Consider the following 115,036-nt stretch of genomic DNA (forward strand, 5'->3'; position numbering starts at 1 on the left):
TGGTCACTCTGGCGGCGCCGTCATCAGTGGCGCGCCAGGCAGTGCCATTACCGACGCCGCTGTCGTGGTCGTCCACCATAACTGCGACTGTAGTATTAGAGCCTATCCCGGTAGGTTCCAAAACCCTTCAAAGGCTCAGGGCGAATGGCCTAGGAGAAAGGCTCTCATTCGCTTCCGGCGCTTTTCATGGCCGGATGAATTCGCCTTTCCAATCGGCCTGAAACTACCTTACGCCGCGGCGGACCACGATTTCCGTTTGATGCCGCTGACTCAGGGTTCCGGTTTTTCAACGGTCGTACACGGACATCCGTCAGGGATTCACCAGAAAGTGCCGTTGGTGCCAATAGGGATAAACCGGTGTCACTTCGCTCGCGGCATCCAGCTTCGCCATTTGTTCGGGAGTCAGGTTCCAGCCGGTTGCGCCGAGGTTGTCTTTGAGCTGCGCTTCGTCGCGGGCGCCGATAACCACGGTACACACCGTCGGGCGCTGCAAGAGCCAGTTTATGGCGATCTGCGGCATGGTCTTGCCCGTTTCCGCCGCTATTTCGTCCAGGGAGTCCACGACGCGATATACGAGTTCATCGGGTACCGGCGGTCCTATTTCCGCCGTTTTGTGGAGCCGGCTTTGCGCCGGGAGAGGTTGATTACGCCGAATTTTCCCGGTAAGTCTTCCCCAACCAAGCGGGCTCCAGACGGCCGTTCCGACGCCTTGATCGAGCGCCAGCGGCATCAGCTCCCACTCGTAATCGCGTCCGATCAGCGAGTAATAGGCCTGATGAGCCGCATAGCGGGACCAGCCGTATTTTTCCGAGAGAGCCAGCGATTTCATCAAATTCCCGCCGGAAAAATTGGAACAGGCGAGATAACGGACCTTGCCGCTTCGCACGAGATCGTCGAGCGCCCGCAGCGTTTCGTCGACCGGCGTCAGCTCGTCGAATCCGTGCATGGTGTAAATGTCGATGTAATCGGTGTTCAGTCGCCGCAAGCTGGCTTCGCAGGAGCGTACGAGGTGATGGCGCGAGGTGCCCCGGTCGTTGGGGTCGTCACTCATCGGATAGGTCGATTTCGTCGAAATCAGAACCTTGTCCCGGCGCCCTTTGATGGCCTGGCCGAGAATTTCTTCCGACAAGCCATGAGAATAAGTGTCTGCAGTGTCGAAAAGATTGACGCCCGCGTCCAGATAAATATCCACCAAGCGGCTGGCCTCCTGGACATCGGTGCTTCCGAAGGCGCGGAAATATTCGTTTCCACCGCCGAAAGTGGCGGTGGCGGTGCCGAAACTGAGAACCGGGACTTTCAGCCCGGAATTGCCGAAGGATCTGAATTCCATGGTTTTGTTTCCTCTTTTAGCTCTTACAAAACGATTCGATGGAACGAGGAATTAAAACTCACCAGGAGCCTATTCCAGTAGGACCGAAGAACCGTTCGACAGGCTCAGCGCGAACGGCCTATTGGGATACGCGCGTACTTGTAAGGAAAGAGAATGACCGCCCTGACATGCATCGAAATTCGCCATTCCCCGCTGAGTCCATCCAAAAACATCCATATTTCGCGTGAAATTTCATTTTCATTGGTTTATTGCAATGCATACACGACAATAATTTAATGTGGCGCTCACAAGAAGAACTCTCTCGCCTGTCGACAAAAACCGCAAACACGATATGACCGCGCCGCTCGATCCGGAGCATTCATCTTTCCATTTGTTCCTACACAAACAAAGCCTGCCCAAAGGCACGGTCTCGTGCGCGCTTGTCGGCCAGCGGCCTGACCGCACCTACAAACACTAAATCCCCTTCGAAGTGAAATACCGCAGCCAGCACCCCGGCGCCCGCGAACTCAAAGGCCTCATCCAGCTTTGCACGCAAAAGAAAACCGAATGCGCCTATGTCGTCACCAAATCGCCGGACGACATCGGCCCGCTGACGGGCCTCCCTCCAGCCGCCGAAACCGACGGCAAAATCATCCGCCTGCCGGCGCCCTTGCTGTGCTATTGGATGGGGGCGTCGGAACTGAATCAGCACGAAATGAAAGATTAAGGCCGGAATCGCGGACGACCGCTCTAAACTGGATCGGTGAAGAAGCCGTCTTAAAACATCTAAAATGACGCGTGGCACCATCGGTAACGGCTACAAAAATTCACGGCTTGCCTTGAGCTGGTATATCGGAAGGGGGGAGACATGACGCCTGAAACAAAGGCTCGCCAGCAAATCGACAAAAAGCTGGAACAAGCGGGCTGGGCCATCCAAGACCTTAAAGACCTCAATCTCGGCGCGGCCCTAGGCGTCGCGGTGCGCGAATACCCGACCGATACCGGTCCGGCCGACTACGTGCTGTTCGTCAATCGCGAAGCGGCGGGCGTGATCGAGGCCAAGCGCGACGAAGCCGGCGAGAACCTGACCGTGGCCGAAAACCAAACCGCCCGCTATGCCAACGCCACCCTCAAATGGCGGGTACAAACCACGCCGCTGCCGTTCCTGTTCGAAGCGACTTCCCAGATCATCCGCTTTACCGATGGGCGCGATCCGGCGCCGCGTTCGCGCGAAATTTTCCATTTCTTCAGGCCCGAGCAACTGAGCGAGTGGCTGAGCCAGCCCGAGACCTTCCGCCGCCGCTTGAACACCTGGATGCCGGCGCTGGATACGCGCAATCTGCGCGCTTGCCAGATCGACGCGGTAACGGGCCTCGAAGAATCCCTGGCCCGGAATAAGCCGCGCGCCTTGATCCACATGGCGACCGGCGCCGGCAAAACCTTCACCGCGATCACGGCCGTCTACCGTCTGCTCAAGTTCGGCGGGGCCAAGCGTATCCTGTTTCTGGTGGATACCCGCAACCTGGGCAGGCAGGCGCACCAGGAATTCATGGCCTACACCCCGCCCGACGATGCGCGCAAGTTCACCGAGCTTTACAACGTGCAGCGGCTTTCCGGCTCGACCGTCGACCCGGCGGCCAAGGTTTGCATCAGCACCATTCAGCGCATGTATTCCATTCTTTCCGGCGAACCCATCGACGAATCCGCCGAGGACGTGTCGCTGTTCGACGTGCAGCAAACCGAGAAGCAGGCCAAGGTCGTCCGATACAACCCGGCCATTCCGGTGGAAACCTTCGATGTCATCATCATCGACGAATGCCACCGCAGTATTTACAACCTGTGGAAACAGGTGCTCGACTACTTCGACGCCTTCCTGATCGGTCTCACCGCAACGCCCGACAAGCGCACCTTCGGCTTCTTCAACGAAAACATCGTGGCCGAATACACCTACGAACAATCGGTGGCGGACGGCGTGAACGTGGGCTACGACGTGTACGAGATCGAAACCGAGATCACCAGGAAAGGCGCGGAACTCAAGGCCAGGGAATGGGTCGACCGCCGCGACCGCCAGACCCGCAAGAAACGCTGGGCCGAAACCGAGGAAGACATCGTCTACACCGGCAAGGAGCTGGATAAATCGGTGGTCAACCCCAACCAGATCCGAAAGGTGATCGAGACCATGAAAACGGCCGTGGAAACGCAGATCTTCCCCAGCCGAAAAGAAACGCCCAAAACCCTGATCTTCGCCAAGACCGACAGCCACGCCGACGACATCATCCAGATCGTGCGCGAGGTTTACGGCCAGGGAAACGCCTTCTGCAAAAAGGTCACCTACCGCGCCGAGGAAGACCCGGACAGCGTCCTCTCCAGCTTCCGCAACGACTACAACCCGCGCATCGCCGTTACCGTCGACATGATCGCCACCGGGACCGACGTCAAACCGCTGGAAATCCTGCTGTTCATGCGCGACGTGCGGAGCCGCGGCTACTACGAGCAAATGAAGGGCCGAGGCGTGCGCAGCTTGGGCTTCGACGACCTGAAACGGGTTTCCAACAGCGCCGACAGCGCCAAGACCCGGTTCGTGCTGATCGACGCCGTCAGCGTGGAAAAATCGCTCAAGACCGAAAGCCGCCCGCTGGAGAAAAAGCCCGGCGTCCCCCTCAAGGACCTGTTGCTCGGCGTCGCGATGGGCAGCCGCGACGACGATACCGTGCTTAGCCTCGGCAACCGCCTGATACGCCTGGCCAAGCAGCTCGACGAAAAGGCCCTGGCGCGCATCGAAAAACACGCCGGCGGCATGTCCGTGGGCGAACTGGGCAAGGCGCTGATCATGGCGCTGGATCCCGACAAGATCGTGGAAACCGCCCTGGCCAATGCCGAGGCACAAGGCATTACCCGGAGCGAAGCCACGTTGACCGAGGAAGAACTCCAAGTCGCCCGAGCCCAGCGCGTCGCCGCCGCCTGCGCGCCCTTCGACAAGCCGGAACTGCGCGACGAGATCGAGAACGCCCGCCGCGAACGGGAACAGATCATCGACCACGTGAATCTCGACCAGCTCACCTTCGCCGGCTTCAGCGAACAAGCCGAAGCGCAGGCGCAAAAAGTGATCCAGACCTTTGCCGACTACATCGCCCGGCACAAGGACGAAATCGCCGCCCTGAGCTTCTTCTATCAGCAGCCCTACCAGCGCCGGGCGCTCACCTTCGAAATGATCGAAGAACTGCACGACGCCTTGAGCCGCCCGCCGCTGATGCTCACCACCGAGCGGCTATGGAGCGCCTATGCCCGCGTCGGGACCAACCTGGTCAAGGGCACCGATGCCAGACGCCAGCTCACCGACCTGATCGCGCTAGTTCGCTTCGCCATCGGACTGGATGACGAGCTCAAGCCCTTCCGGGAACAAGTGGATAAGCGCTTCCAGGAGTGGATCTTCCGCCACAACGCCCGGCGCACCACCGCCTTCACCCCCGAGCAAACCGAATGGCTACGGCTGATGAAAGACCACATCGCATCGAGCTGCTGCATCACCCGCGAGGATTTCGACTACGCCGAATTCGCCAACAAGGGCGGGCTGCAAAAGGTGTGGCAATTGTTCGGCAAGGATCTGGATGAAGTGATGAAAGAGATGAATGAGGAGTTGGTGGCGTGAGCCGCTGATGCAAGATGGCATTAACAAAAAGTCTCAAAGAAATCATTGCTGAAGACAGAACGGGTCTTCTCTCAAAGCATGAATCGTGGGAACGCGTCTGCCTACGGGAAGTGGCAGATGTACTCAATGGGTTTCCGTTTGAGTCGCGTCTGTTTCATCCATCGGACGGCACACCGCTCATCCGTATCCGCGATGTTCTAACCGGAACGACTGAAACGTTCTACACTGGCGAATTTGAGAATCAGCTTCTGGTGAAACCCGGAGAACTATTGATCGGGATGGACGGCGACTTCAACTGTGCTCGCTGGCGATCCGGTCCAGCTCTATTGAACCAGCGAGTCTGCAAGCTAACGGCTGATGAGCGCTATTACTCGGGGCGTCTACTAGAGTTCGTTCTACCCGGCTTCTTGGCGGCGATCAACGCGGCCACCTCGTCGGTCACAGTTAAACACTTGTCTTCGAGAAGCATCGAAGAAATCGAGTTGCCATTACCGCCGCTGGCCGAACAAACCCGCATCGTCGAAAAGCTTGAAGAACTGCTCTCCGATCTCGACGCGGGCGTGGCCGAACTCAAGGCCGCGCAAAAGAAGCTAGCGCAATACCGCCAATCGCTGTTGAAAGCGGCGGTGGAAGGCGCGCTCACCGCCGAATGGCGTGCCAAGAACAAACCCCAGGAAACCGGCGCACAACTGCTGGAACGCATCCTCAAAGAGCGCCGAGCCCGCTGGGAAGCCAGGCAGCTCGCCAAATTCAAGCAACAAGGCAAAACCCCGCCGAAAGACTGGCAAGCCAAATACCCCGAACCGGTCAAACCGGATACGTCCAATTTGCCGGAATTGCCGGAGGGGTGGGTGTGGAGCTCTATCGGTGAATGTTTTCATGTCGTCGTAGGCGCAACCCCCAGTAGAAAAAAACCAGATTATTGGAACGGCACTATCCCATGGGTGAGTTCCGGTGAGGTTCGATTTAGTCGGATTACTGAAACAAAAGAACGAATTACCTGGGAAGGGCTGAATAATTCCAGTACGCAAATCAACCCGGTCGGAAGTGTGTTGCTTGGCATGATCGGTGAGGGCAAGACCCGTGGGCAGGTTGCAATCTTAGATATCGAGGCTGCAAACAATCAGAACTGTGCGGCTATTTGGGTTAGCGAAACAGCTATCCCACCGGAATACGTATATTTTTGGCTATGGTCCCGTTACGAAGAAACACGCCGCGGAAGTAGCGGAAACAATCAGCCAGCGCTAAATAAATCAATCGTTGAAAGCATTCCATTTCCGTTACCGCCGTTAGATGAGACTAAGGCTATTGTGGCTGTACTGGATCAAGCGATATCTCAAGCTATTGCCCAAAACGCCACGATTGAGCACTCGCTCAAACAATCCGCCGCCCAACGCAAAAACATCCTCAAAGCCGCCTTCTCCGGCCAGCTCGTGCCGCAAGATCCGAACGACGAACCTGCCAGCGTGCTGCTGGAGCGCATTCGTGCCGAGCGGGAGGCGAAGGAAAAAGATAAGTCGCGGCATCGGCAAAGGAAGACCTCTCATGCTTGAATGGAAAAGGGAAAAAGCCGAACCCTTTCTGAAAACGGTGCTGGCTTCGGGTGAAACTCAGCAACTCGAAACCAAGCGTGTCTCCGGCAAGATGGTGGGCAAGGCGCTGGAGACCGTATGCGCCTTTGCGAATACTCGCGGCGGTTGGCTGGTGCTGGGTGTAGATGATACAACCAAGGCCAAGGAATGGGACCGTCTGTACGGTATTGATGAAAACCGGGAAGCCGTGGACGAGTTGCTGCGCAAGCTCAATACTCACTTACTACCGGCAGTTGAAGGCATCACCGCCGTGCGGATACCGTGCACGCTGCGAAATGGCATGGACGGCACAGTTATGGCGCTTCATGTGCCTGCCAGTGATAAGGTGCACTCGATTCTCGATGACGGTACCTGGTCACGCGGTGAAGCCAGCAACCGGGAGATGAACGCGAGCGAAATCACCGAACTTTCATACCGACGCGGCGTTAAAAGTGCAGAATCGGAACCGGTATCGGTCGATTTCGATCTGTTGGATACCGACGCTTGGCGGCTCTTTCTGCAGGGTCGGGGATTGCTCAGCGGCGATTTGCGAGATCGACTTTACCGATTGGGTTTGGCAAAGAGGGTCGGCAATGAATTGCAACCGGTTCGAGCCGCTGTTTTGCTGTTTGCCGATGAACCTGGGGCCTTGTTGGCGGGCATCGGGTCGCGCGCCGACATTCGAGTGTTTCACTACCGCGGAAATGTGGTTGAGGAAGGTGAAGTCCCCAACTTGAAGAAACCGCCAAAAACAATCAGTGGCCCCCTCTACCGGCAAATCGCGCAAGCCCATGCTTACTTGTTGGAAGAGCTTGCGGCTGGTCTAACCTTGGCCGCGTCCGGCTTTCGCACCGTGCACCGATATCCGGAACGTGTCATTAAAGAAGCTATCACCAACGCCGTCATCCATCGTGACTACCGACTGAACCGCGATATTCAGATCCGCATTTTCGACAATCGCATCGAAGTATTCAGCCCGGGCCTGTTTCCGGGGCGAATAACCCCCGCCAATATTCATCGCGCCGGTTCATTTGCACGCAACCCTTTGATTGCACGTAATCTACGAGAATTTTCTGAACCACCGAATGTGGATGCCGGAGAGGGAGTGCGCATGATGTTCAATCTTATGCGCGCTAATAACCTCTATCCGCCCGTGTACCGAGAGTTACGCGAGCAAGCGCCAGAATCCGTTTCGGTAACCCTGCTCAATGAAGAGCGGCCTCCTATCTGGGAGCAGGTTAGCGACTGGATCGACCGCAATGGCCCAATCGGGAATGCCGACCTCTGCCAGATTGCCGGCGTTGACACGTTACGTGCTTCGAAAATGCTCAAACGCTGGGTTGATCAAGGAGTATTAGAGCAAGTAGAGGGTCGAGCCAAGCGTAATATGGCTTATCGCAAGCCGACACAAACGGAAACGGGAAGACAGCCGGATTTATTATCCGATACCGAAGATAATAACGACGACATCGCTTAAAACTCATTTACAAACAAGTTCTTACAAGATTGTTTATTATCTCGGACGAGCTTAGTCGACACGAACTGCATCTGCACCCTGTTCTAAGGTGACTGTACCGGAAGGCAACCCGTTTGCTCGCAACTCAGGCGTTTGATTGCTTGACACCGAAACTTGCTCGGCGGTCATCGGGAGATAGCGGCCGATCTAACAAGCCGCAACAAATCCACATTCGAGCCTGTATGAACAGACCGAGAGATCGTTATTATCTTTCGGACTGGATAATAAACCATAAACCATTACATTTTATTTGTTTTTCAAACACTTATAAAAATTTTATTATCTCCATAGAGATGAACGCCTCCACCCTTATCCAAAAAGTTTGGAACTTCTGCCACACCCTGCGCGACGACGGCGTGAGCTACGGCGATTATCTGGAACAGCTCACTTATCTGCTGTTCCTGAAGATGGCGCACGAATACGCCCAGGAACCTTACAACCGCGATACCCATATCCCCCAAGGTTACGATTGGGGCAGCCTGAGGTCGAAGACGGGCGAACCGCTGGAAGCGCACTATCTGGCCGTCTTGCACAAGCTGGGCAACGAGCCGGGCATGCTCGGGGCGATATTCTTCAAGGCGCAGAACAAGATCCAGGACCCCGCCAAGCTCGCGCGGCTGGTACAGATGATCGATGCGGAAAACTGGGTGGGCATGGATACCGACACCAAGGGCGATCTTTACGAAGGACTGCTGCAAAGAAACGCGGAAGACACCAAGAGCGGGGCCGGCCAATATTTCACCCCGCGGCCCTTGATCCAGGCCATGGTGGAATGCGTGCGCCCCGAACCGATGAAGACCATCGCCGATCCCGCTTGCGGCACGGGCGGCTTCTTTCTCGGCGCGCAAGCGTGGCTGCTGCGCCAGGGTCTGAACAAGAAACAGGCGGAATTCCTACGGCACAAGACCTTTTTCGGCAACGAGATCGTCGCCGGCGCGCGCCGCTTGTGCCTGATGAATCTGTTCTTGCACAACATCGGCGATCTGGACAGCGAACCGACGATCCAGCGCGCAGACGCGCTGATCGCCGAACCTTCCCAGCGCTTCGACTACGTGCTGGCCAATCCGCCTTTCGGCAAGAAAAGCAGCATGACCATCACAAATGGTGAAGGCGAGGAGGACCGGGATGCCCTCACCTACGAGCGCCAGGATTTTTGGGAAACCACTTCGAATAAACAGCTCAATTTCCTGCAACACATCGTCGGCATGCTCAAGCCAGACGGCAAGGCGGCGGTGGTGCTGCCGGACAATGTGCTGTTCGAGGGCGGCGCCGGCGAGAAGATTCGCCGGAAACTTTTGGAAACCTGCGACGTACATACCATTCTGCGCTTGCCGACAGGCATCTTCTACGCGCAGGGCGTGAAAGCCAACGTAGTGTTTTTCGACGCCAAACCCAAGGACGGCAAGGTGCACACGAAGGGCGTGTGGTTCTACGATCTCCGCACCAACAGGCATTTCACGCTGAAGACCAAGCCGCTCAAGCTGGACGATTTGCGTGACTTCATCGACTGCTATCACCCCGAAAACCGGCATGAGCGAAAAGAAACCAAGCGCTTCAAGTACTTCGGCTACGACGAATTGATCGCCCGCGACAAGGCCAGCCTGGACATTTTCTGGATCAAGGACGACAGCCTCGATAACCTGGACGACTTGCCGCCGCCGGATGTGCTGCAGCAGGAGATCATCGACCATCTGGAAGCGGCGTTGGCCGCGTTCCGCGATGTCGCGGCTGGATTAGCCCGATGAGCGCACTCGTACGGCGAGACCACTGCTGATTTAGGATCATCCGAGAAAGAACACGGTGATTTCCGCCAAACCCCCTTTCGATCCCACCTACGGCTACACCCTGGAGTCGCTGCTTCGGGTCGACTGCCCGGAGGAACCCGGCGATTTCGCCGAGTTCTGGGAAACCCGTTACCGGCGCGCGCTGAGCGTTTACCCGAACCCCGAGCTGTCTCGCGGCAAAGACGTTCATCCGGACTTCGATGTTTACGATGTCCGTTATCGATCGACGGACGATTATATGATCGGCGGCTGGCTGTTGAGTCCCAAACACGGACCGATTCGGCGGGGGCTGGTGGTGGGGCACGGTTACGGCGGCCGGGAGGGTCCGGATTTCGATCTTCCGGTCGGCGAAGCGGCGGTGTTGTTTCCCTGCTTCCGCGGGCTTTCCTTGAGCCGCGACCCGCGCCTGCCGGACAACCCCGCCCGTCATGTCCTGCACAGCATCGACCGGCGCGATCGTTACATCCTGGGCGGCTGCGTCGAGGATTTGTGGCTGGCGGTCTCGGCGCTGCTGAGCGTCTTTCCGCAAGTCGAGGGGCATATCGGCTACTCGGGTATCAGCTTCGGCGGCGGCATCGGCGCTTTGGCCCTGCCTTGGGAGCCGCGCGTTCGCTTGGCCCATCTGAACGTTCCGACCTTCGGCCATCATCCTTTGCGTCTTGCGCTGCCGACCCTGGGAAGCGGGGAAGCCGTCCGAAGATACGAGCGCCGGCACGGGTCCGTGCTGGAAACCTTACGCTACTACGACGCCGCCTGCGCCGCGCGGCACATTCGGATTCCCGTTCATGTCGCGGCGGCCTTGTCCGATCCGTTCGTCGCACCGCCCGGCCAATTCGCCATCTATAATGCCCTGGCGGGACCGAAACGCTTGTTCGTGCTCAAAGCCGGCCATTCCGATTATCCGGAACGGCTCGAGGAGGAGCGGGCGTTGCTGGCGGAGCTTGGCGCTTTTTTCGAACCGCTCTAGGCAGGGCGAAATTTCCTGTGCCGCTAAAGAGCTTTTCGCCGCGGTTTTTCAGTGAGGACCGAAAAATTCGTAGGTCGGCGAGGAGCTTTGTCGGCAAGGGATTGCCGACCTACTAAACTCGAATGATTTTTCGAACCGCTTGGAGCGAGGCGGGTTTCCGGTGAGGACGGCGCCCGGTCTCAGATTACGCAGCCGAGCGAATGAACTAATCTTGAATCGAGCCGAAAAAAGGCGGGCTGACCGCCTCGGCTCAATGGAACGGCCGGGCGATAAGCCGGATCACGGAGGTCATTTGGGTCCGCGACCCGGACAAATCACGGATTATTTGATTTTCGCTTCCTTGTACAGGACATGCTTGCGGACGACGGGATCGAATTTCTTGATCTCCATCTTTTCCGGCATGTTCCGCTTGTTCTTGGTGGTCGTGTAAAAATGGCCGGTGCCGGCGCTCGATACCAATTTGATTTTGTCGCGCATGGTTCAGACCTCGATTAGACTTTTTCGCCGCGCTTGCGGATATCCGCCAAAACGGCATCGATACCCTTCTTGTCGATGATGCGCATTCCCTGGCTGGAAACGCGAAGGCTTACCCAACGGTTTTCGCTTTCGACCCAAAAACGGTGCTGGTGCAGATTCGGATTGAACAGGCGCTTCGTCTTATTGTTAGCGTGCGAGACGTTATTGCCTACAATACGGCGCTTGCCCGTCACCTGGCATACTCTGGACATGGTTGACCTCTAACTCGCCTAGCTGGAACGGAAATCAGGCTTTATATATGATTCAAGGTTTTTAAGTCAAGCCGCGCTCCTCCTATTACGGAAAAATCGCTATGAGTCTAAAGCTCGGGATCGTCATGGATCCCATCGGAAAAATCAAAATCCACAAAGACACCAGCTTCGCCATGCTGCTGGAGGCCCAGTCGCGGGGTTACGAGCTCCATTACATGGAGCTCAACGATCTTTATTTGCGGGACGGACGCACCTATGCGCGGATGCGCCGCCTGAGCGTGGAGCGCAACCAGCAGTCCTGGTTCAGCTTCCTCGGCGAGACGGTCGCGCCGCTGGATTCCCTGGACGTGGTGTTGATGCGCAAGGACCCGCCTTTCGACCAGGAATACATCTACGCCACCTATCTCTTGGAATGCGCCGAAAACCAGGGGCTTTACGTGGTCAATAAACCCCGCTCGCTGCGCGATGCGAACGAAAAGCTCTTTACCGCCTGGTTTCCGCAGTGCTGCCCGCCGACCCTGGTGGCCAGGGAAGGGCACAAGATCCGCGAATTTCTGCACGAACAGGGCGAAATCATCCTGAAGCCCCTGGACGGCATGGGCGGCGCCTCGATTTTCCGCATCGCGGAAAAAGACCCCAATCTGAGCGTCATCCTGGAAACCATGACCCGGCACAACTCGCGCTTCGTCATGGCTCAACGCTATCTGCCGGAAATCGTCGACGGCGACAAGCGCATCCTGCTAGTGAACGGCGAGGCGGTTCCTTATGCTCTCGCCCGTATCCCCGCGCTGGGAGAAAGCCGCGGGAATCTCGCCGCCGGAGGACGCGCGGAGGGACGCGAACTGACCCCGCGGGATCGCTGGATCGCCGAGCAAGTAGGTCCGACGCTTCGCGAAAGAGGACTCGTATTCGTGGGACTGGACGTGATCGGAAACTATCTGACCGAAGTGAACGTGACCAGCCCGACCTGCGTGCAGGAGCTGGATGCACTGTTCGGCTTGAATATCAGTGCCTTGCTGATGAATCATATCGAGTCCGTTGTGCGGGCTTAATAACGTCGACTCATGAATACCGAAAAGGTTTTTTCCGACCGCTTTCTTCTATCCCTGGTTTTTGCCGGCATCGCACACGCCGTTCTCATCCTGGGCGTCAGCTTCGAAATGCCCAAGCACCCGGAAATCAAGAAATCCTTGACCATCGCTCTGGTGCGAAATGCTTCGCAGAAGGCTCCGGAAAAGGCCGACTTTCTCGCTCCGGACAACCAGATAGGCAGCGGAACCCATACCGAAAAGGCGATTCCGAGGAACCAGCCCACACCGCAGGAAGGACAGGGCCAGCAAACCGAAAACGCGCCCAATCCCGCGCATGTTCAGGAAGCCAAACTCAAACGCGTGCTGAGACAGGAAAAATCCGAAAAGAAGATCGTCACGGATCAAGGCACGGAGATACTGCCGGAACCGCAGCCCGTAAAGCTCACCGCCGCGGCGCTCAGCCAGCAGATTGCCGAATTGAGCGCCGAACTGAACAAATCGCGGGAAGACTATGCCCGCCGTCCCAAGCTGGTTTACATCAACTCGGTGAACGCCCACAAATACAAGGCCGCTGCCTACGAGAAGGCCTGGCAGGACAAAATCGAGCGTATCGGCAATCTTAATTATCCCGACGAAGCCCGCCGCCGGAATCTTTCCGGAAGCCTGCTTCTGAGCGTCGGCATCAAGCCGGACGGAACCGTGTACAGCATACAGGTCCGGCATTCTTCCGGCCATCAAGTTCTGGACGACGCCGCAACGAATATCGTGCAGCTTGCCGCTCCCTTCGCACCTTTTCCCCAAGAGCTGAAACAGGAAGCGGATGTTTTGATCATCACCCGCACCTGGCGGTTCGAGAACGATCACCGTCTCCAAACCGGCCCCTGATTCACCCCAGCTTTCCCTGCAAGCTCGGACTCTCCGCCATAACGTCCGAGCGCCTGTCCAGGCAGCCTTCCACCGCCTAGCCTTCCCCCAAAAACCGACTATTCTTGATGTGTCCGGCCAGGACGCCTGGGTCCGCTGACTGAATCTTCCCTTTAGAACGATGTCCGCCGACCCTGTAGAGAGCCGTCCACCTTATCCCTGTTAATTGCCTAGCCGTTTCCTCATTAAGAACACCGATGGTCGATTATCTCTCCCAAGCTCAGCGACCGGCCTTGCCGCGATGCGGTGAGGCAGGGCCCGACGTTGGTCCAGGGAATTTTGCCGAACCGGCCTTTCTGATCGAGGACTCGCTCCAACCGAATCCGCTCTGCCTAGGCACAGAAAACGACGTCGCAGATTATCTGGCCCATTCCGTGTCTGCGGTTCCCGACAACTTGCTGCGACACACTCAGCGGGTGTTGCACCACTACCATCAAAACGACCGAGACGGCCTGTACGCCGCTTTGTTGGACCTTTTCATTGCCCTGGAACACAGGGGACCCTCTCTCCGCAAGCGATTGCTGACAGGGGCGCGGGATCGGTTGAGGAAGGATTGCTATGCGCGTCTCGATCGATGGCTTGAATGCGGAAACACGCCCGATTGGGCCGAGCTGCCGCCGGCCGGGCAATCGGTTCTTGCCCCCGGCGTCATCGGTTCGCTGAATTTGGTCCAGGTGTCGATCGATGCCTCGGACGAAGAACGCGACCCGCTGGTGGAAGCGCGGGAACACATCGAATACAGCCAGATCGACCAAGCGAGAGCGGTACTGGAAGGCGCATTGTTCCGACTGCCTGAGCGAACCGATTTACTTGAGGAACTACTGCTGCTGTATCGGGCGACCGGTGATCTCGACAATTTCTTGCACACGCGTGAAAAGCTTCGGGCGATCATGGACCCCTTGCCGGCGATTTGGGACGAGTGCGAACGATATCTGCGAAAGGAACATACCCCATGACCGATTTTGCCATCGCGCCATTAAGGTTGGCGGTTCTAGGGATGGACGAGCGGACTGCGAAACTGTTCAAGATGTTCCTGCACGGCCCTTGCCGAAACCAGGCCGAGATCGTCGGCGACGGAGAAGAAGCGGAAGCCTGTATGATCGACATGGACGCACAGAGGGCGGCCGAATTGCTGGATCGGGAACGGCAAACCCATCCCGACCGGGTCCTTATCCTGCTTTCCCTGAACGACCGTGCGTCTTCGCCCGAGACCGTTTTTTTGAAGAAACCGGTCCAAGCTGAGAGCATGCTGCAGGCGATCCGGCGCGTCCGGCAAATTCTCCAAGGCCGCCAACCGCGGCAAGCCGGAAAGCCGGAGCCGGAAACCCGCCCGACTCCGTTACGGGCGGTCGTTGCGCCGGAAAAATCGGATGGATCCGTATCCAAAGTGGCCGCCCTAATGGATGAGCAAAGCTTCATGAGCTTTCTGGGCGTCCGCGACGACATCGATCCGACCGTTCCCGAACAGGCTGCGGCGGTCCGCTACGATCCCAAGGATTTTCTGCAGGGGAGCTTCGAATCGGCCTGCGCGCTCGCCATTTCGCATCAACAGGCTTTGCGGGTGGAAACGCCATGGAAGCCGCTGGTCGTCTTTCCACAGATTCGACGGATATGGATCAACGCAGACGAAGCTCAATTGCGCGCCGCCTGCGCGATTCGCATTAACAATCTTGCGCATATGGATATCAGCGGACCCCGCGCGCAAACCGCCAAGGATCTGAAAGTTACGCCGATCGACACCGGCCAGGCCGAGCTCGATCCGAGCCGGATGATCTCGCTGGATGCCTTCTTATGGAAGATGGCGATCTGGACGTCAAAAGGCAAGATCCCTGTGGACATCTCGTTCGAACACGAGGTAGCCCTCAAACACTGGCCCAATCTGACCCGCTTCCTGCTGATCCCTCATACCATGCGAATCGCAGCACTGTTGTATCACAGCCCCCATACCGTATGCGAGGCGGCGCAGATTTTAGGCATACGGCAGCAGTATGTGTTTGCCTTCATCAGCGCCGCTCATGCCTTGCGACTGATAGAGCAACGGCCGAAACAGCAGACGGCCCGCGCGGAAATTCAGGCGTCGACCGCCAGACCGGAGCCGGAGCGCACGTCCTTTCTCGGGAAGATTTTGAAACACTTGAAAATGTCTTGACGGGAGCGGAATCGAATCGTGATTCAGTACAACAAAATCATTTTCACCGGACCCGTGGGCGCTGGGAAAACGACCGCCATCACCTCGCTCAGTGATGTTCCGCCGGTCAAAACGGACCAAGTCGCCAGCGATATGACCAAAAGCCGGAAAGCTTCGACCACGGTCGCGCTCGACTACGGGATGATGACTTTGCCCGGCGGGGAAAAGATTCATCTGTACGGAACGCCGGGACAGGAGCGGTTCGACTTCATGTGGGACATTCTGACCACCGGAGGCATCGGCCTGGTGCTGCTGCTCGACAACACCCGCGCCGATCCCTTCCAGGATCTGCGCTTTTTCTTGAACAAATTCGGCAGCTTCATCGAGGCCACGAGCTTGGTCATAGGCGTCACCCAAATGGACGTCCGTGCAACGCCTCTGGTATCGGACTACCATCGCCAGTTGGAAGCGACCGGTCTGAATCCGCCGATTTTCGAGGTCGACGCCCGGCGCAAGAAAGACGTTTCTCTGCTGGTACAGGCGCTGCTCTACTCCATCGATCCGGGGCTGGAGGATCAATGAAGGACTACGCGCTGGCGGAGCACCTTTATCTTCATCCGACGCCAGGCGGCGCCTACCATGCGGTCACGACCAAGGCGCACACCCCAGCCAAACAGCTCATCAGAAACTTGCTGCAGATGGAGTCCAGCCCAGCGCTCACCCTGGCCGGCCTGAAAGACTGGTCGGCTATCGAGGACGCCGAAAGGGCCTATGCCATGCTGCACCATGCACAAGAAGCGAAATGGCTGCAAGGGTTGAAGGCGCCGCTGAAATGCCCGAATCAGCCTCTTTCCGAAATCCTGCCCGAACTGCTGAGCCAGCTCAGCAGCCAAGCCAAGGTTCTGTTGGCCGACAGCCAAGGGTTCTATCTTGCGACCCACGGTTTTCCCCACGAAGTCGCCGAGGAGCTGTCGGCGCTCAGCGCCGATTTGGCCAATCTGCATGAGCGTCGCTCGGGTCTCTTGCTCAACAACCTGGGGCTCAATTCGAGCGCCTGGTCCGTAGTGGACTCGGCGGGCAACAGCAAAGTGGGATTTTGGCCGCTATACCTGGGGAAAGAGCGATTCGTGCTGGTCGCCGCGGGAATGCCGAGGTTCAACCAGCCGGATTTCGTTACCCTGGTCTGGATATTGAGCCGCCGCTATGCCGGCGTCGGCAGCTGATGCAAATAAATCAAGAACGAATTTTCCCGAATCATCCGAGTGCGAGCGAGGTTCAGTTATGCGTGCAGAAATGTTGACTTCCATTTTGAGTGAGTTGAACGGCACATCGGCCGACATCGAAGCTTCCGGCGTCATTTCGACGGACGGCTTGATGATGGCGGCCGTATTGCCTCAAAACCTGGACGAGGATCGGGTGGGTGCCATGAGCGCCGCCATGCTGTCCCTGGGCGACAGGACCGCCCAGGAACTGTCGCGGGGTACGCTCGAGCAGGTGCTCATCAAAGGCGACAGGGGATACGTGCTGATGACTTATGCCGGCAAGGAAGCGGTGCTGACCGTGATGGCCAAGCCCAATGCCAAGTTGGGTCTGATCTTTCTGGACGTAAAACGGGCGGCCGAAAGCATAGCCGGCCTGATTTGACCGGCGTACAGCCCGACCACCGTAGTTCCAAGAGGCCGCCATGCAAGACATGAAGCCCGAAGATATCGTCGGGGCCTACCGAGAACATACGCTCGTCCATTTCGACGGGACTCGCCGGAAAGTGCTGGTAACCGACATCGAGTCGCCCTATCCGGACGGACGCTTGATCGTTTCTCGCACCGATCCGGCCGGCATCATCACCCATGTCAACCAATCCTTCGTCGACATGTCGGGATATTCCAAGGAAGAACTGATCGGCGCGCCACACTACATTCTGCGGCATCCCGATATGCCGCCGGCAGCTTTCCGGGATCTTTGGGAAACCTTGCGGCGCGGCGAAAAATGGCAGGGCTATGTCAAGAATTTGCGCAAGGACGGCGGTTTCTACTGGGTCAAGGCCACGGTTATCCCGAACATTCGAAACGCCCAGGTCATCGGCTATACCTCGGTCCGGCGCAAGCCGTCCCGACAGAAAGTCGCCGAATGCATGAAACTCTATCCCACCTTGTTTTGAGCGTCTCGACTCCGCGAGGACTATGCCATGCCCCACGTTTTCACCGTAAGCCCGGATTTTACGCCCGAGCACCTGTCCGGCTGGTTCATTTTCAATACTTGGTTGCAAAAGGCCTTGGGCGAGGCATTTCATTTGCAATTGTATGACGACTTCCACAGTCAGCGGGACGCCATCAAGTCCGACCGAATCGATCTGATCTACGCCAACCCTTACGATGCCGCCATGCTGGTGCGGGAAAAAGGCTTCAAACCCTTGGTCAAGCCGGAAGGCAAGGCGGACGAGGCGGTTATCGCGGTGAGTACCGAACGCCCTTACCTTCAGGTCGAAGATTTGCCCGGCTCGATCAAGCTGGCGACCACCGAAGACCCCGATGTCCACATGATGGGCATGATCATGCTGGAGCCGGCCGACCTCGATGCCGCATCGGTCGAACTAAAAGTCTGCGACTCCTATGTGCTGGTCGCCAAGGAATTGCTCAAAGGCTACTGCGATGCAGGCGTTTTTCTCGCCGAGGCGTTCAACGATCTCTCTTCGGTCATACGCAAGCAACTGCGGGCATTGGTCAACAGCCAGATCCAGGTGGTCCATCACGCGCTGATGATAAGCCCTAGGCTCGCGGATCACCGAGACCGCCTGCTCGGCGCGCTGCTGGCCATGTCCGAAAACGACAAGGGCAAGAGTGCTCTCGCAGCGCTGAAGATCCCCCGCTGGGAACGGGTCGACGACGAAGAGATGGAATTCATGATCGATCTCATGGACACCTTTGTGACCTGAGCACGAGATCACCCGATCAAAATACCGGGAGCCTCTGCGCTCGACTGCGAAGCTTTTCGCACATCGCCGCTGTTCCCGTATCCACCAAGCTGACGATCCTCGCTTCACGCATAGGATTATGCTCCGCGCTTTGAGCGCGATTGGAGTACCACAAGAAATTTCAGCCTTTCCGTGAACTGACTTGCAGCCTCGTCGGTCTACCCCGATACTATGACCATGATTGAAGCGATCGCGAACCTCACCAACAACTTTCTGATCGCCATGCCCGGGATGACGGACCCCTTTTTCGCCCGCACCGTCACTTATCTGTGCCAACACAGTCCGGAAGGCGCATTGGGTATCATTATCAATCGCCCGTCCGAGCTGACCTTGGGCGATGTGATGCAGCAAATGGAGATCGATATCCAGGAATCCGCCATAGGCCAAATTCCCGTTTACTTCGGCGGGCCGGTGCAGGCCGAACGCGGCTTCGTCCTTCACGAGCCGGGCGGTAACTGGAATTCCACCCTGAAGGTATCGGACTCCATTTCCCTCACCACCTCCCGCGACATCTTGGAAGCCATGAGCATTGGCAAGGGACCCCAAAAGGTCCTGGTGGCGCTGGGATACGCCGGCTGGGGAAAGGGACAGCTGGAACGGGAAATCGTCGAGAACTCCTGGCTGAGTGCGCCCGCCGACGACGCCATTCTGTTCGATTATGCGCCGGCCCATCGCTGGAAGGCCGCCGCCGAACTGATGGGCGTGGATATTTCACTTCTGTCCTCTCAAGCGGGGCACGGCTAATTCATGGATTTCGTCGATCCAGTGCGGCACGAGACCAACGAGCCCACTTATCTCGGCTTTGATTTCGGAGAAAAAAACATCGGCGTGGCCGTCGGACAGCGGGTAACCGGTACCGCGACAGCTCTTGAAACGATACGCGTAACCAGCCGCAAGGCCCTGTGGGACGCCATATCCCGCCTGGTTCAGACATGGCGGCCGTCGGCGTTCGTGGTCGGCTTCCCTTATAACCCGGAAGGTGAAGAAAACCCTATCATCGAGCCCATTTTGCGCTTCTGCCGTCAATTGGAAAGCCGTTATCACCTGCCGGTCCACACGATGGACGAAACCTTGTCGACCAGCGAATCCCGCGAGATTTTTTATCGCAGGCGCTCCAAACGGTCGACGCATTTCGCCGATGTCAAAGACGAACTCGCCGCCCAATTGATTCTGCAAACCTGGTTGGCCCATACGAAGGAAAAGGATGTCGGGAATGTTTGATACGGCATTGCGGGTGGACCTGTTGCTCGACCGGCTGGAAGCTTCTTTGCGCGAAGAAATGGCGCGGCGCGAGTTTTCCGACCCGGCCATGATCGGCATTCACACCGGCGGAGCCTGGATCGCCGACCGCTTACATGCCCGACTCGGTCTGGCCGAGCCTTTGGGACTCTTGAACATCTCGTTTTACCGGGACGATTTTTCACAGACCGGTATTCACCCTCAAGTCAAACCAAGCGTGCTGCCGTTTCGCGTCGAAGGCCGGAACATATTGCTGATCGACGACGTGTTCTATACCGGACGGACTGTTCGTGCCGCGCTGAACGAGATCTTCGATTACGGACGCCCTGCCCAGGTTTTGCTGGGCGTGCTGATCGAGCGAAACGGGCGGCAGATTCCGATTCGCCCCGATTGCATAGGGCACAAAATTACGCTTGCCGCCGATCAGCGCATTACCCTCAGCGGGCCGAGCCCGCTCGAACTTCGCATCCATTCGGTTTCTCCGCAATCATGAATCCGATTCAGGCCGACAATCTTCAATTAGATTCCAGCGGACGATTGAAACACTTTCTGACCGTCGAGGGCTTGAGCCGAGACTTGCTGGTCAAGATCATGGACACGGCGGAATCGTTCGCCAGCGTCACCGAGCAGACCGTCAAGAAAGTGCCGCTGCTGCGCGGCAAGACCGTGGTCAACCTGTTTTTCGAGAACAGCACGCGCACGCGCACCACCTTCGAATTGGCCGCGAAGCGGCTGTCCGCCGACGTAATCAATCTGAACATCGCCACTTCCGCCACATCCAAGGGGGAAAGCCTGCTGGATACCATCCGCAATCTGGAAGCGATGCACGTCGACATGTTCGTCGTCCGGCACGCGGAAAGCGGCGCGGCCCACTTCATCGCCCGCCACGTGGCACCCCATATCAGCGTCATCAACGGCGGAGACGGACGGCATGCCCACCCGACCCAAGCGATGCTGGACGTGTTCACTATCCGCAAATACAAGGGCGATTTCTCGAATCTGAAAGTAGCGATCGTCGGCGATATCCTTCATTCCCGCGTAGCCCGGTCCGAGATTCATGCCCTGAACACCCTGGGTGCCGCCGAAGTGCGCGTGATTGGTCCCAAAACGCTGCTGCCGGCTGCGGTCGAGACCTTGGGCGTCACCACATTCCATGATCTGGAGGAAGGCCTGGAAAACGTTGATGTCGTGATCATGCTGCGCCTGCAAAAGGAGCGCATGAGCGGGGCCTTCATTCCGACCGAGCACGAATACTTCGCCTGCTTCGGGCTGACCGAAAAACGCCTGGCGCGCGCCAAACCGGATGTCATCGTGATGCATCCGGGGCCCATCAATCGAGGCGTTGAAATCGATTCCCAAGTCGCCGATGGTCCCCACTCCGTCATACTTCAGCAGGTCGACCACGGGATCGCCGTTCGCATGGCGATTCTGTCCATGGCGATGCGCCCCGATCTCGAAAGTTCGCCTGGAGACCGAATAGCATGACCGAACGCATCGCCATCCGCGGTGGCCATGTCGTCGATCCGTCGAACGGCATCGAAGAAACGCTCGATCTCTACTTGGCCGAGGGACGTGTGGTGTCGCTCGGGACCGCGCCGGACGGTTACATGGCGGATCGAACGATTTCAGCGGAAGGGCAGATCGTATGTCCCGGTTTTATAGATCTTTGCGCGCGTTTGCGCGAGCCTGGTTACGAGCACAAGGCGGCGATCGCCAGCGAAAGCGAGGCCGCTAGCGCGAGCGGGATTACCACGCTCTGCTGTCCGCCCGATACCGATCCGGTCATCGATACACCCGCCGTGGTCAACCTGATCCGGGAAAGGGCGCAACAGATCGGTAAGATAAGGGTACTACCCATAGGCGCTTTGACGCGCGGCCTTAAAGGTAGGGATTTGAGCGAAATGAGTGCGTTGAAGCGCGCCGGCTGTGTTGCGCTCAGCAATGCCCACGCGCCGATGGCGAATACGCTGGTGCTGCGCCGGGCGCTCGAATATGCCGCGAGTCACGACCTTCTGGTCGTCATCCGTCCGGAAGACCCATGGCTTGCCGACCAAGGCTGTGTCCACGAAGGGCCGACCGCGACTCGATTGGGTTTGCCAGGGATTCCGGACGCGGCTGAGACCGTAGCCATTGCCCAAGTCCTGGCGCTGGTCGAGCACACCGAGGCACGGGTTCATTTCGCGCAGTTGAGCTGCGCGCGGGCCGCCCGGATGATTGCCAGAGCACGGGAAAAAGGCGCGCCGGTCAGCGCCGACGTAGCGGCTCATCAGTTGCATATGACCGAAACGGACATCGACGGATTCAACGCCATGTGCCACGTTAGACCCCCGCTACGAAGCGTGCCCGATAGGGATGCTCTGCGCGAGGCGCTCAGGAACGGCGTGATAACGGCGATTTGTTCGGACCACCAACCCCACGAGCCGGACGCCAAGCTGGACGTCTTTCCGTCCACCGAGCCCGGCATGGCTTCGCTGGAAATGCTGCTTCCTCTGACGCTGAAGCTGGTCGACGAGGACGTCCTTTCCCTAAGTCAGGCGATCGCCCTCCTCACACAAGGCCCGGCCGCCGTCATGGGCACGGAGACGGGCACCCTCAGCGTCGGCTCGCCGGCTGATATCTGCATCTTCGACCCCGAGTGCACCTGGACGGTTGATAGCTCGACTTGGCGAAGCACCGGCCGGAACACTCCCTACTGGGGGCAAACCGTCAAGGGCCGGGTGACTCGTACGTTTGTGGATGGCCGGGCGGTTTTCGAGCTCTAGCCAAACCGCCGATAAGGCAGCGACCGAAACCCTATTTCACCACACCGCATGCAATACGGGCTCCGCCCGGCTTATCGGCATAGTTGTCGTCTTCCGCATGAATCATCAATGAACGTCCCTTGAGATCGGCTACGTGCAAACGCTTGGCGGTGACCGCTTCCTGAGCCGTACCGTCGGAGGCCACATTCAAAACCGGCAGATCTCCGGCGTGACCGTCGCCGACGGGGCCCGCATGCTTTCCGGTTTTCTTCGGATCGAAGTGATTGCCTGCCGCCAATCCCGCCACGGGTTTTCCGTCTTTTTCTTTGGCGCCGCAGTCGGGGAACTCATGAACATGAAAGCCGTGCGGCCCGGGCGGCAGACCTCTGAGATCCGGGGTCAGCTTCAATCCAGCGGCCGTATCCGCGGCGACGACGGAACCGATGGACTCCGCAATTCCCGTTTCGTCGATCTTGTTCATCTCCACTCTGATCTCTTCGGCATAAACCGCGAATCCGAAGATGATCGCCGCGCCTGCAGCCATCAATCCAAATTTGTTCATCATAACCTCCCGTATCGTTGTTAAATTTTGCTGTCCAACCGATTTTAAGCCTAAGACAATCCCTGTCGTAAGTCCGTTAAACGAATTTGACATAATCCGAAGCGATGCTTATCGGCCTTTGCAAAACCTGGATAGGAAGCGTTACTCTCCATAAGGGTCGATGGGTATAAGCTGATGGCAGAACGTACTTCGAACCATGCGTGATCCTTTAGCTTTGCTGCGCAGCACCGATTTCCCCCGTATCACGCGGAAACGGCTGGAGACTCTTCAGGTCGATCTGGGCTATCGCTGCAATCTGAGGATTTTGGAGGAACCGGGGTATGAAGATCTGGCTAGGTTCCTTGCGGAACATCGCGTCGAGATCGTTGCCTCTCTGCCGTGTTATCTTGAGCAGGACGTGGACGCTCAGCGCGGCAAGGGGGTATTCGATAGGAGTCTTAGGGCTTTACACAAGCTGAATCGCTTCGGCTACGGCGGCTTCGATTCGGGCCTGATGCTAAATCTGGTCTACAATCCACAGGGGGAACGCTGCCGCCGCCGCAAATCGAATTGGAAAACGCCTATGAGCGCGAGCTGGAAAGCCGCTACGGGATCGTTTTCAACCGATTGTACACCCTTGCCAATATGCCGATCCGGCGTTTCGGCAGCACCCCCATCAGTCAGGGGAGGTTCGACGAATACATGACTTTGTTGAGGAACAGCCACAATTCGAAAAATCCGGAAGACGTAATGTGCCGCAGCTTGATCAGCGTAGACTGGCAAGGTCATGTATACGACCGCGATTTCAACCAGATGCTCGATTTGCCACTGGGCGCCGGCAGCAGTTGCGGCGGGGCGCTGCGATCTTGAGCGCACGCCTTCGTCTTTCTTTTCGTAAGAGCTCCTTTTCTTAATCTGTCCGCTTCCCATGCTGCAATTTATCAACGTCAGCAAACGCTATTCGGATAGCGGAGAAGTATTGTCCAACGTCTGTTTTCAGCTCGAAAAGGGCGAAATGGCTTTCCTGACCGGCCACTCGGGAGCCGGGAAAAGCACCTTGCTCAAGCTGATTCCGGTCATCGAACGGCCCAATCGGGGGCAGATCCTCTTCGAAGGAAAGCCCATCAACCGTATATCCAAACGGCAAGTGCCTTATCTTCGCCGCCAATTGGGATTGATCTTCCAGGATTACCGCTTACTGCACGATAGAACCGTATTCGACAACGTAGCCCTGCCCCTGCTCATCGCCGGCTTCAGCCAGCAAGAAACCGCCCGACGGGTTCGGGCCGCCCTCGATAAGGTCGGTTTACTCCGCAAGGAAAAGCGGTTTCCTCTTGCGCTGTCCGGAGGCGAGCAGCAGCGGGTCGGCATCGCTCGAGCGATCGTACACAAACCCTCCCTGATTCTGGCCGACGAGCCGACCGGCAATTTGGATCCGGGCCTCTCGGCAGAGATCATGGATTTATTTAAGGAATTCAACCAGGTCGGCGTAACGCTCTTGATCGCGAGTCACAACCTCGACCTGATTTCGCGGTTCGCCTGCCGAACCCTCAAGTTACAGCAAGGCCAATTGGTCGAAGGCGGCTGAGACGTGCCGATTGCAAGAATGCAGAAACCTCGAAGGAGGCGCGATACTAATGCGGCGCATGCCCGGCGAACCGGCAATGGGCCGGCGAACTGGCTGCGAGCCTACGTCGACTTGCACGTCGAAACGCTTAAATCCAGTTTTGTACGTCTTCGGCGAACTCCTGTCGCCAGCATCATGACGGTGCTGGTGATCGCCATCGCATTGACCATACCGGCTAGTTTCCATGTTTTCATCAAGAACGCTCAGCAGGCCAGTTCGACCCTCGAAGCGACGAACCAAATATCGCTGTTCCTGAAACCCGAACTGACCAACGAAGCCGGCGGCAAGGTCGCGGAAACACTCAATAAGCACCCGCAAATCGCGGTGGCCGAGCTGGTTACGAAAGAAGCGGGGTTACAGCAACTCAAGAGCTACAGCGGTTTTGGCGATGCCTTACAGGCTTTGGATTTCAATCCCTTGCCGGCGGTCGTCGGCATCAAACCGAAGGACTCCCTCACTCGTCCCGATGAAGTGGAAAAACTGCTCGGCGAGCTCCGAGCGCTGCCGGAAACCGATTTCGTCCAGCTCGATACCGAGTGGATGCACAAGCTGCACGCCATATTAACGATCGCCCAACGCAGCGTAGTCGTGTTCAGCGTGCTACTTAGTCTTGGCGTATTGTTCATCGTAGGCAACACCATCCGTCTCGAACTGCAAAACCGCCGCGAGGAAATCGTCGTCGCGAAACTGATCGGGGCCACCGACCGTTTTATCCGCCGCCCTTTCTTGTATGCCGGCTTTTGGTACGGCTTCCTCGGCGGAACTCTTGCCTGGTTGTTGGTCAGCTTCTTCCTGTTGTTCCTGCGTGGCCCCTCCCGACACTTGGCGGAACTCTACGGCAGCCCTTACGCGCTTTCCTTTCTGAGCCTATCGGAAACAGAACTCCTGATTGGAGCATCGGTCTTATTGGGAATAATCGGGGCATGGATAGTCGTCTCTTATCATTTACGGGAACTTGATCCTACTTGATTGACGAGGTTTTATAGACATACTATTAGCACTCGTCATTGTTGAGTGCTAAGCTAAAACAGGAATTAAGACTGAGGACACTTATGAGCAACGCATTAACTCTTCCGGTTAATCTCTCGCTCGGCTCCATCGAAGAATATGTCTCTGCCGTAAACTCGATGCCGCGTTATAGCGCCGATGAAGAGCGCGCACTGGCTGTACGCTTTCGCGAGCATAACGATTTGGAGGCTGCACGGCAGTTAGTGCTCGGCAATTTGCGCTTCGTCGTCCATATTGCCAGGGGATACCTGGGCTACGGTTTGCCGCTGCCCGATTTGATCCAGGAAGGAAACATCGGCCTCATGAAAGCCGTGAAGCGTTACGACCCTGCCGTCGGCGTCCGGCTGGTTTCGTTTGCCGTTCATTGGATCAGGGCGGAAATCCACGAATTCATCATTCAGAATTGGCGCATAGTTAAAGTCGCCACCACCAAAGCTCAGCGGAAATTGTTCTTCAATTTGCGCAAGTTCAAGAACCGCTTGGGATGGCTGAGCCACGACGAGGCTCACGTTCTAGCCAACGAATTAGGTGTGGATGTCGCGACTGTCTATGAAATGGAAAATCGCCTGAACAACCAGGATGTCGCCTTCGAACCCAGCGATAACGACGGCGACGATAGAGAAACACCGGCTCCGGTGCATTACCTTCAGCAAGAAAATGCCGATCCCGCGGATTTGCTCGAAGATAACGACTGGGGACAGCATAAGCAGCAACGGCTGGTAGCCGCCATCGAGCAACTGGACGAGCGCAGCCGGGACATCGTTACGAGCCGGTGGCTGAGCGAAGAAAAACTGACCTTGCACGATCTGGCCACACGCTATCAGGTTTCTGCCGAGCGTATTCGCCAATTGGAGAATACCGCTATGAAAAAGCTGCGAAACTCCCTGGTCGACACCTGAGCTTCGAGCAGACTCGACCCCACGCACTAAAAAAGGTGACGCAAAGTCACCTTTTTTGTATCCGACTTCCGCTCACCGAGGCCGATGGCTTCTAGATCCTATTGCAGGGCGGTCTCGTGGTCCTTCCGAAGATGCAACATCGTAAACATGCCGAGCGGCGGCAAGGTATGCCGTTTAACTTCGCGCAGGGACGTATTTCCCAGAATCTCCTGAACAGGCATGTCCGGACGCCAACCCAGCTTGTTCGAAAGCGGAGCCAAGAATTTTTCGATATCCCGCCTAAAACCCTTTTCTGCGGCAAAGTGATTCACGATGATCACATCGCCTCCGGGCTTGCACACCCGCTCGATTTCCCGGATCACTTTCTCCGGGTCCGGAACCACCGACATCACGTATGCTGCGACCACGGCATCGAAAGAATCGTCGGAAAATTCCAGTTCACGGGCATCCATGATGCGAAGGCTGGAAACATGGCTCAACTTTCCTCTCGCTACCCGTTGCTGGGCTCTTTCCAGCATGTCGGGAGAAATATCGATGCCGTGCACTTCGTGCTCCTTACGATAGTAAGAAAGGCTAATACCCGTGCCCACCCCAACTTCGAGTACCTTGCCAGGCCGCTTGTTGGTAACGCCCGCCGCCATCGAACGGCCGCGAAAACTCAGCATCCAGCCAAAAGTCTGATCATATACTGGCGCATAGCGTGCGTATGATTTTAGGATGTATTCCAATTGCATTGTGTTGTCGTCTCCTCCCGTCCGGTAGCGTTATTGACGAGACTTCTTGTTGTTTTTCGAGAAAATTTTTGCTTGGCATCCCACCCAATAAACACACGGCTGAAACTTCAGCATCATCTTCCACATCAGTATTGATAATAAAGGTTAACTAAGGACATGGGAATCCGATTGAGTTCTGGTGCGGGCAGTAATTGGACGTTTATTGCATGAACCGCCACCCCGGAGCTATTGAGTTCATTTAATATAGCCGTTTAAGAACGCAGCGTTGGGCAATTCGATCATGAGCAAAGTGGTACAAGTCAAGCTTAACCAATCAGCGGAGGAAATCGTCGCCAAAGCGAGGGAAGCGGCGCGCGACAAGGGCATTCATTTGATCGGCGACGAAGAAAGAGGACAGTTTGCCGGTAATGGAATCGAGGGCCATTACCATATCAGCGGCGACACGCTTTCTATTCGGATTTCTAAGAAGCCGTTTATCGTTCCGTGGAATCTGATCGAAGCTGCCGTGCGGAATTATTTCGCTTAACGGCGGTGCGTCGTTAAAGCCGCAGCCAAAGCTCATAGCAAGAGCCGAAACGCCGGATCTTATCATGGAACCCGGTTCCGCACGTGCTTGCCGACCGTCATTATCCGCCCGAACTGTGGCTGAAGTGGACATTGAGGCTGCGTTTGAGTTTTTGCGGCAACTCCGGCAGAGACGAACGCGGCACCAGAAAAGTCGTGAGAACAAACAAATCTCTAAAAATTCTTTTCTCTTCCATCATTTCGCGAACATAATCGTGGCGAACGCTACCTCCCGGTCCGACTTTATTTCCCAACATGTGTTGCTCGAATAATGAACGATTGATGCGCCAACCGATCAATTGGTCATCAATATCCATCAACCGTTTAAGCACTCGAAAAGGGACCTGCAAAAGCGGTTCATCCCGGTAAAGAAGGAGAAACAAGGCGGATAGGACGGCTGCTTGGCGGAATTGGAATACCCCCTCATCCCGCAGCAATTCGTATTCCTCCGGCTTAAACAATGCGTCGAACCGGTAACGGCCGTTTTCCAGCTTGCTGAGCTGCCCCCGACGATCCCAACCGGACAGTGAGCGGTTGTTCTGTACCCATTGATAATCCTGTTGCAGCATGTCATGCACCAGGCGGCGGTAATGCGGCCAAAACTCGCCCCCTTCCGGATTCCGAAAAGGCATATTGGCAAGCCAATTATCGACTGCCTCGAACAAGGTCTTTTCTTCACGCGCTTTCAGGAGAGCCTCGCGCTCTTCAGACCGAAATCGATCGAACGAGTCCGGAGTAAGCTCCGTGGCCAAACCAAGACGAAGCTCGATTTCTCGGAGCTGGCCGCTCTCGAATACCGAGCCCGAAAACAGATGATCGCGGAAATCGAGAAAATCGAGCGGAGAAATCGTTTCGAGCACCTCGATCTGACGATTGATAATCTTCTGGATCGCCACTAGGCGACCGAGGCGGGCAGCGATCAAGCCGACTTTCTGTCCGTCCAAGGGAATCGCCGAGAACAATTCAAGCACTGATTTCAGCTCGTAGAGGACTTCCTTGAGCCAAAGTTCGTGAACCTGATGAGCGATAATGAATAAGGTCTCGTCATGGACCTCTCGATCATCCCGCCCGCTTTCAGGACACTGGGCGTTTAGAAGGATATCGAGCCGTAAATAGTCCGAATAGTTGAACTCTTCCGTAGATCTTCTCATCGTGAACCCTTTTCCCTAGAGTCGTGATTCGAAGCAACTCCTTGATCGGGGGCTGCATGTCCGTGTATACCGATCGACGACGCCGTCAATCCAGCTGTCGGCGGTTCCCCTGATATCGACTTTCGGACCGGCCGACATGAGCCTTAAATTTACACGCAAAGCAGCGCCAGTATTGACCTTCGAAAAATCTTCAGTCTATGCGTGAAAATACGAGCATGGATCGCCCTAAGCGCCATAAAAGAGACCGGGCAAGCGAACGAGAGGCGGTTTCTTTATTCGAAAGATCGGGCTCAGTCGACCCATGAAGACAACGTCAATCGCCCCGGCAGATTATAGTTACCCGGATAGCTATAGATGGCCTGACCATAGGCCGGGCTCACGTATTGCACGTTGAAAGCCGTTACCGTATCCGGTCCGACTCTCGGATAGCTATATATCGATTGTCCATAAGCCTTATTCACGTAAACGATTTGCGGATTCTTCACTTCGAAGACTATGCTTTCGGGAACTAAATAGCTATAGATCGCATTATTGAACGCCTTATTGAGGTAGATGAGTCCGGGTCGAAACTTTTGATCCAGTTCCGTGTTATGCCGGTCAAGCTCAGCCGCAACGAGACCGCCCGCGAACAGCGAAAATGCTACCGATATCACGGCAATCAGTCTTCTGGGGATCATGGCACACCTCATCATTGTTATTGACCGCCATACCCTTCGACTGTCAAATTCACAAGAATGTTTCTGATCCGCCAGCGCGCATTAACGGGACATTTGCGATTGGAAGGGTCGCCCTGGCGCTCCCAGGCCGACCGTTTGCGATTGGATAGCGTCAGCAGCAGGGGGTTGTGCGAAATGCGGGCTCGAATCTGCTAATTAACTTAGTACACATCGATCGCGTCCGGTTTTCTTCGCTTCATAAAGCGCCTTGTCCGCCCGTTCGAAGAGAGATTCCGACGTGTCGCCGTTCCGAACCTGGCTCATTCCGCAAGACACGGTAACCTGAACCGGCCGTCCTTGCGAATTGAAACCGCAGTGGGCAATTTTTTGCCGAATCTGATCGGCAATCCGGAGTGCGGCGTCTCCATCGGCGCCGCATAAAATCATCGCGAACTCTTCACCGCCTAGGCGCGCTACGAAATCCGTCTGCCGGATGGATTTATCCAACTCTTGGGCGACCGTCACCAACACTTTGTCCCCGGCCGAATGTCCAAAACGATCATTGATACCCTTGAAATGATCGACATCCCACAGCAGTAGCGACAAAGGCTGTTGAAAACGCTGCGATCGGGCAATCTCTTGGGCAATACGATCCTGATAAGCCATACGATTAGGCAAGTTCGTCAAGGAATCCCTAAGTGCCATGTCATGCGCCAACCTCAACTTGGAACGCAATTCAGCCGCCTCGAGCTCCAATTCCTGAAGCCTGCGAGTCAACTCGCCGAGTCTTCCGGTGGAGTCCCGCAAAAGGCCCAATTCGCGATCACGATTGGTATGCAATTGTTGCAGCAGCCCGCTCAATCCGTTGTTCACTAGCACCTTAAGCTGATCCACTTCGGTGATCACTTCCATCTTCGAGCGCAAGTTCTCAAACTGCAGCGAGAAAGAGGAGTGTTCTGCCTCACGATCGCGAACGAAGGCCTTAGTGCTGGCATCCACTCCGATCGCATCATGTCCCAATTCAGTCAAGCGGCCGGATAAGCCGGCCAGAAAATACTCGATTTCCAGTTGCTCTTTTTGAATGAACGTTTTTACGTCGCTTAAAAAACCGATAGCCTCGCCGAGCAGGCTTTCGAGTACTTCCGTATCCGATTCCGATTTCAAACGCGTTTTGATCTGTTCTGCCTGCTGCCTAAAGTTCAAAGGAAGATCTATGACATCCAGCAGCAGTAGCAAACGATCGCGGACCGGACCGATTTCGACCGTTTCTCCCTCCGACTTTTTGTTCGTTTGAAGCAATCTGCCAAAAAATCCCGGTTTTGCCGCTTTGTCAGAAACCGAAATCGGTGTGTCGTGACGCAAAATCTCCCGTAATTCGGAAAGCAACCATTTCCAGTCCGCTATTTCGCCCCGGCCGACTTTTTGTTCGAGCAATGTAATCGCTTTTGTTTCTTCGTCGCTTATTGCAAGTTGCTTTGCAAAGCGAAACAGAATTCCGCTTTCCTGCTTAACAGGCTTGTTGTTTCCGCCCCTATCCTTTACGTCCCGCAACAGCGTTTCCGATATGTCGTTCAACTCGGCCAGGCGCTTTTCATTCGAAATACCTTTCCTCAACAGGTCGCGGATATAAAGGAGGTGAGGATCGATCGCGGGATCCAGCCCGCTGGTCGCCAGGGTCAGGCGAATAATGGTGCGGCACAGTAATTTCTCGCGCTCGTCCGTTTTCTGCCGGGATCCCGTCGATTCATCGGCCAGCGTTGTGTGTTTCGCTTTCCAGTATTGCGGATCATCTGATTTGAGGTTGTTCATAGTCGTGTCTGTCGCGGCGTGACGGGCTTGCCTTCCAAAGAAAGGTGGACTGAAACGGGTTCTTACAAAGTTTAATCGGGATCGAGAATGTCGCAGCGGTATTAACGACACTTATTGCAAATAAGTAGAAATTTCTTTCTGAATTAAATGTAAGCACGGTGCATTTGTTGAAATGATGTTATTTCTAATTAAAAAACAATAAGCTACGAAACCCCTTATTGTGGATAAAAATCATCGTACACACGGGTAAGAACTGTGGACAAATGTAGATGAACCGTTGCTCTCTCGGCTCGGAACAGTTTGCTAACAGGGTTTTGGATATATTCTGCACATGCCGGCTCGAGGTTCCGGAGGAGTCGGCAGAAGAATTTGCACAGAGCTGGAATCGACATCCTGGCAGGCACGAATGGCGTTTTTTCGGCTCGCGGGCGGACTGTCGAAGAGAGGTTTACATGAACTGTTTTTGGCAAATCCGGCCTAAAACGAATCTTCTGCGACCGGTACAATAGCCAGCCTTACTATTGTCCGAATCATCATTCCATGAAATATCGCGATCTTCGTGAATTTATTCTCCATTTGGAGTCGATCGACGAGCTTAAACGCATAACCGTGGAAATCGACCCGAACCTCGAGATGACCGAAATATGCGACCGGACTCTCAAGGCTGGCGGTCCGGCACTACTGTTCGAAAGGCCGACCGGATCGCATGTCAGGGTGCTGGCCAATCTGTTCGGGACGCCCCGCAGGGTTGCTTTGGGGATGGGGCAGGAATCGGTCGAAGCGCTTCGTGAAGTTGGAAAGCTTCTGGCTTTTCTCAAGGAACCGGAACCGCCGAAAGGCATGCGCGACATGTTCGATAAGCTGCCAATGTTCAGGCAGGTGCTGAACATGCCGGCCAAGGAAGTGAAGAACGCGCCATGCCAGGAGATCGTTTATGCCGGATCGGATGTCGACCTCGGCCGTTATCCCATTCAAACGTGCTGGCCGGGAGATGCGGGACCATTGATCACCTGGGCCTTGGTCATTACCCGAGGTCCGCATAAGGAAAGGCAGAATTTGGGAATTTACCGGCAACAGGTCATCGGCAAAAATAAGGTCATCATGCGCTGGCTCGCGCATCGGGGCGGCGCGCTGGATTTCAAGGACTGGCAGGAGGCCCGCCCCGGCCAGCCGTTTCCGGTTGCCGTCGCATTGGGCGCGGACCCCGCCACCATTCTCGGTGCCGTGACGCCGGTGCCGGATTCGCTTTCGGAATACGCCTTCGCGGGGCTCTTGCGTGGCGCCAAAACGGAAGTGGCCAATTGTCTTCTGAGCGATTTGCAAGTGCCCGCGACGGCCGAAATCGTCTTGGAAGGTTTCATCTATCCAGGCGAGACGGCGCCGGAGGGCCCGTTCGGAGATCACACCGGCTATTACAACGAGGTCGAGGAATTCCCCGTTTTCACCATCGAGCGCATCACGCAACGGGAAAGCCCGATCTACCACAGCACGTATACGGGACGTCCTCCGGATGAGCCGGCCATTCTGGGCGTTGCCTTGAACGAAGTCTTCGTGCCTATCCTGCAAAAGCAGTTTCCGGAAATCGTCGATTTCTATCTGCCGCCGGAAGGCTGTTCTTACCGGCTTGCCGTGGTCAGCATGAAGAAACAGTACCCTGGCCATGCAAAACGGGTGATGTTCGGCGTATGGTCGTTCCTGCGGCAGTTCATGTACACCAAGTTCGTGATCGTTGTGGATGAGGATATCGATGCGCGGAATTGGCAGGATGTGATCTGGGCGATGACGACTCGCATGGATCCTGCGCGCGATATCGCGTTGATCGAAAACACGCCGATCGACTATCTGGATTTTGCCTCGCCGGTTTCGGGTCTGGGTTCGAAAGTCGGGTTCGACGCGACCAATAAGTGGCCCGGCGAAACGGTTCGCGAATGGGGCCAACCCATCGCGATGACGGAGGCCGTTCGGTCAAAAATTGATCAGCTTTGGGATAGCCTGGGCATTTAAGCGAGGCCTCTAAGCGGAATGTAAACGGTCACGCAATCGGCGCCGCCGCTATCTCTCTATATTTCAAAATGACTAAGTATTTTTCGATGCCGCGTTTTCTTTGGCCGGTAATTCTTCTTTTAATGCTGGTATCCCCCCTCGGGCTCAGCCAGTCGGCCGAGGTTGAACAGGCGCGCCCGTTGAACGAGTTGGTGAAGGATTGGCAGAAAGTCCTGGACCAGGCCGAAAAGGATTTGGCTAAACCCGACGTCCCGGACCGCCGGCTTGCGGCTCTGCGCGAAGAGCTGACGACCATGCAGCTCGATGCCCGCAGGGCATCGGACGAAGCCCTGCCGGAAGTACAAGTGATTCGGGACGAACTCGCTGCCTTGGGGCCGCCGCCGGCCGAGGGAGCGCCGCCCGAAGCGCCGACCGTGGCGGCCAAGCGCAAAGCCATGAACGAACGCCTCGCTGCGGCGGAAGGCGCAATCAAAGAGGCCGAGCTCATCATCGCTCGAGCCGGCCGACTCGCAGGCGAGGTCAAGACCTTGCGGCGCATCCGTTTCACCGAGCACGTCTTGAAGCGGGGCATCTCGCCGCTGACGCCGGCAGTTTGGCGAAAAGCTTGGTCCGAGTTGAGTACCGGATTTAGCGTCATCGCGCAAAACCTTCAGCAGTGGCGGTCCAGCGATACCTTTGCGCGAGATGCCCGGGCCATCGGTTGGCGCCTGGCCTTAGGCGTAGGCGTCGCGATCCTGTTGGCGTTTCCCTTGCGCAGGGCTTTGATTCGAAGATTCGGCTATATCGAAGTCGAGGCCGAACCGACTTATGGCCAGCGTTTGAGAACGGCTTTGTTCACAGGCTTTATTCGGGCTCTGTTACCGTCCGCGGCCGTTTTGGCGCTTTTCCTGAGCCTGTCTTATACCGGATTGTTGACCGAGCCGCTGCTGGCCGTGGCTCGGACCGCTTTGCTCTCTCTGATTTCGCTGTTTTTCGTGGCAGGCTTTTCCCGTGCGGCGCTGGCCCCGTTCGAGCCGGAGTGGCGCTTGGTTCAAATCCATGACGAGGGAGCCCGGGCTATCAGCCGCACCGTGAACGGCTTGGCTTTCGTATTCGCTCTCGACCGGGTATTGAGCGAAATCGGGACCCAGTTCAATGCCTCGGTCGAATCGACGCTTTTGCAAAAATTCCTGTTCGGCTTGCTCATTGCAGCTTTGTTGCTGAGTCTGCTGCGTCGCAGTATATGGTTCTCGCCCGACAGACCCTCGCTCAGCCCGACCTGGCAGCGTCTTCGCTTCGTGTTGAAGTTCCTCGTTTATGCGATTCCGGTATCGGGCTTGCTCGGTTACGTGGCCTTGTCCCGTTTGCTGGCCACACAGCTGGTGTTGACTGCCGGGCTTTATTTGTCCGTGCTCCTGTTGCGCAAGATCAGCTACGAACTCATCGACGACGTCTTGAGCAAGACATCGCCCTTGGGGGCCAAGCTCCGCAGCAGCCTCGCCCTGAGCGACGACGGCGCCGAGATGCTCAAGTTTTGGCTGAGCGGAACCGTTGGCCTCTTAATCCTGGCCATGGGCGTGGTCCTGCTGTTGGTATTGTGGGGAGCCGCAGGCAAAGATCTCACCGCCTGGCTTCACAGCGTGTTTTTCGGCTTCAAGGTCGGCAACATCACCCTATCCCTTGCCGACATGCTGCTGGCCTTGGCGCTTTTTGCAGGGCTACTCGCAGCCACCCGGATGATTCAGAAAGCGCTGGACCAGCGTATCTTTCCGCGGACGCGACTGGATGTCGGCATCCGGCATTCGATCCGTTCCGGAACCGGCTACGTCGGATTTACTGTCGCGGCGATGCTGGCGATCTCGACCTTAGGTATTGACCTGTCCAATCTGGCCATCATCGCCGGCGCATTATCCGTAGGTATCGGTTTCGGCCTGCAGAATATCGTCAACAATTTCGTGTCCGGGCTGATTCTGCTCATCGAACGCCCGATCAAGGCCGGCGATTGGGTCGTGGTGGGCGATCACCAGGGTTATGTGAAGAAGATCAGCGTGCGCGCGACCGAAATCACGACCTTAGACCGCGCTTCGGTGTATATCCCGAACTCCACGCTGATTTCGGGCGCGCTAACGAACCGAACCTACGCCGACAAAGCGGTGGGGCGCGTCGTGCTGCCGCTCGGCCTGTCTCATGACACGGATGCCAAGCGAGTACGGGACCTTCTGCTGAAGATCGCGCTAGATCACCCGGAAATCCGCCGCATCCCGCCGCCGGTCGTTTTGTTCAAAGGGTTCGCGGAAAGTACCCGAAACTTCGAACTGATCGCGCTTCTCCACGATGCCGGAAAGGTCGATTCAGTGACCAGCGATCTTTGTTTCGAAATCGACGAAATATTCCGCAAGGAAGGAATCCCGATTCCGTTCCCGCCTCGGAATTTGAACCTGAATCTTAACGGCGAGCAGTTGCAGCAGATCCTGACGGTGCGCGAGGAAAAAACACCGCCAGGGAATTGAACCCGGATCACTCCGACTGATCGCCCGCCGGATTGTCCGAATAGCGGAGCGCTTCGGTCAAGTGAGGGTCGATGATGCTTGCCATGATTTGATGCAGCTTGGGATTTGCCGTCAGCACGTTACCGGATTCGAAGTATTTGTCTTTCCCTTCCAAATCGGTAACGATGCCGCCTGCTTCCTGAATCAGGAGAAGGCCGGCAGCCATGTCCCATTTTTTCAGGCCGATTTCCCAGAAACCGTCCAACCGCCCTGCTGCCACGTAAGCGAGATCCAGAGCCGCCGAGCCCGCGCGCCGGATTCCGGCCGTATCTTTCATGAGATCGCGCATCATGCCCAAATAGGCCTCGACGTGACGCTGATCCTTGAACGGGAAACCCGTACCCAGCAACGCCCCCTTCAGGCCGTTTTGCTTGCTTACCCGGATACGCCGATTGTTGAGCGACGCGCCGGCGCCTCGGGCCGCCGTAAACAGCTCCTGGCGCAATGGGTCGTAGATCACGCCCTTTTCGATGCGCCCGCGGTGGAGCAGAGCGATGGATACGCAGAATTGAGGAAACCCGTGCAGGAAATTGGTGGTTCCATCCAAGGGATCGATGACCCAGACGAAATCGGTCTTGGCCGGGCCTTGCCGACCACTTTCTTCCCCTAGAAAAGCGTGAGTGGGATAAGCTTTCTGCAAAGTGTGGATAATTTCACGTTCCGCCTGGCGGTCCACTTCGCTGACGAAGTCGTTGCGTCCCTTGGGCGTGATCGTAAGAAGGTTCACCCGGTCCATCGAGCGAACGATAATATCGCCCGCCGTCCGAGCCGCGCGAACCGCGATAGTGAGCATGGGATCCATATTGGAATCGGCGCTGGTTAAAAAGCGGTTTAGGGTATCAAATTTCTGATAGTATTTTACCTTTTTTGGTTATAGCTCTCGCTGAAGCATGAATCGCTTGTCCCATGTCAGGATCGTGCTGGTTGGAACCACGCATCCCGGCAACATCGGTGCGGCGGCGCGCGCCATGAAGAACATGGGGCTGCGCGATTTGACTCTGGTCGCGCCCAAGGTCTTTCCCAGCGGAGAAGCGACGGCGCGAGCATCCGGTGCCGACGATATTCTGTCCGAGGCGCGGGTTTGCCGTGACTTGCAGGAAGCCATCGACGATTGTGCTTTGGTTGTCGGGGCCAGCGCACGGCTCCGCACCATTTCCTGGCCGCAGCTCGATCCGCGGGAATGCGCGAAACAGGTCACTGCGGGTAATACGAAGACTGCGATTTTATTCGGGCGGGAACATTCGGGTCTGACCAATGAGGAATTGGAGCGATGTCACTACTTGCTGCATATTCCCTGCGATCCCGATTTCAGTTCGCTGAATGTCGCCGCGGCGGTTCAGATCGTGGCTTACGAGCTTTTTCTCTCAACTCAGAAACAAGCTCACACCGACAATAACGGTCCAGCCCTGGCTACGGCGGCTGAAATGGAATCCTTTTACGGACACTTGGAACGCACCTTGTACGATCTCCGATTTCTCCACGAAAGAAAGCCTGGACCTTCGGTGATGCGCAGGCTCAGGCGAATCTTTAACCGAGCCATGCTGGAGAAAAAGGAAATTCATCTTTTGCGCGGCATCTTGACGGCCGTTCAGCTTCGAATACGACCCCCGGCGTGAACCCTTATGTGGCAACGATTGAAAGAAGAATTCAGCTGTATTTTCGACCGTGACCCGGCGGCCCAATCCTATTTCGAAATTTTCACCACCTATCCGGGGGTGCACGCCATTTTGGCTCATCGATTCAGCCATCGATTGTGGAATTTCGGGCTCAAATGGCCGGCTCGATTCATCTCGACCTTGGCCCGCTGGTGGACGGGTATCGAAATCCACCCCGGAGCGCGGATCGGAAAGCGGTTCTTCATCGATCACGGCATGGGAGTGGTCATAGGTGAAACGGCGGTGATCGGCGACGACTGCACGCTATATCACGGCGTGACGCTGGGGGGCACGTCCTGGAAAAAGGGAAAGCGGCACCCGACGTTGGGCAATGGCGTGGTGGTCGGCGCCGGCGCCAAAATACTCGGTCCGATAACCATTGCCGACGGCGCCCGTATCGGCTCCAATTCGGTAGTACTGAAGAGTGTCCCTGCCGGCGCCACGGTGGTGGGCATCCCCGGTCATGTGGTGAGTACCGACCGCCAAGCCCAGGAAGCGCGCCGTCAGGCTATCGCCAGCAAACTGCGTTTCGACGCTTATGGTTTGACGCCCGACATGCCCGATCCGGTGGCTCACGCGATCAATCACATGCTCGATCACATACAAGCGCTGGACGAGCAGATCGAGGCGCTAAAGCGCGCCCTCAAACAGCAGGGTATCGGCGTTTCGGAAGCGCCATTGCCCGAACTGGAGCATTGCGAGCTGAAAACGGGCGAGGAAAAATAAACAAATTCAGCCCCGCGGCTATCGGGAGTGGCGATGCCGCTATTTTTCCAGTACTTGAAAAATCTTGTTCGCCCATCCGACACTTTCGAGATGAATCTTGCCTATTCGGGATAAGTCCAGGTTCTCGAAACGCACCTCGTCCAGTTTCCAACATTCGTAGTTGATGGCGCAACTCAGGGCCTCTCCAGCCAATCCCGCGCGATGCACTAAGGCATCTTTCACCTCGCTCGATAGCGGCAGGCCGCCAACCGCGTCATCCAAGGAAGTCTCCAGCAGCTGGTCGATGGTGGACATCAGGCCTACCAGGAAGAATTGCTCGCTGTTCGGCAACTTGAGGAACGCGGCGAGAGATTCGCACATTTTTGCTCGAATCAAAGCGATTTTGACAATCTCTCTCGGCCGGTCGGGAAAATTCGCCAGGCTGATCAACGATGCCCAGCGCTGGACTTCGCGGATACCCAAATAGGTAATCGCGAATTTCAGCGAATCGATCTGTTTCGGCAGCGCGTAAAATGCGGAGTTGATGTAGCGGAGCAGTTTGTAGCTGAGTCCCACGTCCATCGAAATCGTGCGCGCGAGTTCGGGTATCGAGATGTTCGGCCGATTGATTTTTGCCAACAGCTGTAAAACGGCGTGTTGACTGGTTTCCAACCGTTTTCCCCGCACCATGTTCGGCCGGCTGAAAAAGAATCCCTGAAAATACTGGCAGCCCAGCTCCCGATACTCCAGATATTGCTCCTGCGTTTCCACCTTTTCGGCCAGGAAGCGGACCGGCAGCTTCTTCAGTCGTTCCATCACACATCCGCTCGCAGACGGAGTGACCATTTGGATGTCGAACTTGATGAAATGGGCCATTTCGATCAAAGGCTGCCAACGCTCTTCAAATACAAAGTCGTCAAGCGCGATCTTATAACCCTGTTGAACCAGGCCTCGCACGGCTTGAATCAAAGCCTCGTCGATGTGGACGTCTTCCAGTACCTCGATAACCACCTTATCTTTGGGGAGCAGCAAAGGGGTTTCGGAGAGCAAGTTCTCCCGAGTGAAATTAATGAAAGCCAGTTGTGCTCCGACGATTTGATCCAACCCGTATTCAAGCAAGCTGTCCACGACGATTTGATTGCTGGCGGCGGTTGGTCCGAACGTCTCAACGGTATCTCCGTTTATGTCGCGGAATAACAATTCATAGGCAAAAATGCGCAAGTCGCGGTCAAAGATTTGTTGCCGTCCGATGAGAAAATCGTTCCTCACGATGATCGAGCCCTGTGTCTGAGGTTTGAATCGGTTTGGCATGTTGCAGACTGGTTACTGCGCTACGATTTATCCCCGATTCACCGACGATAGCGTCGGATAGGTAATGAGTCATGAAAAGTTTAGCGAAGACTGAGACACACACTCGACAAGTCGGGTGGCTCACCCGGCAGGAACGAAGATTTGAACTCTCCGCTCGCTTGGCCCGATTGGCCGTGATTCAGTGAAAGAATAGTTCAGCTTTACGAAAATAGATTCGAGATAAACAAAACCTCATTCAGATGGAAACGATCATGTCCGACGCTATCCCAGACTTTGATGCCGATGTGCTTCAACGCAGCCACACCATACCGGTTCTAGTCGATTTCTGGGCGCCTTGGTGCGCGCCCTGCCGCGCTTTGGGCCCGCTCTTGGAGCGGCTCGCACAAAGAAATTCGGACCGCTTCGTGCTCGTGAAGATCAACACCGAGGAATTGCCGGACGTCAGCGCCCGTTATCAGGTGCGCAGCATTCCCAACGTCAAGCTTTTCGTTGACGGACAGGTCGTCGATGAGTTCAGCGGCGCGTTGCCGGAGACCATGATCGAGCAGTGGCTGAACCGTGTTCTGCCCAGCCCACTGAGGAATAGGATCAAACAAGCGGAAACCGAGGTCTTCGCCGGTCGTCCCGACAAGGCCGCGGCAATCCTGGAAGAAGTGCTTGCCGCAGAACCGGATAACGATGTCGCCGCCATCATGTTGGCTCGCTTGCTCCTTCCGTCGGATCACAGGCGAGCCATGGCAGTCGTGGAACGAATCGGCCCCGATTCGGATTCTCATCCGATGGCGGAAAGTATTCGCACTTTTTCCCGGTTGTTCGGTTACGCCGAAAACCCGGAAATGCTGCCGGAAGCTCCCCTGAAGCCTGCCTATTTATCAGCGATCGAGTATTTGAAGAATGCCGACTTCGAGCAGGCCTTATCGACCTTTATCGAGGTGGTCAAAGCCGCGCGTCATTATGACGGCGATGGCGCCAGAAAAGCCTGCCTGGCCATTTTCAAGTTTCTCGGCGATGACCATGAACTGACCCGGGAGTATCGCGGCCGTCTCTCCAGTGCCCTGTATGTTTGATCCGGCGGTTCGCTCTTATTTGTGAATTTTGACCCGGAAATATTCGGGATCGGCATCACCGGTCAAATCGACCATTGACGAGAAAGAACGAACCTCGCCCCGCTCCAGCATATCCAAATTCGGCGTGCCGTCTTGGTGAAAACCGATTTTGGACACGCCGACTTGAACGCCGACCCGGTCGAAAAAAAGGACATCCACCTCGGGATGGATGAGCGTCAAGTCGGTATTGTGCATAACGATCTTATACTCGTAATGTTTATCCGAGTTCTTGCCGGCGACGGTGAAAACGATGTTTTTCACATAGCCTAGATCGAGCGGAATCACTTTATCGAACTCGAGCTTGGTCAAGTTCGGCAGGCGAGACGTCGTTAGTGCAGCGATGTCGGCCCGCAGTTTTTCGACTTCCGGTTTCAGGGCTTGAAGCTCCAGCGCCTGTTTCTTCTCCAATACGGTCAAATCCAGATTTTCCTGTTCACTTAGAGTCAACTGGATAAACAAGACCAAAAGCGCCGTGGTTTCTACGACCAACACAATGGATAAAAGAAAAATCAACCTCGTCTTGGACGACGAGCGGCGATGTTTGCCTCGAGACGAATACGCTTGCACGTTATCCGTCGCATTTGCGGAGTCATTGTTCGATAGCCTGTACATTTTTTCTCCTTAGGCAACACCTTACCATCTCTATGAGTACGCTCGACGAGGTTTCGCATATCTGCCATACATTCCGGTACGGCCGTAAAGCGATCTCCCCCTTTCCGAAGACGCCAAGCACATACTTTCCATCCCCCGCTGGAAAACCCTTGCTAAAGTTTGTGGACAGCGTGTGCTGAACGAGCACGAAAGAGCTCGGCAAAAAATTATCCACAACTCAGCCACAGGCGTACACTGTTTTTAACACACCTTTATATATTTCTTAATGCATTGTTTAAAAAAGAAAAATAGTGAGCGTCAACAGACTTCTTCCGGCTTTGTAACTAAAGGAAAGATTTTTTGACTTGTTTACATTTGGTAATGTGGCCAATCGGGTCCGAGTCTAGATAAGCGGCTAAGCTTTAACAGGCCGCGAAAAACGAGAATATCGATTCCTGTTTGCGAAAAAGCGGCTGAGTTGCAAAAGAAAAAAGTTTCTAGAACGTTACATATTCAAAAAATCGATAAGGGGGGAGAGATGACCGCGTTTGGCGTTTTCGTATTATTTCTCTTGGTACTGTCCGTTATCTTGGTCGTACTGAGTGTCAAGTTCGTGCCTCAAGGTTCCGAATTCACGGTACAGCGGTTCGGAAAATACACCGCGACACTCAAGCCCGGCCTCAATGTGATCATGCCGGTGATCGATCAGATCGGCGCACGGATCAACATGATGGAACAGGTCTTGGACGTTCCTTCGCAGGAGGTCATCACGAAAGACAATGCCATGGTCAAAGTGGATGGCGTCGTGTTTTTTCAAGTGGTGGATGCCGCCAAAGCGGCCTACGAGGTCAGCAACCTGCAGCTTGCCATCATGCAGCTGACGATGACCAATATCCGTACCGTGATGGGTTCCATGGACTTGGACGAGCTGTTGTCGAAGCGAGACGAAATCAATGCCCGTCTGCTTTCAGTGGTGGACGATGCCACTACGCCCTGGGGTGTCAAGGTGACGCGGATCGAGATCAAGGACATTACGCCGCCGCAAGATCTGGTCGATTCCATGGCTCGCCAGATGAAGGCGGAACGGGACAAGCGCGCTGCCGTACTCGAGGCGGAAGGCTTGAAACAGGCAGCGATTCTCCGCGCCGATGGCGAAAAACAAGCGGCGATTCTCGAAGCCGAGGGGCGCAAGGAAGCCGCATTCCGCGAGGCCGAAGCCCGCGAGCGTTTGGCCCAGGCCGAGGCGCGGGCTACCCTGATGGTCTCCGAGGCCATCGGCAAAGGGGATGTTCAGGCGATTAACTACTTCGTTGCGCAAAAATACGTCGAAGCGTTGCAAACCCTCGCCGCGGCCGAAAACAGCAAGGTTATTCTCATGCCCTTGGAAGCCTCCAGCGTTATCGGCGCTCTAAGCGGCATCGGCGAAATCACCAAAGAAGCGTTTTCCAAGAAGGCAAGCTAAATGGCATTCGAGATCGTTTTTTGGCACTGGTGGGCGTTCGGCGTGTTTCTTCTTATCGTCGAACTCCTCGCGCCGGGAATGTACTTTCTATGGATGGCCGAATCGGCGTTCGTCGTCGGCGTGATCAAGCTGATCGTGCCGGCGCTGGACTGGGAGTATCAGCTGATATTGTTCTCGGTACTGTCGATCGTCAGCATCGCGGTGTTCCGGCTGTTCCTCAAAAGACATCCCATCGAGACCGATCAGCCTTTGCTGAACCAGCGAGCCGCGCAATATATAGGACGACTGTTCACGCTCGAATATCCGATCGTCAACGGTCAGGGGCGGATCCGCGTGGACGATTCCACATGGAAGGTGCAAGGGGAGGACTGCGAGCCGGGAAGCAAGGTTCGCGTCGTGGCCGCCGAAGGCGTTGTTCTGAAGGTCGAAAAGGCTGCGTGAATCGCGCGCGTTTAAACCCTCAACGCTCTCACGCGTCGCCTCAGCTGGTCGATATCGCGCGGATCTGCCTGTCGTCCGTATCGGATCCGCAGGAACAGCGTGGTGATGGCGCCGATGGCCTCTTTGGCCTCGGGCCGTTCGGAGGCGGCGCGTAAGGCGAAATCACGGGGTCCTTCGCCGGTCTGTTTGACCAGCCCGTTTTTTGCCATTTTTTTGAGGAATCGATTGTAAGCCGCCATGGCGGGATCGGCCGCCTTGGGCTTTCGGCGAGGGCGCAGCCAAAGTCCGACCAGCACGCCGCAGAGGATTAACAGCGCAGTCAGCCAGGTGATCAATCCCCGCCAGTCTACGATACCCAAAGCTTCCCAAAAACGCTTCTGGTTTTCCGGGTTATAGCTCAACACCCGCTGGTTCCAGGCGTGATCGACGCTGGCCCAGATGAGACGTGCCTGATCGTACCAGTCGTGGAGATCGAAAGCGGCGTCGGCCAGTGCCCGTCCGACAGGACTGAAACTGACCTCGTGATTGGCCATTTGCCGATCCAGGTCTATCCCCTGCTCGATCCGGTGCGGCGCCACGGCGGCAGTGGGGTCGACGCGTGTCCAGCCTTGTTCGGATAACCACACCTCGGTCCAGGCGTGCGCATCGGCCTGGCGTACTTCCAGGAATTTTCCAACCGGGTTCCATTGCCCTCCCTGATAACCGGTTACCACCCTCGCCGGGATTCCCGCAACCCGCATCAGATAAACGAACGCCGTGGCGTAATGCTCGCAAAAGCCCTTGCGGGTCTCGAAAAGAAAGGTGTCCACCGGCTTGTCGCGTATGACCGGCGGGTTGAGCGTGTATACGAACGGCTCCTCGCGAAAATGGAGCAGCGCCTTGTTCACGATGTCTTTTGGGTCCGACGACGACTGGCGCCAGCGTTCGACCAGCCGGAGCATGCGTGCCGAAGGTCTATCCGGCAGCTGGAGACCCTGTTCCCGCTCGGCGGGGCTGAGTTCGCCGGTTCGGTAATTCGGATAGGAGCTGATCGTGTATTGCCGGCGTTCGCCGACGTTTTGCGGCGTCAGCAGCAAATATTCGGGCGTCTGAGCGAGGTTCTCGGGAAAAACTTTGGGTAGATCCAAAGCGAAAACCCAGCGTTTTTGATGCGGCTCAAGAGTGATCGTGTAACGGTAAGCCGGTCCGGAGAATGCCGGTGCCTGAACGGTGTTCCGGCCTTGTTCCGGCGGCAGGGTCCAGCGTCTTCCATCGGTATGCCAGAACACCGGGCCTCGCCAGTAGCGCTCGGCGGGCAGCGGCAAGGGACCTTCGAAATCGGCGCGAAAAGCCGGCTCCCGCGACAAGGCGAGGCGGCTGACGCTGCCGGGCTCTATGATATCGCTGAGCCCGGTCTTTGCGCTGCTCGGATCGTCCGGAAGCTTCCACAAAGGCCCCGCGATACGCGGGAAGAATATGAACAGGACTACCATGATCGGCATGGCTTGCGCCACCAATGACGCCGCCATTCTGAACTGGGTTTTGAGCGACAGGACAGGACCCGCGTTCAGGCCGATCAATACGGAAATCAGCAAGGCAACGGCAGCCAGCGTATAGACGGCCAGGGCGATGCTCTGGGAGAACAGGTACTGAGTCAGAGCCACGAAGAACGCGAGATAGACCACCAGGTATACGTCGCGCCGGTTCCGCATTTCCATCAGTTTCAGTCCCAGGCCGACGAGAAAGAGGCTGGATCCGGCTTCGCGTCCGTAAAAGCGATGGTAATCGACGTAAACCAAAGCTGCGCCGGACAAGGTCAGAAGAAACAACAGCAGACGGCCGGGCAGCAAGGCGGGCCGATACCCTGACGCGAATCGCCAGGCCGCCATCAAGGAAAAATAAAGAACGATTGCCCAGCCGAGATTGAGAAGATGCGGTGCGGCAACGAAGAAAACACTGAATAGAAGCAGATTTTCCTGCGTCCGATCCGGCACGAACGACGTTGCTGCGGGCTTCTTCATAGATCGAACAGAGCCAGCGACTCGAGACACTTCCGGCAGTGCGATGCGCCGTGACCTTCGGCTATGGTCGTTCCTGGCAAGCTGAGGGCATATCGCATCCCAGCCTGCTCGGCATCCAACACCCAGCGGCAAAGCCGGCTCAAGCGCGCCTCCGTATCCAATCCCTTGGTATCCGTCCAGTTCAAATGAAGGACTTCCGTTTCGTCCCCCGCGTATTGCTTGATTACCGGATCGCGTCCTTTGGCCAGACTTTTCCAATGAATGTGCTTGAACGGATCGCCCGGTTGATAAGCCCGAAACCCGTGGAAATCATCGGAAGCATTTCGTGGTCGGGCACCGACATGATCGTCCTCGGAACGTGGGAAAGGCAATCGTTCCTGGGTGGGTCTCGGGTAGACCAGAACCTTATATTTCAGATTGATCGGCGACCAGGCGTAGAAGATTCCCAAAGGAAACGCGGTGCTGATGGTTACGGTGTCGAGCTCGAGCCAGCCCCGCTTTTCCGCTGGGACCCGAAGGATTGCCGAAACAGTACCCTCGGGAGGTATGTCCATCCGTAACGCCTCGGCGTCTTTCAGCCTCAACTCGATGCCATAGCGCGGCAAAGCCGCGGAGTTGGTCAGCCGCAACTCGAAAGATGCCAGGTCGCCGGCGAAGACGGGGCTCATTTTTCCGGCGCCGACGCTCAGTCCGGAAAGGTTGCGGTAGCTGTAGAACAACGAGGACATGGCAGCCGCCGCCAATAGGAAAGTGAGGATGAACGCCAGATTGTTGCCATAGTTGATGGCGGTGAGCCACTGAATCAACAGGAGCAGCGCAAGGGCCAAGCCGGATCGGCTGGGCAGAATGAAGATTCGCCGGTGAGACAACATGACCGGCCCATCGATCGCTTTTTCGCCTCGGAGGAAGCGCCGAAGGTCCAGCCGTTCCCGAAGCGGGAGCGCAGTCATCTCAAACCGCCGCAACCTGTTCCAGCATCGGCGCCACAATGACGTCGGCGTTCGTAGCGCCGCTCGATACGGGGCGCAGCCTATGCCCGCAAACCGGAGCCAATACCGCCTGCACGTCCTCGGGCAGGACCGCTTCACGGCCTTCGATGAAGGTCCAGGCGCGGGCGGCGTTCAACAGGGCGAGGCCCGCGCGCGGCGATAATCCGCATTCGTAATGACCGGATTCGCGGCTGAATCTGATCAGCGCCTGGAGATAATCCAACAGCGCATCGGAGACGTGTATGGTCCTGACCTGGTCCTGGATCGCCACTAATTCGTCCGTCTGAAGGCAGACCGGGAGTTTTTCGAGCAAAACGAAGCGGTCCTCGCCTTTGAGCAAGGCACGCTCCGACCGGCTATCCGGATAACCCAAGCTAATGCGCATCAGGAACCGGTCCAATTGAGACTCGGGCAAAGGAAACGTTCCGATCTGGCACACAGGATTTTGAGTAGCGATGACGAAAAACGGTTCCGGCAGCGAACGGGTTTCTCCCTCGACCGTAACTTGGTGTTCTTCCATCGCTTCGAGCAGCGCGCTCTGGGCTTTCGGGGTCGAGCGGTTGATCTCGTCAGCCAAGATCATTTGGTGGAAGATCGGACCGGGTTGAAAATGAAACGCATGGTTGTTCCCGTCGAAGATCGACGAGCCGACGATATCGGCCGGCAAAAGATCGCTGGTGAACTGAATGCGTTGGTATTTGAGGCCCAAAAGGTTGGCGAGAGTGTGCGCCAAGGTCGTTTTGCCGACGCCGGGTACATCCTCGATGAGTAAATGCCCCCGCGCCAGCAGGCAACAGATCGCGAGACGGATCTGACGCGGCTTGCCGAGGATGACGGTGTTGGCGGTATGGAAGAGTCGGTTTAGGGCGTTGCGCATGGAGAACCTGAGAAGTCGTTTTCGCAACGAAGTATAGCTTTGTCGGAAGACGCGACGGCGCAGAGACCGGACGCGGGCTTCCGTATCAATTCGAAAGCATCTGAATCGGTTATATCCCAAAATCCGGTATGTTTTTGGGATATAACCTAAAACGACGCCCCGATGGGTTTCTAGGCATCTTAAGCCCGCGATTCTGACCGCCCGCCGAAATGACAGCGAAGTGTTCATCTCGCTCATACGGCATAACGGACTTGGCGGAAGTCGTTGGCGCTTTCGGCTAGGGTAAATCGACTCAAGTATTTGTAGGTCGGCAATCCTTTGCCGACGAACCCGTTGGCCCAACGGCGGCGTCGGGAAGGGCGGCTTCGGCGCTCCCGGCCAGGTCGTTTGCGATTGGGGAGGGATTCCCGACCTACTCGCGAGTGCCCGTACGGTAGATATGAAAATGCTCTAAGCTCGAACCAGGGCTTTCCGAGCCGATGCGCAAACCCTTGATGCATTGGATGTCCGGCGCTAGTACAAGGAACTGCATGCCCGGGACTGCATCGGCACGCACGGCCGTTCTGGATAGAGGTCGAATTGCTACTGGAGATTAGCCTGAAAACGGACGGACTGAACGGCTGGGACAGTCTCCCCGAACAATCGATCTAGGCGAATTCGTATCTCCGCTCTATGGCTGAATGCTTGGAACTCGGGGGCTGCGCGTGCATGCTGAAAAAACGCTCAAAGAAATGCTCGGAGCGGCATTGGATTCAAGAGTCCCGCTGCTCGATAAAGTGTTTTTCGAACTCGTCCTCCGGCAGAGGGGGAGAAACGTAGTAACCCTGAATTTCGTGGCAGCCATAGAATTTTAAAAGTTCCAGTTGCTCCCGAGTTTCGACGCCTTCGGCCACGACCTTTAAATTGAGGATTTGCCCCAAAGTCACGATGGTCTTGATCAGCGCCGCTTGCTCCGAAGTCGGGTCGCCGGTGTAGGCATGGATGAAGGAGCGGTCGATCTTGATGGTCTGGACGGGCAATTTTTGCAGATAAGACAAGGACGAATAGCCGGTGCCGAAATCGTCCATGGCGATATGGATGCCGCGATCCCGGATACGGCTCAGCCGCTCGGACGCTTTTTCGATGTCGTGCATTACCAAGGTCTCGGTGATTTCCAATTCGACGGCCCCGGGATCGGTTCCTGTTTCGGCCAGCACCCGATCCAGCAAGTCGATGAAATCGTCCGCTAAAAGTTGTTTGGCCGAAAGGTTGATAGCGATTCGGAATTCCGGCAGTTTGTGCTGCCAAGCGCTGGTTCTTAAACAGGCTGTCCTGAGAATCCATTGACCGAGCGGAATGATCAGGGCCGTTTCTTCGGCAATGGTGATGAAGCGGCCGGGCGATACGATGCCCTGCTCGGGGTGCCGCCAGCGGATCAGCGCTTCAGCGCCGGTGATCCGGTTCGAAACGCAGTCGACCTTGGGCTGATAGTAGAGTAAGAACTCCTCCCGCTCGATCGCCTGGCGCAACTGGGTTTCCATCACCATGCGCTGGCGCGGCTCCTCTTTCATGTGGTCTTCGAAATAGCGGAATGTCCGGCGTCCCTTTGCCTTGGACACATACATGGCGGCATCGGCGTGTTTGGTCAAGGTGGTGAAATCCCGACCGTCGTCGGGGAATAAAGCTATGCCGATGCTGGCGCCCACGAAGATCTGATGGTTCTGAATGTGGATCGGCTTCCCCACCGTATCGATAAGTTTCTGGGCAACATCGGCGGGTTCCGCGGCATCGGCGACGTTCGACAGAATGATGGTGAACTCGTCTCCGCCGAACCGCGCCACGGTATCGGTTTTGCGCAGGCAGTTCCGGATACGCGACGCGACTTCCTTCAGCAGGTAATCGCCGGCCCAGTGCCCCAGCGTGTCATTGACATCCTTGAAATTGTCCAGATCGATGAAACATACGGCCAACCTGGTTCCGTTGCGTAGCGCCAGAGCGCTTTCGTGCTCGAACCGTTCCTTGAAGAGAAAGCGGTTGGGCAGGCCCGTCAGAGAATCGTAGTAGGCCAATTGTTCCAATTTTCTCTCGGCATGTTTCAAGCTGCTGATATCCAGGGCGACGGCCACGTAATGGGTGAGCCTGTCCCGCTCGTCGGCGACGGCATTGATGGTCAGCAGCATCGGGAAGCACTCGCCGCTCTTCCGCCGATCCCAGATTTCGCCCTTCCAATAGCCTTTGCTTAAAAGGGTTTTCCACATACGGACGTAAAATGCCTGGTCTTGCAGACCCGATTTGAGCAAACGGGTGCTTTGACCCACCACCTCCGATCGCCGATAGCCGCTGATATCACAAAATGCGTCGTTCACGTCCAGAATCGTTCCCTCGAGATCGGTGATGAAAATCGCCTCGCTGGTGTTCTCGAATACTTTGGCGTTCAGCCGCAGTTGGGTTTCCCTTGCTTTGATTTCGGTGATGTTCGTCGCCGTGATGACGGCGCCTTCCAGCTTGCCCTGCTCCGAGTGCAGCAGGTTGCCCTTCAGCCAGTAAATCGGGCCCGGGCGCTGGCGGGGCGGAACGGACAGACGGTGCTCGCCGCTATAAGATTTGTGCAAACGGATGGTCTCCAGCAGTGCCGATTTCGCCGGCCAGGGCAAAGACGGCAATTGCGCGGCGAGAAACCGTCTGTCTTCCGGAGACAGCAGTTCGTCGACAGGGGAACCGGACCACGCTTCCTCGGAGAGCCCGAGCTGGCGTTCCGCCGCTCCGTTGACCTGACGGATGCGGCCCTCCGCATCGACGACGACCAGAACATCATCCATGGTGTCCAGCACACGCTGGATGAAGCGGCTGAGAGCCTGCTGGCGTCCCATGGCTTCCTTGAGTTTCGCCTTCTGTTGCTCCGATTCCTTGAGCATGGCATCCATGCTTCGGGTGATGGCCAGGATGCGTTTTTCCTGTTTCAGATTCGCCAGCCTCAGTTTTTCGGTTTCTTCCCTCATTTGGCGGAGGGCTTCGGAATCCTCTTCCCCGCGACTTGGTTCGTGATCGGTGTTGCAAATCCAATAGGGTCCCTTCTCCGGCAAGGGGATGTTGAATCGGCCGTTGTCCACTTCGACCTTCAGTGCCGCCGAATTCAGTTCGATACGCTGGCCGTGCACCGGACAGATCAACTTTCCGCCGTCGAACAAGGGACAGTCCGTTAAATCGTGACCCTCATGCGGACAATGGGCGGGAATCGCCCAGAATTGGCCATCCCTGCTGAAAATGAGGATGTCCGTGAATCGGCGTTCGCCCGGAAAAAGAATGCGCCCCATCCAACGGGGCGGACAGGCCGTTTCGACGAGAGTCACCGATTCGACGGCGATACGGCGGCTCGGCGGGTTTAGGGGTTTCACACCGACACCAGACGCTGGATGGTACGGACCGCCTTTTCGACGGCGCGTTCCGACTTGCCGGACAGACCGGGAGAGAAAGGCTTGATGGCCCTTTTCTCTACCTCGGCCCCCACGATGATGATGTCCGGTGGCGACTCGCAGACGATTTCGAGGGCCTTCAACAAGTACGGAATACCCAAGCCATGACCGATGGGGGTTTCCCAGCGTCCGACCGTATCGTCGGGTTTGAATACGCAAACAGCGCCGGCATTCCCCGTATCGGCCAATGCGTCAACCAGAATCGCCTGACGGCAATCGGTCAAGAATTCCAGTGCACTCAGTCCGGCTATGCCCGCGTTGAACAGCTTGACGTCCCTCGGCCAAGCCAGCCGGCGGAGCTGCTGATACACGCGGACGCCGAAGCCGTCGTCGCCGTGCAACTCGTTACCGAAACAGACGATGTGACGACCGTCCATGATCAGGGCCAGACCGTCATCCGCTTGCCCGTATCCAACAGGTGCACGGTGCAAACCAGGCAGGGATCGTGGGAGCGGATAATATGGCCGATCTCCACGGGATCGTCCGGATCGTCGACGGTAAGGCCGATCAAACTACTCTCCCAATGTCCGTGCCGGCCTTCGCTGTCCTTGGGCGATGCGTTCCAGGCGGTCGGCGTGATGACCTGGTACCGGGAAATGGCTCCGTCGGTGACTTGCACCCAGTGGCCCAAGGCACCCCGTGCCGCCGTTATCAGTCCGAATCCCTCCCCGTCCGGGATTTCGTCCGCGGCAGGCGAAGTAAAGTGGGGATCGTCCAGATGGGCGGCCAGCTCGTGCAGGATCTCCCGCATTTTCTGGAGCAGCAAAGCCGTGCGGCGCAGGCGGGCGAACTGCCGCAACCAGGTGTTTCCGCCCTCCGCCCGATACAGCGAGCCGATCAGCGGATCGCCGTCGATCAGCAATTCGGCCAGGGGACCCGTTTGTACCACCTCGTTCCGATAGCGGGGCGCCTTGCTCCAGGAATAGCGATCGGAGTGGGGTTGAAAATCCGGAATGGTCTCACCGCGGAACGGATGGCGGCCGCCTTCATACGGCTCGAACCAGGAATAGCGCACGTGCTCGGCGATTTCGGCCTGATCGAAAGGTTCGATCTTCCCCGTATCGCCATCGAGGAAGCCCGATTTGAACATCTGCCCGCCGGCCGAATCGCAGTAAGCGCCGCAGCTCAGCATATGGGAAGTTCCGAAACCGGAACGGTGCAGGCCGATGTCGCGGCTCATCCTCGTCATCAGGCCGATGGCGCTATTCGCGTGAGTGTCCGCGGCTTCGAGCCAGGCGAAGAGCTGGTCGGCGGATTCGAGCTCCAGCCAGGGACCCAGATCGGTTCCGATGACTGCCTGCTCGAACCATCGGGTCAGATTGTTGATGATGGACAGGCTGTCCAGGATGCGGCGACTGGTGGGAGGAGCCGTCACCCCGCCCGGCACCATGTAGGAGGAATGGGGCCACTGGCCTCCGAAGATGGCAACGATCCCGGGAACATGGCGCGAATGCTCCAGGGTGCCGCGATGGGCCCAGCCTTTGAAGGGCAGGAAGGCCCCCAGTGTTTTTTCGTAAAGCGGCCGGCCGGCATATTTGGGATGGCAAAAATCGGCGGTAAAGAATAGAAACGATTGCCGCAGATCGCTTTGCACCGTCTCGGCCATCAGGCATAGATTGCGGATGCGGGAAGCATTGGGGGGCACGGCAATACGACCGATTTGCTCCAGGGCCAGAACGGCCGAATAGAGATGGGCGGTGCCGCAAATGCCGCAGATTCGGGGCGTAATGACCAATGCGTCCTTAGGTCTTCGGCCTATGAGGATTTGCTCGAATCCCCGATAGAGCGAACCGATGCAGCGGGCATCTACCACTTCGCGACCTTCCAGCTCCAACTGGAATTCCAGGTCGCCTTCGACCCGATTAAGATCGATCTGGATAATTCGTCTAGCCATCAGGGATCCATTTCTTTATTCAGGACCCGTTCGGGCGCGGCCTCGTGGGCCAGGCTCTTGTACGCCATATAATTGGCGCGCTCCACCCCCAAGGGCAGGTTTATCGGAACGGCGCCGATTTTCTCGGTGCGAAACAGATCCTGGTCCAGCGGGAAGTCCGGGGACGTACAGCCGAAACAGGGTACTCCCGCGCGGGTTTTACTGCTGCGGCCGTTCCAAAGCTCGGTATTGCAAATGGCATGCGTGGTCGGTCCCTGGCAGCCCAGGTTGAAGAACAAACAGCCCTTTTCGCCGAAGGCGCTGTCCTCGACGTCGTACTCGTGATACTCGTTCCGCGTGCAGCCTTGATGCACCAGGGAATTGAAAAAATCCTTAGGGCGGTTGAGATGGTCGAGTTCCAACGGAAGTCCGGAAGCCAGCATGGCCAGCGTCTTGGTCATGGCGTTGGGATGTGCCGGACAGCCGGAGACATTGATGACCGGCGCTCCCGCTCGCGACCGCCATTCGGCAGGCAGCAAGCCGCCGGGAAGTTTCTTGTCGAACTGGATGCCTGTGCAGTCGGTCGGATTGGGGGGTGCGGCGTGGACGCCGCCGAAGGCCGCACAAGTACCCATGGCAACCAGATAACGGCATTTTTCCGCCAGCTCCCTGACCAAACTCATCTTGGAACGGCCGCGATACGGATCGTACAGGCCGGATCCATTGGGTCCGGTCATGATGCTGCCTTCGATGCACAAGATATCGAGTCTTTGCTCGTCCCTGAGAATGGCCTCGATCAGGGCGTCCAGCTTCCCTTTGGGCTCTGAGGACAAGGACGGTTGCCAGAGGATGTCGATGCCGTATTGATCCAGGAGTTCTTCCAGCGACGGACTGTCGGCGCACAGGATCGACATCGTATCGCCGCCACAGGCACCGGTTTGTAGCCAAAGTAATGTAGTCATCGGAGTTTCGATAAGGACTGGCGGAGCCGTGTTGTTCGATTTGTTAACGCTAGGTGTAGAATGTGTTGAACAATAGTGTATAGGTAAAAAGATTGCGTGGCTTTGCATCACAGAGCGTACGGGCGTGTCTTGGCTTAAACGCAATGCCAATTTTGGCGTTCGATGTAGTAAGCTATGCGCGCACTTCAGGGGAGTGCAAAACCGGTCTATCTGCCTGAAATTTCAACTCTCATGCATTTTTCCACCGAATTCGACGTCATCGTGGTCGGTGGCGGACACGCTGGTACGGAAGCGGCTTTGGCGGCTGCGCGGACTGGCTCTAAGACGCTGCTGCTTACCCAGAACATCGAAACCCTTGGCCAGATGAGCTGCAATCCCGCTATCGGGGGGATCGGCAAAGGGCATTTGGTCAAGGAGATCGATGCTCTGGGCGGCTTGATGGCGCATGCTGCGGACCGAGCCGGCATTCAGTTCCGTGTGCTCAATGCCAGCAAAGGCCCGGCGGTGCGGGCGACTCGGGCCCAAGCCGATCGCGTGCTTTATAAGAAAGCCGTGCGTCGGGTGCTGGAAACTCAGCCGAATTTGACCTTATTCCAGCAGGCCGTATCCGATCTGATCGTGGAAAATTACCGCGCAGCCGGCGTGATCACGCAGATGGGGCTCAAATTCAGGGCTCGTACGGTGGTCCTCACCGTAGGCACCTTCCTGGCCGGCCGGATTCATATCGGTCTCGAAAACTACGAAGGCGGCCGGGCGGGCGATCCGCCCTCTAACGCTTTGGCGGCGCGTTTGCGCGAACTGCCGTTTCGGGTCGGCCGGCTCAAGACCGGAACGCCTCCTCGGATCGACGGGCGAAGCATCGATTATGCGGTCATGCTGGAGCAGCCCGGCGATGAGCCGGTTCCCGTGTTCTCATTCCTCGGCCGGCGGGAGGAACATCCTCGCCAAGTGCCTTGCTACATCACCCGTACCAACGAACGGACTCACGATGTCATCCGCTGCGGTCTCGACCGCTCGCCGATGTATGCGGGCGTTATCGAAGGGGTCGGGCCGCGCTATTGTCCCTCTATCGAAGACAAGGTCGTGCGTTTCGCGGAAAGGGATTCGCACCAGATTTTTGTTGAACCCGAAGGTCTCGATACTTACGAAATCTATCCGAACGGCATTTCGACCAGTCTGCCCTTCGACGTGCAGTACGAGCTTGTGAGGTCGATACGCGGTTTCGAAAACGCTCATATCACACGGCCGGGCTACGCCATCGAATACGATTTCTTCGATCCGCGCGACCTGAAGTCCTCGCTCGAAACCAAGCACCTCGAGAACCTGTTCTTCGCCGGACAGATCAACGGCACGACGGGATACGAGGAAGCCGCCGCGCAAGGCCTAATCGCGGGCGTCAACGCCGCGCGCAAGGCCAAGGATCTGGAACCCTGGTCGCCTATGCGCGACGAGGCTTACATGGGGGTTCTGATCGACGATCTGATCACTCGGGGCACGAGCGAACCCTATCGCATGTTCACCAGCCGGGCGGAATACCGGTTGCTGCTACGAGAGGACAACGCCGATCTTCGGCTGACCGGGAAAGGCCACGAACTCGGATTGGTGGACGACGAGCGCTGGCGTGCATTCGAAGCGAAGCAGCAGGCCATTGCGGAGATACAGACCGGCCTGGCAAAAACGTATGTCAGACCGAATACTGCCGAAGCCGAAACCATAAGCCGGTTCCTGAGTGCGCCGCTGTTGCGGGAATCCACCCTACTCGAACTGCTGCGGCGACCGGAGATCCGCATCGAACACCTCCAAGCGATATCCGCTCGGTTAACTGAAGAAGAAAACGAGCAAGTTCTCGATCAAGTCGAAATTCAGGCGAAGTACCAAGGCTACATCGATCGCCAGCAGGCGGAGATCGAGCGCTCTCGCCGCTACGACCATTGGCGTTTGCCGGAAAGTCTCGATTATCAGAACGTCATCGGGTTGTCCAACGAGGTCCGGGAAAAGCTCAAACAACAACGTCCCGAAACTGTCGGGCAAGCAGCGCGGATTCCGGGCGTCACACCGGCGGCGATTTCGCTGCTGTTGGTCCATCTTAAAAAGAAGAGCGCTTGATCTTAAGTGGACGAAATCGGTAGACGTCTAGCGGACGGAATAACCGCGTTAAACATACCGTTTACGCCGGAGCAACACGAAAAGCTTTTGGCCTTTCTGCGCTTAATCCAGAAATGGAACCGGGTTTACAACTTGACGGCCATCCGCGACTTGCGGACGGGAGTGGATTTGCATCTGCTCGACAGTCTTACCATTTGGCCGTATCTCCGGGGCGAAAGGATACTGGACGTGGGAACCGGGGCCGGTTTGCCGGGTATTCCCTTGGCTGTCATGAGCGAGAGCAGGCATTTCGTTCTGTTGGACAGCAACGCGAAGAAGACCCGTTTTGTTCAGCAGGCCGTGATCGAATTGGGTCTCGCGAACGTGGAGGTCGTCACCTCGCGGGTGGAAGACTACCATCCGGACCACGGATTCGACACGATATTGGCGCGGGCTTATGCGAGCCTTGCGGAAATAATGGAGACAACGCGCAGAATGCTGGCTCCCCACGGCGTGATATTGGCTCAGAAAGGGCAGTTGCCGGAGGGCGAAATACAGACCCTTAAAGACTCGCCGGTTAAGAGTCATCGTTTAAAGATTCCGGGTCTGGACGTCGAACGTCATTTGATCGAAATAGCTATCGGCTGAGGAAACCATGGGCAAAATTATTGCGGTAGCCAACCAAAAGGGGGGCGTGGGTAAAACGACCACCAGCATTAACTTGGCTGCGTCGCTTGCGGCGATCAAGCATCGCGTTTTGCTTGTGGATCTGGATCCGCAAGGCAACACGACTATGGGATGCGGCGTTGACAAGAAAAGTCTCAAAAATTCGTCTTACGACGTATTGACGCGTCACGCCACGGTACGCGAGGCCGTCAAATCTTTGACCGAGATCGGCTTCGATCTTCTGCCGGGTAATGCCGATCTGACTGCCGCTCAGGTCGAACTGATGAAACAGGCAGGCAAAGAGCGCGCGCTTGCCGAGGCGCTCAAGAGTTGCCGCGACGATTACCAGTTCATCCTCGTCGACTGCCCACCGTCGCTTAACGTGCTGACGCTCAACGCCTTGGTCGCTGCGGACAGCGTGTTGATTCCCATGCAGTGCGAATATTACGCCTTGGAAGGACTTTCGGATTTAATGGATACGCTGGGGAATATCCGCGACTCGGTCAATCCGGAACTTCGTATCGAGGGTTTGCTTCGCACGATGTACGATCCACGCAGCCGGCTCGCCAATGACGTTTCCGCGCAATTGATCGCCCATTTCAGCGATAAGGTCTTCCGCACCATCATCCCGCGCAACATTCGGCTTGCCGAGGCGCCGAGCCACGGTTTGCCAGCGATAAAGTACGATAAGTCTTCTCGAGGAGCCGTCGCTTATCTGGCCTTGGCGGGCGAAATCGTGCGACGCAATCAAAAATCGCGAAAAATTCCTTCAATTCTTCAATAAATTCAAGTCATGACGGCAAAAAGACGAGGACTCGGCCGCGGCCTCGATGTCCTGTTGGGCGGCGCGAAACTCGAAAACGAGACCGAGAAGCTCAGAACGCTTTCCATAGATCAACTCAGGCCGAGCCGTTTCCAGCCGCGCAAGGATATCGACCCGGCGCGACTTCAAGAATTGGCCGATTCGATCAGTGCGCAGGGCGTGGTCCAGCCCGTGGTGGTCAGACCTATGGGTGACAGCCAGTACGAAATCATCGCCGGCGAGAGACGGTGGCGGGCGGCCCAACTGGCAGGATTGCACGATTTGCCGGTGGTCGTGCGCGAGGTTACGGATCAGACCGCCTTAGCGATCGCCCTTATCGAAAATATCCAGCGAGAAGACTTGAATCCTCTCGAGGAGGCGGAAGCCCTGAAGCGCCTGCTCGAAGAGTTCGAGATGACCCACCAGCAGGTCGCGGATGCCGTCGGCAAATCCCGGGCTACCGTCAGCAACTTGCTGCGCTTGAACGAACTTCATCCGGATGCTAAGCATCTTCTGCTTACCGGTGCCATAGAAATGGGACACGCTCGGGCGATACTCGCGCTGGAATTTCAGCTTCAGGCTGAAATTGCCCGTAAAGTCGCTTCGGCAAAGTTGAGCGTTCGTGCTACGGAGTTGCTTATCCAAAAGCTCCGGGATGGGCAAAAGGCGCGAAAACCGGAGATGAAGGATCCCGACATTCGCCGCCTCGAAGAGCGAATCGCCACGCGAATCGGCGCTCCCGTGCTGATCAAACACGGAAAAAAAGGCGCCGGACAACTCGTCATCCATTACGACAGCCTGGATCAACTGGAAGGTGTGCTCGATCGCTTGAAATAAACATGCAACATTGATCTTCCGCATTTTGGTTGTTATCATTCCGAAGCATTTGTTTGGGGGCCCTCAATGGGTGCGAAAAAGTTGTTTTTCGCCGTCAAGCGGGTTCTGTTGATGCAGCTTCTTGCGATTGCACTGATCGGCGGTTTCACGTTGGCCTTCTTCGGTTGGCTGGCAGCTAGGTCAGCGTTGCTCGGCGGGTTGATAGCCTTTTTGCCGAACGTCTATTTCGCCGCAAAATTCGGATTTTCCGATAAAACAAGAACGGCAAAAGACATCGTGAGATCGTTTTATATCGGCGAAAGCATAAAAATAATCATAACCGCCGGTTTATTTATTTTAATTTTCCAACTGCCTAACATTTTATTCCTGCCATTATTTGCCGGTTTCGTATCGGTATTGATGGTATTTTGGTGTGCGCTTTTGATGCGCGATATCGAACGCTAACGAGAGAGAATATGGCGACAGAAGAACACGGCTCTGGCGGGGCAACTGGATATATCGTTCACCACTTGACCCCCTTATCGACCGGCGAAGGATTCTGGACATTTCATCTGGATACCCTGTTTTTCTCTGTTTTCTTAGGCGGCTTATTCGTCATCATTTTCCGCAAGGCGGCTGAAAAGGCGACTTCCGGCGTACCCGGCCCCCTGCAAAATTTTGTGGAGATGATCGTCGAATTCGTTGACGCTCAGGTCAAGGATAGTTTTCATGGGCGTAGCGCGTTAATCGCACCCTTGGCGTTGAGCATCTTCGTCTGGGTATTCTTGATGAACTCGATGGACCTTATTCCGGTCGACCTGTTGCCCGATATCGGCAAGGCCATCGGGCTCGACTATCTTCGCGTGGTTCCCAGTACGGATTTGAACGCGACCTTTGCGATGTCGATTTCGGTGTTCTTCCTGATTCTGTTCTACAGCTTCAAAGTGAAGGGGCCGATTGGTTTTGGGAAAGAAATGATTCTGACCCCTTTTCACAGTGTATGGATGATCCCGTTCAACCTGATTCTGAAGCTTGTCGAGGAATTGGCGAAACCGGTATCTCTCGGCCTTCGTCTTTTCGGAAACATGTATGCCGGCGAGCTGATTTTCATATTGATCGCGCTGCTGCCTTGGTACGTGCAGCCCTTGCTGAGTTTCCCCTGGGCGGTCTTTCATATTCTGATCATCACTTTGCAAGCTTTCATCTTCATGGTTCTGACCATCGTATATCTGAGTCTAGCCCACGAAGATCATTAATCTCTTTCAATCAACCTTAACGTTCGATAATTCGGAGGAACAATGGAAATCGCATCTGTATCTGGCATGACCGCAATCGCCGTGGGCATCATCCTGGGCCTGGGCGCCATGGGAACCGCTATCGGTTTCGGCCTGTTGGGCGGCAAATTCCTGGAAGGCGCCGCGCGTCAGCCGGAGATGGTTCCGATGCTGCAGGTCAAAATGTTCATCGTCGCCGGTCTGCTCGACGCCGTAACCATGATCGGCGTGGGTCTCGCTCTGTTCTTCACTTTCGCCAATCCGTTCCTGTCCGCACTCAAGGGCTAAAAAAGCCGCGATTGCGACGCTTTAATGGCAAACAACCAAAGAGGAAAGCGCTGTGAGTATTAACGCCACTCTGATCGGCCAAATGATCACATTTGCGCTTCTGGTGTGGTTCACCATGAAGTACGTGTGGCCGCCTTTGATGCAAGCGCTCGAGGAGCGCAAAAAGAAGATTGCCGACGGTCTCGCTTCGGCTGAAAAAGGCAAGCATGAGATGGAGTTGGCCGAGAAGCGCGCGACCGCTTTGTTGCGGGAAGCTAAGGATCAGGCCGCAGACATCGTAAATCTAGCGCAAAAGCGCGCCAGCGAGGTGGTCGAGGAATCCAAGCAATCGGCGAAGGATGAAGGCGAGCGGATCGTTGCTGCGGCGAAAGCCGAGATCGAGCGCGAATTGCAGCAGGCGAAAGAAGGTTTGCGTCAACAGGTAGCGGTGCTGGCCATTTCTGCGGCCGAGCAAATCCTGCAGAAAGAAGTGGATCAAAAGAAGCATCGGGAAATTATCGACAACCTCGGTAAGCAGTTGGGTCAAGCATAATGAGCGAGTTAACGACGTTGGCGAGGCCTTATGCCGTTGCGGTTTACAAGAGGGCCAAAGAAACGGGAACGGCTGATAAGTGGAGCGACGCGCTCGCTTTCGTCACTCTGCTCATGCAAGACGAGCAGTTAGCTAAAGCCGCGGCCAATCCCAAGGCTAACCGCGAGCAGTTTTCGGAGGCTTTTCTCGGTCTCTGCAAAGATCACCTGGACACTGAGGCACAAAATTTTGTCCGGCTGCTGATCCGGAATCGCCGGCTTGACCTGGTTAAATATATCGCCGAGCTATTTAACCAATATAAGGCCGAGGATGAAGGATACATCGAGGTAGACGTCAGCACGGCTTTTCCGTTGAAAGACGCTGAACAAACGCGGTTGTCTTCCGTGCTGGAGCGTGTTCTGGAGAAAAAAGCACGTTTGCGCGTCGATGTCGATCCAACTTTGATCGGCGGCGTTTACATCAAGGCGGGTGACCGGGTGATAGACGCATCCATCCGCGGCCAGGTTGAAAGATTAGCAAAGAGACTCTGGACTTAGAGCGAGAAGAATCATGCAGCTGAACCCATCTGAAATCAGTGAACTCATTAAGAAGCGAATCGAGCAGTTCGATATAGGTGCCGAGGCCCGCACCGAGGGCACGATCGTTAGCGTGACCGACGGCATCGTCCGCATCCACGGCTTGACCGAAGTGATGCAGGGCGAAATGATCGAATTCAAGGAAAATACCTTTGGTATGGCCCTGAACTTGGAGCGCGACTCGGTTGGTGCGGTAGTGCTCGGTGCCTATGAGCATCTGGCTGAAGGCGATACCGCGAAATGCACCGGGCGCATTCTTGATGTTCCGGTCGGCGAGGCATTGCTCGGGCGTGTTGTGGACGCTCTGGGCCGGCCCATAGACGGCAAAGGTCCCATTGAGACCAAGGAACGTTCACCCATCGAAAAAATTGCTCCCGGCGTTATTGCTAGACAGTCGGTCAGCCAGCCGCTACAAACCGGCCTGAAGGCGATTGACTCGATGATTCCGATCGGCCGAGGCCAGCGCGAGCTGATCATCGGCGACCGCCAGACCGGGAAATCGGCCATCGCCGTCGATACCATCATCAATCAGAAAGGCACGGGCGTTAAATGTATTTACGTCGCCATCGGCCAGAAGCAGTCCTCGATAGCCAACGTGGTCCGGAAACTCGAGGAACACGGCGCGATGGCTCACACCATCATCGTAGCCGCTTCCGCTTCCGAATCCGCGGCGCTGCAGTTCATCGCACCCTATGCCGGATGCGCCATGGGCGAGTTCTTCCGGGATCGCGGCGAGGATGCATTGATCATCTATGACGATTTGACCAAGCAGGCTTGGGCATACCGCCAAATTTCACTGCTGCTCCGCCGCCCGCCGGGTCGCGAAGCTTATCCGGGCGACGTTTTCTATCTGCACTCGCGTCTTTTGGAGCGTGCCTCCAGAATCAACGCGGCCGAAGTCGAAAAATTGACCGGCGGCAAGGTCAAGGGCAAAACCGGCTCACTGACCGCGTTGCCGATCATCGAGACACAGGCGGGAGACGTATCGGCTTTCGTTCCGACGAACGTGATTTCGATCACCGACGGTCAGATTTACCTTGAGACCAATTTGTTCAACGCGGGCGTCCGTCCGGCCGTGAACGCCGGTCTTTCCGTATCCCGTGTGGGTGGTGCCGCTCAGACCAAGATCATCAGGAAATTGGGTGGCGGTATTCGTCTCGATTTGGCCCAGTTCCGTGAGTTGGCAGCATTCGCGCAGTTCGCCTCGGATCTGGACGAGGCTACGCGGAAGCAGATCGAGCGCGGCCAGCGCGTTACCGAAATCATGAAGCAAAGCCAATACTCCCCGCTTAGCGTGGCGCAAATGGCCGTATCTCTGTTCGCCGCCAACGAAGGCTTTTTGGACGATCTCCAAGTCAATCAGGTGAAGGATTTCGAAGACGGTCTGCAAAATTACATGAAGTCGGAACATGCCGATCTCATGGAAAAGATCAATGCGACCGGCGACTACAATGACGAGATTCAATCGGCATTGCACGCTGCGGTTACGAAGTACAAAGAAACCCACACTTGGTAGGGATTGATCGATGGCCGTCGGAAAAGAAATCCGTCTGAAGATCACGAGTATCAAAAATACTCAGAAGATCACGCGGGCCATGGAAATGGTGGCAGCCAGCAAGATGCGCAGAACCCAGGAACGAATGCAGGCTACGCGGCCGTATTCCCGGAAGATCGCGCAGATCATCAAGCATCTGGCTCACGCGAACCCGGAATACAAACACCCATTCACGATCGAGAGACCGGTAAACCGGGTCGGGGTCATTCTGATTTCGTCCGATCGGGGACTGTGCGGAGGGCTCAACGCCAATTTATTCAGATTGGCTCTGCGCAGAATGCGCGGATGGAACGCGGAAGACAAGGCCGTCACCCTAAGCACGATTGGCCAAAAGGGTACCGCGTTCTTCAGTTCGATCGGTGCAAACGTGGTTTCTCAGGCGACCAAGCTCGGCGACCGTCCCCATCTGCAGGATATCATCGGCGTCATAAAGACCATGGTCGACGAATATTCCGAGGGCAAGATCGACGAGTTGTACGTTCTTTACAACGAGTTTCTCAATACGATGACTCAGAAGCCGCGGCTCGTCCAGCTGCTTCCCATCCGACCGGAGGACATCGGTGAAGAACAGAAAGGCCAGTGGGATTACATTTACGAGCCTGACGCGAAGGAAGTGCTCGATCAGCTGTTGATCCGGTACGTGGAGTCGATCGTTTTCCAAGGTCTGGTGGAGAACAACGCCTGCGAGCAGGCGGCGCGAATGGTCGCAATGAAAAGCGCATCCGACAACGCCGGAAAACTCATCAAAGAGTTGCAGCTGATCTACAACAAAGCGAGGCAGGCGGCCATTACCCAGGAGATCGCGGAAATCGTCGGCGGCGCGGCTGCGGTCTAAGCGAATCGTTACAGAATAAACGCAAGAGTTTTTACGAGGACAGTCATGAGTTCGGGCAAAATCGTACAGATTATCGGCGCCGTGGTCGACGTGGAGTTCCCACGGGAGACCCTTCCCAAAGTTTACGACGCACTAAAGGTGGATGATAAAGACCTGGTGCTCGAAGTTCAGCAGCAGCTCGGTGACGGTATTGTCAGAACGATCGCCATGGGCAGCACCGACGGTTTGATGCGCGGGTTGAAGGTAACGAATACGGGAGCTCCGATTTCCGTACCCGTCGGTAAGGAAACCTTGGGTCGAATCATGAACGTCTTGGGCGATCCGATCGACGAGAAGGGCGCGATCGGCGAGAAGGAGCGCTGGGCTATTCATCGGAAAGCCCCGAGCTTCCAAGATCAAGCGGCGGCCAATGAGCTGCTGGAAACCGGCATCAAGGTTATCGACTTGGTCTGCCCCTTCGCCAAGGGCGGTAAAGTCGGCCTGTTCGGCGGCGCCGGGGTCGGCAAGACCGTAAACATGATGGAGCTGATCCGCAACATCGCGATCGAACACAGCGGCTATTCGGTGTTTGCAGGCGTCGGCGAACGGACGCGCGAGGGGAACGACTTTTATCACGAAATGAGCGAAAGCAACGTTCTCGATAAAGTGTCGCTGGTATACGGCCAGATGAACGAGCCGCCGGGCAACCGTCTGCGCGTGGCGCTGACCGGCTTGACCATGGCAGAGTATTTCCGAGACGAAGGCCGCGACGTGCTGCTGTTCATCGACAACATTTACCGCTACACGCTGGCGGGTACCGAAGTATCCGCGTTGCTTGGCCGTATGCCTTCCGCGGTTGGATACCAGCCCAACCTGGCGGAAGAAATGGGTGTGCTCCAGGAACGGATTACTTCGACGAAGGTGGGGTCCATCACCTCGATTCAGGCCGTGTACGTCCCCGCCGACGACTTGACCGACCCGTCTCCGGCAACCACCTTCGCCCACTTGGACGCGACCGTGGTTTTGTCCCGTCAGATCGCCGAGCTGGGTATCTACCCGGCGGTAGATCCTCTCGATTCGACTAGTCGCCAATTGGATCCGCTCGTCGTCGGCCAGGAGCATTATCAGGTTGCCCGCAAAGTGCAGAGCACCCTGCAGCGCTACAAAGAGCTTCGCGATATCATCGCGATCCTCGGCATGGACGAACTTTCGGAAGAAGACAAGCTGACCGTTTCCCGTGCGCGGAAAGTGCAGCGGTTCTTGTCGCAGCCGTTCTTCGTCGCCGAAGTATTCACCGGCTCGCCGGGCAAATACGTATCCCTGAAGGATACGATCTCAGGATTCAAAGGGATCGTCGAAGGGGAATACGACGATATTCCCGAGCAGGCGTTCTACATGGTCGGCAGCATCGACGAAGCCCTGGAGAAAGCCAACCGGGGCGCCGCATAATTCAAAGAGAAAAAGCACTATGGCTATGACGATCCACGTTGATATCGTGAGTGCGGAGGCGGAGATTTATTCCGGGCTCGCGGAATTGGTGGTTGCTCCGGCCGAAATGGGCGAAGTGGGTATTGCCGCACGGCACGCACCATTCCTCACCCGGCTGAAGCCGGGCGAGGTGCGGGTAAAGGTTAACGATCAGGAAGTCCATCCGTTTTTCATTTCGGGCGGCATGCTCGAGGTTCAGCCCCATGTCGTGACCATACTCGCCGACACCGCCGTTCGCGCCAAAGACATCGACGAGGCGGCAGCGCTGGAAGCCAAGAGACGTGCGGAAGAGATGCTGTCGGACAAGTCCGGCAAGATCGATTACGCTCTGGCACAGGCACAGCTCGCCGAGGCTGTCATGCAGCTTCGAACCTTGGAGAAATATCGGAAAGGCCGCGCGTAAGTTCAGCCGTTTTCGAGACCCAGCAAAATACCGGGCACGCCGCTCCCGTATTTTGCTGGGTTTTTTAGTTTTTCACGTTAATATAAATACGAGTATCCGGTCGCTGTTTTCGATCGGGTCGAACCAGTCCTTATTTTCCGCTTCTTCAACAAGGAAAAACGGAAGATGCCTTTGGAAATCGTCATCCTGGCCGCGGGCCAGGGAACGCGTATGCGTTCGTCCCTTCCCAAGATACTCCATAAAATCGGCGACCGTACGCTACTCGAGCATGTATATGCATTGGCCACCCGGTTGTGCCCCGACAAGATCACTGTGATCTACGGACATGGTGGCGAGACAGTTCTCAAGAGCCTCGAGCACCTGAAGGTCATCTGGGTCGAGCAGAAGGAACAGCTCGGCACCGGCCATGCAGTCATGCAAGTTGCGGACGACATCGACGAAGCGCGCACGGTTCTGATTCTTTATGGCGATGTGCCCTTGCTCGGCGACGAGACGGTCGAAAAGCTGATTCCGCTGGCAGAGGCGGATCAGATGGGGCTGTTGACGGTCGATCTTGCCGACCCTTACGGCTATGGCCGCATCGTCCGGGATAGCAGCGGTCGAGTGGTCAGGATCGTGGAAGAAAAAGATGCCACGCCGGAGGAGCGTAAGATCAGCGAAGTCAATACGGGAATTTTGGCCATAAAAGGCAGACACCTCAAAACCTGGCTGAGCCGGTTGGAAAACAATAATGCCCAGCGGGAGTATTACCTTACCGATGTGATCGCCATGGCGGTTGCCGATGACGTTCGGGTGGAAACGGTACAGCCGCACGATCCGGACGAAGTGCTGGGCGTGAACAACCGCGAACAGTTGGCTCATCTGGAACGGGTTTTCCAAAGACGAGTGGCGGAAGATTTGATGCGGAACGGTGTCACCTTGCGCGATCCGTCGCGTTTCGATGTGCGGGGAGAAATCGAATCCATCGGGCGCGACGTGGAAGTCGACATCAATGTCATTTTGGAGGGCCGGATCAAACTCGGCGATAACGTCCGCATCGGTGCCAATTGCGTGATCAAGGACAGCCAGATCGCCAACGACGTGGAAATTCTTCCGAACTGCGTCATCGAAGATGCCGTGATCGGCCAGGGCTGCCGCATCGGCCCGTTTGCACGCATCCGTCCGGAAACGCGGATCGAAGATCACGTCCACATCGGCAACTTTGTGGAAGTCAAGAAGTCGGCGATAGCCAGTCGTTCCAAGGTCAATCACCTCAGCTATATCGGAGACACGATCATCGGCCGCGACGTGAACGTCGGTGCCGGCACGATCACCTGCAACTATGACGGCGCCAATAAACATCAAACCGTCATAGAAGACGGCGCGTTCATCGGTTCGGATACCCAGTTGGTCGCGCCGGTCAGAGTCGGCAAGAATGCAACCATCGGTGCCGGAGCAACGGTTACCAAGGATGCGCCCGAAAATGCCCTGACCCTCAGCCGAGCGAACCAAGTTACCATCGAGGGTTGGCAGCGACCCACCAAGAAAAGGAGTTGAGTCATGTGTGGTATTGTTGGTGCCATCGCACACAGAGTCGTTACCCCCGTCCTGCTGGAAGGGCTTCGCCGTCTGGAATATCGCGGCTACGACTCGGCGGGGCTGGCGGTATTGGACGATTCCGCTCAGCTTCAGCGTGTACGCAGAAAAGGGAAGATCAGGGAGCTGGAAAAGGCTTTGGAAACTTCCTTAGTCGACGGCAAAGTCGGCATAGCTCATACCCGTTGGGCGACACATGGCGTTCCCTCCGAACGCAACGCCCATCCTCATATCTGCCGCGAGTCCGTGGCCGTGGTCCACAACGGCATCATCGAGAATCATGACGATCTTAGAAAGGAACTCCGGCAAAAGGGATACGATTTCGAATCGGAAACGGACACCGAAGTCATCGTCCATCAGATCCACGGATTTTTGGAGGAAGGTCTGAGTCTTTTCGAGGCCGTCAAGGAAACCTGCAAGGTGCTCGAAGGGGCTTATGCCATCGGCGTGATCAGCATCAACGAACCGAAGCGGCTGATCGCCGCGCGCCACGGCAGTCCATTAGTGGTGGGGTTGGGCGAGAGCGAAAACTTCATCGCCTCCGATGTCTTCGCGCTAGTCGGTGAAACGCAGCGTTTTATTTTCCTCGACGACGGCGACATCGCCGATTTGTCCACGGAGGCGGTCGATATTTACGATAGACACGGAAATCCGGTACAGCGGCCCGTCCATGAAACGAAATTGGCGGCCGACGCCGTTGAGCGCGGCGAATACCGCCACTACATGCAAAAGGAAATTCATGAGCAGCCGGTGGCAATCGAAAAAACCCTCGACGGGCGGATACGGGCCGGAAAAGTGCTCGATGCCGCTTTCGGGCCGTATGCCGAGAAAGCGTTCGACCACATCAAATCGGTTCAGATCGTCGCCTGCGGTACCAGCTATCATGCCGGCATGGTGGCGCGCTACTGGATGGAATCGATCGCGGGACTTCCGTGCAGCGTGGAAGTGGCCAGCGAATTCCGTTACCGCAAGAATGTGGTTCCGCCCGGGACCCTGTTCGTCAGCATTTCGCAGTCCGGCGAAACCGCCGATACCTTGGCGGCGCTGAAGGAGGCCAAGAAGCTCGGCTATGCGCACACCCTCGCGATCTGCAACGTGCCGGAAAGCTCGATCGTTCGGGAATCCGAATCGACCCTGATGACTCGAGCCGGTCCCGAAGTCGGCGTCGCCTCCACCAAGGCGTTCACCACCCAGCTGACCGCCCTGCTCCTTCTGGTCGTCGCCCTGGGCAAGCGCAACGGGCTCCCGCAGGAGCAGGAAGCGCGGATCGTCAAGGAGCTTGAAAGTCTGCCGGAGCAAATCGAGCGAGTTTTACTTCTGGAGGACGAAATTCAGCAATGGGCGGAACGTTTCGGCGACAAGCGTCACGCGCTCTATCTGGGACGTGGTGCCCATTATCCGGTCGCGATGGAGGGTGCGCTCAAACTGAAGGAAATCTCCTATATTCACGCCGAAGCGTATCCGTCTGGCGAGCTCAAGCACGGCCCTCTCGCGCTCATCGACGCCGAGATGCCGGTAGTGGCGGTTGCTCCGAACAACGAACTTCTGGAAAAGCTCAAATCGAATCTTCAGGAGGTTCAGGCCCGGGGCGGCGAACTCTACGTCTTCGCCGACGTGCGCGTGCCCATGGAGAGCGCGCCGGGCGTCAATTTGTTACGCGTCGCGGAGACCGAAGAGATCGTTGCGCCTATCGTCTACACGGTGCCCTTGCAGATGCTCGCCTATCACGTCGCATTGATCAAAGGTACCGACGTCGATCAGCCGCGCAACTTGGCGAAATCCGTCACTGTCGAGTGAACCGGATCGCGTGACTATCAGTCCTCAGAACGGACGTTCCGAACTACGGATGGTGGTCCGCAGGGCTGGCACGTAATCCACGCCAGCGGGTGGCGAGTAATTTGAAGATCAAGCCGGTGCCGAGCCCCCAGGCGCCATTTATCAGGAACGCCGTCGCGAGCAAAGGAGGGTGCCAGCCGCCTCCCAAGGGCCGGCCCTTGAGCGGAAATACCACCAAGAGCGCCACCAGCGACGGCAGAATGGCGCCGAACAGGAACGCTGTCACCCAGTAGCCGGGAGGCGGCGGAAACCGGGGTTCTACCAGCGCAAACAAAAAACCCCAGACACCGCCCCAGAAGGCCAACGAGAACACGGCCGGGATGCCGAACGGCGAGGTTGGCGCCAATGAGAACGGTGCGAAAGGCGCCAGACCGACGGCCCAAAGCAGCGCCAATGTGAGCTGGTGGAAAATCAGTGTGGCGAAAAAGCCCGCGACAAAACCGAACAATCCCCGTGTCGCAGTGTCTATGGGCGTATCGTGATAAGCCATAACAGGTTTCCTCCTGAATAATGATTCCCGTATCCCGCTTGAAACCAAGCGCGGCGCCATTACGATGAGCTTCTGGCCAGCGGTTAGCCCCGTTTAAATTAAGACTTCATGCCGCTGGGCAGGTTTCAGATCGGCTTATTGCAGGGACCGGTCATTCATAGCGAAAGACCGACCCTGCGGCGCGCATCGAGGCAGTTTCCGCTGCCGCGGGTAAAGTCGCGGCAGGTTCTTGGACGGTCGTCGTAGATCACGCATGCGTAGCTCTCGGTGGAAGTGCCGCCTCCGGACAGCGCAGCACAGCGCGAGCCGTGTCGCCGCAGCTTGCTGCGGGCATCGTGAATGATGACGAGGGTCGGATGGCGCTTGATCACCGGCTCGCGCTTGGAGATCTCGACCGAATCATAAGCCTCGCGGCAACACGCGCCGCAGGTAAGGCAATCGAGCTCGTCGGCCGGTTCGAAACGCGAGCACGCCGGCGCATCGCTTGGCAGCCGGACGCCGGGCGCATGCCGGCAGCGCAATCCCCGGCGCTCGACGAACGCCCAGGCACAACCGGTACAGCCGCGGTCGCTATGATACGCCGCGATGGGCGCGTGCCCCGCCGGATGCCGAGTGGGTGGTTCGGCCGCCTTCGTCCACAGCGAAGGCATCGCGCTTTCGCCGCAGGCGTCTGGGCCAGCATTAGCGTTGTGCTTCACACGGGGAACTAAAGCCGCAATGGCCGCGCTGGCGGCGAGCGCCTCGTCGAGGTGCGGCGCCCAACGGTGCTGCGATGCCCGCCAAGCGGCAAGGCGTGCGGCGACACAACTACGCTCGCGGCGCCCTCCCTCTTTCGGCGACGCCGTGAATGGATCGGCGGGCAGCGACTCCCAAAAGCTTACGCGGAAATCGGTGGTCGGCGCGAAGAAATCCCGCAGGCCCACGCTATCGGCCAGATAGGCTTGCAGCCGCAGACAAGCATGCTCGCGCCATGGATTTCGGCCACCGCTGCCGACTAGCCCCCAGTCTACCTGTCTTTCGCCGGCTTCCCCTTCGACCAGGGCATGACATAGCTCGTGAAGAATCATCTGGGCGAGCGAATCGTCAGGGTCGAGGATGTCGTCGGTGCCGATGAAGATCGTGCCGCGCCCATCGGTCGAGGCGTAAGCGTGCGGAGTGCGTTCGATGCGAAAGCCCACGCGTTCGGCGCAGGCAATCCACACCAGCGCGAGCGGGTCATCGTAACGATGGGTCGGGCGGCGGAGGAATTCGGTCATGTCGGATGCTGGCAAATCGGGTTGCAGATGTTACCAGGCGGAACCCTGTCCGTCTTCATGGCGAGACCGGCGAATTCACGAACCCACCGTAAAGCCAGATCATTCCTAGAGCGGCCAACATCAGCCAGATCATGACGATAAAGGCTCCGGCCGCATAACTCACCGGTTTGTTGCCGGGCGTGAATGCGTCTGCGGCCGCGGATCGGCATTCGGCGAGTACCGCGGATGGAATCAATCGAATCACCAACGCCAGTCCCAACGGAATCAAGACTAGTTCGTCGAGATATCCCAGCACGGGGATGAAATCCGGGATGAGATCGACCGGGCTGAACGCATAAGCCACGATCGCGGCCGCCAGAAGCTTTGCATACCAGGGCGTTCTTGGATGACGGGCGGCCAGATACAGCGCGAAAGCCTCCGCTTTGAGGCGGCGGGCGCGTTGCTTAAGCTCGATCAAAAGTGGCATTGGAAAAGAATTGTGCAAAGGCGGGTTGCCGTTCTTCCGTTCGCAGCGAGCATGCCGATTTAAAAGCCGCTACGCAAGCGATCCGACAACCGGTTCAGGGCGCGCGGCGATTGGCTTCATAAACAGGCATCAACTGCTGAGCCTTTACCCGCATGCTCTGTAGGCGTTGTTCGGGATTGGGGTGAGTGCTGAGCCAGTCCGGACCGCCGCTGCCTCCGACTTTGATCATTTTCTCCCAGAGGGAAATAGCGGCAAAAGGATCATATCCCGCTTTGGCGGCGAGCTCGATGCCGACCGCGTCCGCCTCGCTCTCGGCCTTGCGGCTGTTGGGCAACTGCAAGCTGACGGTGGCGACGGTATCGGCGAGGCCGGCCACGCCGCCCAAGTTATAGCCAGCGATTGCCCCGGCCAGAACGCCTAGGCCCAAGCCAAGCTTTTGAACCTGAAGGCGCGACATTTTCTCGGCCTGGTGCGAGAGCAAGGCGTGAGCGATTTCGTGTCCCAGAACCTGAGCCAGTTCGTCGTCCGTGGGACGGATTTTCTGAAGCAGTCCCGTGTATACGGCGATCTTGCCGCCGGCCATGCACCAGGCATTTACTTGATCGCTTTTCAGAACGTGCACCTCCCATTGCCAGTGGCGGGTCTCCGGACGCAGCGCTGCGGCTTGTGCAATTAACGGCTGTGCTATGGATCGAACCCGATTGACCGTGGCGGGATCTTCGTCTAGGACCTGCTGTTTTTCTGCATTCAGCAGCAATTGGTCGTAAGCCTGTGCGGAGTACCGGGCGGCCTTGTTGTCGCTGACCAACATGATCTGACTGCGGCCGGTGATGGGATTGGTCGCACAGCCGGCGATTCCGACAGAAAGCTGGATGGCAAGAAGAGTAGCCAGGAAGCGATTCACCAAGTGACTTTGCCTCGACATAGCGCCGGATACCCCCGATTTGACGCCGAAATCGACGAAAGATTCGGCTGGTTCCGGTCGAGAGCTTCCGACGAGCCGTGCCGAACGGCCTGGCCATGCAGTGGCGCTATTGGTCACGGTGCCCTTTTTGCTCGATGCGCTTGAGCAAGGCAAAAAGATCGCTGTTGGTCGAAAGAACGACCGTAGATTCGCCGTTGATGACCTTGCGATAGGTTTCGAGGCTCTTCAAGAAACGGTAGAAGTCGGCCGCCTCGGGGCGCTGCGTGTATGCCCTGGCATAGATCTCCGTCGCTTTGGCATCCGCCTCGCCGCGAATTTCCTGAACCCGTTTGTAGGCGGCCGATTCGATTTCGTTGATGTCGCGGTCCTTGTTGCCGGAAATGCGCGCGGCTTCACCCTCGCCTTCGGATCGGAACCGCTGGGCAATCTGTAGCCGCTCGCTGATCATGCGTTGGTGGATGCGTTCGAGAACGCCCGGATTGTAATTGATCCGCTTGAGCCGGATGTCCAGAAGCTCGATGCCGAACTCGGCCAGTTTCGGAGCGGCGGCGTTGAAGATGCCTTTTTCGATTTCCAGTCGACCGTATTGGATCGGACGTAAAACGCCAAGCCCGCCTACTGCCGATAGCGCGCCTGCGACGCTTTCATCCTGCAGCGGTCGACGCGTTTTGTCGGTGCGAACCACCTCGATCAGTTCGTGCCTGGCAATCGCCGTGCGCGTCTCGCTGCCCAAGATATCTTCCAGACGCGACTGGGCACTCCGCTCGTCCCGCAGGCGAAGGTAATACTGCATGGGATCGGTGATGCGCCAGCGCGCGAAGGTATCCACCTGAATATAGGTCTTGTCCTTGGTCGACATTTCCACCATGGGTCCGTCCCAAGCCAGATAACGTTTGTCGAAACGGGTGACCTGCTGGATGAGAGGCAGTTTGAAATGTAGACCGGGGTCGGTAATGGGGTCGCGGACCGGCCTGCCGAACTGGGTAACGATTGCTTGCTCGGTTTCGTTGACCGTGAATGCGGACAGCAGTACCAATGCGGCCGCCAAGAGCGCGAGAAGAATCGCGAGAGTCTTAGCCAAGCTCATTTATTTTTCCTCCGGCAGCCGTGCGGGTAAGGGAAGCATCGGCAGGATCTGCTGTACCGATTCGTCCACGATGATCGATTGCTTGGCCTCGGGAAGAACGTCGCCCAGCGTTTCGAGGTAAAGACGCGCCCGGGTGATCTCCGGCGCCTTGATGTATTGCTCGAGAACGGCGCTGAACGCGGCGGCATCGCCCTCCGCCTCGTTGATCCGCTTGAACCGGTAGCCTTCGGCTGCGCGGATTTTCTGATCCGCCTCGCCGCGGGCGCGGGGCACGGCTTTGTTGTATTCGCCGTTGGCCAGATTGATGGCATTCTCCCGGTCCTGCTGCGCCCGATTCACTTCGTTGAACGAGGGCTGCACGGGTTCCGGCGGATTGACGTTCTTTAACTGCACCTGATTGACGGAAACGCCGAGGCGGTAACGGCCCGCCAATTCCCGCAGCCGATCGAGGACCGATTCCTCGATTTCCTGGCGGCCTATCGTAATGATTTCGTCGACTGTCCGGTCTCCTACGACTTCCCGCATGACCGATTCGGAGAGGTCCCGCAGGGTCAGTCCCGGATTACGCACCGCGAAGAGGTAAGTCTCGGGTTCGGTGATGCGGTATTGCACGACCCACTCGACGAGCGCCGCATTCAAGTCTCCGGTCACCATGGATTTTTCCTTTTCCGGCTCCTTGCCCACCTGATCCGGGTGGGTGTAGCCGGGTGTGACCAAACCGAATTCCAGCTTGAGTTGCCGCTGGGTCGGCACCTCGATCACGTTGTCGATGCCGAACGGAAGTTTGAAATGCAGGCCGGGCGGCACTTTAAGAATGTATTTTCCGAACCGGAGCACAATGCCTTCCGATTCCGCCGGTATTGTGTAGTACGAGGTCCATGCCAAGACGATGAGCAATAGAATCAGGAGGATTCGCGGCAGGGAGATGGGCGGCGCGCCGGAAAAACGTCCGAACAAAGGTTTTACGTTACTCACGAAGCTCTTCCTTTGAAAAACATATTAAGCCGTAGTCCGGCAAACTCTAGCGATATGGAACAGCTCAAGGATAGCCCTATAACGTGTGCATGTGGATGCCACATCACAAGCTTTCCCCGGATGCGAAGTCTCAATTTGTCTGAAACTTAAGCCGGTGCAGTTCGGCAAAAAGTAAATGATTCGGACGGTTTGATTCAGCATCAGAGTTCTTGTTGCCCGTCATTCGGGAGGTCATCCTCGTTAACGATTTCGTGGAAGGAAGCCTGAACGCAATTCGCGCCTGGGCGCCGTTTTGGAGCCGATTCAAGTAATCAAGACGAGCCTGATCCCGGGGCAAAAAAGCGTGTCTGGCTCGCCTGCCGGCTCACGGGGATGATCAACAATATGATGCTGGATTTTGCCGCACTGCATGGAATAGCCCCGCAGGCCGAGCATTTTCCGATGAGCCGGGGGAACGAAGCGTTGAGCTCTTTAGGACTGGGAAAGCACGGTACCGTGTCGTGCCGGAGGTCGACTTTGCCTCATCCGAGGCCGATCGAATTAGAGAGCGTCAGAAAGGGAGAGTTTCGTTATTCTTAAATAGAATAACGATACCAATGTATAGTCTTGTATGTAATAAGATAGGTAGGTTAAAATCCTTTACAGCGTAATAATCGACTCTCCTCTTAACCTCACCTTTAACAGCCTCGGTCTACCGGGGCTTTCTTTTGAACGAGCCTTCTTATCGACCATATCGAGGTTGACAGGCTGATTTCAAACCGCCGACGGCGCGTTTGAGCGCCGCTGGCGGTACACGATTGATTTAGATCTGTTCGGCTACGGTTACGCAGAGATTGGTCGGATTTTGCTGCGCGTCCAGCACTGGCTTGATGGTAAAGCTCACCAGATTTTCCACACCTGCATCGCCGAGATCGGTTACCGGAACACCCTCTATCTTGATCTTGGTGCCTTTGATCGACCAGGTGTAATTGGCGTCGAAGCCGGTATTGTTTCCGGAATTCTCAAGATCCACCTCGAGCGTGGCTCCGTCGCAGGCCGCTGTGGGTTTCTTCAGATCGAGCACGTGGGCGTGAAACCCGCTCTTGGGATCTACGTGCGTGCTGTCCTGTATGGGCAAATGAGTAACCAGGATCAGGACGTTGTTGGTGCCGTCGGTCAGGGCGCCATAACCGAATGCGCCTGCCTTGCCGTCCATAGGCACGGCGGCCGATGTTTCAATTTCCACGTCAAGAACCTTCCCTTTGCTCTTGTTTTCCCATTCGACTTCCGCTTGTTTCACTTTCAGATAGTTCGGTGTTTCGGCCCAACTTGGGGAGGACACGAGGATCATCGATGCCACGGAACCGAACAGGGTCATCAATCTTATCGTTTTCATCGAGAGATCTCCTTTATATTAGCGATTGGTTAAGGTGCCGAACACGGATCGGCGCCCGAAGCGATAATATGATCGACTCGATAATATTTCTAGGGAAGAGATCGAATGGGAGAAACTATTCCCGGCCAAAATTCTGATTTTCTCTCTCGCTTACAGCAAACACATGCCTGTTTTGGTCGAATCCTCTCTCGGCGATTCCCAATCGGGTTTCCGCTATCGCCTTGGCTTCACGGCTGGTTGGTGCCTTTATCTTGATAACCTCGGTACGGCCATCGAGATAAAGATAAACGTCGTAAGTATTCATAATGGGGAACACTCGAAAGAAACTTAGAGCGGGGCTTGAGATCGCTTTTTTTCCAGCGAGTCCGACGGAAAAAATACGCGTGCGACCGTTTCCCCAAGCCAGATCGAGACGATAGAAAGAATCGAGATGTGATTCTGTGAGAAATTACCCAAGAGCCAGGCTTACAAAGCGTGCTGGCGCTCAGGTATCAGGATCGATGGCGGTCCGTCCTTGGCGGGAGATTACCTTCGCCTTGCTGTCGCAAGCCACCCCGATCGGCTGACTTAAGATCGAAGTCGCCCGGCAGAGATGTCTCTCCTGGGCGACAAGGGGGGCATCGCGCAACGCGACACCCGCGTAAGCGGGAAAGCAGTTCTAGGTGGCCGGGGAACGGGTTGCGCCGTTTATCGAGGCTTTTGATCCTTCAGCGTTGCGCTTGCTCAGTTCGTCGATGACACTGTCCAAAGAGCCGGTCCGGGCAATGTCCTCGCTAAACGTCGTGCGATAGTTTTGCACCAGACTGATGCCTTCTATCAGCACGTCATAGACTTTCCATGCGCCATTGGTGTCGACCATGCGATAGTCCACGGCGACCGGTTTTGCGCCGGGCTGGAGAATCTCGGTCTTGATGACGGCTTTCTTGTCGGCTAGCGGTGTCTGAAGCGGCAGATAGCGGATGTCCCAGTCCTTATATTCGGTGAATGCCGCGGTGTAAGTGCGAATGAGCAGCATACGGAATTCGTTTTTGAAACGTTCCCGCTGCTGTGGAGTGGCGGTTCGCCAGTGCTTGCCTAGAATGAGCAGGGCCGCGCGATCGACGTCGACATGGGGCTCCAGGATCTCCTTGACGATGCGCGTCGCTCTGGGAACGTCGAGCTTATAGTCGTATTCCCGTAAGGCTTGCTTTACCTCATCGGACGTTTTCTGAATGACTTGCTGGGGTGGAAGCAGGGCTTCAGCACCGGTCACAACCGGGAGGAACCCAAGAAAAATCGAGCACAAAGCCAGGAGGGCTTTGCCTGTTGAGGTAAATTGAAAAGTCATCGGCTAGCTCATAAAACAAAATATAAAAAAGACATTCAGCGAGCGTTCCGAATTTTTCGGGCGGCATGCTGATTTCTCGGGGTTCGGAGTCCAGAACAAACAGCAAAATGATACCGGCTTATCCGATCGGCGGTAATGGTTTTGTTCCCCGGTATACCGGTAGTTTGTCGTAGCTGGCATCGCAGTTCTTTAAGCATTCACTGTGCCAAATCTTTTCAGCTCTGACGTTTAAAGTACGACTCGATCACGAAGGAAATAATCCTTGCACCCATGATTTTTTGGTGCGAGAGGAGTCTAATAGGTCGATATCAAAACTGTGACACTGACTGCTCATAGGCGTGCGCTGCTTATGGATGTCTGCTTCAAAGAGCCCTGTCGATTACTTCGGATCCTGCTGTTCGCGTTCATCGGTGCGCTCGTGAGCGGCTGCGGCGCAGGTGTTCATTATCGGGCGGGCATCGGCGCGGGATATCCGAGTCCTTACTACCGGTACGATTATTATCCTTATAGCTATTTCCACGGATACGGCGCCTACCCTTACACGTACCGGCGACCCTATGGCTATGACCGGCGTTTTTATGGGTTCGATCGTTATCATCGCCCCTACTACTGGGACAGACGGCCTTATCGCTACGATAAACCGTTCCAGTACCGCGACAAACGGCCCGATCGATTCGATAAACCTTTTCAGTACCGTGACAGACAGCCTCATCGGTTCAATAAGCCTTTCCGTCACTGGGAACGGCGGCCTTATGGTTCCGGTGTGCCATTTCGTAATCCTCGGCCACATAATCGCTACCGACGTTAACCACGTGACTGCGAGCCCTTGGCTTTGCGCCATGGCAATCCCGGAATTTTTCGTTCAATCATGGCGGGCGTATAGGGTGCCCTTTACCATCGCGTGGTTTTCCCGTAATTTGACCGGAGTGTCGGTTATTTAGGGTGAATAGGATAGAACGATGAGCAGACTGCCGGACGATTTGAAGTATGCGAAAACCCATGAATGGGCGAAACCGGAGGAGAGCGGGAATGTACGCGTGGGCATCTCCGACTACGCTCAAGAGCAATTGGGCGACGTGGTATATGTCGAGCTGCCGGAAATCGGCCGGCGGGTTAAGGCGGGCGAAGCATGCGCCGTGGTCGAATCGGTGAAAGCCGCCTCGGACATCTATAGCCCGGTATCCGGCGAAATCGTCGAGGTCAACGGGTCATTGTCGGATGCTCCCGAAGCGATCAACCAGGACTCCTATGCCGCGTGGTTGTTCTGCGTCAAGGCGGATGATCTTTCCGAACTAAACACCCTTTTGGATGCCGAAGCTTATAAAGCAGACGCTGAGGCCGACTAAACGGTTCGTTTGTTTTATCGCTTGTTCTCCTCCGGTAGCGATGCTAGCGAATCGAGTGTAGCGGCCGGAACAGGCACCGGCGTTTCGCATGTCTTTGGGTTATACGCGTCGCGCGTGCCAATCGGCATAAATTCTCCGGCAGATGATACATGCCGATTTGTCCGGTGTTTGCCAGGAGCGTCCATGCCTTGTCCAGGCCCAGATCGAATGTCTTGAGCCCATAGCATTCTGGCCCGGCGGAGGGGCCAGAAATAATTAAGAAAGCAAACCCTTAGCCACATGCCTTTCATTCCTCATACCGAAGCCGATATCCGCGAGATGCTTGCGGCCCTCGGTGTGCCATCGACAGAAACGCTCTTCGACGAAATACCGGCGGAGTTGCGTTGCGGCGCGCTCGATCTCCCGCCCGCTTTGAAAGAAATGGAAGTTACGCGTTTGATGCGCGCACGCGCCGGCCAGAACCGTCCGCTTCTATGCTTTGCCGGCGCCGGGGCTTACGAGCACCACATACCGGCCGCGGTTTGGGCCGTAACCAGCCGGGGCGAGTATTACAGCGCGTACACGCCCTACCAGGCGGAAGCGAGTCAAGGCACGCTGCAGGTGCTCTACGAATATCAGAGCATGATGGCGAGCCTCACCGCCATGGACGTATCGAACGCTTCGCTCTACGACGGCGCGACCAGCCTCGCGGAAGCGGTGTTGATGGCGGTGCGGACGAACCGAAAATCGCATTCGCGCCGCATCCTGATGCCGAAGACCGTACATCCGTTTTACCGGCGGGTGGTCCGGACCATCGTCGGGAGCCAGGCGCTGGAACTGATCGAGCTGCCCTATGACGTCGAAACCGGGCGCGTCGATCCGGCGTCTCTGGAAATCCACTCGGGCACGGACATCGCCGCCTTGGTGATTCCCCAGATCAATTTCTTCGGCGTGCTCGAGGCCGTAGACGAACTGACCGTTTGGGCCGCCGCAAACGGCGCCATCGCCATCGCGCTGGTCAATCCCATGGCACTGGCTCTCCTCAAGCCGCCTGGCGAATGGGGGCAAGAGGGCGCCGATATCGCTTGCGGGGACGGCCAGCCTTTGGGCATACCCTTGTCGGGCGGTGGACCGTATTTCGGATTTATGTGCTGCCGCAAGGCGCACGTCCATCAACTGCCCGGACGTCTGGTCGGCCGGACCGTGGATATGGACGGCAAGCCCGGTTTCACGCTTACGCTTCAGGCACGCGAGCAACATATCCGCCGCGGCCGGGCGACCTCCAATATCTGCACCAACCAGGGCTTGATGGTCACGGCGGCGACCATTTACATGGCGCTCTTAGGGCCGGAAGGATTGCGGCGAGTCGCTTTGCAGAGCCATCAAAACACGCTCAGCCTGATGAGTAGCTTGACTGCCGTCGACGGCGCCGAGCGGGTTTTCTCGGGGCCTTTCTTTCATGAAGCGGTTTTCCGCACGCGGAGGCCCGCCAGCGAGATCATGGACGGCTTGGCGGAACGGGGGATTCTTGGAGGACATGAACTCGCAAGGGATTATCCGGAACTCGGCGAAGCCATTCTGGTTTGTGTCACGGAAACGCGTACTCAGGAGGATATCGAATCGTACGCACGCCAAATAGCGTCGCTGCTTAATCATGGCTGAAGAGGTCGGAGCCGACATAATGCTGATTTTCGATCGTTCGCGCCGAGGGCGCGCCGCGCATGCCCAGTTGCTCCCGGAATCCGGTGAATCGCCGGCCATTCCCGATTATTTGTTGCGCAAGACTCGTCCGGCCTTGCCCGAAGTCTCCGAGCTGGACGCCGTTCGCCATTACACCCGGCTGTCCCAGCAAAATTACTCCATAGACACCCAGTTTTATCCCCTGGGCTCTTGCACCATGAAGTACAACCCCAAGGTTTGCCATGACCTCGCAAGTCTGCCCGGATTTCTGAATACCCATCCTCTGGGGCTGGAGCGGACCGGGCAAGGGACTTTGGCCGGTCTGTACGAGCTCCAGGAGATGCTCGCGGAAATCACCGGCATGGCCGGGGTTTCGCTGGCCTGCGCGGCCGGGGCGCAGGGCGAATTCGCCGGTGTCGCCATGATCCGCGCTTACCACAGGTTGCGGGACGATTTAGCTCGAACCGAAATGCTGGTGCCCGACGCCGCGCACGGCACCAATCCCGCTTCGGCGTCCATGGGCGGCTTTCGGGTACGGGAAGTCGCCACCGATGCCGACGGCAACGTGGATCTCACTGCACTGGAGCTGGCCGTGGGTCCGCAAACCGCCGGCATCATGCTCACCAATCCCTCGACTTTGGGAGTGTTCGACCAGCACATTCGAGCCATCGCCGATATCGTGCACCGGGCCGGCGGGCTGCTCTATTACGACGGCGCCAATCTGAACGCCATCGCCGGCAAAGTGCGCCCCGGCGACATGGGCTTCGACGTCATTCATCTCAATCTCCACAAGACGTTCTCGACGCCTCACGGCGGCGGCGGTCCGGGTGCGGGCCCGGTGGGCGTGGGTGACAAGCTGCTGCCCTTCCTGCCTCTGCCCGTCATCGTGAAAGACGGGTCGCGCTATCGCATGCTGACCGAAACCGAGCGGCCGCACAGCATCGGGCATCTGGTCACGTTCGCGGGTAATGTCGGCGTTCTCCTGCGCGCTTATGTCTACATCCGAATGCTCGGCCATGAAGGCCTCGAGCGGGTGGCGGAATTCTCGACCCTGAACGCCAATTATCTGCTCAAGAAACTGGTCGAAGCCGGATTCGAACCCGCTTTTCCGCAGCGCCGCGCCGCCCACGAGTTCATCATTACGCTGAAGCGGCTGGCCAAAGAACATCATGTTACGGCGCTGGACTTCGCTAAACGCCTGTTGGATTATGGCGTCCATGCGCCGACGGTATATTTTCCGCTCTTGATTCCCGAGTGTTTTCTCATCGAGCCGACCGAGACGGAAAGCAAGGAAGCCCTGGATGCGTTTGTCCGGATAATGGCCGAGATTCTGAAAGAAGCGGAGACCGACCCGGATCGGCTTAAGAGCGCACCCCATTCGCTGCCGGTGCGCCGTTTGGATGAAGTCCGGGCGGCGCGGCACCCCGATCTCGCCTATAAATCAGAATAAGAACCCCTCTATGGCAGGACAAACGCTCACGGGCATTGCCCGTTTTTACGCGGCATTTACCAATTCCATTTCGGGTATCCGGGCCGCCTGGCTGAATGAGGAGGCGTTTCGGCAGGAGTGTCTGCTGGTCCTCGCCGGCGTTCCCTTGGGGCTGTGGATCGGCCAGAACGGCATCGAACGCGCGCTTCTGATCGGCGTGTTGCTGAACGTCTTGATCGTCGAATTGTTGAACAGCGCCGTCGAAGCGACCGTCGACCGTATCGGTTTCGAACGGCACGAATTGTCCGGCCGCGCCAAGGATATTGGATCGGCGGCCGTGTTTTTCTCGCTGGTCCTCGCCGGTGCGGTCTGGTTACTGATTTTGATTCGATAAAAAGGTAAAAAAGAATGACAGCGTTAATCTGCGGCTCGGTGGCCTACGACACTATCATGGTGTTTCAGGATCGATTCAAGAATCACATCCTGCCGGAGCAGGTCCATATCCTGAACGTCTCCTTTCTGGTTCCGGAACTCCGCCGTGAATATGGCGGCTGCGCCGGCAATATTGCTTATAACCTCAAGCTCTTGGGCGCCGATCCTCTGCCCATGGCCACTGTGGGCAAGGATTTCACACCCTACGCGCAGTGGCTGGGCTACTGCGGCATTAATCAGGATTTTATCAAGGTCCTGGGCGACAGCTATACGGCACAGGCTTATATCACCACGGACATGGACGACAACCAGATCACGGCTTTCCACCCTGGCGCGATGTCGTTTTCCCATCTGAACCGGGTACCCACGGATTGCGGCATCCGCATCGGCATCGTGGCGCCGGACGGCAAGGACGGCATGGTTCAGCATGCCGCCCAATTCGCCGAAGCCGGCATCCCGTTCATCTTCGATCCCGGCCAGGGCATGCCTATGTTCGACGGACAGGAACTCTTGAGTTTCGTCGAGCTTGCGACCTGGGTGACCTTGAACGACTACGAAGCGCAGCTCATGCAGGATCGCACCGGTCTCGCGCCGGAAGAACTCGCGCAGCGCGTCGAAGCGCTGATCGTCACCAAGGGCGCACAAGGATCGTTGATCTATGCCAATGGCATCCGCCACGAAATACCGCCGGCAAAGCCGACGGCAGTGCTCGATCCGACCGGTTGCGGTGACGCCTACCGCGCCGGGCTGATCTACGGCCTTCTGGAAGAATTCGACTGGCCCACCATAGGCCGTATCGCCTCGTTGATGGGAGCCATCAAGGTCGAGACCTTCGGCACCCAGAATCACAGCTTCACCCTGCATGCGTTCAAGGAGCGCTATCGGGAAAGCTTCGGCTGCGAGCTGCCCGATCGGATATGACGAATATCCAGCGGCTGTTGGACATCATGGCGCGCTTGCGCCATCCCGAGACGGGGTGTCCCTGGGACTTGCAGCAGGATTTCGCGAGTCTCGTGCCTTACACACTGGAAGAGGCGTACGAGGTCGCCGATGCGGCGGAGCGCGGGGATATCGAGGATTTACGCGAAGAATTGGGCGATTTGCTTTTGCAGGTCGTTTTCCATTCGCGGATCGCCGAGGACCGCGGCTTGTTCACTTTCGAAGACGTGGCCGGCGCGATCAGCGAAAAGCTGATACGCCGACATCCCCATGTTTTCGGCGAGACCGTATTCGAGACCGATGCCGAAAGGCATGAGTATTGGGAATCATCCAAAGTCGCCGAGCGCCGGGAAAAAGGCAAAACGGAGCAGGACGAAAGCGCTTTGAGCGGCATCGCGGCGAATTTGCCGGCGCTCGTAGCCGCGCAGAAATTGCAGAAGCGGGCCGCGCGGCACGGTTTCGATTGGCCCGACATAGGGCCAGTTTTCGCCAAAGTCAGAGAAGAATTGGACGAGCTCAAGGCCGCCTGCGCAACGGGCGACCAAAGCCATATCCGGGAAGAAATCGGCGATTTGCTGTTCGTCGTCGTCAATCTCGCCCGGCACCTCGAGGTCGATGCCGAGACGGCGCTTCGGAGCGGCAACCGAAAGTTCATCAACCGCTTTCGCTATATCGAAAAGCAATTGTCGGCACGGGGAAAATCCTTGACTGAGTCCACACTGGCCGAGATGGACGCCTTGTGGGATGAGGCAAAACGAAGTTTGTCAGATTAGGCATGTAGGATGCGCTGAGGTACGACAAATCGGCAAGATCGCCGATTTGCACGGAGAGAGCCGCCCGGAGGGAGCCGGGCAGGATAGCCCGGCATGAACCGAACCGCATCAATCGCGAACGATGCCTGTCCTGAGCTCAGTCGAAGGGCGCTTCCCTTCGTTCAGCACATCCTACGAATTTGTTCGGGTCTACACCTTGGACGTAGGTCGGCAATCCTTTGCCGACAAACCCGCTGACGAAGCCGAAAGGTTTAATCCACCAAAATGGACGTTGAAGTTGAAGCTACGACACGAACACCCCTGGGATGTCACACCGCAAGAAGCGATCGCCATTCAGAAACGGCTGCGAAACCTCGTCAGTTTGCAGGACGAATTACCGGAAACGGTCCGATGCGTAGCCGGGGTGGACGTCGGTTTCGAAGAAGGGGGCACTGTCACGCGAGCTGCCGTGGCGAAGTTGAGTTTCCCCGAGCTGGAGTTGATCGATAGCGCCGTCGCGAGGCGGCCGACTTCGTTTCCTTATATTCCGGGCCTTCTATCCTTCCGGGAAATTCCAGCCATCTTGGATGCCTTGCAAGCTTTGCGAGACCTGCCGGATTTGATGCTGGTCGATGGTCAAGGCTATGCGCATCCTCGCCGCTTGGGCATAGCTTGTCATTTGGGGGTACTAACCGATATCCCGACGATAGGCGTCGGAAAGACACGGCTCTTGGGTGTTCATGACGGCGTTCCAGACCGGCGCGGCGCTTGGGTTCCCCTTTTGGACAAAGGGGAGACCATCGGAGCCGTGTTAAGGACGAGGCAGGGCGTCAAGCCGGTTTACATCTCGCCCGGCCACCGTGTCGCTTTGCAGACGGCCGTCGAATGGGTAATGCGCTGCACTAAGCGTTACCGCTTGCCCGAAACGACGCGGCATGCACACCGCCTCGCTTCGGGATAACGAATGCGAAATTCTCGTAGCTCCGCGTGCTCTTACGGTTTACTTGCGGGGAGTTCCTTGTCCCGATAGTGGACATCCGTCCAGCAAACCGGAAGCTCTTCGCCTGACGGAAATACCAATTCGGTCTTCGGGAATTTTTCCGGATCCTGCATCTCCTCGCCCCAATGCAAGCGCCCGACTATGTTTTTATGTATCGGATTGACCAAATCGTTGAGACCGAGAACCTCGACCAGATGTCCATTCTTTTTCAGTTTGAGAAACATGGCACATGTCTCCTCTCAGGAATGAATTCGTTTAAAGGCTCGTCATCCGTGGATTGAATTCTACTGTAGAGCGATTTTGGGCGCGATGCAATCACTCGGAACGTTCGCCGCCCCAAAGAGATTCGATGCCCCGGTAAACCAACTGCGTCAAAACGACGCCTACCCCGAAACCGCCGATAAAAAACTCCGACGCATGATGCTGCATGGTGGTCGCGAGAAACTTGCCGGTAAAAAATCCAACTACCAGCGACAAGCCGATACGCAATCGTTTGAATATTTCTTCTGTGTTCATGGCTGAGCGAACTTATAAAGTTGAATGAGAAAGTTCTCGGGCAAACTTTAACCTAGAAGCGACAATTGGACGCAGTCGACGTCGTTTCTCCGCTAAGTGGCTTAAGGACTGGCTCCAGCCCGCGGCAATCCACGTTTTTCCCCGGTACTCCGAGGTTTGCTGGGTGAGTTAGGTGCGCACCGGGACGGGGCGCCGGCTGAACTTCATCGGCCGTAACGAAATCTTAGTGATTACACTGACAGACGAAACGGGTTCGCAAAGATGCCGGTATCCGACGAGTACACCTTGAATGAACTGACTGCGTGGTTCCGCCGGCGGCTGGATGAACTGAGAATCCATTTCGACGACGAGCCACTCAGTTACGAGGCTAATACAGCTTACGATATCGCCTTTTATCGTCTTCTGGCGGAAGCCCGAGACGCATGGCTGGCGCGTCACGGTTACACTCCCACGCCGGGACAGCTCACCAAAGCCTTCTTCAACGCGGAATTCGAACGCTCGCGCGAACAACGCCTTGCCAAGCGCAATTGGCTGTCGCGCGCCATTTGCCGATTGTTTCCTTTCAAGGTGTCTCGAAGGCCGTTCCACGTGAAATAACACCTGCCCGACCTTTTCTTCTTCAGTTCCCTCGGCACACACGAAAGCCCATCGAAAACAAGAGATCCGCTTGAATTCGGTAATTCGAGCGCATCCCTTTGATCATCGGAGGGCAACAATCCGCCCTATCCTCTTCTTGCGGCTGTTTTGAACGCGCCGCTCCATCACGGCCGTTCGTCGGATAAATCCTACCGATTGTCGGCTTCTGCCGATGCAGCGAAAAAGCGCTGCTATAACTATCGGCATGAAAACAGATCATGAAAACGGTTTTACATTAATCGAGCTGATGGTCGCGGTAGCGGTGCTTGCCGTGACACTCACCATCGGGGTACCCAGCTTTCGAGAGACGATACTTAATAATCGCCAGACGACACAGATCAACGAACTGGTAGCTGATGTGGGTCTTGCGAGAAGCGAAGCCATCAAGCGGGGTATTCCGGTGACGCTATGCAAGAGAAACACAAGCGGTAACAACTGCGACTCCAGTGCCGCATGGGCGGACGGCTGGATAATATTCTCGGATCGCAACCGCAACGGGGTTTTGGACGGCGACGACAATCTGCTCCAGGTAAAACCGCCACTGGCTTCTGGAACCACCCTTACCTTCAGCGAGGGTCGGGTTACCTTCGATGCACGAGGTTTTTCCGCCGGGTTCAATGGCACATTCATTTTTTGCGACAGCCGGGGATCGAGCAAAGCCAAAGGCCGCGTCCTTTCCAACACTGGAAGACTTAGGGAACCCACAGACAGCTTGAGCTGTAACTAAAACCGATATGAAACGACTAGATTCTCGAATAAGTTTTTTCTGCGGTTCGGATCGTATTTACGAATACGGCCGCATGCCATTGAAGTCGGCAAACTCGCGCCCTTGGCATCTCCTGGCAAGGATGGGAGGTTTCTCCATGTTGGAAGTGCTGATCAGCGTCTTGGTCTTTTCCATAGGCGTCCTCGGCATCGCCGCGCTTCAGCTCAAGGCCAAGCAGTCGGGTTACGAGGCCGTACAGCGGACTTTGGCCACGTCCTTGGCCACCGAGCTGCTTGAAAGGATGAGGTTGAATTCGTCGGGCACGTCTTTAATCAATTACGTCACAGCCAACGGCACACAGACATTCAATTCGTCCACTCCGCCCGCAGCCGCTCCGGACTGCTCGGCCGGCTGCACTTCTACTCAAATTGCCGCCTTGGACTTGCGGAATTTTTGGGATGCCTTGAATGGCGCCAGCGAAACCCGGAACGGCAATCAAACCGGCGGCTTGGTCAATCCAACTACGTGTATCAGCGGCCCGGCGACCGGCACGCCCGGTACCTACACGGTTACCATCGCGTGGCGCGGTCAGGCCGATTTAGCGTGGAGCAATCAAGGTGTCAACGCCAGCACCTGTGGCCAGGGAAGTTACGACGGACCGAGCGGCACGAACGGCTATCGCCGCATCTTATCCATCACCACCTGGATCGGACCATGAGCAGATTGATACATACCACCACATTCAGGCAATCCGGCGTCGGCTTGGTCGAGCTCATGGTGGCGCTGGTCTTGGGCTTGTTCGTCACCGCCGGCGTCACCAGCATGTTTGTTCAGAACAAGGGGAGTTATAACCAGGACGAGCGGAGCGCCCGAATGCAGGAAAGCGCACGCTATGCTCTGCAACTACTGGCACGCGATTTGTCGATGACGGGCTTCTGGGGAGGGGTGGTCGGTTCCGGCAGTGATATCGATAGCTCAGGGCCCTCGACCGCGGGAACCGGGGCCGCCTGGGCCTATAACTTGGCATCGACGATCGATTATTTCGTACCTTCCGTAGCGGCGCCCGCTCCTACTTCTAGATTCGCTTGGTTCAGTGTCCCAAGCGGGTCAAGCTATAAATCCAATACTAATATTCTCGCCGTCAAGCATGTCTCCGGAGTCAATTATCAGAACCCCAGCACACCTCCTGCAGGCGTCTACGTCAGCACGGTGGGAGCCGGCGGCACTCTGGCGACACGGGACGGCGTTACCCAAACCCCCGCGGGAATGCAGGACTGGGAATATCAATCCCATATGTATTACATCGCCACCGACGATACCACGGGAGTTCCATGGCTGCGCCGGAAGCATCTTGTAAATGGTGCCATGAGCGAGCAAGGCGAAGGGGAATTGGTAGAAGGCATCGAGTTTCTCTACGTCGAATTCGGTATCGATACCGACGGCGACGGCATTCCGAATCGGTATCTGTCCAACCCTTCCGCTACGCAGCTGCAAACCGCGGTTAGCGCACGCATCTCTTTGCTGGTCCGCAGCTCAGACCAGGATTTTTCCTCTCCCGCCGACGACAAGACCTATTTGCTCGTAGATGCGGATGGAGACGGCGCATACGACTCAGGTGTCGATGTGAGTGTCAATGGGATTCTTAACGGCGGCAATGCCTTCAACGATCACTATTACCGCCGGATGTACACAACCACTGTGCAACTACGAAATACCCAATACCAACTCCTTCTGCAAGGAGCGACCGCCTCATGAAGCACTTCAGTAATCTTCACATTCAGAGGGGCGCCGCTTTAGTGGTGTCGCTGCTGATTCTCCTGGTGGTGACGATCGTCGGATTGGCCGGGATGCGGACGAGCACTCAAGAGCTGCGTATGGCCAGTAATGCCGAAGATAAAGAGACGGCATTTCAACAAGCACAAGCGGCTATCGATTACCTCGTCAATAATCCGGATCTGCTCCCGGTCATCGGCAATGTCGGTTATGCCCTCTGTACGGCAAACCAAACCAAGGCGGACGGAACGGCTTGCGACCAAACCAACATCGATCTTCCTGCTCCGCCATTCGACGACAGCGCCACGGGTACCAGCAGATTACGACTTACTCGCCAGAATCCTGGTACCGGTTTGCCGCCCCGCCTTTTGGCTACCAGCTCGGCCATGTTCGCATCGGCTTATTACCTGGGGGAAAGCCAATACGATGCTACAGGCGTCGGACGCGGCGCGGCCGGTTTGGGCGCCGGACTGATGCGGATCATACCCAAATGAAAAAGAACTCGCGGAGTGCATCCATGAAACTCGCAACAGTCTTGGTCTCCTCTCTGATTGCCATTTTGAGTCTGCAACCCGCGCATGGCGAGGATACCGATATTTATCTGAACTCGGCAAACACCGAGGGCGGAAGTCCCATGGTGATGTTTGCTCTAGATTACCGCTCGAATTTGGGGTCGACTGTTTGTCAGGGCAGCGAGTGCAACAGTCTCCGCTCGGCCGTATCGCCAAGCACGGGAACGACTTATCTTCCCGCTAGCGGCACCGTCAGTTTTTTCGAGCTGTTGCGGGCTGTCTTGAGAAAAGTGACGGACGATCTGGCGCCGCAGCTCACCGGCGTGAAGTTCGGACTCATGATCAACCATAACAACAACAACAATTGCGAAGGCCCCAACAGAACCGGTTGCAGTAACGGCGGCTATATGATGCTGGGTTTCGATACCGGCACAAGCCGTCTGCACAACAAGCTTGCTCAAATCCCGGTGCCGCAAGGCAATCTTGCCCATTCGTTTCAGGGAAAGGAGCTTTATTTCGAGCTGTTCCGCTATTTGACGGGCCAGGATATCTATAACGGCCATAATGGCTGGACCGATTACGACACGAACAACCAGCAAAACTTGCCCGTTGATAATCCCGACATCAGTTGGGATACCTCCATAGAAACGGGAAACCGCTACACTAGCCCTTTGTCCGGGACCCAATGCAGTAAGATTTTCGTCATCAACATCATGTTCCAGGTGTCCCAGCAGGATTCCGATTCGGATCTGGCAATCAGGGAGACCAAGGCCAACGGCGGCATGAACCAGCTGAACATCACCGGCACTAACAACAACTTCTCGACCGTGATCCGCTTTATGCGCGATGCCGATTTGGCGGATGGAACTTGGGGACAACACAATCCGGATCTGGAAGACGTCCAAAATGTCACTTCCTTTTTCTTCGTCGATCAGACCAAGGTCAACACAACTACCAACGGTTATGCGTCGGCCGGCGGTACGAATGCGGCGCTGCCTTTGAGCAGCAATCCCGATGATCTGGTCAAGCAGTTTAAAGATGTTTTTGAGCAAATTTTGAGCATCAGCACGACCTTCGTATCCGCCGCCGTTCCGGTCAATGTCTTCAACCGTACCGAAACGCTCGAAAATGTGTTTTATGCCTTGTTCCAGCCGGAAGGTACCCCCCGCTGGAACGGCAATCTCAAACGTCTGAAACTGGCGGTTGACGAGAGCACCGGAAATTTGCTGGTTCTCGATCAGAACGACAACGAGGCCATTTCGGCGACCGACGGTCGGATCAAGAACGAAGCTCTGACCTTTTGGACCAGTGCCGGTGGCGCGGACGTCGTAGCGGCCGATACGGAGATTGGTGAAGTTTCAGGCAAGGATGGCCGTAGCGTCTCGCGTGGTGGCGCCGGACAAAAAATTCCCGGTTTTCTGGGCGGCAGTCCAGGCACTAGCAATACATCCGGCGCCCGAAAGCTTTTTACCGAGCCGGACAGCTATACAAACGGAACGCCCACCGCATTCCGCGCGCTGAACGCGGATGATGCGACGACGGCTGGCGTCTCCGTAATCTGGGACAAGCTTAAACTTAGGGGCGCGAACAAGTCGACATCCTGTTCTCCTTCGACGGATTGCTGGACCACCGCCGCCAGCTACGCGACCGCCTCCGCGACGGATCAAACCATGGCGATCGATCTTCTCAAGTTCGCCCGCGGACTCGACCCGTTCGACCTGGACGCCGACGGGAGCATCTCGGACGTGCATCCATGGGCTACGCCGAGCGCTACGCCGAGCGGCCAGAGCCCCCAAAAGCCCTGGCTGATGGCCGATCCCTTGCATTCGAAGCCGACACCCATCAATTACGGCGCGCGAACGGCGGCGGGCTATTCGAACACGGTGCAGGATGTGCGTATTCTCTTGGCGGGCAACGACGGCTATCTGCATATGTTCCGCAACTCGACCTCCGGCAGTTCGCCCGAAGTGCCGAGCGGCGTGGAGGATTGGGCTTTTATGCCGAGGTCTCTGATCGGCAACCTCAAACTTTTAGCGGAGAATGCAGATGCTACGCCGCATGTGTATGGGCTAGATGGTAAGGCCGCCGTCTATATGAAGGACACCGACGGCGACGGTACGATCGAATCGGGAGAAAAGGTCTGGGCCTACATAGGTATGCGGCGCGGCGGCAAGGCTTATTACGCTTTGGACATCAGCGACCCGGACGATCCCAAAATGCTGTGGTCGATTTCCAAAACCAGCGGCGGTAATTTCGACGACTTGGGATGGACCTTCTCCGATCCGGTTGTAGGCAGCTTGAACTGGGGAAGCGGCGAGAAGCCCGTCGTGATCTTCGCGGGCGGGTACGACGCCAATAAAGACACCCGAAGCGGCGCCGATTCCAATAATGCCGCAACCGGCACCAACGATAGCGAGGGCAACGCGATCTATATCGTCGATGCCGAAACCGGGGCTCTGGTGTGGAAAGCGGCCAAAACGTGCGGAAGCATTCCGGCGACCCAATGCAGAGCGCACGCCAATCTTCTGGACAGCATACCCTCCAGCGTAACCGCCGTAGATACAGACAGCGACGGGCTGACCGATAGAATCCTGGTTGGCGATACCGGCGGTGTGATATGGCGTGCGGATTTGATTGCTCCCCCCCCTCCGGATCCTGAAGTCGATCCACCGGTTTACCTCGATAAGCGTGCGGAATGGACGATATCACCCATTCTTTCCGTTGGACGGCATGCAGGGCAAGCCGACCGCCGGTTCTTCCACAGACCAGATTTCGTTCAGGCAAAAGACAATACCGGAAACTTTGACGCAGTAATCATTGGTTCCGGAGACCGCGAACATCCGCTGGACACTAATATTCAGAATCAGTTTTACATGTTCAAGGACCGTAACACGCTCACTGGAAATCCTCCGTCTACCACAAAACAGGTGAGCAATCTCGACAATTTGACCGACACGGCGGCGACGGCGAGCAATGCGTGTAACTGTGGGTGGTATATCAATCTTGGACTTGGCGCGGACGGTGGCGAAAAGTCTCTGGCTTCGCCGTTGACGTTCTTCGGAAAAATATTCTTCAGCACTTATGTGCCCGTGGGGGATTCTGGGGAAGACGACAACCTGACGTGCGGACCGGCGGAGGGCAAAGCCTATACTTATGTCGTAAATCTGTTTACTGCGGCTGGCGTTTACGACTTCGACACCAGCAATGATTCCAACGGTGAAACGAAGGAGCGTTCTGTCGATACCGGATCGGGCATCCCCAGCGATCCGATCTACATGTCATTGGGCGGAAAACAATTTATTACTCCAGGGAATATTCCACCGGAAGAAGAGTTCAGGCATCCCTTGGAAAGCAGGGCGATTTGGAAAACATTCTGGTATGAGAAGGAATGAGAGATCGATCATGACGATGCAAGGTATTCGAAAAATTCGGGGTTTTACCCTGATGGAATTGATGATCGCGGTTGCCGTGGTGGGAATACTGGCAGCGGTCGCTTTTCCCAGCTATCAAAGCCAAGTAATTAAAACTCGGCGCTCGGACGGCAAAGCCGCTTTGATGGCCGCCGCCGCCAAGCAGGAACAGTACTATCTGGACAATAAAACTTATGCCAACTCTATGATGGCACTCGGCTATGCCGCTAACCCGGCAAATTCTCAAGAAGGTTATTACCAGATCAGCATCGCTGCCGCTACGGCGGCATGCCCGATCGCGACATGCTTTTCACTAACGGCGACTGGACAAGGCAGCCAGCAAAGCGATGGCGTTTGCGGCAATCTAACGTTAAGCAGTTCGGGAGCTAAGGGAATTACAGGAACCGGAACCGTTGCTAACTGCTGGTGATCCGCTGCAGACATCAGCCCAGTAATTCGTAGGGGGTAGCCGATGCTTCAGCGTAACCTATCCATTTCCTAAACCGAATATTTCGCTAAGTATATCTGCACAGCCGCTAAACTCTCATAAATCAGATTAGAGAAGTAGATTTTGTGGGAGCCGTGTCCCGATGCCAAAGTCAGCTTGCCGCAGCGCGATGGAATCAGGACGCTTCGGGCGCTGGATGATTGAAGCTAGTTTCCGGACGGGGTGATCAGTTCCGGCAGTGGGTTGATGCTAGTGCGGCAGTCGATTGGCTCCTCCCATTCTCCAAGCCCGTGGCGAATGGGCCGAACAACGCGCGTGGTCGAAGTCTAACTGCCCGATGACTCTACGCTGGTGTTGCGATTACCGCGACCTCAACGACTATTACCGGCTGCGCCATGATCGGGGATGCAAACGGTTCTTGGCAAAGCGAGTGAGCTGCCCAGTGGAGTAGGTCGGCAATCCATTGCCGACGAAGCCGCTTCCCGGGCCGTTGCGTCGGGAAAGGATTCCCAACCCACTATCTACTATCCCCTGGACCGCTACGCCAAACCGGAAGATGCACTGAGGAATTGGCCGTTTCACAGACAACGTCGTCGGCAACGGATTGCCGACGACTACTCATCTCAGCGTCCATTAGAGGGCGCGGGGCGGCTTCTGAGTGAACGCCGGTGAACAGTGGTGAGAAACGCTGTAAATTTTACGCCTGATTGGCAAATTGCTCACAATTGGAAAGAGGCGGTAGTGAAACCTTCAGAGAGCTGCCTGTTCAGGGTTAATTCCAACATTCGCTGACAGTTTTCGATGCGCCCGTAAGTCCCTTCTGTCCAAGCTGATTCAGCGTGAACGAACCGCATGCGTCACCGTCCATGGTGCTGCCGCTTGCCGGAGCTGCTGTCAAAGTAAATGTTGTTGCACCAGCAGCAACGGTGATGTTGTATTTCGCAGTTCCATTCCGTGGAGATTGAATTACCGGCAACATCGGGTTTCCGTCGTTCGCATCGCCGCAAATTCGATCAGTACCGGAATTGTAGCAATTCGCTTCCGTGAACAGACGCTCGAGAAACTGCGCATCTTCCAGCAAGTCAGACTTTGCTTCGGATCGGGCCGCACGTTTGACATATTCTTGATAGCCTGGCAGAGCGATGGCTGCCAAGATACCCACTATAGCCACGGTGATCATCAGTTCGATCAGCGTGAACCCTCTTGGCGTCGTCTGGGAGTTCATCTCGCGTTACTCCTATTGGATTTGCATCCAATATTTCCGTTCTATGGTCCCGCTGCCGCCACCTTCGTCATCTGAAGGCCCCCGATTCTTGATGCTCATGATATTGCCCGTGGTGCCTGATAATTCCTTATATGCCACGCCGGGAGTTTCGCTCTGTAACCACGTCGGGGTTTCGGTGATGCCCACCGTCGACTTTATTCCGGAAGAAACGTTGCCGCTAGCCAACTTATCCGCGTCGTCGAAAACATTGTCCCCGTTGAAGTCGAAGTTAGAAATGCTGGAACGCCCGCCGGTCACGGCGTCCAGCTCCATGAGCCAACTATCTCCTCCGGCAACGCATGGATCGGTGGACGGAATGAGGGTAACGAAGATGATGCGCTCGTATCTCAGCAAAGCTCGTGAAATCACGCGCTCGCCAGCGGCGCCGCTAGGCGGGACTAAATCGAGATACCAGCCGCGCTTGCTGCCCCAATCTACAGTGTTATTGCTGGTTTCCCTTTGGCCGAAGCTGAACTGCACTGTTTCGGCAGTGATCGTCTGAGCTTGGATATGGTCATCATCGCGGGGCACAGTTCCGGTCTCGCCGGGTTTGTCCCAAATGGCATAAAAACTTTGGACTTCGTCATTGGACGGATCGGTGCTGGTCAGATAGCGACCGGTTCCGAAGTAGATTAGTACGCCGCCGTTTGGATGCTCGCCGATTACGGGCTGAACCGTGATCGGCTGAACCTGACCGCTCGCGTTTGTCGCCGTGAACAACGGATTTCCGCCGTTGGCCAGCGTCAAAGCGCTCAGGTCAAATTTCCAGAGGTTGCCCTGCAAATCGCCGGCGTAGGCATAATCGATGATTTTGTCGTTGTTGGCATCGTACAAAACCGGGGTGGAGAGACCGTTGCTGGTGCTGTCGCCTGCGGCAATCTTTGCGATCTGAGACCCATTACTCAGATTCACCACGTACAGAAAGGCCTTGTCCGAGGCGCTGTTGTAACCGTTGCCGAAAATAGCCGCCCATTGACCGTTATTTAGTCTGGCGATCTGTGGCTGACTGAAGGTATAACCCAAATCGGTCGCATCCGAGTATTCCCACAGCACGTTACTGGCGTTAAAGCCGTCAGGATCGCTGATATCCAGAGCGTAGATCGATTTACCCCCAGCGCCAAGTCCTCCAACCAATACGGTTTTCCAATCGCCTGACAAGTAGGCATCACTTACCTGAGGCGAACCGTCTACAAAATATTTATGTGTATAGGCCGGGTTAGTGAGCTTGCTGAGATTGTCGTAAACTCCCGCTGGAACATAAGCGAATAGTTCCTTGCCGGAATCGGCGCTCCCGACATCAGCTCGGAAAGCGTGCAGCATGCCGTCGTTTGCACCTACGTATACGGCCGGGGTGCGCGACGATTTACCGCTTACAAATGCTGAATATGAGGATCTTTCCGGTTCCGCCAACGCCGATGTGCCTTCGCTATAACCGTAGTCCTCTGCTTTTACGAAAGCCGGATCGGAATCGATGATGTCGCCCAGCCACCATTCGACATTGACCGATTCGCTCCGATTGCCGTCCCCGTCCGAATCGGCGATATCGACAATGCTTGCTACCCGATTCCGAAAGGCACCGCCATTCCGTTGCTCGTCGCTATGGCTGCCCCGCAGCCAATTAAGCCGATCGCTACAGAGATTGTCCACCACCCCGCTGGAGTCAGTATCCAGAACCGCCTTCTGTGAGGCGCTAAGGTTGGTACAGTCGCTGAAGCTTTGGCCTGAAGCACCGGTCCAGGTGAAGATGTTCCGGGAACCCGGAGCGGGAATTGTGGCGGCATCCCAATAGGGCGAACCGACACTGCCGTCGCCCTGTACCGGATAGGCGATGAGCTGGCCATGCCAATCCCTAGTGTCGAAGCGGGCTTGGAAAAGTACGGCACCGCTTTGAATGCTGGTGGAATTTGCGGCCAGTGCCGCGAAAGAAGGATTTGCTGCTGTAACGGCATTCACGACCGAATTGAATGCATCCACGACATCCTGAGCGTTCTCCGCGCTGAAGAACTCTCCCCGACTGCTAATGGCGGCATGCCACAAATCGTATACTTTGCGCTGCTGATTCAGGTCGCTCGGAGGACAAGATTCGCTGGTCTGAGTGTAAGGCCAACAATAGGGTGAGCCGGAACTCGAGCTCGTTGGAGGATTGGGGCAGCTAGCACCCTCGGCCAATTTGGAATAGTCCCCAGCGAAGGTGCTGCCGCCCCATATCGGGTACGTTCCCGTGCCGGATACCGGGGTGCCGCTCATCGTCGTACCCAAGCCGAGTCCAATGATGAAGGTATTCAGGTGCTGCCAAGTCGCCGGATCATTCTTGGGGTTGAGCCACTGAGCCGCCGCATCGCCGGAAAGATCTTTGAAACTCGCGGGGACATTATTATCTAGACCTGACTGAAGATCGGTAACCCAATACTTGAACGCGATATCCGCCAGATTGTTGCTTTGGTAATCCCTGTAAGGGGGGCCCGGGGTCCAGCTCGAAGTGGTTCCACCGCCCGAGGTCGGCATGGGTTCGGGCAGGGTAACCCCGGAGCTGTTCAAGTCGCCGACGGTTACCGAATCTCCGCACCACCCTCCATCGGTCATCAACAGATGGACGTTTCGACGGCAGGCATCATAACCTCTTACCGTTCCGTCAGGATTGAGAGGCTTGTCCCGGATTTGCGGGTCGTCTGCCAAAGGATGGTTGATGTTGATGGCTCCCGTAAAGTAATCACCGGCACGGACGGCGGCTGTACGCAAATAAGTGCTTCCAGCAACCGGAAAACGGGCAAGCCAGTCGTAAAGCTCCTGCTTATGAGTCTTCCCATTCGGGAGCGTAGCGTTCAATCGTCGAATTCGATTGTCTGTGGTGCTGCCATCCCACCCCTCGCAATTTGTCCCGAACGTATTGCACGTAATGCCCGAGTTATTTAGATCTTGCCATGCCACGCGCACCTCGCCATCCAGGCCTGCAAAAGCGCGCATTGCGCCGGACACCGTAGCCAGGTTCCGGGTGCGGTAATAGGAGTACCAGTTGGCGAAGTTCTGTTCCTTTTGTTCCGCTGTGCCCGCAAAGGTGTCCGACGCCGAACCGACAGTCACTTTCACGTAGCAATCATCATCGTCCTTCTGGCCGGAGGCGGTAGGAGTGCAAGCGGCTGGTCTGGGGACGCCGGCTTGCGTATAAAAAAGGTAGTAATAGGCCGGGTAAGTGTTTGCCGTAGTGTCGAGCGTCCAGGAAAGGCTTACGCCCGTTTGGTTGTTGAGATCATTGGACCAGCGATTGCCGACGTAAATGTACTGCTGTGAACTGTTGACGCTGGTGACCGTATAGGTCCCATCCCGGGAAGAACCGGTAACCGTAAGCGATGCCCCCGATGCAAGATTAGCGAAGATACCCGAGCATCCGGAATCGATATGTATCCGGTCGTTGCTGCTGTTGTTGTCGAAATCCACCTGGCAGGTGGAAGGTCCATAGTTGTAGGTAATGCTTGTGTTTGAACCGTAGTATCCGCGGTCGCTGCTCCCATTCGGAGAGCCGGCGTTAGTCTGGTTCGTGTTCTGTGGCGAGTACTGTCTCGTTGCCCAATAATTGGTTGCAAGGTTCACCGTTCCGCGTGACGTGTCGAAACCGTTAATCGGAGCGGCGGTAAACGAAATATTGGGGTAGCACATGGCTGCTGGGGCGCTGCTGAGCGTGCAGTCATTGCTGGTTCCGTTGTACTTCGGCGGCGGCGGATAGGTAATGGCCGGGTTGTAATAAAGGGCATTGAAATAGGCCGACTTGAAACGATTGGTCGCCTGATTTGCCTCGATACTGTCCGGCACGGCCGCGGACGGCATACTGAGTGAATCGTCTAGTGTGACGACCAGATTCGGCGCGACCGGAACGGTTAGAAAAAGCGGCTGATCGGACAGCGTCAAAGGCGCCGCGTACGCAGACAAATCCAGGCAGCCTGAAGCGAGCAGCCCCAAAGACAACGAAGTCAGGCGGATGGCTTTGGCGGATTGATGCATGTTGCCTCTCCGTTTCAAGGTGGCGTATACGTGTAAAGAGCTTGCAAAATCACTACCGCGTTAGGATCGCCGCCGACGCCGCGCGCGGTGACGCGGTAATACTCCGTGGCCGCGACATTGGGCATTCTTTCGATGATGTATCTCGGCTGTTCGGCAACCTGGCTCAGTTGCTGGGCGGGACTGCGATAGCTTGACCAATTGGCATAGTTGGCGTCGACCAAGCTGTCCAGATTGACGGTGCTGCCCCAGTAGTCGGCGTCGTTACCATGGGTAGCGTCATAAGTAATAAGGCCGTCCACGCTGCCGTCGAACATCAAGGTGCGCCAAGCCGTCAGGGTGGTTTCGGCGTCCTTCAGGGCGGCTTCGGCGGCCTGAAAAGCCAAATCGCGATTGCGGGTGTTGCCCGCCATGCGTTCCTGAAGATTGGTGTTCAGCGTAGCGCTGGTGCCCAACAGCATCAGAATGGTCAGAAAGATCAACGCCATCACGAGCGAGATGCCTCGTTGCCTTCTAGGCAAGCCGGCGCCATTCTCAAACCGCCTGGTCATAGTCGGTTCCTTACGGAGATGGTGGTGGTGAAAGCCTTGCGCAAAAGCCGGTCGGTCGGTGTGATCGTGGCTCCGTTGTAGGTATACGCTTGGGGGGCGGTAGTGATGCTTTCATCCGAAAGGCTGACCATCAGCAAGCTGATGCGTATGCTCAGAACATTCGTCCAGTTGGTAACCCCATCGGCCGTGACGTAGGTATCGACGCCGGGAGCTCCATCGGTATTCTCTCCATACTGAATTTGCATGTCCTGCACGCCTTCCACCATTTCCTCCGCCGTGGTGGCGGCATTGCCGCCGCTGGCTATGAGTCTTTGGCGGTAGAGCGCGGGTTCACCCGCATCGTTGGTACGGATGTAATAGGTCGCGGCACTGAGGCGCAGAATCCTCGATCCAGGGGCGTAGGTATAAAGTTGGCTGTTGGCGCTGCCGCACATCGGATCTGATGGTGTTCCGATACCAAAGCACTTCGTGAAGTTGCCGGGGGCGGTGGAATTCCCGGTAGTATGGTTGATTTGATTCGAGTTGTTGCCGATGTTGGCCGGGCCGGTCATCTGAAAAACGGCGGCATGCCGGCAGTCGGTAATGACCAGGATTTCTCCCGGTTGGATGTTATGGGTGGGGGCTACCGGAATGGTCGCGGCGCTTGCGTTATGCCCGGGGGGATGGACTACGACCCACTCGCGAGAATTGTCTGCCCGCAATACCGTCAGCGCGTCACCTCTCAATACGTTGCCGGAGACACCGTTCGGGTAGGTGGGATTTGCCGTGTCCTCATAACCCACCAGCGGGAAGCCGAACAGATCTTTGTCCCAATCCGTTGCGGTGTTGAGCACATTGGCCATCGTGGAGAACGAACAACCCGTGAATCCCGCCATGCGGATGTCGGAGGAGATGCGTTCGAAAGCGTAGCGGGCGCTCTCCTGCATGCGGGACAGCGTGTCCGTGGTACGAAAAGCCTGTCGGCTGCCCAGAAATGCGTAGCCGAGAACGGCGGTCAGCAATAAGCCGATTGTCAGGGATATCATCAGCTCGATCAGGGTCACGCCTCGGCAGGAGTTCGGCGGTACCGTCATCGCGAAAATGGGAGTGCGCATGGCTAAAGATCGGTCTGGGTTGTCAGGGATATCAGATCGTTATTGCCGTCGCCGTCGCGATCCTCTTTTTGGTCCCATTGGATGACGATGGTAGTGTTGCCCTGAATGTCGACGGTGACGGAGCCGTCTCCAGCGGGAAGCAACTCGGATAGCCGGTTTTTCCATGAGACCAGATCGTCGCCCGCCACGGTGCCGCCGCTGGGGCTGCTGCCGACCGCAACGTTATAGCTGCCGCCTATCGCGGCGGCGCGGTTGGCGCGCATGCTCTCGGCTATGTCATAAGCCAGCATGGTCGCAAGGCTTCGCATATAAGCCGAGTTGTTGTGATTGAGAGTGGTGGCGAGCAGTCTGCCGTGTCCCAAAAGGCCCAATGCGATGACAACCATAGTCACCAGCACTTCGATCATGCTAACGCCTTTTTGCCCCGCCTTTAGGCCGAATCGGCCTTTCGAAACGTTTCTGCGCTTCATTAGCAAGTTCCTTTTTCGATGTGGATGTGGCCAGTGTTTTTCACGGTAATATCGCGTTTGACGCCGCCCACACACACGGTCAGCGTTCCGTTCGATCCACCGTTGCCGAGATAATCCCCACCGGGAAGATAGGTGATGTAGTTGCCGAATTCGGTGCCGCCATCGATGGTGCCGGTACCGCCGGTCGGCTGCTTGATCCGTAGGCGGGTTTCGCCGTCATTCACAGTGCCTCGATTGGTCGGGTCGGTAAATGTCAGCCAACCGCTTTGCCAACTGCCATCAGTCGTGCAGGTGGGGCTTGCATTATCGGGATTGGCGGTCTTACAGATCGTTACGGCGACGCCGCGCTTGATCGCCTCGGAACGGGCGAAGTTGAGCGCTGCCACAAGTTCGTTGGTTAGGGCGACGGCACGGCTAGTATTCGTGAAATTCTGGAGACTGGGCACAGCGATAGACGACAGAATAGCCAGGACCGACACCGTCACCAGCAGTTCGATCAATGTGACCCCCCGTGATTTTCTTGCAGCTCGGAGTGGCCGATGCTTGCTCCACACCATCATTTGAAGCACCTTTGGAAACTATTCCCGTGTCTTGAAAATCCATCCGTCGGCAGCGCCGATCACCCTGGGAGCTGTCGTAGCGATAGCCTGCGACTTTATCGAGAAAAGGGAGTGGAGCTCCGAGCTCCGGATACGCCTAAATCTAGTGCGTCCGGATCGAACGTTGTATGACGGCTGTCACACAATTGTGATTTCTTGAAGAAGTGTAGTGTACTTTGTGACTTTGTTATGTTTGTCCAGCCATGTCTCCCTTTGCATACTTGAACAAGAGCCTTTTAGGAGACATTGCTGAAAATCTTGCCGGCGCTTTCAGTCCCGGAAATATTTGGAGCGAAACATTAGACGTAGTTTCTCGTGTTTCCGGTTAGGTATCGTTTGCGGATGTTGTTACGGGAGCCTATTTTTTCTCCTTATCTGAATGGCCGAGGTCTTTTCCCGGCACGATTTCATCCCTTACCCGCTGTTTAAGCTCTTTCGCTTCGGGGAAGCGTCCTTCTTCCTTTCGGGACCATAGCACCGTGTTCCCGTGGCGCACTTCGAATACTCCGCCCGTGCCGGGAATCAGCGCCACTTCGCCGATCTCCTCCTCGAACGTGGTCAGAAGTTCCTGCGCCAGCCAGGCTGCGCGCAGCAGCCAGCGGCATTGAGTGCAGTATTCGATTTCGATGCGGGGTTTTGCGGTCATAGTTTCTCTCTCTTTGTAGGTCGGAAATCCCTTCCCGACGCAGCGGGTTTGTCGGCAAAGGATGGCCGACCTACGGCACTTAAATTCAGATTCAGGGTTGAATGGCCTGCCAAAACAGTTTGACTCCCACGATCAGTACGACGATCGCGAACATTCGCCTGAGTTTCCGCGTCGGTAGACGATGCGCGAGTTCAGCGCCGAGCGGCGCGAACAGAATACTGGTCGCCACGATGCCAGCAAAGGCGGGCAGGTAAACATAGCCTAGACTCCAAGCCGGCAACACTGGTTTTTCCCAACCCAGGGCAATATAGGTCAGAGAGCCGGCGACCGCTATGGGAAAACCGCAGGCGCTGGAGATGGCGACGGCGTTTCGGATCGGAAAATGGCATCTGACGAGAAAGGGCACGCTCAGTGTCCCGCCACCTATCCCGAGGATGGAAGAAACCGCGCCTATCCCTAAGCCGGCGGCTGAATATAGCCACCCGCTCGGCGTTCGACTTTGATCGCTTTTAGTCTTCACATCGATTAGAAGACGAGCGGCAACATAAAGCAGAAAAAGCGCGAAAATCAGTTTAAACCAATGTGCCGGCAATCGGTCGGCGATGATCGAACCGATAACGGAGCCGATCAATATGCCGGGCGACAGCCGGGATACCGTATCCCAGCGCACGGCACCGAGACGGTGGTGCGCATAAACCGCTGAAACGGACGTGACGACGATGGTAGCAAGCGAAGTCGCCACCGCCATGATCATGACGGAATTCGGTGGAAAGCCCCGTATTGAAAAAAACCAGACCAGAAACGGCACGATCACGACCCCTCCGCCGATCCCGAACAAGCCGGACAACACGCCGGCCAGGCTGCCGAAAGCCAGGTACAGTCCCAGTTCTTCCCACATGCGCTGCTCATCCGCGTTTAAAATAGGGGCCGTATGCTAACAGGAACCGGGGTCCAAGCTAAAAATCCATGAAAACTTATCTTGTCGGCGGCGCCGTAAGGGATAGCCTGCTCGGGCGACCGGTGGAGGAACGCGACTGGGTGGTCGTGGGCGAAACGCCGGAAAGCATGATTGCCCGAGGTTTTAAACCGGTCGGCAAGGACTTTCCCGTGTTCTTGCATCCAGAGACCCGTGATGAATACGCGCTCGCCCGCACGGAGCGGAAAACCGCGCCGGGCTACCGAGGCTTCGTCGTTCATGCCGAGCCGGACGTGACGCTGGAACAGGATCTGCTCCGCCGCGACCTGACCATCAACGCCATGGCCCTGGACGAGGAAGGCCGGCTCGTCGATCCCTATGGCGGCGCACGGGATCTCAAGGACCGGATTCTGCGCCATGTTTCGCCGGCATTCGGCGAAGACCCGGTGCGCATCCTCCGAGTGGCCCGCTTCGCTGCCCGTTTCGCGCAGCTCGGTTTTCGGGTGGCGGCGGAAACGTCCGATCTGATGCGGAGCATGGTGGCCACCGGCGAAGTGGACGCTCTGGTGCCGGAGAGGGTTTGGGCGGAACTCGCCCGTGCCCTGTCCGAGCCGACTCCCAGAGCTTTTTTCGAGGTCCTGCGGGAGTGCGGCGCATTGGCCAGGCTGTGCCCGGAAATCGACCGGCTGTTCGGTGTCCCGCAGCCCGCCGAGCATCATCCGGAGATCGACACCGGTATTCATACCTTGCTGGTCCTCGACCAGGCGGTCCGGCTGAGTCCCGACCCGGTAGTGCGTTTCGCCGCCCTGACTCACGACTTGGGCAAAGGACTGACGCCCAAGGAATTGTGGCCGAAGCACCACGGCCACGAAAAACTCGGGCTTGGCGCATTGGAGAACCTTTGCCTGCGGCTGAAGGTGCCCAATGCCTACCGCAAGCTGGCTGAAAAAGTGATGCGCTACCACGGCCATTGTCACCGGGCGCTCGAACTGCGCCCCGCGACCGTGGTGGATTTGTTGCAGCGGCTCGATGCGCTCCGAGCCCATGCCTCCATGGAGGGTTTTCTTCTCGCCTGCGAAGCCGATGCCAAGGGCCGCCCCGGTTTCGAGAATCGGCCTTATCCGCAAGCCGAATGGCTACGGACGGCGCGGGAAACAGCTCTGGCGATTCCGGTTCAACCGCTGTTGGAGAAAGGATTCAAAGGAGAGAGTCTGGGCCGAGAGCTGCGCCGGCAGCGGATCGACGCCGTGAAGTCGTGTCGGCGGCAATTTTTGGAAAGCCGAAATTCCGGTCGAATGTAGCGTGGCAATGAATCCAAAACCTGCCGACATTTATCAGCCGCGCGATTTCATCGAAACCCACGAAGGGCTGATTTTCGCCGTCGTGGACGGGATGCTCGAGGATGATCGCGTGCTCTGTTTTCTCCGATACGCGCCGATCGGAGGAAAGCTCGCCAAAATGGGCACTGACGAAGCCAATGCTTACCTGCAAGCTCGGGCGCCCCGGTATCTGTTTTCGTCGAAGCGGCTGGACGCACGACTTCATGCCGTGCCGCAGGAAAACATACGCCGCCATCACCGCCCGCGGGATCGCGTGCAAGATTTGCTGAACTCGGTGCCACGAGACGAAATCGAGCGGAAAGCGATTCGATTGCTGCAAAAATTCGGTGCCTGCGGGCTGGACTTGGGCCGGGTCGGTTTGACCGGCTCTTTGTTGATCGGCGCGCAAACGCCGACGTCCGATCTCGATTTCGTCATCTACGGACGTGAAGCGTTTTTCGAGGCTCGCGAGATCGTCGGACGCTTGATCGAGGCCGGAGAACTGCAAGACCTGGACGATGCGGCATGGCGCGACGCCTATGACCGGCGCGGTTGTGCGCTCACGTTCGAGGAATTTCTCTGGCACGAGCGGCGCAAGTTGAACAAGGCGCTGATCGACGGGACGAAGTTCGATATCACATTGGTGGACGAACTACCGTCCAAAGCATCGGGCCCCGTCCGCAAGTTGGGGCCGATCCTGCTTCGGGCCCAAATAGCGGATGCGGCATACGCGTTCGACTATCCGGCCGTGTACCGATTGACGCATCCCGAGCTCACGGAAGCGGTCAGTTTTACCCACACCTATGCGGGCCAGGCCCTGACCGGAGAAACCGTCGAGATTTCGGGTCTGCTGGAAGAATCGCACTCGGGGCAGCGGCGCATCGTAGTGGGCTCCAGCCGAGAAGCTGCGGGGGAGTATATCAAGGTGGTGTCCGAGCGGCGAACGCCCTGAATCCGAATAGGCAAACGTCATTGCGTTTGTTACATTTCCGCCCCTGCATCCTTAAACCAATTATCGATATATAGAGATCGCGAAAGAACCGTCGCACGGGGGTTTTTCACGAACTCGGAGGAGAAAATTATGATCGGTGGCGTCATTTCGGTGCTGGTTTGCATATGGTTTTATCGCACGGCGCTGCGTCTCAACCTCAACGTGCTGCAATGGATCGTCGGCGCTTTGATCGTCTACTACGGAATCAAGGCGATCTGGATGTACGCCATCCTCAAGCCTTTGCTGGGCGGGTCATTCACGTATTACAGCGCGACCGCCGGCATCATGATGGAGGTGTCGGGCGCCCTGCTCGGCGCTTTGGGCGCTGCGCTGTTTCGCAACCTGGTCATGCTCAAGCAGGCCCGATGACTTTTGCCCGTGCGCGGTCGGCGCTTCCCGATTTCCGGGCGGTCATTCTTGACATGGACGGTCTGGCCCTAGACACCGAATCGACTTATTGCCACGCCTGGCGTTCGGCGGCGGCCGATCTGGGCTTCGATCTGAGCGAAGAATTCTGCCTTGGGTTGTTCGGCCGCCATGCCGATGACGTGGAACGGGCGCTTAAGACTGCACTTGGCGATGCGTTCGATCGCAGGTCGTTTCATGAATCCGCCGAACGCCACTGGCGGCGCTATCTCGACGAACACGGCATAGGGCCGATGTCGGGCCTGAAAGAGCTGCTCGCTATTCTGCGACACCGGGCGATTCCCTATGCGCTGGCTACCAACAGCGACGGTCCGTATGCATGGGAGTGCCTGCGGCTGTCGGGTATGGAAAAGACCTTTCAGGTTGTCGTGACCCGCGACCAGGTCGAACGGGGGAAACCGGCGCCCGACCTCTTTCTCGATGCGGCGAGACGTTTGAATGTTCCGCCGGACCTATGCCTGGTGCTGGAGGACTCGGAAACCGGCTTGGAAGCGGCCCGTGCGGCGGGAACTGTTCCGGTTCTGATTCAACGGCGCCACGAAATCCGCCGGAAACTGTCGAAGTGGGCGGCGCTCAGCTTTCCTAGCTTGCTAGATCTGGCCCAGTTGCTGGAAACAACCGGATGAGAGGAAAAGTTTCCACAGGGACGGGAGCGCGAGTAATGTTCCATGCGCTTTTTTCCTTGGTGGCCTTGCCGCTCGTTTGGCGGGTTACGGTGCGCGCCAGACTCGCTGGGCTACACGCAGGTTGCGTGACGGCGCACCTAACCCGCCCTACCACGGGTCATTTTTCGCTTTGGTGTAACGACGGAAACCGGGATTTCGTAGGGTGGGTTAGGCGCACTCCGGTATAGGCTGGCCGTAGAACACTATGCTTCGCGTGCGCCGTAACCCACCATGGCAACGTTCGGTCGCCTTGCCGCTCGACCGATCGATCGGTGTTACTCGGTAGGTCGGGAATTCTTTCCCGACGCCATGGCCGGGCCAGCGGCTTTGTCGGCAAGGGATTGCCGACCTACGGCCGTGTCAGCCGGTCGGTCGGGAAGGGATTCCCGACGTGCTGTTTCTCCATCCAAGAGCCTTTTCCGATCAGGCGGCGCGGATCGGAAAAGGCTCCTGGCCTTTGTGTTTGAGCTTGCGGGTATAGGTGCGGCCGTCGCGGAACGTGGCGGCTCGGTTGAACTTCCCGGCATATTTGGCGACGGGATTGGTCTGGGGGATCTGAGGTCGCTTGGTTTTCTTGCTCATGGTGTTGCTCTCGTTTGAATGTCTTCGCCGGATACCGGCTCGCCCTTCAGACCGCTCCGAACAGGATCGGTTCCCGAGCCGGTCTCAAGAAAAGTTGTAGTGCTTGCGCACGGTTTCGAGGATTTTCCAGGTGCACTGCAGGCCGGTCCGGAAGGTCACCAGATCGCCCTTGCCGAATTCCACGGGGTCGCCGCCTTCAGGCGTCACGATCACGCGGCCCTCCAAGAGATAGCAGGTTTCGGTCTCGTCGTAAGTCCACGGAAATTCGGACGGTTCCTTGCTCCACACCGGCCATTGCCGTACGCCCAGCGATTTGAGCCGGTCTTCGCCGACTTGTTTTTCGATACGGATATCGCTCATCTCGTACTCTCCTATTCATTTGGTGATCGGTTTCGAGGTAGAGCCTCGGCCATAGTGCAAAGCCAGCCATACGGTGATCGTATCCGGCAGAGTCCAGTTTACGCGATGACGGCAATGGGCCGGAAGCAAAAGGGCATCGCCGGGGTGCAAAAACGTTTCGCCATTCCGCCCTTCGATCGCGAGTCTTGCCTGACCTTGAAGCAGCAGCACCCATTCGTCCCAGTCCTGATCGTACCATTGTCCTTCCGGTGTGGCATGTCCCTTGGAAAGAATCCGCTCCAGCCGGAAAGCCGGCGTTTCCAGCAGAACTTCGAATTTTTCCTCGGGCAAGTCCTCCGGCAGGTCGGCCAGTAACGCGGTCATCGATGCTTCAGGCAGTTCGAGCATTCTGAAAAATTCCTTTAGAGGCAACGATGGCTGTCACTCTAATGAAACACTTATTCACAAAATCTGTGGATAAAGTTCTGCAAAAGCCTAGAACAATTTCTTCCAGACCCGATGACATAAGGGCTGCACACGATTGCACAAAATTTTTGCACAGGGTGCTCTGGTGGTCGCCTCCATTTCTTCACGCCCGCTGTCCGGTTTGATAGAGTGCCGAAAAAATCGAACGGGAGGCAACTACAACTATGATTGCGGCATTATCGATGATCGTCATCTTGGCGATCGCGGTTTGGTTCTATCAAACCGCTCAACGGTTGAATCTGCCCGCATTGGCTTGGGCCATAGCCGGGGTCATCGTTTATTACGGCGGTTTCCTGTTTTGGATGCAAGTCGTGCTCCGCTCGCTACTGGGCGAGTCGTTTCATACACACGGCTTTTGGCTGGGAATCGGCATGGATGTCACGGCGATTCTGGCCGGAGCGATCTGCGCGGTGCTGTTCCGTTACGGGATCATGATGAAAAAGGGCCGGAAGCCGTTCGAGACGTCTTTTTAGACGGATTTGTCGGCAAGGGATTGCCGACCTACGATTGTGCCGCTTTGTAGGTCGGGAATCCTTTCCCGACGCAAACTAGTAGGCTTAACGCCATTCAGAACAGCGCGGCATTGAGCCAGAAGTGGGCGACGATGCTGCCCGCATAGCCGAGCGCGATTGCCGGCATCCACTTCAAATGACTCAAAAACGTGTAGGCGCCTCGCGTCTGCCCCATGAGCGCGACGCCCGCCGCCGAGCCGACCGACAGCAAGCTGCCGCCGACTCCGGCGGTCAGGGTTACCAAAAGCCATTGTCCCATAGAGAGATCCGGGTTCATCGACAAGATCGCGAACATGACCGGGATGTTGTCGACGAAGGCCGAGGCGATGCCTACCAGAATGTTCGCCGGAGTCGCTCCCAATTCGCCGTAGAGATACTGCGAGACGTGCCCCAAATAGCCCAGAAAATCGAGTCCGCCCACGCACAGCACCACGCCGTAGAAAAAAAGCAGCGTGTCCCACTCCAGCTGTGCCAATTTCTGGAAGATATCGAACCGCTCTTCGCCAGGTAGGGCTTCTGCCTCTTCTTCCTCCTCGTGCCTTTCCAATAGCTCGGTCGGCACCTCGGGTTCTTCTCGATGGGTGATGTGCAGGTAATAGCCGAAGAACTGGATATACGTCAAACCTGCCATCATTCCCACCGCGGCGGGCAAATGCAGGATATTGGAGAACACGACGGCAGTCGCGATGGTGAGCAGGAACAAGGCGACGATCCGTTTGGCGCCCCGCTTCATTTTGGTGACATCCTTGATTTCGGCCGGGCGCGCGTCCGGTATCGCGAAATGCATGATGGCGGCGGGCAGCACGAAATTGATGACCGCCGGAACGAACAGCACGAAAAAGCCCCAGAAAGTAACTTTATGCTGTTGCCAAACCATCAGCGTCGTGATGTCGCCGAAAGGGCAGAATGCGCCGCCGGCATTCACGGCGACCACGGTGTTGACGCAGGATAACGCGACGAAGCGCGGGTTATCCTTGCCGACGGCCATTACGACGGCGGTCATCAACATCGCCGTGGTCATATTGTTCGAGATGGAGGAGATGAAAAAGGCCAGAATCCCGGTGATCCAAAACAATGAGCGATAACCGAGACCCTTGCTGACCAGCCAGGCCCTGACAGCCTCGAATACTTGCCGTTCCTCGAGCGCATTGACGTACGTGATCGACACGATCAGGAACAGGAGCAGTTCGCCGTAATCCAGCACCAAGGTCCGCACCGCGTCTTCGGCGAGCTGCGGCTGGCCTTGCAGGTTGTAGACGACGGCGATCGCGGCCCAGATGATCGCCGCCGCCAGCATCATGGGTTTGGATTTTTTGAGTTCCGTGACTTCTTCCAAGACGACGAAGATATAAGCCAGCACGAACGCGGCGATCGCCAGATAGCCGACAAAATGCCCGGTCAGATCCAAAGCTTGACCTTCAGCCGGGATGGCCAGGGCAGCGAGCGGAAAGATCGCCAAAAAAAACGCCAGTAAAATCTTCTGCTTCAAAACCATTCGAGAACCTTTTTTCTTCCGGTGCGAAAAACCACGCCGCGTCTGGCCAACAGCGCGGCGTCAAACAATTCTTAGTGTTTCAGTAGAGAATGGTAGCATTTGCCGCTTCCGAGTCCGAGCATGTGTTTTATGCCCCGGCTCCCCGGAGCCGGGATATCTACACAAAACCTCGGGCCAACATTCCGGCAGGGAAGGGGCCGATTAAAGGCCCGTTTGCGATTGGAAGGTCGCGGCTAAAGCGACGTTTGCGATTGGATGGGCACGATTGAAGACAGCTCCGTCGGGCAAGGATTCCCGACCTACTCGCGGCACCGGTTCGTAGGTCGGCAATCCCTTGCCGACGAAGCCGCTGGCCCGGCCGTGGCGTCGGGAAAGGATTCCCGACCTACTCGCGACACCGGTTCGTAGGTCGGCCATCCCTTGCCGACGAATCCGTTAGCCGGGCCGTGGCGTCGGGAAAGGATTCCCGACCTACTTCGCGGCACCGGTTCGTAGGTCGGCAATCCTTGCCGACAAAGCCGTGGGCCAGCCGTGGCGTCGGGAAAGGATTCCCGACCTACTTCGCGGCACCGGTTCGTAGGTCGGCAATCCTTTGCCGACATAACCGCCGAAGGCCGCCGATTCCGTTACCAGGATGCCGGCAACTTGCGCCGGATGAGAATGAATTTGCGTTCTACGGAAAGATAGCCGCCGCGTTCCAAATCTTTCATGATCCGGCTGACCATCTCCCGCGAGCAGCCGATGATGTTGGCCAGATCCTGATGGGTCGGCTTTTCCCGGATGATCCATTCGTTTTCGTTCTCGACGGCCATGTCGTAAAGGGTTTTAACCAATCGCCCGTACACATCCGACAGCGCGAGCCCTCGAACGTTCTCGGTCAAACTGCGGATCCGCTGAGTGAGGCTCCGGATGATGCTGGATGCGGCGTCCGGATGGCTTTTCAGCCAAGTCTTCAATGCGAGCCGCGGAATCAGGCTGCACACTGTTGGCTCCAGGGCGGTTATCGAAGCCGAACGGGGTTCGCCGTCCAGCAAGGACAGCTCCCCGAAAAACGAGCCCGCACCCTGAGTCGAAAGAATCACCATGCGCCCGTTTGCGCTGCTCAGATAAGCCTGCACCTTGCCGGACAAAATAATGAACAGCGCTCCGCCTTCTTCGCCCTCGCGAATGATGATCGAATTCTTGGGATAGCTTTTTATGGCCGCGCAGGAAGCCAGTTCCGCCAGAGCGGTGTCGGGCACTTCGGAAAAATAGGGGACGCTTTTTAACCCCTGAAGCGTTTCTTTCGACACAATCGCGTTCAACTGAAGAAAACGAAAACACTCGATCTCTCCCGTCGTTTTTCGAGTTTCGAGGTACGGTGCGACGGGCGATAGATCTAAATGTTAGTTTATATTCGATCCATTGGCCTCAAAAAAAGGGGACCGGCGCTGAATTTCGGTCCCGAAGAGTCGCCTCGGAGGCGTAATCGGATTATCTAAGGCGGAGGACGGTTGGACTGCCTGTACGTTTAGCTCCGCCGGCCACAGCCTTAGCGAATTCATTCATTTTCCGATTCCGGTTTTTCGGGGAGTGCGGCTTTCGCCGGATTATCGATTCCGGTGGCGTTCACGACTACTCCGGAGGATGAACGTTCTTTCGTACGCGCCGACGTTTCGAAGTTATCCCGCGGAAGAAAGACGAACAGCACCAGGGCCAATATGAAGGCAAAGATCGTCGTTATCACCGACATGCCGATATAGAGAAGCCTGGTGGAGCGTCCGGCAAAGCCTCTTTGAACCATGTATGTCATAAGCCTATTCGTTTGAGTTGATCGCCCAGGCTGATCGTGTCGGATATTTTCAAAATGCTCGTCCGAAGACGCGGAACGGAACCGCGCATATCGTCCATTCGGAATGAGCCGATGTTCTTGCGGGAACTAGACTCAACTTACGCGCCCGGAGAACGGAATTCTGTGAAATATTCCCCTTTTTGGTGCAGTGCGCTCGGAGGTCTAGGGGGCGAGGCGTTTTCGGTGTAATGACAGTAGTCGTAGGCTGCGGGCGGACCCGTTACGTCGGGAAAGGATTCCCGACCTACAGGGTGACACAGTGCGCTGGTCGACGGTTTTGTGTCGGGAAAGGATTCCCGACCTACAGGGAGGCACAGTCGTAGGTCGGCAATCCCTTGCCGACGAACGCGCCGGCCGACCGGTTAACGTCGGCAAAGGATTGCCGACCTACAAAAACCGGGGGAGTTTGGAGAGCGGGTGGAAGAAGCCGGGGTGGGCGGTTTGCGGTTCGGGGAGCGGCGGGCGGATTCGGCGGCAAGACGGAGGGTGCGCGTGGCGCACCCTCCCGGTCAGTTCAGCACGGTACGCAACTAAAGGCTCCGATAGACCACCACCACCCGTTCGGACAAATAACACTGCATTGCACTGCGGCATAGTAGAGAAGCCCCCCGCCGCCGGCGCCGCCCGTTGCGTTTGCCGTTCCGTCCGGGACCGGTTCGTTGGTGGCATCGGTGATTTGCCAGGCGGAGCCGGTCAAGACCATGTTGGTGATAGTGCTGATGAAGCTGAAGGTTTTGTCGGGTTTGAGGACGAAGGCATAGCCTGGACCGTTCTCGGCCGCGTCGGCCTCGGGATCGCCCAGCAAGTAGCGGATGGTGCCGGTGCAATCGGGGTTGACGGTATAAACGGCGCTGCCTTTGGGTCTATCGCTGGTCGATGTCATTGTGATGAGGGCATGGCCTTCGCCGTCCGCATCGATGGTGCCCATCTGGGCAAAATGAACCGTCTGCTTATCGGAAAAATCGAGCCCGGACTTCGTTTTGGTCGGCCCTTCCACTCGGCCGGACGCCTGAAAGCCGTAGCGGCCTTTCAAGCTATCGATGCCGCACGTGCCGTCCGCCGCCTGCGCGGCAGGTGCGATCGCTATCGCTATCGAAATCACGAACAAACCTAACAATGCCTGATGATGTCGATTCCACAACATTCAAGTTCTCCCAAATCAGTTGGTATGAAGTGTTCAAAAAACCTTGAGAGTGAATCCTTTCTGCGTGTTGTTATCGGACTGATTGGTGAAGGCTTGCCGGCGGCTGGTGGTCGCGCGATTCGGCGGGATGTAACCCGGTGTATCTTCATGCAACTGAGGCAAAAAGGCTTGTAGTCCTCGGCTGATTTTTTTGTAGGATGTGGATGACATGGCCGACAGGTGGCGGATGTTGGAGCCGATATCGGCGGGCGGATTCGGCGGCAAGATGGAGGGTGCGCGTAGCGCACCCTCCCGGTTAGTTCAGCAGGGTATGCAACTAAAGGCTCCGATAGACCACCACCATCCAGTCGGGCAAAGGAAACTGCATTGCGACGCAGCATAGAGCAGCCCGCCGCCGCCGGCGCCGCCTGCTATGAGCGGCGTTTTGTACCGCTTAGCCAGTTCCCAAGCCGCGTTGCCTTTTTGTTGTTCTGGTGCCTGATTACTCATACGTCCCTCCCAGTTTGGCGTGCATTCCGGGATATCGCCATGGCGTCCTCAGAATGCCAGCGTGAGTTGAAAAAACATCGTCCTTTCCGGAATAAACAGAGGCGTTTCCTCCAGGCGCCCCGTTCGTCCCCCGAAGGCGTTCTGCCCCAGGAAATCGAATCTTTGATCCAGCAGGTTCTTGACGACGAATCCTGCCGTACCGTAGCGATAAGGTAAACGATATCTTAGGGAAAAATCGAGCAACGCGAATTGGTTGTCGTCATGGCCCTTAAAGGACTCGTCCTTGCCCTCGAAGGCTTCCTGATTGACATAGGTGACCGTGACGGAGCTCGACAGGCCCGAGGTATGGAAATAGCTCAGACTGAGCGGAACGATATGGTTCTGGTAGATCGTTTCATGGTGAGTCGCATCTGTGAATATATCGAACTGATACTCCAGGCTGGCGGCGAAATCATCGCTGATCGCCCAGTAGCCGTAGGCGCGGTACAGCATTTCTTCCCGTTTCGAGATAAAGGTCGGCGCATCCAACGAGATACCCAGCGGCAAAGGGACGATGACGTCGCGTAACGAGGCTTCCAGGCCGGCCATAAGATGGGACGAAAACTTGTGGTCCAGGCCGACTCCGTAACGCCGGGCATCCGTACCGGGCAGCCCGTCGAAGAACTGGTTGAACCCGGCGATTTGGGTCGGCTCGATGGTCACGTCTTCCTCGATGCCGCGGTCGAATGTACGGAATGCGGCAAGACGCAGGGTGGTGTCGGGCGTGAGTTCCCACATCAGCCCAAGTTTCGGGTTGACCTGGTCGAAATCGCCGACCCATTGATTTCGGGACGAGTCGTAGCTGACCCCCAGCGTCCAGGTCATGGCGCTCGGAAACCGGATATGGGAATAGAGATACGCGTTGCTGTGCCGGATGTCGTAGGCAATCCGCTGTGCGAAAAAGCTGAAGTCATTGGACACGTCGGCGGAAATATCTCGGCTGCCGCCGCCCAGGATCAGATCGAAGGGATCGCGCCGGTAGATATATTGGGCTTCGCCCATGAAGCCGCGCTGACTTGCAGTTATCGAAAAATCTACCGGGAGCCCGAAAGGAATCTGCTGGGCGTGGTTCCGCAACGTGTCCAGATACATGGCCGAAAAAATCAGGTCGGAGTTCGCTGTGGGCGAATAACGTAGGCCGGTCCGCACGGTGTCGGTGGTCAGCTCGCGCTTGAAGGTGTCGTCGAAAGCCTCCAGGTCGCCGTTGAAAAATAAATCGCCGTGCTCCAGATGCCGATGACGGTATTCGGCCTGGAGGCTGAGGCCGGGACTGATCATGCCCTGGGCGAAGACGTTGTAGATGTCCTGGCGCAGGTCGTTGTTCTTGCGGAAGCCGTTGGTTTCGTAATGGAACTGGCCGAGGCTGTAGGAGAAGTTATCCCACAGCCCGGCATGGACCAGCTCTTCCCCGAAGGTGTCATTGCTGCCGGCGATGCCGGAGGCCTGGAAGCTGAAGCGGTCGCGGGTGAACATGGGATTGAACTCGTTGAACGAGAGCCGCGAAGGTCCCGCCCCGTCCGGAATCAGCAGCCGCGCCTCGGCCAAATGGGGTTGTATCGGCGTGGTGTTGATCGGTTGCAGCAACTGGGATTGCAGCACTTCGCTGGCGCGGGCGATTTCGTGCCGCGGCAGCGAGGAGTAGGTGTCGGCCAGGAGCCGGTGCGCCGAATAATTGCCCGGCTCGATGCCGAGCGAGCGCCAGCCTTCCACCACGGCCCGCTGGCCGAAGCCGAGATCGGTATAGATACGACCCAGGGCGGCGCTGCGGGCGGCCAGATCGTCGTCCAGGGCGAGTTTGGAGCGATAGACCGCGCGGTTGTCGTTCAACTCGATCGCCCGTTGCAGATCCTTGAACGCTTCCACCGGCCGGTTTTCGGTCTGCTTCTTGATGGCCTCGTAGAACCAGGGCGTGGGGTCCTTGGGATCGAAGGTCTTGGCGAGATCGAACTGCTTTTCGGCGACCGCGTTGCGCTTTTGCTCGTAATACGCCTTGCCGAGATAGCTGCGGATCAGGGCGTCGCTGGGGTCGAGGCTGGCGGCGGTTTCGATGGCCGCCGTGCCCTCTTTCAGCTCGCCCCGCCGGACCAAAGCAAGCCCCGAGCCGAAGCGGGCCAGGGGATCGGCCGAATCCAGCTCGGCTCCCTTGCGGAAGCTCGCCAGCGCCTCGGACGTGTCCCCGTCCATGAGCTCGACGAAGCCTAAGACGACATGGGCGCGGGGATTGCGCGGGTTGATCCGGACCGCGTTTTCGGCCGCTTTCCTCGCATCCGACCAGCGGCCGAGACCGGCCAGCAGTTCGGCCCGGCGCGCTTGGACCAAGGCGTCGTTGCTGTCGAGGCGCGCCGCGCGGTCGATGCTTTCGAGCGCGCCTTCGAGATCGAAATCGGCCTGGCGCGCGTAGGATTGCGCCATCCAGCCCGGAGCCGAAGCGGGATCGGTTTGAACCGCGGCATTTGCCAATCGGAGCGCTTCGGATTTCTGGTTGCGGGCCAGGGCGATGACCGAGCGCAAGGCGTCGATGGGCGCGGGCGTTTTCTCGCCCATATACACGGCCAGCAGCGGTTCCGCTTCGTCCACCCGCCCCACGCTCAGCAGCAGACCGGCGTACAGGGCGGCGAAATCGGCGTCGCGGCTGGCTTCCGGCACGCGGTCCAGCGCGGCCAGGGCTCCGGCGATGTCGCCGTCGGCATAAAGGCGGATGCCCTCGGCGATGGCCGGATCGCGGACTCGAGCCTGCAGGGCGGCGTAATCCACCAGCGGCGGGAAATAAAGCGCCCACTGGACGCCGTCTTCCGGACGCATCTCCAATGCCAGGCGCGGCGCCTCGTCGCGTGCAGCGACGGCGGTCTGGCCGTCCTTGAGCACGACTCGTCCTTCGGCGTTCGAGGTTTCCACCTCTCCTTCGAATACCGTGACCTGGCCGCCCTGCGGTCCTGCCTTGATGAGGAACTCGGTGCCTTTGATGGCGGCGTTGATGAATGGGGTCCGGATATCGAGGGGCTTGGGCGTTCGGCTGCGGGCATACAAGGCGCCGGTAAGCAGCTCGAGCCAGGACGGCTCTTCCGCCTTCACCTTGGAAAACACCACGGTGGTGTCCTGATCAAGCGAAATATAAGTTTGATTCGGCAGTAGCAGCGATGCGCGGCTGCGAATCATGGTTCGGATTTTGTCGCCGGGACAGAAGACCTGTTCGGCCTCCACCGGCGCCCATGACGGCTTTCCCGAGGACTGGATCTCGACCTGGCCCTGCGCCGACACCAGGCGGGCGGCCCATTGTTCGCATGTGGCGGCGATACCGGGATTGCTTGCGACGAGTGCGGCAGCGATCGTCAGGAACAATTTGGCAGATATGTGCATCGAGCTGCGAAAAGTATTTTTGAGTTATTGTTAATGGACTTACGCATGTGCTCCGGTCCCCCAGGTGGCCCCCAATGCCGTTATGTTAAGCCCTGCTTCGTCATTTCCGCAGGAGTCCGGAAGCCAAGGACGGCGTAGGCCTGAATCACACCCTTGC

The 115,036-nt window shown here is 56.8% G+C and carries 113 protein-coding genes; 66 read left to right on the top strand and 47 right to left on the bottom strand.

Annotated features, from left to right (window positions below; genetic code table 11):
* Positions 1-310: 310 nt before the first annotated feature.
* Positions 311-1,330 (bottom strand): aldo/keto reductase, encoded by a 1,020-nt coding sequence (locus JOD69_RS05090; RefSeq protein ID WP_086133806.1) that lies wholly within the window; start codon positions 1,328-1,330, stop codon positions 311-313.
* Positions 1,331-1,799: 469 nt separating this feature from the next.
* On the opposite strand from JOD69_RS05090, the gene JOD69_RS05095 reads away from it, so the two are divergent.
* From JOD69_RS05095 to JOD69_RS05120, 6 genes are all read left to right on the top strand, one after another.
* Positions 1,800-2,036 carry a hypothetical protein gene (locus JOD69_RS05095; protein WP_240506882.1) on the top strand — a complete coding sequence of 79 codons (237 nt, stop codon included), beginning with the start codon at positions 1,800-1,802 and terminating at the stop codon, positions 2,034-2,036.
* A gap of 141 nt (positions 2,037-2,177) precedes the next feature.
* Positions 2,178-4,958 (top strand): type I restriction-modification enzyme R subunit C-terminal domain-containing protein, encoded by a 2,781-nt coding sequence (locus JOD69_RS05100; protein WP_086133807.1) that lies wholly within the window; start codon positions 2,178-2,180, stop codon positions 4,956-4,958.
* A 14-nt stretch (positions 4,959-4,972) separates the two neighbouring features.
* The gene (locus JOD69_RS05105) at positions 4,973-6,511 is read left to right on the top strand and encodes a restriction endonuclease subunit S (protein ID WP_086133808.1); all 1,539 of its coding nucleotides are present in this window, start codon (positions 4,973-4,975) and stop codon (positions 6,509-6,511) included.
* Positions 6,504-8,006, top strand: a complete 1,503-nt coding sequence (locus tag JOD69_RS05110; RefSeq protein ID WP_205780997.1) for an ATP-binding protein — start codon at positions 6,504-6,506, stop codon at positions 8,004-8,006. Before JOD69_RS05105 ends, JOD69_RS05110 begins: the two co-directional genes overlap by 8 nt.
* A gap of 332 nt (positions 8,007-8,338) precedes the next feature.
* Positions 8,339-9,790: a class I SAM-dependent DNA methyltransferase gene (locus JOD69_RS05115; RefSeq protein WP_086133809.1), complete on the top strand. Its 1,452-nt coding sequence runs from the start codon at positions 8,339-8,341 to the stop codon at positions 9,788-9,790.
* A gap of 55 nt (positions 9,791-9,845) precedes the next feature.
* Positions 9,846-10,796, top strand: coding sequence for an acetylxylan esterase (locus JOD69_RS05120; protein WP_240506883.1), 951 nt, complete (start codon positions 9,846-9,848; stop codon positions 10,794-10,796).
* A gap of 321 nt (positions 10,797-11,117) precedes the next feature.
* Here the strand turns inward: JOD69_RS05120 and rpmG are convergent, their stop codons facing one another.
* The gene (gene rpmG, locus JOD69_RS05125; protein ID WP_077728264.1) at positions 11,118-11,273 is read right to left on the bottom strand and encodes a 50S ribosomal protein L33; all 156 of its coding nucleotides are present in this window, start codon (positions 11,271-11,273) and stop codon (positions 11,118-11,120) included.
* Between the two features lie 14 nt (positions 11,274-11,287).
* Positions 11,288-11,524 carry a 50S ribosomal protein L28 gene (gene rpmB, locus JOD69_RS05130; RefSeq protein ID WP_077728265.1) on the bottom strand — a complete coding sequence of 79 codons (237 nt, stop codon included), beginning with the start codon at positions 11,522-11,524 and terminating at the stop codon, positions 11,288-11,290.
* 101 nt (positions 11,525-11,625) lie between these two features.
* Here rpmB and gshB point away from each other — a divergent pair, with 101 nt between their 5' ends.
* The 14 genes from gshB to JOD69_RS05200 all read left to right on the top strand — a co-directional run bounded on the left by gshB (position 11,626) and on the right by JOD69_RS05200 (position 22,579).
* Positions 11,626-12,576: a glutathione synthase gene (gene gshB / locus JOD69_RS05135; protein ID WP_086133810.1), complete on the top strand. Its 951-nt coding sequence runs from the start codon at positions 11,626-11,628 to the stop codon at positions 12,574-12,576.
* A 12-nt stretch (positions 12,577-12,588) separates the two neighbouring features.
* Positions 12,589-13,440, top strand: coding sequence for an energy transducer TonB (locus JOD69_RS05140; RefSeq protein ID WP_077728267.1), 852 nt, complete (start codon positions 12,589-12,591; stop codon positions 13,438-13,440).
* 236 nt (positions 13,441-13,676) lie between these two features.
* Positions 13,677-14,435, top strand: a complete 759-nt coding sequence (locus tag JOD69_RS05145; protein WP_077728268.1) for a hypothetical protein — start codon at positions 13,677-13,679, stop codon at positions 14,433-14,435.
* The gene (locus JOD69_RS05150) at positions 14,432-15,628 is read left to right on the top strand and encodes a hypothetical protein (protein WP_086133811.1); all 1,197 of its coding nucleotides are present in this window, start codon (positions 14,432-14,434) and stop codon (positions 15,626-15,628) included. Before JOD69_RS05145 ends, JOD69_RS05150 begins: the two co-directional genes overlap by 4 nt.
* A gap of 18 nt (positions 15,629-15,646) precedes the next feature.
* Positions 15,647-16,189 (top strand): ATP/GTP-binding protein, encoded by a 543-nt coding sequence (locus tag JOD69_RS05155; protein ID WP_077728270.1) that lies wholly within the window; start codon positions 15,647-15,649, stop codon positions 16,187-16,189.
* Entirely contained in the window at positions 16,186-16,830 is a 645-nt protein-coding gene (locus tag JOD69_RS05160; protein ID WP_077728271.1) for a hypothetical protein, read from the top strand. Before JOD69_RS05155 ends, JOD69_RS05160 begins: the two co-directional genes overlap by 4 nt.
* A gap of 58 nt (positions 16,831-16,888) precedes the next feature.
* Entirely contained in the window at positions 16,889-17,251 is a 363-nt protein-coding gene (locus JOD69_RS05165; RefSeq protein WP_077728272.1) for a roadblock/LC7 domain-containing protein, read from the top strand.
* Positions 17,252-17,291: 40 nt separating this feature from the next.
* Positions 17,292-17,765, top strand: a complete 474-nt coding sequence (locus tag JOD69_RS05170; RefSeq protein WP_086133812.1) for a PAS domain-containing protein — start codon at positions 17,292-17,294, stop codon at positions 17,763-17,765.
* A gap of 27 nt (positions 17,766-17,792) precedes the next feature.
* Positions 17,793-18,539, top strand: a complete 747-nt coding sequence (locus JOD69_RS05175; protein WP_086133813.1) for a phosphate/phosphite/phosphonate ABC transporter substrate-binding protein — start codon at positions 17,793-17,795, stop codon at positions 18,537-18,539.
* A 216-nt stretch (positions 18,540-18,755) separates the two neighbouring features.
* On the top strand, positions 18,756-19,322 hold the full coding sequence (locus tag JOD69_RS05180; RefSeq protein WP_077728275.1) for a YqgE/AlgH family protein: 567 nt from the start codon (positions 18,756-18,758) through the stop codon (positions 19,320-19,322).
* Between the two features lie 3 nt (positions 19,323-19,325).
* Positions 19,326-19,799 (top strand): Holliday junction resolvase RuvX, encoded by a 474-nt coding sequence (ruvX, locus tag JOD69_RS05185; RefSeq protein WP_077728276.1) that lies wholly within the window; start codon positions 19,326-19,328, stop codon positions 19,797-19,799.
* A complete protein-coding gene (gene pyrR, locus JOD69_RS05190) occupies positions 19,792-20,310 on the top strand; it encodes a bifunctional pyr operon transcriptional regulator/uracil phosphoribosyltransferase PyrR (RefSeq protein WP_077728277.1) in 519 nt (172 codons plus the stop codon). The genes ruvX and pyrR overlap by 8 nt, the downstream gene beginning before the upstream one ends.
* On the top strand, positions 20,307-21,302 hold the full coding sequence (locus JOD69_RS05195) for an aspartate carbamoyltransferase catalytic subunit (protein WP_077728278.1): 996 nt from the start codon (positions 20,307-20,309) through the stop codon (positions 21,300-21,302). Before pyrR ends, JOD69_RS05195 begins: the two co-directional genes overlap by 4 nt.
* Positions 21,299-22,579, top strand: coding sequence for a dihydroorotase (locus tag JOD69_RS05200; protein WP_077728279.1), 1,281 nt, complete (start codon positions 21,299-21,301; stop codon positions 22,577-22,579). Before JOD69_RS05195 ends, JOD69_RS05200 begins: the two co-directional genes overlap by 4 nt.
* A 31-nt stretch (positions 22,580-22,610) precedes the next feature.
* On the opposite strand, the gene sodC is transcribed toward JOD69_RS05200, so the two are convergent.
* Positions 22,611-23,120, bottom strand: a complete 510-nt coding sequence (sodC, locus tag JOD69_RS05205) for a superoxide dismutase family protein (RefSeq protein ID WP_077728280.1) — start codon at positions 23,118-23,120, stop codon at positions 22,611-22,613.
* Between the two features lie 549 nt (positions 23,121-23,669).
* On the opposite strand from sodC, the gene JOD69_RS25195 reads away from it, so the two are divergent.
* The 4 genes from JOD69_RS25195 (at position 23,670) to rpoH (ending at position 26,633) form a co-directional block, all read left to right on the top strand.
* Positions 23,670-23,969 (top strand): DUF3641 domain-containing protein, encoded by a 300-nt coding sequence (locus JOD69_RS25195; protein ID WP_347258999.1) that lies wholly within the window; start codon positions 23,670-23,672, stop codon positions 23,967-23,969.
* Positions 23,970-24,027: 58 nt separating this feature from the next.
* The gene (ftsE, locus tag JOD69_RS05215; RefSeq protein ID WP_077728282.1) at positions 24,028-24,687 is read left to right on the top strand and encodes a cell division ATP-binding protein FtsE; all 660 of its coding nucleotides are present in this window, start codon (positions 24,028-24,030) and stop codon (positions 24,685-24,687) included.
* Between the two features lie 18 nt (positions 24,688-24,705).
* Positions 24,706-25,695, top strand: coding sequence for a permease-like cell division protein FtsX (ftsX, locus tag JOD69_RS05220; protein WP_086133814.1), 990 nt, complete (start codon positions 24,706-24,708; stop codon positions 25,693-25,695).
* A gap of 83 nt (positions 25,696-25,778) precedes the next feature.
* Positions 25,779-26,633 (top strand): RNA polymerase sigma factor RpoH, encoded by an 855-nt coding sequence (gene rpoH, locus JOD69_RS05225; RefSeq protein ID WP_086133815.1) that lies wholly within the window; start codon positions 25,779-25,781, stop codon positions 26,631-26,633.
* Between the two features lie 98 nt (positions 26,634-26,731).
* Here the strand turns inward: rpoH and JOD69_RS05230 are convergent, their stop codons facing one another.
* Positions 26,732-27,298, bottom strand: a complete 567-nt coding sequence (locus JOD69_RS05230; RefSeq protein ID WP_240502376.1) for a class I SAM-dependent methyltransferase — start codon at positions 27,296-27,298, stop codon at positions 26,732-26,734.
* 349 nt (positions 27,299-27,647) lie between these two features.
* On the opposite strand from JOD69_RS05230, the gene JOD69_RS05235 reads away from it, so the two are divergent.
* On the top strand, positions 27,648-27,893 hold the full coding sequence (locus JOD69_RS05235; RefSeq protein WP_077728286.1) for a hypothetical protein: 246 nt from the start codon (positions 27,648-27,650) through the stop codon (positions 27,891-27,893).
* 100 nt (positions 27,894-27,993) lie between these two features.
* On the opposite strand, the gene JOD69_RS05240 is transcribed toward JOD69_RS05235, so the two are convergent.
* The 3 genes from JOD69_RS05240 to JOD69_RS05250 all read right to left on the bottom strand — a co-directional run bounded on the left by JOD69_RS05240 (position 27,994) and on the right by JOD69_RS05250 (position 31,547).
* Positions 27,994-29,082 (bottom strand): tryptophan 2,3-dioxygenase family protein, encoded by a 1,089-nt coding sequence (locus JOD69_RS05240; RefSeq protein ID WP_086133816.1) that lies wholly within the window; start codon positions 29,080-29,082, stop codon positions 27,994-27,996.
* Between the two features lie 290 nt (positions 29,083-29,372).
* Positions 29,373-29,759, bottom strand: a complete 387-nt coding sequence (locus JOD69_RS05245; RefSeq protein WP_086133817.1) for a hypothetical protein — start codon at positions 29,757-29,759, stop codon at positions 29,373-29,375.
* A gap of 195 nt (positions 29,760-29,954) precedes the next feature.
* On the bottom strand, positions 29,955-31,547 hold the full coding sequence (locus JOD69_RS05250; RefSeq protein WP_086133818.1) for a GGDEF domain-containing protein: 1,593 nt from the start codon (positions 31,545-31,547) through the stop codon (positions 29,955-29,957).
* 540 nt (positions 31,548-32,087) lie between these two features.
* Here JOD69_RS05250 and ubiD point away from each other — a divergent pair.
* Both ubiD and JOD69_RS05260 read left to right on the top strand, forming a co-directional pair.
* The gene (ubiD, locus tag JOD69_RS05255) at positions 32,088-33,551 is read left to right on the top strand and encodes a 4-hydroxy-3-polyprenylbenzoate decarboxylase (RefSeq protein WP_086133819.1); all 1,464 of its coding nucleotides are present in this window, start codon (positions 32,088-32,090) and stop codon (positions 33,549-33,551) included.
* 122 nt (positions 33,552-33,673) lie between these two features.
* The gene (locus tag JOD69_RS05260; protein WP_168183780.1) at positions 33,674-36,040 is read left to right on the top strand and encodes a DUF3772 domain-containing protein; all 2,367 of its coding nucleotides are present in this window, start codon (positions 33,674-33,676) and stop codon (positions 36,038-36,040) included.
* A gap of 7 nt (positions 36,041-36,047) precedes the next feature.
* Here the strand turns inward: JOD69_RS05260 and JOD69_RS05265 are convergent, their stop codons facing one another.
* Positions 36,048-36,881, bottom strand: a complete 834-nt coding sequence (locus JOD69_RS05265; RefSeq protein WP_077728292.1) for an inositol monophosphatase family protein — start codon at positions 36,879-36,881, stop codon at positions 36,048-36,050.
* An 88-nt stretch (positions 36,882-36,969) separates the two neighbouring features.
* Between JOD69_RS05265 and JOD69_RS05270 the strand changes: the two genes are divergently transcribed.
* Entirely contained in the window at positions 36,970-37,695 is a 726-nt protein-coding gene (locus tag JOD69_RS05270; protein ID WP_086133821.1) for an RNA methyltransferase, read from the top strand.
* A 6-nt stretch (positions 37,696-37,701) separates the two neighbouring features.
* Positions 37,702-38,460 (top strand): serine O-acetyltransferase, encoded by a 759-nt coding sequence (cysE, locus tag JOD69_RS05275; RefSeq protein WP_077728294.1) that lies wholly within the window; start codon positions 37,702-37,704, stop codon positions 38,458-38,460.
* Between the two features lie 39 nt (positions 38,461-38,499).
* On the opposite strand, the gene JOD69_RS05280 is transcribed toward cysE, so the two are convergent.
* The gene (locus tag JOD69_RS05280) at positions 38,500-39,750 is read right to left on the bottom strand and encodes an HDOD domain-containing protein (protein ID WP_086133822.1); all 1,251 of its coding nucleotides are present in this window, start codon (positions 39,748-39,750) and stop codon (positions 38,500-38,502) included.
* A gap of 251 nt (positions 39,751-40,001) precedes the next feature.
* On the opposite strand from JOD69_RS05280, the gene JOD69_RS05285 reads away from it, so the two are divergent.
* Positions 40,002-40,817 carry a tetratricopeptide repeat protein gene (locus JOD69_RS05285; RefSeq protein WP_077728348.1) on the top strand — a complete coding sequence of 272 codons (816 nt, stop codon included), beginning with the start codon at positions 40,002-40,004 and terminating at the stop codon, positions 40,815-40,817.
* Positions 40,818-40,832: 15 nt separating this feature from the next.
* Here JOD69_RS05285 and JOD69_RS05290 read toward each other — a convergent pair whose 3' ends face one another.
* Complete coding sequence (locus JOD69_RS05290; protein WP_210023810.1) at positions 40,833-41,348, bottom strand: hypothetical protein; 516 nt, start codon at positions 41,346-41,348, stop codon at positions 40,833-40,835.
* 637 nt (positions 41,349-41,985) lie between these two features.
* Between JOD69_RS05290 and JOD69_RS05295 the strand changes: the two genes are divergently transcribed.
* The gene (locus tag JOD69_RS05295) at positions 41,986-42,909 is read left to right on the top strand and encodes an SPFH domain-containing protein (RefSeq protein WP_077728297.1); all 924 of its coding nucleotides are present in this window, start codon (positions 41,986-41,988) and stop codon (positions 42,907-42,909) included.
* Positions 42,910-43,350 carry an NfeD family protein gene (locus tag JOD69_RS05300; protein WP_077728298.1) on the top strand — a complete coding sequence of 147 codons (441 nt, stop codon included), beginning with the start codon at positions 42,910-42,912 and terminating at the stop codon, positions 43,348-43,350.
* 11 nt (positions 43,351-43,361) lie between these two features.
* On the opposite strand, the gene JOD69_RS05305 is transcribed toward JOD69_RS05300, so the two are convergent.
* The 7 genes from JOD69_RS05305 to JOD69_RS05335 all read right to left on the bottom strand — a co-directional run bounded on the left by JOD69_RS05305 (position 43,362) and on the right by JOD69_RS05335 (position 53,503).
* Positions 43,362-45,350, bottom strand: coding sequence for a DUF3488 and transglutaminase-like domain-containing protein (locus JOD69_RS05305; protein ID WP_086133823.1), 1,989 nt, complete (start codon positions 45,348-45,350; stop codon positions 43,362-43,364).
* Positions 45,347-46,300 (bottom strand): DUF58 domain-containing protein, encoded by a 954-nt coding sequence (locus tag JOD69_RS05310; RefSeq protein ID WP_086133824.1) that lies wholly within the window; start codon positions 46,298-46,300, stop codon positions 45,347-45,349. Before JOD69_RS05310 ends, JOD69_RS05305 begins: the two co-directional genes overlap by 4 nt.
* A 1-nt stretch (position 46,301) precedes the next feature.
* Positions 46,302-47,216, bottom strand: coding sequence for a MoxR family ATPase (locus JOD69_RS05315; RefSeq protein WP_086133825.1), 915 nt, complete (start codon positions 47,214-47,216; stop codon positions 46,302-46,304).
* Between the two features lie 752 nt (positions 47,217-47,968).
* Positions 47,969-50,590 (bottom strand): EAL domain-containing protein, encoded by a 2,622-nt coding sequence (locus tag JOD69_RS05320; RefSeq protein WP_240506885.1) that lies wholly within the window; start codon positions 50,588-50,590, stop codon positions 47,969-47,971.
* Entirely contained in the window at positions 50,587-51,045 is a 459-nt protein-coding gene (locus JOD69_RS05325) for a hydrogenase maturation protease (protein ID WP_086133826.1), read from the bottom strand. Before JOD69_RS05325 ends, JOD69_RS05320 begins: the two co-directional genes overlap by 4 nt.
* A gap of 2 nt (positions 51,046-51,047) precedes the next feature.
* Positions 51,048-52,562, bottom strand: coding sequence for a nickel-dependent hydrogenase large subunit (locus JOD69_RS05330; RefSeq protein WP_086133827.1), 1,515 nt, complete (start codon positions 52,560-52,562; stop codon positions 51,048-51,050).
* Positions 52,562-53,503 carry an NADH:ubiquinone oxidoreductase gene (locus tag JOD69_RS05335; RefSeq protein ID WP_077728305.1) on the bottom strand — a complete coding sequence of 314 codons (942 nt, stop codon included), beginning with the start codon at positions 53,501-53,503 and terminating at the stop codon, positions 52,562-52,564. The genes JOD69_RS05330 and JOD69_RS05335 overlap by 1 nt, the downstream gene beginning before the upstream one ends.
* A 231-nt stretch (positions 53,504-53,734) precedes the next feature.
* Here JOD69_RS05335 and mnmG point away from each other — a divergent pair, with 231 nt between their 5' ends.
* The 15 genes from mnmG to glmS all read left to right on the top strand — a co-directional run bounded on the left by mnmG (position 53,735) and on the right by glmS (position 68,173).
* The gene (mnmG, locus tag JOD69_RS05340; protein WP_086133828.1) at positions 53,735-55,609 is read left to right on the top strand and encodes a tRNA uridine-5-carboxymethylaminomethyl(34) synthesis enzyme MnmG; all 1,875 of its coding nucleotides are present in this window, start codon (positions 53,735-53,737) and stop codon (positions 55,607-55,609) included.
* Positions 55,610-55,615: 6 nt separating this feature from the next.
* The gene (gene rsmG, locus JOD69_RS05345) at positions 55,616-56,236 is read left to right on the top strand and encodes a 16S rRNA (guanine(527)-N(7))-methyltransferase RsmG (RefSeq protein ID WP_086133829.1); all 621 of its coding nucleotides are present in this window, start codon (positions 55,616-55,618) and stop codon (positions 56,234-56,236) included.
* A gap of 7 nt (positions 56,237-56,243) precedes the next feature.
* Entirely contained in the window at positions 56,244-57,038 is a 795-nt protein-coding gene (locus tag JOD69_RS05350) for a ParA family protein (RefSeq protein WP_086133830.1), read from the top strand.
* A 9-nt stretch (positions 57,039-57,047) separates the two neighbouring features.
* Positions 57,048-57,893 (top strand): ParB/RepB/Spo0J family partition protein, encoded by an 846-nt coding sequence (locus JOD69_RS05355; RefSeq protein WP_077728309.1) that lies wholly within the window; start codon positions 57,048-57,050, stop codon positions 57,891-57,893.
* A gap of 66 nt (positions 57,894-57,959) precedes the next feature.
* On the top strand, positions 57,960-58,337 hold the full coding sequence (locus tag JOD69_RS05360) for an ATP synthase subunit I (RefSeq protein WP_077728310.1): 378 nt from the start codon (positions 57,960-57,962) through the stop codon (positions 58,335-58,337).
* A gap of 11 nt (positions 58,338-58,348) precedes the next feature.
* A complete protein-coding gene (gene atpB, locus JOD69_RS05365) occupies positions 58,349-59,128 on the top strand; it encodes a F0F1 ATP synthase subunit A (RefSeq protein ID WP_077728311.1) in 780 nt (259 codons plus the stop codon).
* 48 nt (positions 59,129-59,176) lie between these two features.
* Positions 59,177-59,434, top strand: a complete 258-nt coding sequence (gene atpE / locus JOD69_RS05370; protein WP_202901216.1) for a F0F1 ATP synthase subunit C — start codon at positions 59,177-59,179, stop codon at positions 59,432-59,434.
* 52 nt (positions 59,435-59,486) lie between these two features.
* Positions 59,487-59,966: a F0F1 ATP synthase subunit B gene (locus tag JOD69_RS05375; protein ID WP_086133831.1), complete on the top strand. Its 480-nt coding sequence runs from the start codon at positions 59,487-59,489 to the stop codon at positions 59,964-59,966.
* A complete protein-coding gene (locus tag JOD69_RS05380; RefSeq protein ID WP_077728313.1) occupies positions 59,966-60,502 on the top strand; it encodes a F0F1 ATP synthase subunit delta in 537 nt (178 codons plus the stop codon). The genes JOD69_RS05375 and JOD69_RS05380 overlap by 1 nt, the downstream gene beginning before the upstream one ends.
* Positions 60,503-60,512: 10 nt before the next feature.
* A complete protein-coding gene (gene atpA, locus JOD69_RS05385; RefSeq protein WP_276205320.1) occupies positions 60,513-62,057 on the top strand; it encodes a F0F1 ATP synthase subunit alpha in 1,545 nt (514 codons plus the stop codon).
* A gap of 10 nt (positions 62,058-62,067) precedes the next feature.
* Positions 62,068-62,931, top strand: coding sequence for a F0F1 ATP synthase subunit gamma (gene atpG, locus JOD69_RS05390; RefSeq protein ID WP_077728315.1), 864 nt, complete (start codon positions 62,068-62,070; stop codon positions 62,929-62,931).
* A 45-nt stretch (positions 62,932-62,976) separates the two neighbouring features.
* A complete protein-coding gene (gene atpD / locus JOD69_RS05395; RefSeq protein WP_077728316.1) occupies positions 62,977-64,359 on the top strand; it encodes a F0F1 ATP synthase subunit beta in 1,383 nt (460 codons plus the stop codon).
* 19 nt (positions 64,360-64,378) lie between these two features.
* Positions 64,379-64,801, top strand: a complete 423-nt coding sequence (locus JOD69_RS05400) for a F0F1 ATP synthase subunit epsilon (protein ID WP_077728317.1) — start codon at positions 64,379-64,381, stop codon at positions 64,799-64,801.
* Positions 64,802-64,966: 165 nt separating this feature from the next.
* Positions 64,967-66,337: a bifunctional UDP-N-acetylglucosamine diphosphorylase/glucosamine-1-phosphate N-acetyltransferase GlmU gene (glmU, locus tag JOD69_RS05405; protein WP_086133832.1), complete on the top strand. Its 1,371-nt coding sequence runs from the start codon at positions 64,967-64,969 to the stop codon at positions 66,335-66,337.
* A gap of 3 nt (positions 66,338-66,340) precedes the next feature.
* The gene (gene glmS, locus JOD69_RS05410) at positions 66,341-68,173 is read left to right on the top strand and encodes a glutamine--fructose-6-phosphate transaminase (isomerizing) (protein WP_077728319.1); all 1,833 of its coding nucleotides are present in this window, start codon (positions 66,341-66,343) and stop codon (positions 68,171-68,173) included.
* 43 nt (positions 68,174-68,216) lie between these two features.
* Here glmS and JOD69_RS05415 read toward each other — a convergent pair whose 3' ends face one another.
* From JOD69_RS05415 to JOD69_RS05460, 10 genes are all read right to left on the bottom strand, one after another.
* A complete protein-coding gene (locus tag JOD69_RS05415) occupies positions 68,217-68,702 on the bottom strand; it encodes a hypothetical protein (protein WP_077728320.1) in 486 nt (161 codons plus the stop codon).
* Positions 68,703-68,857: 155 nt separating this feature from the next.
* Positions 68,858-69,958: a YkgJ family cysteine cluster protein gene (locus JOD69_RS05420; RefSeq protein WP_086133040.1), complete on the bottom strand. Its 1,101-nt coding sequence runs from the start codon at positions 69,956-69,958 to the stop codon at positions 68,858-68,860.
* A gap of 55 nt (positions 69,959-70,013) precedes the next feature.
* Positions 70,014-70,424: a YkvA family protein gene (locus JOD69_RS05425; RefSeq protein WP_086133039.1), complete on the bottom strand. Its 411-nt coding sequence runs from the start codon at positions 70,422-70,424 to the stop codon at positions 70,014-70,016.
* A gap of 94 nt (positions 70,425-70,518) precedes the next feature.
* Positions 70,519-71,328: a M48 family metallopeptidase gene (locus JOD69_RS05430; protein ID WP_240506764.1), complete on the bottom strand. Its 810-nt coding sequence runs from the start codon at positions 71,326-71,328 to the stop codon at positions 70,519-70,521.
* 127 nt (positions 71,329-71,455) lie between these two features.
* Positions 71,456-72,436 carry a protease modulator HflC gene (hflC, locus tag JOD69_RS05435; RefSeq protein WP_077728323.1) on the bottom strand — a complete coding sequence of 327 codons (981 nt, stop codon included), beginning with the start codon at positions 72,434-72,436 and terminating at the stop codon, positions 71,456-71,458.
* Positions 72,437-73,411 carry an FtsH protease activity modulator HflK gene (gene hflK / locus JOD69_RS05440; RefSeq protein WP_086133038.1) on the bottom strand — a complete coding sequence of 325 codons (975 nt, stop codon included), beginning with the start codon at positions 73,409-73,411 and terminating at the stop codon, positions 72,437-72,439.
* A gap of 802 nt (positions 73,412-74,213) precedes the next feature.
* Complete coding sequence (locus JOD69_RS05445) at positions 74,214-74,786, bottom strand: hypothetical protein (RefSeq protein WP_077728325.1); 573 nt, start codon at positions 74,784-74,786, stop codon at positions 74,214-74,216.
* Positions 74,787-74,901: 115 nt separating this feature from the next.
* On the bottom strand, positions 74,902-75,090 hold the full coding sequence (locus tag JOD69_RS05450; RefSeq protein WP_086133037.1) for a hypothetical protein: 189 nt from the start codon (positions 75,088-75,090) through the stop codon (positions 74,902-74,904).
* A 354-nt stretch (positions 75,091-75,444) separates the two neighbouring features.
* Positions 75,445-76,113 carry an ABC transporter substrate-binding protein gene (locus JOD69_RS05455; protein ID WP_077728327.1) on the bottom strand — a complete coding sequence of 223 codons (669 nt, stop codon included), beginning with the start codon at positions 76,111-76,113 and terminating at the stop codon, positions 75,445-75,447.
* A 379-nt stretch (positions 76,114-76,492) separates the two neighbouring features.
* Positions 76,493-76,903, bottom strand: a complete 411-nt coding sequence (locus JOD69_RS05460; protein WP_210023811.1) for a hypothetical protein — start codon at positions 76,901-76,903, stop codon at positions 76,493-76,495.
* A 169-nt stretch (positions 76,904-77,072) separates the two neighbouring features.
* On the opposite strand from JOD69_RS05460, the gene gcvH reads away from it, so the two are divergent.
* The 7 genes from gcvH to nfi all read left to right on the top strand — a co-directional run bounded on the left by gcvH (position 77,073) and on the right by nfi (position 83,631).
* Positions 77,073-77,459 carry a glycine cleavage system protein GcvH gene (gene gcvH / locus JOD69_RS05465; protein WP_086133035.1) on the top strand — a complete coding sequence of 129 codons (387 nt, stop codon included), beginning with the start codon at positions 77,073-77,075 and terminating at the stop codon, positions 77,457-77,459.
* 279 nt (positions 77,460-77,738) lie between these two features.
* The gene (gene gcvPA, locus JOD69_RS05470; protein WP_086133034.1) at positions 77,739-79,100 is read left to right on the top strand and encodes an aminomethyl-transferring glycine dehydrogenase subunit GcvPA; all 1,362 of its coding nucleotides are present in this window, start codon (positions 77,739-77,741) and stop codon (positions 79,098-79,100) included.
* 19 nt (positions 79,101-79,119) lie between these two features.
* Positions 79,120-80,568 carry an aminomethyl-transferring glycine dehydrogenase subunit GcvPB gene (gene gcvPB / locus JOD69_RS05475; RefSeq protein WP_077728350.1) on the top strand — a complete coding sequence of 483 codons (1,449 nt, stop codon included), beginning with the start codon at positions 79,120-79,122 and terminating at the stop codon, positions 80,566-80,568.
* A 10-nt stretch (positions 80,569-80,578) separates the two neighbouring features.
* Complete coding sequence (locus JOD69_RS05480; protein ID WP_077728331.1) at positions 80,579-80,941, top strand: diacylglycerol kinase; 363 nt, start codon at positions 80,579-80,581, stop codon at positions 80,939-80,941.
* 14 nt (positions 80,942-80,955) lie between these two features.
* Entirely contained in the window at positions 80,956-81,900 is a 945-nt protein-coding gene (locus tag JOD69_RS05485; protein ID WP_077728332.1) for a carbohydrate kinase family protein, read from the top strand.
* Positions 81,897-82,691, top strand: coding sequence for a nucleoside triphosphate pyrophosphohydrolase (mazG, locus tag JOD69_RS05490; protein ID WP_086133033.1), 795 nt, complete (start codon positions 81,897-81,899; stop codon positions 82,689-82,691). The genes JOD69_RS05485 and mazG overlap by 4 nt, the downstream gene beginning before the upstream one ends.
* A 277-nt stretch (positions 82,692-82,968) precedes the next feature.
* The gene (nfi, locus tag JOD69_RS05495; RefSeq protein WP_077728351.1) at positions 82,969-83,631 is read left to right on the top strand and encodes a deoxyribonuclease V; all 663 of its coding nucleotides are present in this window, start codon (positions 82,969-82,971) and stop codon (positions 83,629-83,631) included.
* 32 nt (positions 83,632-83,663) lie between these two features.
* Here the strand turns inward: nfi and JOD69_RS05500 are convergent, their stop codons facing one another.
* Entirely contained in the window at positions 83,664-83,894 is a 231-nt protein-coding gene (locus tag JOD69_RS05500) for an acetyltransferase (RefSeq protein ID WP_086133032.1), read from the bottom strand.
* Between the two features lie 91 nt (positions 83,895-83,985).
* Positions 83,986-84,186, bottom strand: a complete 201-nt coding sequence (locus JOD69_RS05505) for a hypothetical protein (RefSeq protein ID WP_086133031.1) — start codon at positions 84,184-84,186, stop codon at positions 83,986-83,988.
* 285 nt (positions 84,187-84,471) lie between these two features.
* On the opposite strand from JOD69_RS05505, the gene JOD69_RS05510 reads away from it, so the two are divergent.
* From JOD69_RS05510 to JOD69_RS05540, 7 genes are all read left to right on the top strand, one after another.
* Positions 84,472-84,783, top strand: coding sequence for a hypothetical protein (locus JOD69_RS05510; RefSeq protein WP_133716313.1), 312 nt, complete (start codon positions 84,472-84,474; stop codon positions 84,781-84,783).
* Between the two features lie 244 nt (positions 84,784-85,027).
* Positions 85,028-85,549, top strand: a complete 522-nt coding sequence (locus JOD69_RS05515; protein ID WP_210023812.1) for a Tfp pilus assembly protein FimT/FimU — start codon at positions 85,028-85,030, stop codon at positions 85,547-85,549.
* A 136-nt stretch (positions 85,550-85,685) separates the two neighbouring features.
* Positions 85,686-86,246 carry a type IV pilus modification protein PilV gene (gene pilV, locus JOD69_RS05520; protein WP_168183704.1) on the top strand — a complete coding sequence of 187 codons (561 nt, stop codon included), beginning with the start codon at positions 85,686-85,688 and terminating at the stop codon, positions 86,244-86,246.
* Positions 86,243-87,283, top strand: a complete 1,041-nt coding sequence (locus JOD69_RS05525) for a PilW family protein (protein WP_077728339.1) — start codon at positions 86,243-86,245, stop codon at positions 87,281-87,283. Before pilV (JOD69_RS05520) ends, JOD69_RS05525 begins: the two co-directional genes overlap by 4 nt.
* Positions 87,280-87,795 carry a PilX N-terminal domain-containing pilus assembly protein gene (locus JOD69_RS05530; RefSeq protein WP_077728340.1) on the top strand — a complete coding sequence of 172 codons (516 nt, stop codon included), beginning with the start codon at positions 87,280-87,282 and terminating at the stop codon, positions 87,793-87,795. Before JOD69_RS05525 ends, JOD69_RS05530 begins: the two co-directional genes overlap by 4 nt.
* A 23-nt stretch (positions 87,796-87,818) precedes the next feature.
* The gene (locus JOD69_RS05535; protein WP_086133045.1) at positions 87,819-91,205 is read left to right on the top strand and encodes a PilC/PilY family type IV pilus protein; all 3,387 of its coding nucleotides are present in this window, start codon (positions 87,819-87,821) and stop codon (positions 91,203-91,205) included.
* 10 nt (positions 91,206-91,215) lie between these two features.
* A complete protein-coding gene (locus JOD69_RS05540) occupies positions 91,216-91,653 on the top strand; it encodes a type IV pilin protein (RefSeq protein WP_280858611.1) in 438 nt (145 codons plus the stop codon).
* Positions 91,654-92,443: 790 nt separating this feature from the next.
* Here JOD69_RS05540 and JOD69_RS05545 read toward each other — a convergent pair.
* The 8 genes from JOD69_RS05545 to JOD69_RS05580 all read right to left on the bottom strand — a co-directional run bounded on the left by JOD69_RS05545 (position 92,444) and on the right by JOD69_RS05580 (position 101,186).
* Positions 92,444-92,896, bottom strand: coding sequence for a type IV pilin protein (locus tag JOD69_RS05545; protein WP_077730979.1), 453 nt, complete (start codon positions 92,894-92,896; stop codon positions 92,444-92,446).
* Between the two features lie 12 nt (positions 92,897-92,908).
* Complete coding sequence (locus JOD69_RS05550; protein ID WP_086133028.1) at positions 92,909-96,931, bottom strand: PilC/PilY family type IV pilus protein; 4,023 nt, start codon at positions 96,929-96,931, stop codon at positions 92,909-92,911.
* 14 nt (positions 96,932-96,945) lie between these two features.
* On the bottom strand, positions 96,946-97,479 hold the full coding sequence (locus JOD69_RS05555; protein WP_086133027.1) for a PilX N-terminal domain-containing pilus assembly protein: 534 nt from the start codon (positions 97,477-97,479) through the stop codon (positions 96,946-96,948).
* Positions 97,476-98,573, bottom strand: coding sequence for a PilW family protein (locus JOD69_RS05560; protein WP_086133043.1), 1,098 nt, complete (start codon positions 98,571-98,573; stop codon positions 97,476-97,478). The genes JOD69_RS05555 and JOD69_RS05560 overlap by 4 nt, the downstream gene beginning before the upstream one ends.
* Positions 98,574-98,575: 2 nt before the next feature.
* A complete protein-coding gene (gene pilV, locus JOD69_RS05565; RefSeq protein ID WP_077730976.1) occupies positions 98,576-99,043 on the bottom strand; it encodes a type IV pilus modification protein PilV in 468 nt (155 codons plus the stop codon).
* The gene (locus JOD69_RS05570; RefSeq protein ID WP_086133026.1) at positions 99,043-99,603 is read right to left on the bottom strand and encodes a GspH/FimT family pseudopilin; all 561 of its coding nucleotides are present in this window, start codon (positions 99,601-99,603) and stop codon (positions 99,043-99,045) included. Before JOD69_RS05570 ends, pilV (JOD69_RS05565) begins: the two co-directional genes overlap by 1 nt.
* A 397-nt stretch (positions 99,604-100,000) precedes the next feature.
* Positions 100,001-100,288 carry a SelT/SelW/SelH family protein gene (locus JOD69_RS05575; RefSeq protein WP_077730974.1) on the bottom strand — a complete coding sequence of 96 codons (288 nt, stop codon included), beginning with the start codon at positions 100,286-100,288 and terminating at the stop codon, positions 100,001-100,003.
* Between the two features lie 91 nt (positions 100,289-100,379).
* Positions 100,380-101,186 (bottom strand): sulfite exporter TauE/SafE family protein, encoded by an 807-nt coding sequence (locus JOD69_RS05580; protein ID WP_086133025.1) that lies wholly within the window; start codon positions 101,184-101,186, stop codon positions 100,380-100,382.
* Between the two features lie 68 nt (positions 101,187-101,254).
* Here JOD69_RS05580 and JOD69_RS05585 point away from each other — a divergent pair, with 68 nt between their 5' ends.
* The 4 genes from JOD69_RS05585 (at position 101,255) to JOD69_RS05600 (ending at position 104,566) form a co-directional block, all read left to right on the top strand.
* Positions 101,255-102,505 carry a multifunctional CCA addition/repair protein gene (locus JOD69_RS05585; protein ID WP_086133024.1) on the top strand — a complete coding sequence of 417 codons (1,251 nt, stop codon included), beginning with the start codon at positions 101,255-101,257 and terminating at the stop codon, positions 102,503-102,505.
* Positions 102,506-102,512: 7 nt separating this feature from the next.
* Positions 102,513-103,475, top strand: coding sequence for a nucleotidyltransferase domain-containing protein (locus tag JOD69_RS05590; RefSeq protein ID WP_156879880.1), 963 nt, complete (start codon positions 102,513-102,515; stop codon positions 103,473-103,475).
* 129 nt (positions 103,476-103,604) lie between these two features.
* Positions 103,605-103,883, top strand: a complete 279-nt coding sequence (locus JOD69_RS05595) for a hypothetical protein (RefSeq protein WP_077730970.1) — start codon at positions 103,605-103,607, stop codon at positions 103,881-103,883.
* Positions 103,880-104,566: an HAD family phosphatase gene (locus JOD69_RS05600; protein ID WP_156879879.1), complete on the top strand. Its 687-nt coding sequence runs from the start codon at positions 103,880-103,882 to the stop codon at positions 104,564-104,566. The genes JOD69_RS05595 and JOD69_RS05600 overlap by 4 nt, the downstream gene beginning before the upstream one ends.
* A 462-nt stretch (positions 104,567-105,028) precedes the next feature.
* Here JOD69_RS05600 and JOD69_RS05605 read toward each other — a convergent pair whose 3' ends face one another.
* The 3 genes from JOD69_RS05605 to JOD69_RS05615 form a co-directional block, all read right to left on the bottom strand.
* Positions 105,029-105,187 carry a hypothetical protein gene (locus JOD69_RS05605; RefSeq protein WP_166642451.1) on the bottom strand — a complete coding sequence of 53 codons (159 nt, stop codon included), beginning with the start codon at positions 105,185-105,187 and terminating at the stop codon, positions 105,029-105,031.
* Between the two features lie 84 nt (positions 105,188-105,271).
* Positions 105,272-105,547 (bottom strand): cupin domain-containing protein, encoded by a 276-nt coding sequence (locus JOD69_RS05610; protein ID WP_086133021.1) that lies wholly within the window; start codon positions 105,545-105,547, stop codon positions 105,272-105,274.
* Between the two features lie 15 nt (positions 105,548-105,562).
* Positions 105,563-105,934 carry a cupin domain-containing protein gene (locus JOD69_RS05615; RefSeq protein WP_245245478.1) on the bottom strand — a complete coding sequence of 124 codons (372 nt, stop codon included), beginning with the start codon at positions 105,932-105,934 and terminating at the stop codon, positions 105,563-105,565.
* A gap of 242 nt (positions 105,935-106,176) precedes the next feature.
* Here JOD69_RS05615 and JOD69_RS05620 point away from each other — a divergent pair, with 242 nt between their 5' ends.
* Positions 106,177-106,485 (top strand): hypothetical protein, encoded by a 309-nt coding sequence (locus JOD69_RS05620; protein ID WP_240506761.1) that lies wholly within the window; start codon positions 106,177-106,179, stop codon positions 106,483-106,485.
* Between the two features lie 94 nt (positions 106,486-106,579).
* Here JOD69_RS05620 and nhaD read toward each other — a convergent pair whose 3' ends face one another.
* The 6 genes from nhaD to JOD69_RS05650 form a co-directional block, all read right to left on the bottom strand.
* The gene (nhaD, locus tag JOD69_RS05625) at positions 106,580-108,019 is read right to left on the bottom strand and encodes a sodium:proton antiporter NhaD (RefSeq protein WP_086133019.1); all 1,440 of its coding nucleotides are present in this window, start codon (positions 108,017-108,019) and stop codon (positions 106,580-106,582) included.
* Positions 108,020-108,645: 626 nt separating this feature from the next.
* Positions 108,646-109,311, bottom strand: a complete 666-nt coding sequence (locus JOD69_RS05630; protein ID WP_139840984.1) for a Crp/Fnr family transcriptional regulator — start codon at positions 109,309-109,311, stop codon at positions 108,646-108,648.
* A gap of 248 nt (positions 109,312-109,559) precedes the next feature.
* Positions 109,560-109,811, bottom strand: coding sequence for a hypothetical protein (locus JOD69_RS05635; protein ID WP_086133017.1), 252 nt, complete (start codon positions 109,809-109,811; stop codon positions 109,560-109,562).
* A 553-nt stretch (positions 109,812-110,364) separates the two neighbouring features.
* Positions 110,365-110,994, bottom strand: a complete 630-nt coding sequence (locus JOD69_RS05640; RefSeq protein WP_086133016.1) for a hypothetical protein — start codon at positions 110,992-110,994, stop codon at positions 110,365-110,367.
* A gap of 33 nt (positions 110,995-111,027) precedes the next feature.
* Positions 111,028-111,258, bottom strand: a complete 231-nt coding sequence (locus JOD69_RS05645) for a hypothetical protein (RefSeq protein ID WP_086133015.1) — start codon at positions 111,256-111,258, stop codon at positions 111,028-111,030.
* Between the two features lie 273 nt (positions 111,259-111,531).
* Complete coding sequence (locus JOD69_RS05650; protein WP_086133014.1) at positions 111,532-114,879, bottom strand: tetratricopeptide repeat protein; 3,348 nt, start codon at positions 114,877-114,879, stop codon at positions 111,532-111,534.
* Positions 114,880-115,036 lie beyond the last annotated feature (157 nt).

The sequence above is a fragment of the Methylocaldum sp. RMAD-M genome, assembly GCF_017832375.1.
Lineage (GTDB): Bacteria > Pseudomonadota > Gammaproteobacteria > Methylococcales > Methylococcaceae > Methylocaldum.

Coding starts and splice junctions, on each gene's coding strand:
- JOD69_RS05090 (WP_086133806.1), bottom strand. CDS start 1,330: ATGGAATTCAGATCCTTCGGCAATTCCGGGCTGAAAGTCCCGGTTCTC.
- JOD69_RS05100 (WP_086133807.1), top strand. CDS start 2,178: ATGACGCCTGAAACAAAGGCTCGCCAGCAAATCGACAAAAAGCTGGAA.
- JOD69_RS05105 (WP_086133808.1), top strand. CDS start 4,973: ATGGCATTAACAAAAAGTCTCAAAGAAATCATTGCTGAAGACAGAACG.
- JOD69_RS05110 (WP_205780997.1), top strand. CDS start 6,504: ATGCTTGAATGGAAAAGGGAAAAAGCCGAACCCTTTCTGAAAACGGTG.
- JOD69_RS05115 (WP_086133809.1), top strand. CDS start 8,339: ATGAACGCCTCCACCCTTATCCAAAAAGTTTGGAACTTCTGCCACACC.
- rpmG (WP_077728264.1), bottom strand. CDS start 11,273: ATGCGCGACAAAATCAAATTGGTATCGAGCGCCGGCACCGGCCATTTT.
- rpmB (WP_077728265.1), bottom strand. CDS start 11,524: ATGTCCAGAGTATGCCAGGTGACGGGCAAGCGCCGTATTGTAGGCAAT.
- gshB (WP_086133810.1), top strand. CDS start 11,626: ATGAGTCTAAAGCTCGGGATCGTCATGGATCCCATCGGAAAAATCAAA.
- JOD69_RS05140 (WP_077728267.1), top strand. CDS start 12,589: ATGAATACCGAAAAGGTTTTTTCCGACCGCTTTCTTCTATCCCTGGTT.
- JOD69_RS05145 (WP_077728268.1), top strand. CDS start 13,677: ATGGTCGATTATCTCTCCCAAGCTCAGCGACCGGCCTTGCCGCGATGC.
- JOD69_RS05150 (WP_086133811.1), top strand. CDS start 14,432: ATGACCGATTTTGCCATCGCGCCATTAAGGTTGGCGGTTCTAGGGATG.
- JOD69_RS05160 (WP_077728271.1), top strand. CDS start 16,186: ATGAAGGACTACGCGCTGGCGGAGCACCTTTATCTTCATCCGACGCCA.
- JOD69_RS05165 (WP_077728272.1), top strand. CDS start 16,889: ATGCGTGCAGAAATGTTGACTTCCATTTTGAGTGAGTTGAACGGCACA.
- JOD69_RS05170 (WP_086133812.1), top strand. CDS start 17,292: ATGCAAGACATGAAGCCCGAAGATATCGTCGGGGCCTACCGAGAACAT.
- JOD69_RS05175 (WP_086133813.1), top strand. CDS start 17,793: ATGCCCCACGTTTTCACCGTAAGCCCGGATTTTACGCCCGAGCACCTG.
- JOD69_RS05180 (WP_077728275.1), top strand. CDS start 18,756: ATGATTGAAGCGATCGCGAACCTCACCAACAACTTTCTGATCGCCATG.
- ruvX (WP_077728276.1), top strand. CDS start 19,326: ATGGATTTCGTCGATCCAGTGCGGCACGAGACCAACGAGCCCACTTAT.
- pyrR (WP_077728277.1), top strand. CDS start 19,792: ATGTTTGATACGGCATTGCGGGTGGACCTGTTGCTCGACCGGCTGGAA.
- JOD69_RS05195 (WP_077728278.1), top strand. CDS start 20,307: ATGAATCCGATTCAGGCCGACAATCTTCAATTAGATTCCAGCGGACGA.
- JOD69_RS05200 (WP_077728279.1), top strand. CDS start 21,299: ATGACCGAACGCATCGCCATCCGCGGTGGCCATGTCGTCGATCCGTCG.
- sodC (WP_077728280.1), bottom strand. CDS start 23,120: ATGAACAAATTTGGATTGATGGCTGCAGGCGCGGCGATCATCTTCGGA.
- ftsE (WP_077728282.1), top strand. CDS start 24,028: ATGCTGCAATTTATCAACGTCAGCAAACGCTATTCGGATAGCGGAGAA.
- ftsX (WP_086133814.1), top strand. CDS start 24,706: ATGCAGAAACCTCGAAGGAGGCGCGATACTAATGCGGCGCATGCCCGG.
- rpoH (WP_086133815.1), top strand. CDS start 25,779: ATGAGCAACGCATTAACTCTTCCGGTTAATCTCTCGCTCGGCTCCATC.
- JOD69_RS05230 (WP_240502376.1), bottom strand. CDS start 27,298: ATGCTGAGTTTTCGCGGCCGTTCGATGGCGGCGGGCGTTACCAACAAG.
- JOD69_RS05235 (WP_077728286.1), top strand. CDS start 27,648: ATGAGCAAAGTGGTACAAGTCAAGCTTAACCAATCAGCGGAGGAAATC.
- JOD69_RS05240 (WP_086133816.1), bottom strand. CDS start 29,082: ATGAGAAGATCTACGGAAGAGTTCAACTATTCGGACTATTTACGGCTC.
- JOD69_RS05245 (WP_086133817.1), bottom strand. CDS start 29,759: ATGATCCCCAGAAGACTGATTGCCGTGATATCGGTAGCATTTTCGCTG.
- JOD69_RS05250 (WP_086133818.1), bottom strand. CDS start 31,547: ATGAACAACCTCAAATCAGATGATCCGCAATACTGGAAAGCGAAACAC.
- ubiD (WP_086133819.1), top strand. CDS start 32,088: ATGAAATATCGCGATCTTCGTGAATTTATTCTCCATTTGGAGTCGATC.
- JOD69_RS05260 (WP_168183780.1), top strand. CDS start 33,674: ATGCTGGTATCCCCCCTCGGGCTCAGCCAGTCGGCCGAGGTTGAACAG.
- JOD69_RS05265 (WP_077728292.1), bottom strand. CDS start 36,881: ATGGATCCCATGCTCACTATCGCGGTTCGCGCGGCTCGGACGGCGGGC.
- JOD69_RS05270 (WP_086133821.1), top strand. CDS start 36,970: ATGAATCGCTTGTCCCATGTCAGGATCGTGCTGGTTGGAACCACGCAT.
- cysE (WP_077728294.1), top strand. CDS start 37,702: ATGTGGCAACGATTGAAAGAAGAATTCAGCTGTATTTTCGACCGTGAC.
- JOD69_RS05280 (WP_086133822.1), bottom strand. CDS start 39,750: ATGCCAAACCGATTCAAACCTCAGACACAGGGCTCGATCATCGTGAGG.
- JOD69_RS05285 (WP_077728348.1), top strand. CDS start 40,002: ATGTCCGACGCTATCCCAGACTTTGATGCCGATGTGCTTCAACGCAGC.
- JOD69_RS05295 (WP_077728297.1), top strand. CDS start 41,986: ATGACCGCGTTTGGCGTTTTCGTATTATTTCTCTTGGTACTGTCCGTT.
- JOD69_RS05300 (WP_077728298.1), top strand. CDS start 42,910: ATGGCATTCGAGATCGTTTTTTGGCACTGGTGGGCGTTCGGCGTGTTT.
- JOD69_RS05305 (WP_086133823.1), bottom strand. CDS start 45,350: ATGAAGAAGCCCGCAGCAACGTCGTTCGTGCCGGATCGGACGCAGGAA.
- JOD69_RS05310 (WP_086133824.1), bottom strand. CDS start 46,300: ATGACTGCGCTCCCGCTTCGGGAACGGCTGGACCTTCGGCGCTTCCTC.
- JOD69_RS05315 (WP_086133825.1), bottom strand. CDS start 47,216: ATGCGCAACGCCCTAAACCGACTCTTCCATACCGCCAACACCGTCATC.
- JOD69_RS05325 (WP_086133826.1), bottom strand. CDS start 51,045: ATGGACGGTCGTCACATCGTCTGTTTCGGTAACGAGTTGCACGGCGAC.
- JOD69_RS05330 (WP_086133827.1), bottom strand. CDS start 52,562: ATGGCTAGACGAATTATCCAGATCGATCTTAATCGGGTCGAAGGCGAC.
- JOD69_RS05335 (WP_077728305.1), bottom strand. CDS start 53,503: ATGACTACATTACTTTGGCTACAAACCGGTGCCTGTGGCGGCGATACG.
- mnmG (WP_086133828.1), top strand. CDS start 53,735: ATGCATTTTTCCACCGAATTCGACGTCATCGTGGTCGGTGGCGGACAC.
- JOD69_RS05350 (WP_086133830.1), top strand. CDS start 56,244: ATGGGCAAAATTATTGCGGTAGCCAACCAAAAGGGGGGCGTGGGTAAA.
- JOD69_RS05355 (WP_077728309.1), top strand. CDS start 57,048: ATGACGGCAAAAAGACGAGGACTCGGCCGCGGCCTCGATGTCCTGTTG.
- JOD69_RS05360 (WP_077728310.1), top strand. CDS start 57,960: ATGGGTGCGAAAAAGTTGTTTTTCGCCGTCAAGCGGGTTCTGTTGATG.
- atpB (WP_077728311.1), top strand. CDS start 58,349: ATGGCGACAGAAGAACACGGCTCTGGCGGGGCAACTGGATATATCGTT.
- JOD69_RS05380 (WP_077728313.1), top strand. CDS start 59,966: ATGAGCGAGTTAACGACGTTGGCGAGGCCTTATGCCGTTGCGGTTTAC.
- atpG (WP_077728315.1), top strand. CDS start 62,068: ATGGCCGTCGGAAAAGAAATCCGTCTGAAGATCACGAGTATCAAAAAT.
- atpD (WP_077728316.1), top strand. CDS start 62,977: ATGAGTTCGGGCAAAATCGTACAGATTATCGGCGCCGTGGTCGACGTG.
- JOD69_RS05400 (WP_077728317.1), top strand. CDS start 64,379: ATGGCTATGACGATCCACGTTGATATCGTGAGTGCGGAGGCGGAGATT.
- glmU (WP_086133832.1), top strand. CDS start 64,967: ATGCCTTTGGAAATCGTCATCCTGGCCGCGGGCCAGGGAACGCGTATG.
- glmS (WP_077728319.1), top strand. CDS start 66,341: ATGTGTGGTATTGTTGGTGCCATCGCACACAGAGTCGTTACCCCCGTC.
- JOD69_RS05415 (WP_077728320.1), bottom strand. CDS start 68,702: ATGGCTTATCACGATACGCCCATAGACACTGCGACACGGGGATTGTTC.
- JOD69_RS05420 (WP_086133040.1), bottom strand. CDS start 69,958: ATGACCGAATTCCTCCGCCGCCCGACCCATCGTTACGATGACCCGCTC.
- JOD69_RS05425 (WP_086133039.1), bottom strand. CDS start 70,424: ATGCCACTTTTGATCGAGCTTAAGCAACGCGCCCGCCGCCTCAAAGCG.
- hflC (WP_077728323.1), bottom strand. CDS start 72,436: ATGAGCTTGGCTAAGACTCTCGCGATTCTTCTCGCGCTCTTGGCGGCC.
- JOD69_RS05445 (WP_077728325.1), bottom strand. CDS start 74,786: ATGAAAACGATAAGATTGATGACCCTGTTCGGTTCCGTGGCATCGATG.
- JOD69_RS05450 (WP_086133037.1), bottom strand. CDS start 75,090: ATGAATACTTACGACGTTTATCTTTATCTCGATGGCCGTACCGAGGTT.
- JOD69_RS05455 (WP_077728327.1), bottom strand. CDS start 76,113: ATGACTTTTCAATTTACCTCAACAGGCAAAGCCCTCCTGGCTTTGTGC.
- JOD69_RS05460 (WP_210023811.1), bottom strand. CDS start 76,903: ATGTGGCCGAGGATTACGAAATGGCACACCGGAACCATAAGGCCGCCG.
- gcvH (WP_086133035.1), top strand. CDS start 77,073: ATGAGCAGACTGCCGGACGATTTGAAGTATGCGAAAACCCATGAATGG.
- gcvPA (WP_086133034.1), top strand. CDS start 77,739: ATGCCTTTCATTCCTCATACCGAAGCCGATATCCGCGAGATGCTTGCG.
- gcvPB (WP_077728350.1), top strand. CDS start 79,120: ATGCTGATTTTCGATCGTTCGCGCCGAGGGCGCGCCGCGCATGCCCAG.
- JOD69_RS05480 (WP_077728331.1), top strand. CDS start 80,579: ATGGCAGGACAAACGCTCACGGGCATTGCCCGTTTTTACGCGGCATTT.
- JOD69_RS05485 (WP_077728332.1), top strand. CDS start 80,956: ATGACAGCGTTAATCTGCGGCTCGGTGGCCTACGACACTATCATGGTG.
- mazG (WP_086133033.1), top strand. CDS start 81,897: ATGACGAATATCCAGCGGCTGTTGGACATCATGGCGCGCTTGCGCCAT.
- JOD69_RS05500 (WP_086133032.1), bottom strand. CDS start 83,894: ATGTTTCTCAAACTGAAAAAGAATGGACATCTGGTCGAGGTTCTCGGT.
- JOD69_RS05505 (WP_086133031.1), bottom strand. CDS start 84,186: ATGAACACAGAAGAAATATTCAAACGATTGCGTATCGGCTTGTCGCTG.
- JOD69_RS05515 (WP_210023812.1), top strand. CDS start 85,028: ATGAAAACAGATCATGAAAACGGTTTTACATTAATCGAGCTGATGGTC.
- pilV (WP_168183704.1), top strand. CDS start 85,686: ATGTTGGAAGTGCTGATCAGCGTCTTGGTCTTTTCCATAGGCGTCCTC.
- JOD69_RS05525 (WP_077728339.1), top strand. CDS start 86,243: ATGAGCAGATTGATACATACCACCACATTCAGGCAATCCGGCGTCGGC.
- JOD69_RS05530 (WP_077728340.1), top strand. CDS start 87,280: ATGAAGCACTTCAGTAATCTTCACATTCAGAGGGGCGCCGCTTTAGTG.
- JOD69_RS05535 (WP_086133045.1), top strand. CDS start 87,819: ATGAAACTCGCAACAGTCTTGGTCTCCTCTCTGATTGCCATTTTGAGT.
- JOD69_RS05540 (WP_280858611.1), top strand. CDS start 91,216: ATGACGATGCAAGGTATTCGAAAAATTCGGGGTTTTACCCTGATGGAA.
- JOD69_RS05545 (WP_077730979.1), bottom strand. CDS start 92,896: ATGAACTCCCAGACGACGCCAAGAGGGTTCACGCTGATCGAACTGATG.
- JOD69_RS05550 (WP_086133028.1), bottom strand. CDS start 96,931: ATGCATCAATCCGCCAAAGCCATCCGCCTGACTTCGTTGTCTTTGGGG.
- JOD69_RS05555 (WP_086133027.1), bottom strand. CDS start 97,479: ATGACCAGGCGGTTTGAGAATGGCGCCGGCTTGCCTAGAAGGCAACGA.
- JOD69_RS05560 (WP_086133043.1), bottom strand. CDS start 98,573: ATGCGCACTCCCATTTTCGCGATGACGGTACCGCCGAACTCCTGCCGA.
- pilV (WP_077730976.1), bottom strand. CDS start 99,043: ATGAAGCGCAGAAACGTTTCGAAAGGCCGATTCGGCCTAAAGGCGGGG.
- JOD69_RS05570 (WP_086133026.1), bottom strand. CDS start 99,603: ATGATGGTGTGGAGCAAGCATCGGCCACTCCGAGCTGCAAGAAAATCA.
- JOD69_RS05575 (WP_077730974.1), bottom strand. CDS start 100,288: ATGACCGCAAAACCCCGCATCGAAATCGAATACTGCACTCAATGCCGC.
- JOD69_RS05580 (WP_086133025.1), bottom strand. CDS start 101,186: ATGTGGGAAGAACTGGGACTGTACCTGGCTTTCGGCAGCCTGGCCGGC.
- JOD69_RS05585 (WP_086133024.1), top strand. CDS start 101,255: ATGAAAACTTATCTTGTCGGCGGCGCCGTAAGGGATAGCCTGCTCGGG.
- JOD69_RS05590 (WP_156879880.1), top strand. CDS start 102,513: ATGAATCCAAAACCTGCCGACATTTATCAGCCGCGCGATTTCATCGAA.
- JOD69_RS05595 (WP_077730970.1), top strand. CDS start 103,605: ATGATCGGTGGCGTCATTTCGGTGCTGGTTTGCATATGGTTTTATCGC.
- JOD69_RS05600 (WP_156879879.1), top strand. CDS start 103,880: ATGACTTTTGCCCGTGCGCGGTCGGCGCTTCCCGATTTCCGGGCGGTC.
- JOD69_RS05605 (WP_166642451.1), bottom strand. CDS start 105,187: ATGAGCAAGAAAACCAAGCGACCTCAGATCCCCCAGACCAATCCCGTC.
- JOD69_RS05610 (WP_086133021.1), bottom strand. CDS start 105,547: ATGAGCGATATCCGTATCGAAAAACAAGTCGGCGAAGACCGGCTCAAA.
- JOD69_RS05615 (WP_245245478.1), bottom strand. CDS start 105,934: ATGCTCGAACTGCCTGAAGCATCGATGACCGCGTTACTGGCCGACCTG.
- JOD69_RS05620 (WP_240506761.1), top strand. CDS start 106,177: ATGATTGCGGCATTATCGATGATCGTCATCTTGGCGATCGCGGTTTGG.
- nhaD (WP_086133019.1), bottom strand. CDS start 108,019: ATGGTTTTGAAGCAGAAGATTTTACTGGCGTTTTTTTTGGCGATCTTT.
- JOD69_RS05635 (WP_086133017.1), bottom strand. CDS start 109,811: ATGACATACATGGTTCAAAGAGGCTTTGCCGGACGCTCCACCAGGCTT.
- JOD69_RS05640 (WP_086133016.1), bottom strand. CDS start 110,994: ATGTTGTGGAATCGACATCATCAGGCATTGTTAGGTTTGTTCGTGATT.
- JOD69_RS05650 (WP_086133014.1), bottom strand. CDS start 114,879: ATGCACATATCTGCCAAATTGTTCCTGACGATCGCTGCCGCACTCGTC.